The organism is Phytohabitans sp. LZ39 (genome assembly GCF_059359075.1).
Genome location: NZ_JCADBM010000019.1, coordinates 115,343 through 210,949 on the forward strand (window position 1 = coordinate 115,343; position 95,607 = coordinate 210,949).

General features: G+C 69.4%; 84 protein-coding genes, 3 tRNA genes and 4 pseudogenes (1 of these 91 running past the window's edge). 41 read left to right on the forward strand and 50 right to left on the reverse strand.

The window, feature by feature from the left end; genetic code table 11:
* The 3 genes from AC5L36_RS31385 to AC5L36_RS31395 form a co-directional block, all read left to right on the forward strand.
* Positions 1 to 604, forward strand: the 3' portion of a protein-coding gene (locus AC5L36_RS31385) for a hypothetical protein (protein ID WP_441222383.1). 758 nt of this gene lie to the left of the window's left edge; only the last 604 of its 1,362 coding nucleotides appear in the window; its start codon lies off the left edge, out of view; it ends in the stop codon at positions 602 to 604.
* Between the two features lie 79 nt (positions 605 to 683).
* Positions 684 to 974, forward strand: coding sequence for an ATP-dependent Clp protease adapter ClpS (gene clpS / locus AC5L36_RS31390; protein WP_173039686.1), 291 nt, complete (start codon positions 684 to 686; stop codon positions 972 to 974).
* 22 nt (positions 975 to 996) lie between these two features.
* Positions 997 to 1,491, forward strand: a complete 495-nt coding sequence (locus AC5L36_RS31395) for a DUF2017 domain-containing protein (RefSeq protein ID WP_441222384.1) — start codon at positions 997 to 999, stop codon at positions 1,489 to 1,491.
* On the opposite strand, the gene AC5L36_RS31400 is transcribed toward AC5L36_RS31395, so the two are convergent.
* Entirely contained in the window at positions 1,481 to 2,338 is an 858-nt protein-coding gene (locus AC5L36_RS31400) for an aldo/keto reductase (RefSeq protein WP_441222385.1), read from the reverse strand. The genes AC5L36_RS31395 and AC5L36_RS31400 overlap by 11 nt on opposite strands.
* Positions 2,339 to 2,416: 78 nt before the next feature.
* On the opposite strand from AC5L36_RS31400, the gene AC5L36_RS31405 reads away from it, so the two are divergent.
* Genes AC5L36_RS31405 through AC5L36_RS31420 form a run of 4 tightly spaced genes read left to right on the forward strand, consistent with a single transcriptional unit; the run spans position 2,417 to position 5,164 of the window.
* Positions 2,417 to 3,298, forward strand: coding sequence for a LysR family transcriptional regulator (locus tag AC5L36_RS31405; RefSeq protein WP_441222386.1), 882 nt, complete (start codon positions 2,417 to 2,419; stop codon positions 3,296 to 3,298).
* Positions 3,299 to 3,327: 29 nt separating this feature from the next.
* Positions 3,328 to 3,816, forward strand: a complete 489-nt coding sequence (locus AC5L36_RS31410) for a M67 family metallopeptidase (RefSeq protein WP_441222387.1) — start codon at positions 3,328 to 3,330, stop codon at positions 3,814 to 3,816.
* Positions 3,817 to 3,867: 51 nt separating this feature from the next.
* Positions 3,868 to 4,188 (forward strand): MoaD family protein, encoded by a 321-nt coding sequence (locus AC5L36_RS31415; RefSeq protein ID WP_441222388.1) that lies wholly within the window; start codon positions 3,868 to 3,870, stop codon positions 4,186 to 4,188.
* A gap of 10 nt (positions 4,189 to 4,198) precedes the next feature.
* The gene (locus AC5L36_RS31420) at positions 4,199 to 5,164 is read left to right on the forward strand and encodes a PLP-dependent cysteine synthase family protein (RefSeq protein WP_441222389.1); all 966 of its coding nucleotides are present in this window, start codon (positions 4,199 to 4,201) and stop codon (positions 5,162 to 5,164) included.
* Positions 5,165 to 5,360: 196 nt separating this feature from the next.
* Here the strand turns inward: AC5L36_RS31420 and AC5L36_RS31425 are convergent, their stop codons facing one another.
* Complete coding sequence (locus AC5L36_RS31425) at positions 5,361 to 5,783, reverse strand: hypothetical protein (RefSeq protein WP_441222390.1); 423 nt, start codon at positions 5,781 to 5,783, stop codon at positions 5,361 to 5,363.
* A 266-nt stretch (positions 5,784 to 6,049) separates the two neighbouring features.
* Here AC5L36_RS31425 and AC5L36_RS31430 point away from each other — a divergent pair, with 266 nt between their 5' ends.
* From AC5L36_RS31430 to rdgB, 6 genes are all read left to right on the forward strand, one after another.
* Positions 6,050 to 6,796: an MBL fold metallo-hydrolase gene (locus AC5L36_RS31430; protein ID WP_441222391.1), complete on the forward strand. Its 747-nt coding sequence runs from the start codon at positions 6,050 to 6,052 to the stop codon at positions 6,794 to 6,796.
* 74 nt (positions 6,797 to 6,870) lie between these two features.
* On the forward strand, positions 6,871 to 8,013 hold the full coding sequence (locus tag AC5L36_RS31435) for a glycosyltransferase family 4 protein (protein WP_441222392.1): 1,143 nt from the start codon (positions 6,871 to 6,873) through the stop codon (positions 8,011 to 8,013).
* Positions 8,010 to 9,143: a glycosyltransferase gene (locus tag AC5L36_RS31440; protein ID WP_441222393.1), complete on the forward strand. Its 1,134-nt coding sequence runs from the start codon at positions 8,010 to 8,012 to the stop codon at positions 9,141 to 9,143. Before AC5L36_RS31435 ends, AC5L36_RS31440 begins: the two co-directional genes overlap by 4 nt.
* Positions 9,137 to 10,012 (forward strand): SGNH/GDSL hydrolase family protein, encoded by an 876-nt coding sequence (locus AC5L36_RS31445; RefSeq protein WP_441222394.1) that lies wholly within the window; start codon positions 9,137 to 9,139, stop codon positions 10,010 to 10,012. The genes AC5L36_RS31440 and AC5L36_RS31445 overlap by 7 nt, the downstream gene beginning before the upstream one ends.
* 269 nt (positions 10,013 to 10,281) lie before the next feature.
* Complete coding sequence (gene rph / locus AC5L36_RS31450; protein WP_441222395.1) at positions 10,282 to 11,004, forward strand: ribonuclease PH; 723 nt, start codon at positions 10,282 to 10,284, stop codon at positions 11,002 to 11,004.
* Positions 11,004 to 11,624, forward strand: a complete 621-nt coding sequence (gene rdgB / locus AC5L36_RS31455) for an RdgB/HAM1 family non-canonical purine NTP pyrophosphatase (RefSeq protein ID WP_441222396.1) — start codon at positions 11,004 to 11,006, stop codon at positions 11,622 to 11,624. Before rph ends, rdgB begins: the two co-directional genes overlap by 1 nt.
* Here the strand turns inward: rdgB and AC5L36_RS31460 are convergent.
* Genes AC5L36_RS31460 through AC5L36_RS31490 form a run of 7 tightly spaced genes read right to left on the reverse strand, consistent with a single transcriptional unit; the run spans position 11,551 to position 19,719 of the window.
* The gene (locus AC5L36_RS31460) at positions 11,551 to 12,060 is read right to left on the reverse strand and encodes a GtrA family protein (protein WP_441222397.1); all 510 of its coding nucleotides are present in this window, start codon (positions 12,058 to 12,060) and stop codon (positions 11,551 to 11,553) included. The genes rdgB and AC5L36_RS31460 overlap by 74 nt on opposite strands.
* Before the next feature lie 16 nt (positions 12,061 to 12,076).
* Positions 12,077 to 13,612 (reverse strand): histidine ammonia-lyase, encoded by a 1,536-nt coding sequence (hutH, locus tag AC5L36_RS31465; RefSeq protein WP_441222398.1) that lies wholly within the window; start codon positions 13,610 to 13,612, stop codon positions 12,077 to 12,079.
* Positions 13,609 to 14,778 (reverse strand): imidazolonepropionase, encoded by a 1,170-nt coding sequence (gene hutI / locus AC5L36_RS31470; RefSeq protein WP_441222399.1) that lies wholly within the window; start codon positions 14,776 to 14,778, stop codon positions 13,609 to 13,611. Before hutI ends, hutH begins: the two co-directional genes overlap by 4 nt.
* Positions 14,775 to 16,076 (reverse strand): formimidoylglutamate deiminase, encoded by a 1,302-nt coding sequence (locus AC5L36_RS31475; protein ID WP_441222400.1) that lies wholly within the window; start codon positions 16,074 to 16,076, stop codon positions 14,775 to 14,777. Before AC5L36_RS31475 ends, hutI begins: the two co-directional genes overlap by 4 nt.
* Positions 16,073 to 17,221, reverse strand: coding sequence for an allantoate amidohydrolase (locus AC5L36_RS31480; protein WP_441222401.1), 1,149 nt, complete (start codon positions 17,219 to 17,221; stop codon positions 16,073 to 16,075). The genes AC5L36_RS31475 and AC5L36_RS31480 overlap by 4 nt, the downstream gene beginning before the upstream one ends.
* Positions 17,218 to 18,864, reverse strand: coding sequence for a urocanate hydratase (gene hutU, locus AC5L36_RS31485; protein ID WP_441222402.1), 1,647 nt, complete (start codon positions 18,862 to 18,864; stop codon positions 17,218 to 17,220). Before hutU ends, AC5L36_RS31480 begins: the two co-directional genes overlap by 4 nt.
* Before the next feature lie 18 nt (positions 18,865 to 18,882).
* The gene (locus AC5L36_RS31490) at positions 18,883 to 19,719 is read right to left on the reverse strand and encodes a MurR/RpiR family transcriptional regulator (RefSeq protein ID WP_441222403.1); all 837 of its coding nucleotides are present in this window, start codon (positions 19,717 to 19,719) and stop codon (positions 18,883 to 18,885) included.
* Positions 19,720 to 19,820: 101 nt separating this feature from the next.
* Here AC5L36_RS31490 and AC5L36_RS31495 point away from each other — a divergent pair, with 101 nt between their 5' ends.
* Positions 19,821 to 20,699, forward strand: a complete 879-nt coding sequence (locus tag AC5L36_RS31495) for an expansin EXLX1 family cellulose-binding protein (protein ID WP_441222404.1) — start codon at positions 19,821 to 19,823, stop codon at positions 20,697 to 20,699.
* Here the strand turns inward: AC5L36_RS31495 and AC5L36_RS31500 are convergent.
* Complete coding sequence (locus AC5L36_RS31500; RefSeq protein WP_441222405.1) at positions 20,696 to 21,214, reverse strand: GNAT family N-acetyltransferase; 519 nt, start codon at positions 21,212 to 21,214, stop codon at positions 20,696 to 20,698. The two genes, AC5L36_RS31495 and AC5L36_RS31500, sit on opposite strands and share 4 nt — an antisense overlap.
* A 350-nt stretch (positions 21,215 to 21,564) precedes the next feature.
* Between AC5L36_RS31500 and AC5L36_RS31505 the strand changes: the two are divergent.
* Positions 21,565 to 21,984 (forward strand): annotated as a pseudogene (locus AC5L36_RS31505) (AMIN-like domain-containing (lipo)protein); the annotation flags it as partial.
* Between the two features lie 42 nt (positions 21,985 to 22,026).
* Here the strand turns inward: AC5L36_RS31505 and AC5L36_RS31510 are convergent.
* A tRNA-Leu gene (locus tag AC5L36_RS31510) sits at positions 22,027 to 22,110 on the reverse strand.
* Positions 22,111 to 22,127: 17 nt separating this feature from the next.
* Entirely contained in the window at positions 22,128 to 22,604 is a 477-nt protein-coding gene (bcp, locus tag AC5L36_RS31515; RefSeq protein WP_441222406.1) for a thioredoxin-dependent thiol peroxidase, read from the reverse strand.
* A 76-nt stretch (positions 22,605 to 22,680) separates the two neighbouring features.
* Here bcp and AC5L36_RS31520 point away from each other — a divergent pair, with 76 nt between their 5' ends.
* Genes AC5L36_RS31520 through AC5L36_RS31535 form a run of 4 tightly spaced genes read left to right on the forward strand, consistent with a single transcriptional unit; the run spans position 22,681 to position 25,251 of the window.
* Positions 22,681 to 23,391, forward strand: a complete 711-nt coding sequence (locus AC5L36_RS31520; protein ID WP_441222407.1) for an energy-coupling factor ABC transporter permease — start codon at positions 22,681 to 22,683, stop codon at positions 23,389 to 23,391.
* Positions 23,388 to 23,738: a PDGLE domain-containing protein gene (locus AC5L36_RS31525; RefSeq protein ID WP_441222408.1), complete on the forward strand. Its 351-nt coding sequence runs from the start codon at positions 23,388 to 23,390 to the stop codon at positions 23,736 to 23,738. Before AC5L36_RS31520 ends, AC5L36_RS31525 begins: the two co-directional genes overlap by 4 nt.
* Positions 23,735 to 24,490 carry a cobalt ECF transporter T component CbiQ gene (gene cbiQ / locus AC5L36_RS31530; RefSeq protein ID WP_441222409.1) on the forward strand — a complete coding sequence of 252 codons (756 nt, stop codon included), beginning with the start codon at positions 23,735 to 23,737 and terminating at the stop codon, positions 24,488 to 24,490. Before AC5L36_RS31525 ends, cbiQ begins: the two co-directional genes overlap by 4 nt.
* Entirely contained in the window at positions 24,487 to 25,251 is a 765-nt protein-coding gene (locus AC5L36_RS31535) for an energy-coupling factor ABC transporter ATP-binding protein (RefSeq protein WP_441222410.1), read from the forward strand. The genes cbiQ and AC5L36_RS31535 overlap by 4 nt, the downstream gene beginning before the upstream one ends.
* A 6-nt stretch (positions 25,252 to 25,257) precedes the next feature.
* Here the strand turns inward: AC5L36_RS31535 and AC5L36_RS31540 are convergent, their stop codons facing one another.
* From AC5L36_RS31540 to AC5L36_RS31550, 3 genes are all read right to left on the reverse strand, one after another.
* On the reverse strand, positions 25,258 to 27,075 hold the full coding sequence (locus AC5L36_RS31540; RefSeq protein ID WP_441222411.1) for a glycoside hydrolase family 15 protein: 1,818 nt from the start codon (positions 27,073 to 27,075) through the stop codon (positions 25,258 to 25,260).
* A 9-nt stretch (positions 27,076 to 27,084) separates the two neighbouring features.
* Positions 27,085 to 27,969 (reverse strand): SDR family oxidoreductase, encoded by an 885-nt coding sequence (locus AC5L36_RS31545; RefSeq protein WP_441222412.1) that lies wholly within the window; start codon positions 27,967 to 27,969, stop codon positions 27,085 to 27,087.
* A 189-nt stretch (positions 27,970 to 28,158) separates the two neighbouring features.
* Positions 28,159 to 28,731: a hypothetical protein gene (locus tag AC5L36_RS31550; protein WP_441222413.1), complete on the reverse strand. Its 573-nt coding sequence runs from the start codon at positions 28,729 to 28,731 to the stop codon at positions 28,159 to 28,161.
* Positions 28,732 to 29,331: 600 nt separating this feature from the next.
* Here AC5L36_RS31550 and AC5L36_RS31555 point away from each other — a divergent pair.
* Complete coding sequence (locus AC5L36_RS31555) at positions 29,332 to 30,645, forward strand: S1 family peptidase (RefSeq protein ID WP_441222414.1); 1,314 nt, start codon at positions 29,332 to 29,334, stop codon at positions 30,643 to 30,645.
* A 156-nt stretch (positions 30,646 to 30,801) separates the two neighbouring features.
* On the opposite strand, the gene AC5L36_RS31560 is transcribed toward AC5L36_RS31555, so the two are convergent.
* The 4 genes from AC5L36_RS31560 to AC5L36_RS31575 form a co-directional block, all read right to left on the reverse strand.
* Complete coding sequence (locus tag AC5L36_RS31560; protein ID WP_441222415.1) at positions 30,802 to 31,299, reverse strand: hypothetical protein; 498 nt, start codon at positions 31,297 to 31,299, stop codon at positions 30,802 to 30,804.
* A 282-nt stretch (positions 31,300 to 31,581) separates the two neighbouring features.
* A complete protein-coding gene (locus tag AC5L36_RS31565) occupies positions 31,582 to 32,469 on the reverse strand; it encodes a hypothetical protein (RefSeq protein ID WP_441222416.1) in 888 nt (295 codons plus the stop codon).
* Positions 32,470 to 33,278: 809 nt separating this feature from the next.
* Entirely contained in the window at positions 33,279 to 33,917 is a 639-nt protein-coding gene (locus tag AC5L36_RS31570) for a response regulator (protein ID WP_441222417.1), read from the reverse strand.
* Positions 33,917 to 35,920 (reverse strand): sensor histidine kinase, encoded by a 2,004-nt coding sequence (locus AC5L36_RS31575; protein ID WP_441222418.1) that lies wholly within the window; start codon positions 35,918 to 35,920, stop codon positions 33,917 to 33,919. The genes AC5L36_RS31570 and AC5L36_RS31575 overlap by 1 nt, the downstream gene beginning before the upstream one ends.
* Positions 35,921 to 36,082: 162 nt before the next feature.
* On the opposite strand from AC5L36_RS31575, the gene AC5L36_RS31580 reads away from it, so the two are divergent.
* On the forward strand, positions 36,083 to 36,784 hold the full coding sequence (locus AC5L36_RS31580; RefSeq protein WP_441222419.1) for a hypothetical protein: 702 nt from the start codon (positions 36,083 to 36,085) through the stop codon (positions 36,782 to 36,784).
* 21 nt (positions 36,785 to 36,805) lie between these two features.
* On the opposite strand, the gene AC5L36_RS31585 is transcribed toward AC5L36_RS31580, so the two are convergent.
* Positions 36,806 to 37,486 (reverse strand): TetR/AcrR family transcriptional regulator, encoded by a 681-nt coding sequence (locus tag AC5L36_RS31585; protein ID WP_441222420.1) that lies wholly within the window; start codon positions 37,484 to 37,486, stop codon positions 36,806 to 36,808.
* A gap of 98 nt (positions 37,487 to 37,584) precedes the next feature.
* Between AC5L36_RS31585 and AC5L36_RS31590 the strand changes: the two genes are divergently transcribed.
* Positions 37,585 to 38,064: an ester cyclase gene (locus tag AC5L36_RS31590; protein ID WP_441222421.1), complete on the forward strand. Its 480-nt coding sequence runs from the start codon at positions 37,585 to 37,587 to the stop codon at positions 38,062 to 38,064.
* A 211-nt stretch (positions 38,065 to 38,275) separates the two neighbouring features.
* Here the strand turns inward: AC5L36_RS31590 and AC5L36_RS31595 are convergent, their stop codons facing one another.
* The 3 genes from AC5L36_RS31595 to AC5L36_RS31605 form a co-directional block, all read right to left on the reverse strand.
* Positions 38,276 to 38,926, reverse strand: a complete 651-nt coding sequence (locus tag AC5L36_RS31595) for a TetR/AcrR family transcriptional regulator (RefSeq protein WP_441222422.1) — start codon at positions 38,924 to 38,926, stop codon at positions 38,276 to 38,278.
* 214 nt (positions 38,927 to 39,140) lie between these two features.
* Entirely contained in the window at positions 39,141 to 40,604 is a 1,464-nt protein-coding gene (locus tag AC5L36_RS31600) for an alpha/beta hydrolase (RefSeq protein WP_494909444.1), read from the reverse strand.
* Between the two features lie 174 nt (positions 40,605 to 40,778).
* Positions 40,779 to 41,285 (reverse strand): cupin domain-containing protein, encoded by a 507-nt coding sequence (locus AC5L36_RS31605; RefSeq protein ID WP_441222424.1) that lies wholly within the window; start codon positions 41,283 to 41,285, stop codon positions 40,779 to 40,781.
* Positions 41,286 to 41,709: 424 nt separating this feature from the next.
* Here AC5L36_RS31605 and AC5L36_RS31610 point away from each other — a divergent pair, with 424 nt between their 5' ends.
* Positions 41,710 to 41,994: a hypothetical protein gene (locus AC5L36_RS31610; RefSeq protein ID WP_441222425.1), complete on the forward strand. Its 285-nt coding sequence runs from the start codon at positions 41,710 to 41,712 to the stop codon at positions 41,992 to 41,994.
* Between the two features lie 2,564 nt (positions 41,995 to 44,558).
* On the opposite strand, the pseudogene AC5L36_RS31615 reads toward AC5L36_RS31610, so the two are convergent.
* Positions 44,559 to 45,651 (reverse strand): annotated as a pseudogene (locus AC5L36_RS31615) (IS630 family transposase).
* A 44-nt stretch (positions 45,652 to 45,695) separates the two neighbouring features.
* Positions 45,696 to 47,915, reverse strand: coding sequence for an MMPL family transporter (locus AC5L36_RS31620; RefSeq protein ID WP_441222426.1), 2,220 nt, complete (start codon positions 47,913 to 47,915; stop codon positions 45,696 to 45,698).
* A gap of 176 nt (positions 47,916 to 48,091) precedes the next feature.
* Here AC5L36_RS31620 and AC5L36_RS31625 point away from each other — a divergent pair, with 176 nt between their 5' ends.
* From AC5L36_RS31625 to AC5L36_RS31635, 3 genes and pseudogenes are all read left to right on the forward strand, one after another.
* Positions 48,092 to 49,267, forward strand: a complete 1,176-nt coding sequence (locus tag AC5L36_RS31625) for a sensor histidine kinase (RefSeq protein ID WP_441222427.1) — start codon at positions 48,092 to 48,094, stop codon at positions 49,265 to 49,267.
* A 34-nt stretch (positions 49,268 to 49,301) separates the two neighbouring features.
* Complete coding sequence (locus AC5L36_RS31630; protein ID WP_441222468.1) at positions 49,302 to 49,904, forward strand: response regulator; 603 nt, start codon at positions 49,302 to 49,304, stop codon at positions 49,902 to 49,904.
* 133 nt (positions 49,905 to 50,037) lie between these two features.
* Positions 50,038 to 50,190: pseudogene (locus AC5L36_RS31635) on the forward strand (tetratricopeptide repeat protein); the annotation flags it as partial.
* An 18-nt stretch (positions 50,191 to 50,208) separates the two neighbouring features.
* Here AC5L36_RS31635 and AC5L36_RS31640 read toward each other — a convergent pair.
* The 3 genes from AC5L36_RS31640 to AC5L36_RS31650 all read right to left on the reverse strand — a co-directional run bounded on the left by AC5L36_RS31640 (position 50,209) and on the right by AC5L36_RS31650 (position 52,488).
* Entirely contained in the window at positions 50,209 to 50,877 is a 669-nt protein-coding gene (locus AC5L36_RS31640; protein ID WP_441222469.1) for a hypothetical protein, read from the reverse strand.
* 787 nt (positions 50,878 to 51,664) lie between these two features.
* Positions 51,665 to 51,985 (reverse strand): helix-turn-helix domain-containing protein, encoded by a 321-nt coding sequence (locus tag AC5L36_RS31645; protein WP_441222428.1) that lies wholly within the window; start codon positions 51,983 to 51,985, stop codon positions 51,665 to 51,667.
* Entirely contained in the window at positions 51,982 to 52,488 is a 507-nt protein-coding gene (locus AC5L36_RS31650; protein ID WP_441222429.1) for a tyrosine-type recombinase/integrase, read from the reverse strand. The genes AC5L36_RS31645 and AC5L36_RS31650 overlap by 4 nt, the downstream gene beginning before the upstream one ends.
* 882 nt (positions 52,489 to 53,370) lie before the next feature.
* Here AC5L36_RS31650 and AC5L36_RS31655 point away from each other — a divergent pair.
* A complete protein-coding gene (locus AC5L36_RS31655; protein ID WP_441222430.1) occupies positions 53,371 to 53,772 on the forward strand; it encodes a hypothetical protein in 402 nt (133 codons plus the stop codon).
* Positions 53,773 to 54,364: 592 nt separating this feature from the next.
* Here AC5L36_RS31655 and AC5L36_RS31660 read toward each other — a convergent pair.
* From AC5L36_RS31660 to AC5L36_RS31680, 5 genes are all read right to left on the reverse strand, one after another.
* Positions 54,365 to 55,198: an alpha/beta fold hydrolase gene (locus AC5L36_RS31660; protein WP_441222431.1), complete on the reverse strand. Its 834-nt coding sequence runs from the start codon at positions 55,196 to 55,198 to the stop codon at positions 54,365 to 54,367.
* A gap of 27 nt (positions 55,199 to 55,225) precedes the next feature.
* Positions 55,226 to 55,648, reverse strand: coding sequence for a DoxX family protein (locus AC5L36_RS31665; protein ID WP_441222432.1), 423 nt, complete (start codon positions 55,646 to 55,648; stop codon positions 55,226 to 55,228).
* 103 nt (positions 55,649 to 55,751) lie between these two features.
* A complete protein-coding gene (locus tag AC5L36_RS31670) occupies positions 55,752 to 56,597 on the reverse strand; it encodes an ABC transporter permease (RefSeq protein ID WP_441222433.1) in 846 nt (281 codons plus the stop codon).
* Positions 56,594 to 57,559, reverse strand: coding sequence for an ATP-binding cassette domain-containing protein (locus AC5L36_RS31675; protein ID WP_441222434.1), 966 nt, complete (start codon positions 57,557 to 57,559; stop codon positions 56,594 to 56,596). Before AC5L36_RS31675 ends, AC5L36_RS31670 begins: the two co-directional genes overlap by 4 nt.
* Before the next feature lie 103 nt (positions 57,560 to 57,662).
* A complete protein-coding gene (locus AC5L36_RS31680) occupies positions 57,663 to 58,256 on the reverse strand; it encodes a PadR family transcriptional regulator (RefSeq protein WP_441222435.1) in 594 nt (197 codons plus the stop codon).
* Positions 58,257 to 58,549: 293 nt separating this feature from the next.
* On the opposite strand from AC5L36_RS31680, the gene AC5L36_RS31685 reads away from it, so the two are divergent.
* Positions 58,550 to 59,437 (forward strand): ABC transporter permease, encoded by an 888-nt coding sequence (locus tag AC5L36_RS31685; protein WP_441222436.1) that lies wholly within the window; start codon positions 58,550 to 58,552, stop codon positions 59,435 to 59,437.
* 228 nt (positions 59,438 to 59,665) lie between these two features.
* Here the strand turns inward: AC5L36_RS31685 and AC5L36_RS31690 are convergent, their stop codons facing one another.
* From AC5L36_RS31690 to AC5L36_RS31725, 8 genes are all read right to left on the reverse strand, one after another.
* The gene (locus tag AC5L36_RS31690; protein ID WP_441222437.1) at positions 59,666 to 60,079 is read right to left on the reverse strand and encodes a tyrosine-type recombinase/integrase; all 414 of its coding nucleotides are present in this window, start codon (positions 60,077 to 60,079) and stop codon (positions 59,666 to 59,668) included.
* A gap of 511 nt (positions 60,080 to 60,590) precedes the next feature.
* Positions 60,591 to 61,811 (reverse strand): low temperature requirement protein A, encoded by a 1,221-nt coding sequence (locus AC5L36_RS31695; protein ID WP_441222438.1) that lies wholly within the window; start codon positions 61,809 to 61,811, stop codon positions 60,591 to 60,593.
* An 11-nt stretch (positions 61,812 to 61,822) separates the two neighbouring features.
* The gene (gene tal / locus AC5L36_RS31700; protein ID WP_441222439.1) at positions 61,823 to 62,926 is read right to left on the reverse strand and encodes a transaldolase; all 1,104 of its coding nucleotides are present in this window, start codon (positions 62,924 to 62,926) and stop codon (positions 61,823 to 61,825) included.
* A 29-nt stretch (positions 62,927 to 62,955) separates the two neighbouring features.
* Positions 62,956 to 63,531, reverse strand: a complete 576-nt coding sequence (locus tag AC5L36_RS31705; RefSeq protein WP_441222440.1) for a hypothetical protein — start codon at positions 63,529 to 63,531, stop codon at positions 62,956 to 62,958.
* Positions 63,531 to 64,067, reverse strand: coding sequence for a DUF6286 domain-containing protein (locus tag AC5L36_RS31710; protein ID WP_441222441.1), 537 nt, complete (start codon positions 64,065 to 64,067; stop codon positions 63,531 to 63,533). Before AC5L36_RS31710 ends, AC5L36_RS31705 begins: the two co-directional genes overlap by 1 nt.
* Before the next feature lie 16 nt (positions 64,068 to 64,083).
* Positions 64,084 to 64,515: an Asp23/Gls24 family envelope stress response protein gene (locus AC5L36_RS31715; protein WP_441222442.1), complete on the reverse strand. Its 432-nt coding sequence runs from the start codon at positions 64,513 to 64,515 to the stop codon at positions 64,084 to 64,086.
* 368 nt (positions 64,516 to 64,883) lie between these two features.
* Positions 64,884 to 65,354: a hypothetical protein gene (locus tag AC5L36_RS31720; RefSeq protein WP_441222443.1), complete on the reverse strand. Its 471-nt coding sequence runs from the start codon at positions 65,352 to 65,354 to the stop codon at positions 64,884 to 64,886.
* Between the two features lie 8 nt (positions 65,355 to 65,362).
* A complete protein-coding gene (locus AC5L36_RS31725) occupies positions 65,363 to 65,842 on the reverse strand; it encodes an Asp23/Gls24 family envelope stress response protein (RefSeq protein WP_441222444.1) in 480 nt (159 codons plus the stop codon).
* A 242-nt stretch (positions 65,843 to 66,084) separates the two neighbouring features.
* Between AC5L36_RS31725 and AC5L36_RS31730 the strand changes: the two genes are divergently transcribed.
* The 3 genes from AC5L36_RS31730 to AC5L36_RS31740 all read left to right on the forward strand — a co-directional run bounded on the left by AC5L36_RS31730 (position 66,085) and on the right by AC5L36_RS31740 (position 68,077).
* Positions 66,085 to 66,624: an RNA polymerase sigma factor gene (locus AC5L36_RS31730; protein ID WP_441222445.1), complete on the forward strand. Its 540-nt coding sequence runs from the start codon at positions 66,085 to 66,087 to the stop codon at positions 66,622 to 66,624.
* A 6-nt stretch (positions 66,625 to 66,630) separates the two neighbouring features.
* The gene (locus tag AC5L36_RS31735; RefSeq protein WP_441222446.1) at positions 66,631 to 67,293 is read left to right on the forward strand and encodes an Asp23/Gls24 family envelope stress response protein; all 663 of its coding nucleotides are present in this window, start codon (positions 66,631 to 66,633) and stop codon (positions 67,291 to 67,293) included.
* Between the two features lie 271 nt (positions 67,294 to 67,564).
* On the forward strand, positions 67,565 to 68,077 hold the full coding sequence (locus AC5L36_RS31740) for a diacylglycerol/lipid kinase family protein (RefSeq protein ID WP_441222447.1): 513 nt from the start codon (positions 67,565 to 67,567) through the stop codon (positions 68,075 to 68,077).
* A gap of 372 nt (positions 68,078 to 68,449) precedes the next feature.
* Here the strand turns inward: AC5L36_RS31740 and AC5L36_RS31745 are convergent, their stop codons facing one another.
* Positions 68,450 to 68,587, reverse strand: coding sequence for a hypothetical protein (locus AC5L36_RS31745; protein ID WP_494909455.1), 138 nt, complete (start codon positions 68,585 to 68,587; stop codon positions 68,450 to 68,452).
* A gap of 1,351 nt (positions 68,588 to 69,938) precedes the next feature.
* Here AC5L36_RS31745 and AC5L36_RS31750 point away from each other — a divergent pair.
* The 5 genes from AC5L36_RS31750 to AC5L36_RS31770 all read left to right on the forward strand — a co-directional run bounded on the left by AC5L36_RS31750 (position 69,939) and on the right by AC5L36_RS31770 (position 81,654).
* On the forward strand, positions 69,939 to 72,503 hold the full coding sequence (locus AC5L36_RS31750) for a DNRLRE domain-containing protein (protein ID WP_441222448.1): 2,565 nt from the start codon (positions 69,939 to 69,941) through the stop codon (positions 72,501 to 72,503).
* Between the two features lie 96 nt (positions 72,504 to 72,599).
* On the forward strand, positions 72,600 to 79,439 hold the full coding sequence (locus AC5L36_RS31755) for a polymorphic toxin-type HINT domain-containing protein (RefSeq protein ID WP_441222449.1): 6,840 nt from the start codon (positions 72,600 to 72,602) through the stop codon (positions 79,437 to 79,439).
* Between the two features lie 5 nt (positions 79,440 to 79,444).
* Positions 79,445 to 79,831 carry a hypothetical protein gene (locus AC5L36_RS31760; protein WP_441222450.1) on the forward strand — a complete coding sequence of 129 codons (387 nt, stop codon included), beginning with the start codon at positions 79,445 to 79,447 and terminating at the stop codon, positions 79,829 to 79,831.
* A 267-nt stretch (positions 79,832 to 80,098) separates the two neighbouring features.
* Positions 80,099 to 81,109 carry a polymorphic toxin-type HINT domain-containing protein gene (locus AC5L36_RS31765; RefSeq protein WP_441222451.1) on the forward strand — a complete coding sequence of 337 codons (1,011 nt, stop codon included), beginning with the start codon at positions 80,099 to 80,101 and terminating at the stop codon, positions 81,107 to 81,109.
* A 92-nt stretch (positions 81,110 to 81,201) separates the two neighbouring features.
* Positions 81,202 to 81,654 (forward strand): hypothetical protein, encoded by a 453-nt coding sequence (locus AC5L36_RS31770; RefSeq protein WP_441222452.1) that lies wholly within the window; start codon positions 81,202 to 81,204, stop codon positions 81,652 to 81,654.
* Between the two features lie 1,204 nt (positions 81,655 to 82,858).
* Here AC5L36_RS31770 and AC5L36_RS31775 read toward each other — a convergent pair.
* The 3 genes from AC5L36_RS31775 to AC5L36_RS31785 form a co-directional block, all read right to left on the reverse strand.
* Complete coding sequence (locus AC5L36_RS31775) at positions 82,859 to 83,428, reverse strand: flavoprotein (protein ID WP_441222453.1); 570 nt, start codon at positions 83,426 to 83,428, stop codon at positions 82,859 to 82,861.
* Positions 83,425 to 84,483: a hypothetical protein gene (locus tag AC5L36_RS31780; protein ID WP_441222454.1), complete on the reverse strand. Its 1,059-nt coding sequence runs from the start codon at positions 84,481 to 84,483 to the stop codon at positions 83,425 to 83,427. The genes AC5L36_RS31775 and AC5L36_RS31780 overlap by 4 nt, the downstream gene beginning before the upstream one ends.
* Positions 84,484 to 85,422: 939 nt before the next feature.
* Positions 85,423 to 85,495: transfer RNA gene (locus AC5L36_RS31785), tRNA-Lys, on the reverse strand.
* 206 nt (positions 85,496 to 85,701) lie between these two features.
* On the opposite strand from AC5L36_RS31785, the gene AC5L36_RS31790 reads away from it, so the two are divergent.
* Together AC5L36_RS31790 and AC5L36_RS31795 are read left to right on the forward strand one after the other, a co-directional pair.
* Entirely contained in the window at positions 85,702 to 86,934 is a 1,233-nt protein-coding gene (locus AC5L36_RS31790; RefSeq protein ID WP_441222455.1) for a L,D-transpeptidase, read from the forward strand.
* 166 nt (positions 86,935 to 87,100) lie between these two features.
* Positions 87,101 to 88,318 carry a L,D-transpeptidase gene (locus AC5L36_RS31795; RefSeq protein WP_441222456.1) on the forward strand — a complete coding sequence of 406 codons (1,218 nt, stop codon included), beginning with the start codon at positions 87,101 to 87,103 and terminating at the stop codon, positions 88,316 to 88,318.
* 628 nt (positions 88,319 to 88,946) lie between these two features.
* Here the strand turns inward: AC5L36_RS31795 and AC5L36_RS31800 are convergent.
* Together AC5L36_RS31800 and orn are read right to left on the reverse strand one after the other, a co-directional pair.
* Positions 88,947 to 89,019, reverse strand: a tRNA-His gene (locus AC5L36_RS31800).
* 89 nt (positions 89,020 to 89,108) lie between these two features.
* The gene (gene orn, locus AC5L36_RS31805; protein WP_441222457.1) at positions 89,109 to 89,699 is read right to left on the reverse strand and encodes an oligoribonuclease; all 591 of its coding nucleotides are present in this window, start codon (positions 89,697 to 89,699) and stop codon (positions 89,109 to 89,111) included.
* 64 nt (positions 89,700 to 89,763) lie between these two features.
* Between orn and AC5L36_RS31810 the strand changes: the two genes are divergently transcribed.
* The gene (locus AC5L36_RS31810; RefSeq protein WP_441222458.1) at positions 89,764 to 90,996 is read left to right on the forward strand and encodes a glycosyltransferase family 87 protein; all 1,233 of its coding nucleotides are present in this window, start codon (positions 89,764 to 89,766) and stop codon (positions 90,994 to 90,996) included.
* Between the two features lie 192 nt (positions 90,997 to 91,188).
* Here the strand turns inward: AC5L36_RS31810 and AC5L36_RS31815 are convergent, their stop codons facing one another.
* From AC5L36_RS31815 to AC5L36_RS31825, 3 genes are read right to left on the reverse strand one after another with little or no spacing between them, the layout of a single operon-like run.
* Positions 91,189 to 92,280, reverse strand: a complete 1,092-nt coding sequence (locus AC5L36_RS31815) for a hypothetical protein (protein WP_441222459.1) — start codon at positions 92,278 to 92,280, stop codon at positions 91,189 to 91,191.
* A gap of 51 nt (positions 92,281 to 92,331) precedes the next feature.
* Positions 92,332 to 93,021 (reverse strand): YcnI family copper-binding membrane protein, encoded by a 690-nt coding sequence (locus AC5L36_RS31820; protein ID WP_441222460.1) that lies wholly within the window; start codon positions 93,019 to 93,021, stop codon positions 92,332 to 92,334.
* Between the two features lie 11 nt (positions 93,022 to 93,032).
* Positions 93,033 to 94,682 (reverse strand): copper resistance CopC/CopD family protein, encoded by a 1,650-nt coding sequence (locus tag AC5L36_RS31825; RefSeq protein WP_441222461.1) that lies wholly within the window; start codon positions 94,680 to 94,682, stop codon positions 93,033 to 93,035.
* A gap of 135 nt (positions 94,683 to 94,817) precedes the next feature.
* Here AC5L36_RS31825 and AC5L36_RS31830 point away from each other — a divergent pair, with 135 nt between their 5' ends.
* Positions 94,818 to 95,366: a sigma-70 family RNA polymerase sigma factor gene (locus AC5L36_RS31830; protein WP_441222462.1), complete on the forward strand. Its 549-nt coding sequence runs from the start codon at positions 94,818 to 94,820 to the stop codon at positions 95,364 to 95,366.
* A 29-nt stretch (positions 95,367 to 95,395) separates the two neighbouring features.
* A pseudogene (locus AC5L36_RS31835) lies at positions 95,396 to 95,607 on the forward strand (DoxX family protein); the annotation flags it as partial.

Below are 95,607 nucleotides of genomic sequence, written 5' to 3' on the forward strand. Positions count from 1 at the left end.
CGTCCGGCAGCGGCTCGCCATCGAGCTCGCCAACGTGCACCTGCGGGGGGTGCAGGAAATTGTCTTCGGAGTCGGCTCGGCCGGCCTGCCCGACGCGCTCGACCGCGAGATGCACGCGGTATCGCTGCGGGCCGTGGCCGAATGCGACGCCGCCGTCGACCGCATCCTCGACGACGCCCTCACCCAGGTGCTCGGCGGGATCCCGCCCGAGGGGGTACGCCGCCGGGTGGCGCTCGCCGTGCGGCGGGAGGTCGCCGCCGAGGGCGGTGCGTCCGATCCGGCCCGGGTCCTGCTGGTCACCAGCACCGGCGGTGTCGCCACGATTACCGGCACCGGTGCGGTGACCGCGCTCGCCGCGTACCGGGAGGAGGCCGACCGCGCCGTGCTGCCGCCACTCGGCGTCGGGCTCTCCGGTGCCTGCTACCAGTACTGGGCCGCGCCCGAGCGGTCCGACCCGGGACACACCCGCAGCTGGTTGCAGCAGGCCGTGCGCGGTGTGGAGCTGGAGCTGCTCGCCGAGGTGTCGCGCCGCTTCGAGGCCGTGCGGAGGTCGCTGAGCGCTCTGCTGACCGAGGCCGTCGACCACGGGATCCTACTGGCTTGAGTAGTTAAACCACTCATTCGCCCCAAAGCGGGACGTTGGAGTTCCTCGGTTCCGCGATTGCGGTGGCACGATGGGGGGCATGGCGGCTCCACAGGTTGCGCCGGTCGAGACTCCGGACATTGACGAGGTGCCGGTCGCGGACCGGGCATGGGTGACGATCGTGTGGGACGATCCCGTCAACCTGATGTCGTACGTCACCTGGGTCTTCCAGAAGCTGTTCGGCTACAGCAAGGACAAGGCCGAAAAGCTGATGCTCGACGTGCACCACAAGGGAAAGGCCGTGGTGTCGAGCGGTGCCCGGGAGAGGATGGAGCACGACGCCTCCCAGCTGCACGCGTACGGCTTGTGGGCCACGGTCGACCAAGCCTGAAGGGGCTTCCATTCTCGTGAGTATGTTCCGCCGGTATGGAGAGCACTGCGTCGCCTCGTTCGCCGCGGACGAGGTGCGGGTGCTGCGCAAGGTGGCCTCGGAGGTGGTCGGCCTGCTGAGCGAGGGCTTCGACCACGAGGACCCGGTGGTCGAGCGGCTCTTCCCGGACATCTATCCCGAAGATCCGCACAATTCGGCCGAGTTCCGGCGCTACACCGAGGGTGACCTCAAGACCAGCAAGATCGACCAGGCCGGCGCGATCCTGGCCGTGCTCCCCTCCGACGGCGGCGGCGAGGTGCGCCTCGACTGGGACACCGCCGAAGCCTGGCTCCGCGCGCTCAACGACGCCCGGCTCGCGATGGGCGTGCGGCTGGAGATCAAGGCCGAGACCGACCTGGGCGAAGAGCTGGACGAGGCCGTCCTCCGCGACCCGACCTCGTCCCGCGTCTTCCAGCTCTCGGTGTACGCCTACCTCGGCTACCTCCAGGAATCCCTGCTCAACGCCCTCACCGACTGAGGAGCGTCAGCTCCTCGGGGGTGAGCTCGAGGTCGACGGCGGCCACCGAGTCCTGGATGCTCGCCGGGCGGCTGGCGCCGGGGATCGGGATGACGACCGGCGACTTCGCCAGCATCCAGGCGAGGCACACGCGCTGCGGGCTGACCCCGTGCGCGGCGGCCACCTCCGCGAACGGCGCGAACCGGCTGCCCAGGTCGCCGGCCTGGGCGATGCCGCCCAGCGGTGACCAGGGCAGGAATGCGATGCCCAGCTCGTCGCAGAGTTCCAACTCCGGCTCCGAGAAGCGGTACGCGGGGGAGAACTGGTTTTGCACCGAGACCAGCCGGCCGCCGAGGATCTCCTGGGAGAGCCGGATCTGCTGCGGGTTGGCGTTCGAGATGCCGGCCATGCGGATCTTGCCGGCGTCGAGCAGGTCGCGGATGGCGCCGACCGAGTCCTCGTAGGGCGTGCGCGGATCCGGACGGTGGAACTGGTACAGGCCTATCGCCTCGACGCCCAGCCGCTTGAGCGACGCCTCGCAGGCTTCCTTGAGGTACTCCGGCGAGCCGTCGAGCGTCCAGCTGCCGTCGCCCGGCCGCAGGTGGCCGCCCTTGGTGGCGACCACCACGCCTGACGTGTCGCCGCCGTAGCTGGCCAGCGCGCGGGCGATCAGCGTCTCGTTGTGGCCGACGTCGTTGGCGTACAGGTGGTAGGCGTCCGCGGTGTCGATCAGGTTGACGCCGGCGTCCAGCGCGGCGTGGATCGTGCGGACGGAACGCTCCTCGTCGGGCCGGCCCTCGATGGACATCGGCATGCCGCCGAGCCCGATCGCGCTTACCTCGACATCTCCGATGCGGCGAAACTCCATGGCAACCACCCTGGACCCGCTCGCGCCCCCGATCCAACAGAAGAAACTGCTGAGATTGAGCGCATAGACTGCTGAATCGTGGAGTTGAGGCACCTGGAGTACTTCGTCGCCGTCGCCGAGGAGCAGCACTTCACCCGGGCGGCGGAGCGGATGCGGGTGGCCCAGTCCGGGCTCTCCGCGTCGATCCGCTCGCTGGAGCGGGAGCTTGGCGCGCCGCTGTTCGTCCGGTCGACGCGGCGGGTCGAGCTGACCGAGGCGGGCCGGGCGCTGCTGGCCGAGGCGCGGCGCACGCTCGCCAGTGCCGACGCGGCCCGCCAGGCGGTCGCCGCGGTCAAGGGGCTGCTGCGGGGCACGCTCGCGGTCGGCGCCGAGCAGTGCCTGGGCGTCGTCGACGTGGCGCGGCTGCTGGCCGACTTCCGCGACCGGCACCCCAACGTCGAGATCATGCTGCGCCAGGGCGCCTCCGCCGACCTCTGCGCCGAGCTGCGGTCCGGCCGCCTCGACATGGCTTTCGTCGCCACCGACGCCAAGCCGCCCGAGCAGCTCGACCTGATCCCGCTCGCGGCAGAGCCGATGATGGTGGTCTGCCACCCGGCGCACCGCTTCGCCGACAGCGCGGCGGTCGACTGGGATGAGCTGGAGAAAGAGATCTTCGTCGACTTCCATCGCGGCTTCGGCGCCCGCGAGCTGACCGAGGAGGAGTGCGCCGACCGGCGGCTGTCCCGGCGCGTGGCGGTGGAGGTCAACGACGTGCACAGCCTGCTCGACTTCGTCGGCGCCGGGCTGGGCGTGGCGGTCGTGCCCCGCCCGATCGCCCGCAAGCGCCCCACGCAGGTGCGCGCGGTGCCGCTGACCGGCGCCTCGGCGTACACGTGGCGGGTCTCGGTGGCACTGCCCGGCGGCCGCCCGGCCAGCCCGCCCGCGTCGGCGCTGTTGCGCCAAGCACAGCTCACCGGGTGACCAGCGGGCTACAAGGTAAGCTGTACGCCGTGCTGACCATCGACCGGGCGATCGTCGACGCGATCTTCGCCCACGCCCGCCGGGATCACCCGGATGAGGCGTGCGGCGTCGTCGCCGGCCCGGTGGGCAGCGACAAGCCGGTCCGGCACATCCCGATGCAAAACGCGGCGCGCTCGATGACGTTCTACGAGTTCGACTCGATGGAGTATCTGCGGGTGTGGCGGGAGATGGACGACCGTGACGAGGAGGCGGTGGTGATCTACCACTCGCACACCGCCACGGAGGCCTACCCGTCCCGCAGCGACGCCTCCATCGCAGGCTGGCCCGAGGCGCACTACCTGCTGGTCTCCACGCGCGATCCGGCCGTCGAAGAGATCCGGTCGTTCCGCATCGTGGACGGCGCCGTAACCGAGGAGCCGGTCCGGATCGTTGATGCGACCGTGGATCCGCACGCCGTCCAGACCTACATGTTCGGGCAGAGCCCGGCGACGGTCGACTACGAGTGTTCCGGCCGCTGAGCACTCGCGCCGTTAAAGCCGTTGTCGATCTTTCTCCGAGGAGTTTCTGTCATGGCCATCGAGGTTCGCATCCCCACCATCCTGCGCAATTACACCGGCGGCGCGAAGGTCGTCGAGGGCAGTGGAGACACGCTCAGCGATCTCCTGTCCGACCTTGACGCGCGCCACTCCGGCCTGCGTGGCCGGCTCGTCACCGAAGAGGGCAGCCTGCACAGGTTCGTCAATGTGTACGTCAACGACGAGGACGTCCGTTTCCTCGGCGCGCTCGACACCAAGCTCTCCGACGGCGACACCGTGACGATCCTGCCGGCCGTGGCCGGCGGCGCGTTCGGGTTCGCGGCCGCCGCCGCGATCCTCGGCAACCGCCTCTAGGCGGCGCGCCATGGCGCGATACGACAGCCTGCTCGACGCTTGCGGGGGCACGCCGCTGGTCGGCCTGCCCCGGCTGTCGCCGGTGGTGCCCGAAGGGGCGCCACCGGTGCGCCTCTGGGCCAAGCTCGAAGATCGCAACCCGACCGGCTCGGTCAAGGACCGGGCGGCGCTCTTCATGGTGCGCGCCGCCGAAGAGTCCGGCCGCCTCCGGCCGGGCGACACGATCCTTGAGCCGACCAGCGGCAACACCGGCATCTCGCTGGCCATGGTGGCCAAGTTGCGCGGCTACCGGCTGGTCTGCGTGATGCCGGAAAACGTCTCCACCGAGCGGGTCCAGCTGCTCCGCATGTACGGCGCCGAGATCATCTTCTCGCCCGCGGCGGGCGGTTCCAACCAGGCGGTGGCGACGGCCAAGCAGATCTCCGCCGAGCACCCCGACTGGGTGATGCTCTTCCAGTACGGCAACGAGGCCAACGCCCGCGCCCACTACGAGACCACCGGCCCGGAGCTGCTGCGTGACCTGCCGTCCGTCACCCACTTCGTCGCCGGGCTGGGCACCACCGGCACGCTGATGGGCACCGGTCGATACCTGCGGGAGAAGGTCGAAGGCATCGAGATCGTGGCCGCCGAGCCGCGATACGGCGAGCTCGTCTACGGGCTGCGCAACATCGACGAAGGGTACGTACCGGAGCTTTACGACGCCACGGTGCTGACCCGCCGCTTCTCGGTCGGCACCCGTGACGCCGTGCTGCGCACCCGCCAGCTCGTCGAGGTGGAGGGCCTGTTCGTCGGCTTCTCGACCGGCGCGGTGCTGCACGCCGCGCTGGCCGTGGCACACGAGGCGGTCAAGGCCGGTCGCCGGGCCGACGTGGCGTTCGTCGTCGCCGACGCGGGGTGGAAGTACCTGTCCACCGGTGCGTACGGCGGCACCCTCGCCGACGCCGAGGAAGCCCTCGAAGGCCAGCTCTGGGCCTAGGCCGGGGCTTCCCGGCCGCATGACTGGAACACCAGTGCTGTTATCCGGCTGCTTTTACAGCACTGGTGTTCCAGTCGTGGAAGGCGGTCGGGCGGCGGCGTGGGTTCGTGGGTCCGTCCACAGTGCCGCCGCGCCGCGGGCTTGCACCGCAAGGTCGGCAATGGAGACCGGGCGAATCCTGGGGCACCACGCGGGGCTAGACCGCGCGTACCGTAAGCACGATCGAGGCGATCAACGGGATCGTGGCGAGGGCCAGCATCACCCACGGGAGGCGGCGGCGCTGGATGGACATAAACGCGCCCACCGTCAGCCCGATGCCGATCAGGCCCACGGCGATAAACGACGGTTCGTACCAGGTCGCTGGATTGCCCCGCCACAGCAGCAGCACCGCCCGGGTCGCCACAAGCAGGCCCACCAGGCCCAAGCCGGTCGCCCAGGCGCACATGCCGACGAGCTTGGTGGTCGGCGGCGCGGGGTCGTTGGAGCCGGGCAGGCGGAAGACGCGGGCCACGCCGGACGGCGCCGAGCTGGGCTCCGGCTGGGCTTCGCGCTGGATGCGCAGGCCGAGGCCCTCGACAAAGGAACGTTCGGAACTCGACTCGTCAGCCTGGGTCGACACGTGGTTTACCGTCCTGTCGCGGGTGTGGGGCGGGGCTCACCCTGTGCAACGGACCCGTCTCACTCCGCGTAACGGTGATGGTGGAGAGCCACAGGAAACCCACGATTCTCACGGGCGATGTCACCTTGGCGACATGTTGTATCAGTTCTTTCTGTCGCGCCCTGGTCACGGCGTAGGCTGCGCACCGTGACAGACTCGACGGTAAGGATCTTCGGGCCAACCGCCGAGGGCCTTTCCATAGCCGAGCGTGAAACCGGAGCCGCGGGATGCGACTGACGGTGCTGGGCTGCGCCGGCAGTTTTCCGGGCCCCGAGTCCGCCTGTTCGGCGTACCTCGTCGAAGAGGACGACTTCCGGCTGCTGATCGACTTCGGTTCGGGCTCGCTCACCGCGCTCCAGCGGTACGCCGGACTGCACGCCGTCGACGCGATCCTGCTCACCCACCTGCACTGCGACCACATGCTCGACGCCTGCACGTACGTGGTGGTCCGCCGCTACGACCCGTCCGGCCCGCTGCCGCCCATCCCCGTGTACGCGCCGGCCGGCGCACCGGACCGGATCGCGGCCGCGTACAGCCAGGACGAAGGGCCGGTCGACGACGTGTACACGTTCTACGGCCTCCAGCCCGGCACGTTTCCGATCGGGCCGTTCACGGTCACCGTCGACCGGGTCAACCACCCCGTCGAGACGTACGGCGTGCGCCTCGAGTCGAAGGGGCGGGTGCTCACGTACTCGTCCGACACGGCACCCTGCGAGGCCCTCCTGCGGCTCGCGCTCGGCGCCGACCTGTTCCTGTGCGAAGCGAGCTATCTCGATGGCATGGACAACCCGCCAGACCTGCACCTGACCGGGCGCGAGGCCGCCGAGGTGGCCACCAAGGCCGGCGTTGGCCAGCTATTACTGACGCATCTCGTTTCCGCGTGGGGCAGCGAGGCGGACACGCTCGACGCCGCCTCGGCGGCGTTCACCGGGCCACTGGAGATCGTCAGGCCTGGATCTCGATACGAGATCTGAAGTTTGCACCACTGTTCGCCGATGCGTCAGGTGGGTGTAGCCTCCCGCACCGGCGCAAACCCCACGGTGAGCGCATGCGTATCGCGATCATCGCGGAGTCGTTCCCCCCGGACGTCAACGGCGTCGCGCACTCCGTCGTCCGCATCGCTGAGCACTTGGTCAGGCGCGGCCACGCACCCCTGGTCATCGCTCCGGCCCCGTCATCGTCGACTCGGGGCCTGACTGGCGCGCACCCGTTTCCGGTGGTCCGCGTGCCGAGCATGCCACTGCCGCGCTATCGCAGCCTGCGGCTCGGCCTGCCCGGACCGAAGCTCACCGACGCGCTCGTCGCCCACGCCCCCGACATGGTCCACCTCGCCTGCCCGTTCCTGCTCGGCGCGCGCGGTGTCGCGCTCGCGCAGCAGCGGCGGATGCCCTGCCTCGCCGTGTACCAGACCGACGTGGCCGCCTACGCGCGCACCTACGTCGGGTGGGGCGAGCAGGCCGTATGGAAGTGGATGCGCACGATCCACAACGGCGCCGACCGTACGCTCGCACCCTCCACCCGCTCCGCCGCCGACCTCGTCGCGCACGGCATCCAGCGGGTGTGGCTGTGGCAGCGGGGCGTCGACGTCGTGCGGTTCGACCCGGCCAAGCGCCACGAGCTGGTTCGCAAGGCACTGGCGCCGAACGGCGAGGTTCTCGTCGGGTACGTCGGCCGGCTCGCCCCGGAAAAGCGGGTCGACCTGCTCGCCCGCACCTCCGAGCTGCCCGGCGTACGGGTGGTGATCGTCGGCGACGGGCCGGCCCGGCGCGACCTGGAGAAGGCGCTGCCGAAGGCGGTCTTCCTCGGCACCCGGCACGGCGCGCAGCTGGCCCGGCTCTTCGCGAGCTTCGACGTCTTCGCGCACACGGGGCCGCACGAGACATTCGGCCAGACGATCCAGGAGGCGCTCGCCAGCGGGCTGCCGGTGGTCGCCCCGTCCGCCGGCGGGCCGCTCGACCTGGTGACGCCCGGGGTCAACGGCACGCTGGTGCCACCCGAGGACGGCGAGGCGCTCGCGGACGCGGTCGCCGAGCTGGTGACCGACGGTGAGCTGCGCCGCCAGTACGGCATCAACGCCCGCGCGGGCGTCGAGGGCCGCACCTGGAGCGCGGTCGGGGACGAGCTGATCGCTCACTACGAGTCGATCCTGGCCAGCCCCGGCGTCACCCGCCACGTCCGAGTCGCAGCATGAGGATCGTCAGGCTGGCGAACTTCGTCATGCCCCGGTCCGGCGGCCTCCGCACCGCCCTTCGCTGCCTGGGCGAGGGCTACCTCGCGGCGGGCCACGAGCCGGTGATGATCGTGCCCGGCCCGGAGATGTCCGACGAGATGACGCCGCACGGCCGCGTGATCACGCTGCCCGGGCCGGAGGTGCCCGGCAGTGGCGGCTACCGCCTGCTGATCACCGGCCGGCGGCGGCTGACCAAGCTGCTCGACCGGCTGGAGCCGGACCACATCGAGGTGTCGGACCGTTCGACGCTGCGGTGGACCGGGCGGTGGGCCCGCGACCGTGGCGTGCCGTCGATGATGGTGTCGCACGAGAGCCTCGCCGGCCTGCTCACCGTGTGGGGCGTTCCGGAGTCGATCCGGGTGGGCTTCGCCGACCTGGCCAACAAGCGCACCGCGCGGGCGTACGACCGGATCGTCTGCACCACCGCGTGGGCGGCCGCGGAGTTTCGCCGGCTGGGTGTGGAAAACCTGGTCGAGGTGCCGCTCGGCGTCGACCTGGAGACGTTTCACCCGAGCCGGCGCGACCACGACGTGCGTGCCCGGTACGCGGCCGACGACGAGGTGCTGCTCGTGCATTGCAGCCGCCTCTCCGGCGAGAAGCACCCGGAGATCGCCGTCGACACGGTGGCCGCGCTGCGCGCCGCGGGCGTACCGGCGGTGCTCGTCGTGGTGGGTGACGGGCCGCGGCGCGAGGCGCTCGAGCAGCGGGCCGCCGGGCTGCCGGTGCGCTTCCTCGGCTTCGTGGCCGACCGCAACGACGTGGCCAACCTGCTCGCCTGCGCCGACGTGGTGGTGGCCCCTGGGCCGGTGGAGACGTTCGGCCTGGCCGCGCTCGAGTCGCTGGCGTGCGGCAGCCCGGTCGTCGTGAACGCCGCGAGCGCGCTGCCCGAGGTCGTCGGCCCGGCGGGCGTCGCCGCCGCCGGCACCGGCGCCGACTTCGCGGAGGCGGTGCTCCGGCTGCTCGACCGCCCGGAGAACCAGCGGCGGGCGGCGGCGCGGGCGCGGGCCGAGCAGTTCTCCTGGCCCGCCGCGGTGGAGGGCTTCCTGCGGGCACATGGCGCGCCGGTTTCCACGGGGAGTTCCGTGTGTTGACCTTCGTCGCCCTCGGCGACTCCACGACGGCGGGCTTCGGCGACCCGATGCCCGACGGCAGCTGGCGCGGCTGGGCCGCCCTGCTCGCGGACGGGCTGGCGCCACCCGGGCAGGTCGCGTTTCACAACCTGGCCGTGAGTGGCGCCCTCTCCGCCGACGTCGCGCGCGACCAGCTGCCGGTCGCGCTGGACCACAAGCCGGACGTCGCGGCCGTGCTGGTGGGCGTCAACGACACGCTGCGGCGCGGCTTCGACGTATCCGCGATCGGGAACACGATGGACCACACGATCGGGTCGCTGCACCGGTCCGGCGCGCTCGTGCTGAGCGCCTGCTTTCCCGACCCGGGCCGGCTCTTCGGGCTGCCGGCGCCACTGGCCCGCCCGATCTCCCGCCGGATCGCCGCGGTCAACGCGGTCACCCACGCCGTCGCGGCCCGCGTGCCCGGCGTGCACCTGGACCTCAACCTGCTGCCCGAGGCGTACGAGCCTCGCATGTGGAGCGTCGACCGCCTGCACCCCGGCGAGCGCGGCCACCGGCTGCTGGCCGGCTCGTTCTACGACCTGCTCGTCGCCCGGGGCGGCCCGGTACACCGCCGCCCCGACCCCGAGCCCGGCAACCCGCCGCCGAGCCGGGGCGCCCGCGTGTGGTGGATGGCGACACAGGGCAGTGCCTGGCTCTACCGCCGCTCGCGCGACCTCGTCCCGTCACTGGCCCGCATGGCGATCGCCGAGTGGTGGTACGACCTGCGCGGCCTCGCCCACGACCTGGACGAGACGGTCCAGAAGGAAACCAGCCGAGCGCTCGACATGTTCGTCGACACCCCACCAGGCCTGACCACCATCCAGAAACCAATTCCAAATAGACAGTGAGCTACCGCGATGTCCGTCGTGGTACCGACCGCTGCTCCCGCGGCCTCACCCGTCCGCTGTTGGTCATGCGGTGGGTCTTGCCTCGCGGAGGTGGCAAGCGGAGGCCGGGGATTTCGGCGAGCGCCAGCTCGCCGCCGGCCTGCGCGGTCTCCGGCGGGAGCGGCGGTCCGCCGCTGACGCGGCCCGGGAAATCCGCCTGACGAAACGTCGCTCTGACCGCGGCATGGGGTGGAGGAGGAGTGGTCGTCTTCGGGACATAGGGTGTGGCCATGGGACGACCGGACGGGCGCGCGCCCGACGAACTGCGGCCGGTGACGCTGACCCGCCAGTGGAGCATCCATCCCGAGGGATCGGTGCTCGTGGAGTTCGGCGCGACGCGGGTGCTCTGCACGGCGAGTGTGACCGAGGGTGTGCCGCGCTGGCGCAAGGGCTCGGGCCTCGGCTGGGTCACGTCGGAGTATTCGATGCTGCCGCGCGCCACCACCACCCGCTCCGACCGGGAGAGCATCAAGGGGCGGGTCGGCGGGCGTACCCATGAGATCTCCCGCCTGATCGGGCGCAGCCTGCGGGCCTGCATCGACCTCAAGGCGCTGGGGGAAAACTCGATCGTGCTCGACTGCGACGTGCTCCAGGCCGACGGCGGCACGCGCACGGCGGCGATCACCGGTGCCTACGTGGCCTTGCACGACGCGGTGAGCTGGATGGCCAAGCGCGGGCTGTTGGCCGGTAAGCCGGCCGACGCGGTGCACCGGTCGGTCGCCGCCGTCAGCGTTGGCGTGTTCGACGGTCAGGCCCGCCTCGACCTGTGCTACGAGGAAGACGTGGCGGCCGAGGTCGACATGAATATCGTGTGCACCGGTGCGGGCGACTTCGTCGAGGTGCAGGGCACCGGCGAGTCCGGGGTGTTCGACCGGGCACAGCTCGACGCGCTGCTCGACCTGGGTGTGGCCGGCTGCCGCCAGCTCGCGGCGATCCAGCAGGCGGCGCTCTGATGACCAAGCTGCTGCTCGCCACGCGCAACGTGAAGAAGCTCCAGGAGCTACAGCGGATCCTCGACAAGGCGCTCGGTCCACACGCGATCGAGCTGGTCGGGCTGGGCGACGTGCCGGAGTACCCGGAGGCGCCCGAGACCGGCCTCACCTTCGGCGAAAACGCGCTGCTGAAGGCCCGCGAGGGGGTCAAGTACACCGGCCTGCCCACGGTAGCGGACGACTCCGGGCTCGCGGTCGACGCGCTTTCCGGCATGCCCGGGGTGTTCAGCGCGCGGTGGTCCGGCCGGCACGGCGACGACAAGGCCAACCTCGACCTCGTGCTCGCCCAGATCGGCGATGTGCCGGACGAGCACCGCGGTGCGGCGTTCGTGTGCGCGGCGGCGCTGGTGCTGCCCGGTGGCAAGGAGCACCTTGTCGAGGGCCGGCAGGCGGGCCGCCTGATCCGCACCCCGCGGGGCGACGGCGGTTTCGGCTACGACCCGATCTTCCTGGGTGACGGGCAGGACCGGACGAACGCGGAGCTCAGCGCCGAGGAGAAGGATCTGATCAGCCACCGCGGTAAGGCATTTCGGGCACTGGCGAAGGTCGTCGCGAAGACTCTCGCCGAGGCGCCTCGATAGCCACCGTGGGGAGCGCCGCGGGGCGCTTGTGGCGGCGGAAGGTCCACCACCGGTAGAGCACGTAGTTGAACACAAGGTTGGTGCCGCCGGCGATCACGCGGGCGACGATGAGCGGCACGCCGATGGCCTGTAGCGCGAGCACGGCGGTGAGGGTCAGCACGTAGTCGCCGAGGACCTGCGGCAGAAAGCGGGCCAGCTGCGGCCCGACCGCACGCCTGTGCGCGTGGAAGGCGAAGTGCCGGTTGAGCGCGAAGTTGAGCGCGTACGTGGCCCAGAAGGCGAGCGTGACCGACACCACATTGGGCAGTGGCGTGAACCGGTGCAGGAGCGCGAGCAGCGTCAGGTCGAAGGCGAAGCCGATAGCCGCGAGTAGCAGGAACCGCGGCAACGAGTGACGCGCGATGGCGGTGACGCGTCCGCGCCAGCGAGGACCCACGGACGGCAACCCTAGCTCAAGCCAGGGGGCCGATCGCTTCCTCGACCGTGCGGAGCATCGCCCGGCCGCGTACCGTCGCGCGGGCCCGCTCGAGCACCGGGGCGAGGAACATGTCCGGTCCCGGGTCGCCGGCGAACTCGCGTACCGTCGCGATCGCGATCTCACCGGCCGGCGACGGGCGGAGCGGCTGGCGCAGCTGGAGGCCGCGTACCGCGGAGAGCAGCTCCACCGCCAGCAGGCTGGTCAGGTTGTCGAGCACCCGGCGCAGCTTGACCGTGGCCGCCCAGCCCATCGAGACGTGGTCCTCCTGCATGCCGGACGTCGGCAGCGAGTCGACCGAGGCGGGCGAGGCGAGCCGGCGGTTTTCCGCGACGATGCCGGCGGCCGTGTACTGGGCGATCATCAGGCCGGAGTTGACGCCCGGGTCCGGCGAGAGGAACGCGGGCAGGTCGCGCGAGCGGCACACGTCGAGCAGCCGGTCGACCCGCCGCTCCGAGATAGCGCCCACCTCGGCCGCGGCGATGGCCATGAAGTCGGCCGCGAACCCGAGCGGCGCGCCGTGGAAGTTTCCGGTCGACTCGACCCGGCCGTCCGGGAGTACCACCGGGTTGTCGACCACGCTGGCCAGCTCGCGCCCGGCCACCTGCGCCGCGAACGCGAGGGTGTCGCGGGCCGCGCCGGCCACCTGGGGAGCGCACCGCATCGAGTACGCGTCCTGCACCGCGTGCACCATGTCGTTGCGATGCGAGTCCATGATCCCCGAGGCCTGGAGCAGGCGGTGGATGTTGGCCGCGGAGACCGCCTGGCCGGGGTGCGGGCGGATCGCGTGCAGCTCAGGCTGAAACGGACGGTCGGTGCCGAGCATGGCCTCGATCGCGAGCGCGGCCGTCACGTCGGCCATCGTGAAGAGGTGCCCGGCGTCGTCGATCGCCAGCAGCAGCATGCCGAGCATGCCGTCGGAGCCGTTGACGAGGGCCAGCCCCTCCTTCGCGGCGAGCGTGATCGGCCGCAGCCCGGCCCGGTGCAGCGCCTCGCCGCCGTCCACCCGGGCACCCGACTTGTCCAGCACCCACCCTTCGCCCAGCAGCACCAGCGCGCAGTGGGCGAGCGGGGCCAGGTCGCCGGAGGCGCCGAGCGAGCCGTGCTCCGGCACCCAGGGTGTGACGTCGTGGTTGAGCAGGTCGACGAGTGCCTGCGCGATCAGCGGGCGCACGCCGGAGCGGCCCAGCGCGAGTGAACGCACGCGCAGCAGCATCATCGCCCGCACCACCTCGCGGGGCATCGGGTCGCCGACGCCGGCCGCGTGCGAGCGGATCAGCGCGTGCTGGAGCTCGGCCCGGCGCTCGGGCGCTACGAACGTGTTGGCGAGCGCGCCGAACCCGGTCGAGACGCCGTAGACCGGGCGCCCCTCGCGCTCGATGCCGTCGACGATGGCGCGGCTACGCTCCATCGCGTCGACTGTGGACAGTGCGAGGCGCACCGGCGCCTGCGCGCGGGCGACCGCGGCGACGTCGGCGGCGGTGACGCCGGTGGGCTGGACGGTGACGGTCATCGCGAGAGCACTCCATTGTGCACGGTGTGGCGGACGAGAGGCACGCCCGGCCGGTAGGCCAGGTGCAGGTGGGACGGCGCGTCGAGGACGACGAGGTCGGCCCGGGCGCCGGGTCGCAGGACACCGATGTCCGTGCGGCGCAACGCCCGCGCGCCACCCGCGGTGGCGGCCCAGACCGCCTCCGCCGGGGTCATGCCCATCTCGCGAACGGCCAGCGCGATGCAGAAGGGCATGGAGGTGGTGTACGAGGAGCCTGGGTTGCAGTCGGTGGCGAGCGCTACCGTCGCCCGCGCGTCGAGGAGGCGCCGCGCGTCCGGGTAGGCCGAGCGGGTGGAGAACTCGGCGCCCGGCAGCAGCGTCGCCACCGTCGAGGAGCCGGCGAGAGCGTCCACATCGGACTTCTCCAGGTGGGTGCAGTGGTCGGCGCTGGCCGCGCCGAGCTCCACCGCCAGCCGTACGCCGGGGCCGGGGCCGAGCTGGTTGGCGTGCACCCGTACCCCCAGGCCGGCGGCCTGCCCGACGGTCAGGATCGCCCGGGAGTGGTCGGCGTCGAAGGCGCCCCGCTCGCAGAAGACGTCGATCCACCGGGCGTGTGGCGCGGCCGCGCGGAGCATCGGCCCGCACACGAGACCGACGTAGTCGTCCGGCCGGTCGGTGTACTCGGCCGGCACCACGTGCGCGCCGAGAAACGTCGTCTCCTCCGTGAACTCGCGGGCGATCCGCAGCGAGCGGACCTCGTCGGCGACGCTCAGCCCATACCCACTCTTGATCTCGATCGTGGTGGTGCCCTGCCGCAGCGCCTCGCGGCGCAGGCGGTCGACGGTTTCGCGGAGGTCGTCGTCGCTGGCCGCGCGGGTGGCGGCGACTGTGGTGCGGATGCCGCCGCCGGTGTACGCCTCGCCGGCCATGCGGGCGGCGAACTCGGGCGCCCGGTCGCCGGCGAAGACGAGGTGGGCGTGGCTGTCGACGAAGCCCGGCAGCACCGCCGCGCCCTCGGCGTCGAGTCGGCGGTCGGCCGGCTGGGCGTACGCCGCGCGGCCGAGCCAGGCGATCGTGCCCTCCTCGACCAGCACCGCGGCGCGCTGGATGATGCCGAGCGGCCCACGCCCGAGCGCCGGGTCGTTGGTGACCAGCTCGCCGATGTTGTCGATGAGGAGATTGCTCATGTGATGGCGTCCTTGAGAGCGCGTGGCACGTCCAGGTGTGCGTGCTGTCCATCCTGGACGACCGTGCGACCGTCCACGATGACGTGTGCCACGTCGGCGGCGGTGGCGGCGAAGATGGCGCCGTGCGGGCCGGTGCCGGCGGTGCGCGCGGTGTCCAGCCGCACCGTGACGAGGTCGGCCCGCCGGCCCACCGCGATCGTGCCGGCGTCGCCCCAGCCGAGCGCGGCGTGACCGGCGGCGGTGGCGGCGTGCACGAGCTCGGTGGCGGAGAAGTGGCCGCGCCGCTCGGTGCGCAGCCGCTCGTCCATCTCCACGGCGCGGGCCTCCTCGAAGATGTCGATGACCGCGTGGCTGTCGCTGCCGAGGCAGAGCGGGCTGCCCGCGTCGGCGAGCGCGCGGGCCGGGCCGATGCCGTCGGCGAGGTCGCGTTCGGTGGTGGGGCAGAGGCACACGGCGGTGTCGGTGTCGCCGAGCTCGGTGCGGTCGGAGTCGCTGAGGTGGGTGGCGTGTACGGCCGCCGTGCGCGGGCCGAGCGCGCCCGCGTCGGCCAGCAGCTCGGTGGGCGTGCGGCGGTGGTGGGCGAGGCAGGCCGCGTTTTCCGCGCGTTGCTCGGAGAGGTGGACGTGCAGTGGCGCGCCGCGGTTGTCCGCCCACTCGACCACCACGGGGATCTGCTCGGCCGGCACCGCGCGTACGGAGTGGACGGCGGCGCCGACCCGGGCGTGGCCGGGTGGCGTGAACGCGGACACCCGCTCCGCCCACCGCACCGCGTCACCGTCTCCGAAGCGTCTCTGCACACCGGCCAGCGGCTTGCCATCCACAGTGGACGTGAGGTAGCAGGCGTCGAGCAGCGTGATCCGGATGCCCGCCTCGGCGGCCGCCTCGACCAGCGCGGCCGACATCTCGTTGGGGTCGGCGTACCGGGTGCCGTCGCTGTCGTGGTGCAGGTAGTGGAACTCACCGACGCAGGTGACGCCGGCGAGCGCCATCTCGGCGAATACGGCGCGGGCGAGCGCGCGGTAGCTGTCCGGGGTGAGGAGGGCGGCGATCGCGTACATCGTGTCGCGCCAGCTCCAGAACGTGCCACGGGCCTGCGTACGCCCGCGCAACGCGCGGTGGAAGGCGTGCGAGTGCGCGTTGGCGAGGCCGGGCAGGGTGAGCCCGGCCAGCCGGGTGGCGCCCGCTGGTGGGGAGACGCCCGGGGTGACGGCGGTGAAACGGCCGCCGTCCACCTCGACGAGGACGTTGGCGGCGGGCCCGTCGGCCAGCCACGCGCACTCGGCGTGATAGACGGTCATACCAGCTCGTCCAGGACCCTGGCGAGCGCGTCGACCCCGGCCTCGCAGTCGGCGTCGGTGGCGTGCTCGGCGGGGGAGTGCGAGACACCGGTGGGGTTGCGGACGAAGAGCATGGCGGTCGGCACGTACGCGGAGAGCACACCGGCGTCGTGGCCCGCACCGGTGGGGAGCACCGGCGCGTCGAGCACCTGCGCGAGGCGCGTCACCAGCCCGCCGTCGAATGCCACCTCGGGACTGACCGACTCTTCGGTCAGCGTCACCGCCGTGCCGTCGCGGGTGGCCCGCTCGACGGCCCGCTTGTGGATTGCCTCGACCATCTTCTCCAACGCCGGCGCCTCCGCGGCCCGCACGTCGAGCCAGCCACGGACCAGGGAGGGCACGGCGTTGGTGGCGTTGGGCTCGACGGACACCCGACCCATCGTCGCGTGGGCGCCGCGCAGCCGGGCCTCCTTGTTGGCGGCCAGCACCGTGTACGCGTAGGTGAGCATGGGGTCGTGCCGGTCGGCCATGCGGGTGGTGCCGGCGTGGTTGCCCTCGCCGGCGAAGTCGAGCCGCCACCGGCCGTGCGGCCAGATCGCGCTGCCGACACCGACGGGGTGGTCGAGGGCACGCCCTTGCTCGATGTGCAGCTCGACGAAGCAGCCGACCCGGCTTGGCAGATCGGTGCGGCCGGCGGGCTTTCCCCCCAGCGCCTCGGCGAGCGTCACGCCTGAGCGATCGGTCAGCGCGGCGGCCCGGTCGGGGTCGAACAACCCGGCCAGCAGCCGCGAACCGAGGCATGGCACGCCGAAGCGGGCGCCCTCCTCCTCGGCGAAGGCGGCGACGCCGATCCTCCTCCCGGGCCTCAGCCGGTCGAGGGCCAGAAACGCGCTCACTATCCCCAGTGGACCGTCGTACGCTCCGCCGTGCGGGACCGAGTCGAAGTGGCTGCCGGTCAGGATCGCCGGGCCCGCGCCGTCGCGCCAGGCCACGAGGTTGCCGTTGCCGTCCTCCTCCACCGGCATGTCGCGCGCGTCGGCCTGGGCCCGAAACCAGTCGCGGCAGGCCAGCTCGGCCGGCTCCCACGCGTAGCGCAGGTAGCCGCCGCTGCCCGGGTCGCGGCCGATGGGTGCGAGCTGGTCCCACAGCTCCCGGAAGCTCGTCACGACTCGCCCATCGGCACGCGGACGCCCTTTTCCGCGGCCACGTCCGCGGCCAGCTCGTAGCCGGCGTCGACGTGGCGGATGACGCCCATGCCGGGGTCGTTGGTGAGCACCCGCTCGATCTTCTGCCCGGCGAGGGCGGTGCCGTCCGCGACGCAGACCTGGCCGGCGTGGATCGACCGCCCGATGCCCACGCCGCCGCCGTGGTGGATGGAAACCCACGAGGCGCCCGAGGCGGTGTTGACGAGCGCGTTGAGCAACGGCCAGTCGGCGATCGCGTCGGAGCCGTCGGCCATGCTCTCGGTCTCCCGGTAGGGCGAGGCGACCGAACCGCAGTCGAGGTGGTCGCGCCCGATCACGATCGGCGCCTTGAGCGTGCCGTCGGCCACCATCTCGTTGAAGCGGACACCGGCGCGATCCCGCTCGCCGTACCCCAGCCAGCAGATCCGGGCCGGCAGCCCCTGGAAGGCCACCCGCTCGCCGGCCAGCCTGATCCACCGCGCCAGCGACTCGTTTTCCGGGAAGAGCTCCAGCACCGCGCGGTCGGTGGCGGCGATGTCGGCCGGGTCGCCGGAAAGGGCCGCCCAGCGGAACGGGCCCTTGCCCTCGCAGAACAGCGGCCGGATGTATGCCGGGACGAACCCGGGGAACGCGAACGCCCGCGGGTAGCCACCCAGCTGGGCCTCGCCGCGGATGGAGTTGCCGTAGTCGAAGACCTCGGCGCCGGCGTCGAGGAAGCCGACCATCGCCTCCACGTGCGTGGCCATCGAGGCGCGGGCGCGGTCGGTGAACTCCTCGGGTTTGCGCGCCGCGTAGTCCGGCGCGTCGCCGAGGTCGACGTCGACCGGCAGGTAGCTGAGCGGGTCGTGCGCGCTGGTCTGGTCGGTGACGATGTCGACCTCGACGCCCCGGCGGAGCAGTTCGGGCAGCACGGTGGCGGCGTTGCCGACCACGCCGACGGAGAGGGCCCGGCGCTCCCGTTTGGCTTGTGTCGCCTGCGCCACCGCCTCGTCCAAAGTGGACGCCACGGTGTCCAGATAGCGGGTCTCCACGCGGCGCGCGAGCCGTGCGGGGTCGACGTCGACGATCAGGCAGGCACCGCCGTTCATCGTCACGGCGAGGGGCTGGGCGCCGCCCATCCCGCCGCAGCCACCGGTCAGCGTGAGCGTGCCGGCCAGTGTGCCACCGAAGCGTTTGGCCGCGACCGCCGCGAAGGTCTCGTACGTGCCCTGGAGGATGCCCTGCGTGCCGATGTAGATCCAGGAGCCGGCGGTCATCTGCCCGTACATGGTGAGGCCGAGCCGCTCCAGCCGCCGAAACTCCGGCCAGGTGGCCCAGTCGCCGACGAGGTTGGAGTTGGCGATCAGCACGCGAGGCGCCCACTCGTGCGTGCGGAAGACGCCCACCGGCCGCCCCGACTGCACGAGCATCGTCTCGTCACCGGCGAGCGTGCCGAGCGTGCGCACCAGCGCGTGGTACGACGGCCAGTCGCGGGCCGCCTTGCCGGTGCCGCCGTAGACGACGAGGTCGTCGGGGCGCTCGGCCACGTCGGGGTCGAGGTTGTTCATCAGCATCCGCATCGCGGCCTCCTGCGGCCAGCCCGGTGCGGTGCGCTCGGTGCCCCGCGGGGCCTTGATGGTCGGCATGATCCCCCTCGGCTCGCGTCAGCTTGTGAAGACCTGGCGGCGGACGACGGACTGCTCGAACTCCTCCAGCCGGCGCTGCGCGTCGTCCGGCGCGGCGTCGCAGATCGCCTGGAGCACCACCATGGAAAGCGCCATCGGCGCGGTGTGCAGGTCGAAGACGAGCTGGGTGCCGACCGCGGCGGTGAGCGTGACGTCGGCGCACTCGGCCGCCGGGCTCATCGGCGAGTCGGTGATGACCACGGTGGACAGCCCGGCGGCGCGCGCGTCGCGCAGCGCGTCGAGCGACTCGCGCGGGTAGCGGGGGAGCACCACCGCCAGCAGCGCCGTGGCACCGGCGGCGCGAGCCTGCTCGAGCCGGTCGGCGAGGAGGCTGCCGCCCGCGTCGAGCACCCGCACGTCGGGCAGGACCTTGGCGGCGAAGTACGCGAAGTAGGCGGCCAGCGGCGCGGCGGCACGGAGGCCGAGCACCGGTAGCGGGCGGCTCGCCGCGAGGAGCGTGCCCGCGGCGGTGAGCGTCGCGCGGTCGGCGAGCTGGTCGGCCAGGCGGTCGAGGTGGCGCACCTCGCCCCGCACGGCCTGCTGCATCTCGTTGGCCGCCGGGTGCGGGCCGGCCACCGGGCCGTTGCCGGTGAGCTCGCGGAGCCGGCGGCGGAGCGCGGGGAAGCCGTCGTAGCCGAGCGCCATCGCGAACCGGGTCACCGACGGCTGGCTCACCCGGGCCAGCTCGGCGACCTCCGCCGCGGAGAGGAACGCGGCCGCGGACGCGTGCTGCACAAGGCTGTGCGCGATGCGCCGCTGCGTCGGAGTGAGGCGGACGCCCTGGAAGAGCCCGACCACCCCGCCGGTTTCATTCACGACCTGACTCTATGCATGAACTCATTCACCCGCAACGGGCTTGGCTTAGGTCTCGCTTAGAGACATTGCCTTGTGGCGGTGCGGTCCGTCAGCATTCGGCGGTGCTCGTTGGTCGCCGCTGGCTGTTCATCGGTGCCGCAGCCCTGCTCGCCGCCGTGATCGGCGCCGTGCTGGCGCTGCGCTCCGGCCCCTCGCCCGCGTGTGCCGCGCCGCCCACCGGCAGCACGGTCCACCGCGGCAAGGCCACCTTCTACGACTCCAAGGGTGAGGGCGGCAACTGCTCGTTCGTGAGTGCCCCGGCCGACCGCCTCTACGTCGCGCTCGGCCCCTCCGAGTACTCCGCGGGCGCCGCCTGCGGCGGTTACCTGGACGTCACCGGTCCCAAGGGCAAGGTGCGCGTGCTGATCATGGACCAGTGCCCCGAGTGTGAGCCCGGCCACATCGACCTGAGCAAGGAGGCGTTCGCGAAGATCGCCAACCCGGTCGACGGCATCGTGTCGATCTCGTACAAGGCCGCCGCCAACCCGACCGTGCCCGGTCCCCTCAGCTTCCGGATCAAGGAGGGCGCGTCCCGGTACTGGTTTGCCGTGCTGGTCGTCAACCACGGCAACCCGCTGCGCTCGGTCGAGGTCAAGTCCGGCTCGACGTTCCGGGCGACCCAGCGCGCCGAGTACAACTACTGGATCTACGAGAGCGGGCTCGGCCCCGGCCCGTACACCATCCGGGTCACCGACGTGTACGGGCAGCGGGCCACCGCCACGGGTATCAGGATGGCGCCTGAGCAGGTGCAGAAGGCCAGCGTCCGGCTGTACGGCGCGGGTGCCGCCCCCAAGTCCACGCCTTCGCCCACGGCCTCGAAGTCGCCCGCCGCGAAGCCGAAGCCGAAGGCGAGCCCGTCGCCGTCGAGCGTCCCGCCGTCACTGGCGCCGGCCGCCGCCATCGACCAGCAGCTCGGGTCGGCGGCCGCGGCTGGCTGCTAGCGCAGCGGGAGCCACATCAGGGTCTCGTCGCGGTCGTCGCCCGGACCGACCCGCAGGGCACCGGGCAGGCGGCCGACCTCCTTGTATCCGAGGCCGGTGTAGAACCGCTCCAGGCCGAGCCCACCGCGCACCGTGACGTGCAGCGCCTCGCGGCCCAGCTGCCGGGCCACCCGCTCGGCCTCCCGCATGAGCGCGACCCCGTATCCCCGCCCCTGGCAGTCGGGGTGGACCATCACCCGCTTGAGCGTGCACCAGTGGTCCTTGAGCGCGAAGCGGTTGTCCACGAAGATCAGCATCGCCACGAGCCGCTCGCCCTCGTAGCCGGCGAGCAGCCGGTCCGGCCCCTCCTCGACGCCCGCGAAGGCGGCACCCGCCATGGCCAGCACCTCGTCGCGGGTGACCGGCTCGACGAACCCGACCGCGCCGCCCGCGTTGGTGACCTCCGTCCACAGCGAGACGATCTCGTCGCGCAGGCCGGGCGTCAGGGCGGGGTCGAGCTCGAACCGGATAGCCATACCCCCATCCTGCCGGGCCACCGAGAGTAGTCGCGGACCCGACAGGGGCAGCGTGTCAACCGGATGGAGGGCTGGTTCGTCGTGCATGTATGTCGAACACCGCCGGGCGCGTGCTCCGCGCCACCACCACCGCGATCGCACTCACCGCCGCCCTGGCGGCCTGCCAGAACACGGCGACGGAGGAACCGTCGGCCGGGGTCCAGACGACGACGACCGAAGAGAGCGCGCCGCCGCCCACCACCGGAGCGCCGCTGGCGCCGAAGACCCAGCGGCCGGCCGATCCACCGAGATCGGCCGGACCGGATCCCTGTGACGGGATACACCGCAGCAGCGGGTACGGGCCGACCCAGATGGGCCCGCACACCACCGACGAGCTGTACCTCGTCCGCGTCGAGCGCCGACCCTGCACCGATCTCGTGGTCTTCCGGGTCAACGGCACGGCCGGCTTCGGTGCCCACGCCGAGTACGTCAAGGCCGCCCGCGAGGCCCGCTCGGGTGACCCGATCGAGGTGCGCGGCGGTGCGTTCGTGGAGATCGTGGTCTTCGCACCGGACTTCGCCCGCGCGGGCAGCGGTCACCAGCCCGGCCGCGCACCGTGGAAGGTGGGGCAGGAGGTCGCCGGCGTGCCGAGCGGCTGGTCAGCGCTGCGCGAGGTGGCCTTCGCGGGCGTCAACGACGGCAGCGAGACGGTCTTCGCGATCGGCGTGCGGGAGCGCCTCCCATTCACGCTGACGTGGCGGGCGGGCGACGGCTACAGCGAGGTGAGCCTGGAGATCGCCCACCGCAAGCCGGACAAGAGGCAAAACTGCGCGTGCGGGAGAGGGGACTCGAACCCCTACGTCCTTTCGGACACCAGGACCTAAACCTGACGCGGCTGCCAATTACGCCACTCCCGCAACCGCAAGGAGTGTACTCAGTCGAGACCCAGATCCTTGCGCAGCTTGGCGACGTGACCGGTGGCCTTGACGTTGTACATCGCTCGCTGGATCCGGCCCTCCTCGTCGAGCACGAACGTCGAGCGGATCACGCCGGTCACCGTCTTGCCGTAAAGCTGCTTCTCCCCGTACGCGCCGTACGCCGTCAGCACGGATTTGTCCTGGTCGGAGACGAGCGGAAAGGTGAGCGCGTCGCGCTCGCGAAACTGCGCCAGCTTGGCTGGCTTGTCCGGCGAGATGCCCACGACCTCGTAACCCGCGGCCTGGAGCGACGCCAGCGAGTCGCGGAAGTCACAGGCCTGCTTGGTGCAGCCGGGCGTCATCGCCGCCGGGTACGCGTAGAGCACGACCTTGCGACCGCGCAGCTCTTTGAGGGAGAGCGTCTCGCCGGTGTCGGTGGGAAGCGAGAAGTCCGGCGCCGTGTCGCCGGGCGTAAGGCGAGGTGTCTCGGTCATGACCCGAACCCTACCGGAACATGGCTTATTGCCAGCTCTTGGCAAGAAAGCATGAGCAGAAATAAGCTCCCTGGTTATGGATGCTTTAGCGCTCCACATCTCGAACGGGGTGCTCAACGGCCCCGTATCGGCCATATACGGAGTGATCGCCCTTGTGGCGCTCGCATACTGCATCTCGCGCAGCCGGGGTGACCTCGACGACCGGCTCGCGCCGATGGCCGGGCTCGTCGCGGCGTTCATCTTCGCCGTGCAGATGCTCAACTTCCCGGTGCTGCCGGGCGTCAGCGGGCATCTCCTCGGCGGCGCGATGGCCGCGCTGCTGGTCGGGCCGTGGGTGGGCGCGCTGTGCGTGTCGGTCGTGCTGATCGTGCAGGCACTTGTCTTCGCCGACGGCGGCGTCACCGCCCTCGGCGCCAACGTCACCAACATGGCGCTGGTCGGCACCGCCGTCGCGTACCTGTTGGTCGCCCTGCTGCTGCGCGTCCTGCCGCGCACGCCGACCGGGCTGGGGATCACCGCGTTCGTCGCGTCGGTGGTGGCGGTCGTCGCGGCGTCGCAGAGCTTCGTGCTCCAGTACGCGCTTGGCGGCACCACCGACCTCGAGCACTACAGCCTCGGCGCGATCGCCGCGGTCATGGCCGGCACGCATCTCCTGATCGGCATCGGTGAGGGCCTCATCGCGGCGGTCACCGTCGTGACCGTGGCCAAGACCAGGCCCGATCTCGTGTACGCCCTGCGCGGCCTCAAGCCGGTGCGGCCGGCGACCGCGGAGGGGGTAACGGCGTGAAGAAGACGACCTGGTTCATCCTCGGCGGCCTCCTCGTGGCGCTGCTGCTCGCCGGCGTGGTGAGCAACTTCGCCTCCGGCTCGCCGGACGGGCTCGACTCCGCATCCACCAAGGGCTGCACGCTCAACGAAAACGACGAGATCACCGGCGGCTCCTGCATGGCGCAGAACGCGAAGGACAGCGAGACGTCCGATAGCCCCTTCGCCGACTACGGGATCAAGGGCATCGGAAACTCGGCCCTCTCCACCGGGATCGCCGGTGTCACAGGAGTGCTGCTGACGTTCGCCATCGGGGGTGGGCTCTTCTGGCTGGCGCGGCGCCGGCAGCCAGCCGAGTCGCGCGAATGAAAGGGCTCTACCTCGAGCGGGACACCCCGCTGCACCGGCTCGCACCCGAAGTGAAGATCGCGGCGATGGTGTCCGCGACCGTCATCGTGGTGATCACCCCGCGCGAGGCGCTCTGGGCCTTCGCGGGGTATGCCGCGCTGGTCGCCGTCATCGCCGCGATCGGGCGGGTGCCGGCCGGCTGGCTCGCCAAGCGCTCGCTGGTGGAGCTGCCGTTCGTGCTGCTCGCACTCGCGCTGCCGTTCCTCGCGGCCGGTGAGAAGGTCACGTTTCTCGGGCTCGAGGTGTCCCGCGACGGCCTGTACGGCGGCTTCAACATCCTGGCCAAGGGCACGCTCGGTGTACTCCTGTCGCTGATCCTGGCGGCGACCACGACGACGCGTGACCTGATCGTCGGGCTCGACCGGCTGCGCTGCCCGCAGATCATCACCCAGATCGCCACGTTCATGCTCCGCTACCTCTCGGTGCTCGGCGGTGAGGCCCGGCGGATGCGCGTCGCGCGCATCTCGCGGGGTGACGACCCGCGCTTCCTGTGGCAGCTGCGCGGCTTCGCCTCCGGAGTGGGCGCGCTGTTCCTGCGCGCGTTCGAGCGGGGCGAGCGGGTCTACCTCGCGATGGTGGCCCGCGGGTACGAGGGGCGCATGCCCGCCGCCTGGCTCGCGGCCGGCGCCGCGACGCGCGACCAATGGCTGGCTGCCGCTACGGTGCCAGTGGTGGCGGCGGCGATCGGTGGCACGGCGGTGATTCTCGGATGACTGAACCACTCTCGTTGGACGTGCGTGGAGTGCAGTACACGTACCCCGACGGACACGTGGCCCTGCGCGGGGTCGACCTGTCCGTGCGGCGGGGCGAGCGGGTGGCGCTGCTCGGTCCCAACGGTGCCGGCAAGACCACGCTCGTCCTGCATCTCAACGGCATTCTCACTGGGGGTGGGGGATCGGTCGCGGTCGGCGGCCTGACCGTCGACCGCGACCGCGCCACGCTGGCGGAGATCCGGCGCCGGGTCGGCATCGTCTTCCAGGACCCCGACGACCAGCTCTTCCTGCCGACGGTCGGCGAAGACGTCGCGTTCGGCCCGGCCAACCTCGGGCTGCGCGGCGCCGAGCTCACCGCCCGGGTCGACGAGGCGCTGGCCGCGGTGGGGATGAGCGAGCACCGCGACCGGGCGCCGCACCACCTCTCGTTCGGGCAGCGGCGGCGGGTCGCCGTGGCCACCGTGCTCTCGATGCGGCCGGAGATCCTCGTGCTCGACGAGCCGTCGTCCAACCTGGACCCGGCGGCACGGCGCGAGCTGGCCGAGATCCTGCGGTCGCTGCCGGTGACGCTGCTGATGGTCACCCACGATCTGCCGTACGCGCTGGAGCTCTGCGACCGCTCGGTGATCCTCGACGAGGGCTCCATGGTGGCCGACTCGCCCACCCGCGAGCTGCTGGCCGACACGGATCTGCTGGCGCGACACCGGCTGGAGCTGCCTTACGGCTTCAGCGTGCCGGACGCGGTTGGTGGGCACAAATAGCGCCGGTCAGGCGGTGGCGCGGGCCAGGCTCACCCCGCTGGCGATGATCCCGATATGGCTGAACGCCTGCGGGAAGTTGCCGATGAACGCGCCCGTGGTGGGGTCGATCTGCTCGGACAGCAGACCCACCGGGCTCGTCCTGGCACACAACGACGTGTACAGCTCGTGCGCCTGTTCGAGCTGTCCTTGCTGGACGAGGTTTTCGACCAGCCAGAAGCTGCACAGCACGAAGGCGCCCTCGTCGCCTTCGATCCCGTCGGGCGCGTCCTGGTGCAGGTAGCGGTAGAGCAGCCCGTCTCCGGCGGACAGCCGTCGGGCGACGGCGGCGGTGGTGGCGATCATCCGCGGGTGGGTGGCGGGTATCACCTGCCGCAGCGGGAGGGCCAGCAGGCTGGCGTCGAGCACGCCGCCGCCGTCGAGATGAGCGCTGAGCGTCTGCGCCTGCTCGTCCCAGGAGCGCTCCAGGATGCGTCGGGTCAGCTCGGCGGCCGCCGCGCGCCAGCGGGCCGTCGGTCCGGGCAGGCCGAGCTTTTCGCCGAGCGCCGCCGCCCGGTCCAGCGCCACCTGGCACATCCCGGCCGAGTACGTGAACACGCGGCCGTCGTTTCGTATCTCCCAGAGTCCTTGGTCGGGCTCGCGCCACGCCGTCTCGGCCGCGTCGGCGAGGCCGCGCAGTTGGGCCCACAGCGCCGGTTGAAGCTCTCCGCCGCCGCGTACCCATTGGTCGGCGCAGTCGAGCACTTCTCCGTAGACGTCGTGCTGGCGCTGGTCGGCCGCCCCGTTGCCCCAGTGCACCGGCGCTGACCCGCGGTAGCCCTCCAGCCCGGGATCGGCGACCTCGCCGGGCACCGGGCCGCCGTCGAGTGTGTACATGATTCGTGGTTGCCGGCTCTGCTCGAAGGCGTCGAGCACCCACCCGAGAAACGCGTCCGCTTCGTTCCCGAACCCGATGCGCCGCATGGCGAACACGGTGAACGCGGCGTCGCGGACCCACGCGTAGCGGTAGTCCCAGTTGCGGACGCCGCCTATCGGTGCGGGCAGCGAGGATGTGGGTGCCGCGACCATGGCGCCGTTGTCCCAGTCGTCACAGAGCTTGAGAGTGATCGCCGAGCGGCGGACCAAAGCCTCCTGCGGGCCGCTGTAGGTGAGGTGGGCCATCCAGCGTCGCCACGCGTCCGCCGTAGCCGCCAGCATGTCCGCGGCGTCGAAACGGTGGTGGCGGTGCACTCGGCCCCAGGAGAGGACCAGGTCCACATGTTCGCCTTCGTGCAGCTCGAAGGTGACCGGCAGGCTGGTCAGCGGACGGCTGGCGCGCAGATGCAGTCGCAGGTCAGGTCGGCGGGACGGGCGGATCTCCAGGCCGTCGAGCGCGGCGCGGGTCTGGCCACCGTCGCGGGGCCGCAGGTCGATCTCCATCCGGACGGTGCCGTCGAGGACCCGCGCGGAACGGACCAGCTCCGCGCGGCCGGCCGGTGCGTCGTCGGTGAGGTCGGCGCCGGAGCGCACCACGATCGCATCGGTGATCTGGAGCAGGCCGGTAGCGGTGCGAAGCTCGGTGACCAACACGGCGGTGTCCGGGACGTAGTGCTGGCGCGCCTCGCGCAGGTCCCCGGCGGTGACGGTGAAGTGCCCGCCTCGCCGCTTGTCCAGCAGGCCGCCGAGCACCGGCTCGGCGTCGAAGTGGGGCAGACACAGCCAGGGGATCGAGCCGTCGAGGCCGACGAGCGCCACGGTGGCGCCGTCCCCGATCACACCCAGGTCCTCCAGCCGGAGGTAGCCGTCGGGTCGCTGTACCGGCCGCAGGGGAGGGTTCGGGTCAAGCATTGGACGCTCCTACCGAGCCAGGACCCGGCCACCGAACAGGGCCAGCGTCTCACCGGTGATGTAACTGCTGTCGGCGTTGCTGGCGAAGAAGAGGAACGCGGGAGCGATCTCCTCCGGCTGCGCCGGCCGGCCCAGCGGTACGCCGTCGGTCTGGTCCCCGTAACCGGCCATTTGCTCGGGGGTACGGCTGGAGGCGTTCAGCGGCGTCCACACCGGTCCGGGCGCCACGCAGTTCACCCGGATACCCCGCCCGATCAGCTCCGTCGCCAGGGACTTGGTGAAGGTGTGGATCGCACCGTTGGTTTCCGCGTACCCGATGAGCGAAGGGTTGCCCTCGAACCCGGCGACCGAACCGCAGTTGATGACGCACCCGCCCGCGGGCAGGTGCGGCAGGGCCGCGCGAGCCATGTAGAAGTAGCCCGACACGTTGGTGTGGAACAGCTCGTGAAGGTCCTCGTCGGAGACGTCCGCCAGCGACGAGTACTGGAACAAGATGGCGGCGTTGTTGACCAGGATGTCGAGCCGGCCGAGCTCCGCGATGGTGCGCTCGACCGCCGCGTCACAGAACGACGAGTCCTTCACGTCGCCGGTCAACACCAGGCACCGCTGTCCCTCTTTCTCCACCAGCTCCCGGACGTGGTCCGCGTCCTCCTGCTCGGCGGGCAGGCAGACGATCGCCACGTCCGCGCCCTCCCGCGCGAACAGGACGGCGACGGCGGCGCCGATGCCGCTGTCCCCGCCGGTGATCAGCGCCGTGCAGTCGGTGAGCTTCCCGGACCCGCGCAGCGCGGTCGCCTGGTTACGCGGGCGAGGATCCATCCTCGCGTCCAGCCCCGGTCGCGACTGGGACTGCCCGCGAAACGGCGGCGCGGGCTGCTCGACAACTCTGTTCATGACAAAACGCCCCCCGTCAGTCGTCCCGCGCGGATGCCCGTCGCCGCACCGGCTAAACCTGACCGCCCGTTCGAGGGCGCCGCGCGGCCGGCTGTCACTGTGATGGCCAGCCCCTCGCGATGGCCGGGCCCTCGGCAAGGTCGCGATCCAGGTCGCCCGACAGAAGCAAAGTGCCGTATAGCCCGATGGCTATACGGCCGGCTCTTCCGCGTCGGTGACCCCTCCGGTCAGGAACAGGAAGCACGCGAAGCGGCTTACGAACAGGCGATGCGCGACATGGGGCCGCCGCGGATGTTCCGGATGGGCCCGGACGGCAAGATGCAGGAGGTCAGCTGGGCCGCACTCGAAAAGGATCATCCGCCCGCTGTGCCGTGACTCTTGCGACTTCGCGGTTGGCCACCGTGAGGAAGAAGCGGAGTTCCTCGTCGGCATCGGCATCGGCATCTGGGCGTCGAGAAGTTCGACTTCGAGGTCGGCGAGGCGTTTGTCGAGGAAGCGGTTGTTCGAGCGGGCTGCCTGCGGCTTCTGTTCGAGGACACGGTTGACCTCGGTGAGCCGGCGGAGACGCTGTTTGAGCTCGATAGCGGTGGCCACGAGCTTCTTGGCGTCGGTGTTCTGGTAGAGGAAGGTGCGAGACGCGCCGGCTCGGGGCCGCGACCGCGGGATAGGCGATCGGGGTTCGCTCGCGGCGAATGGTGCGCTGCGTCGTGTCGATGCGACAGCGCGCGCCGTCCACCCTGTTCGCGGCCGGTCCTCGGTCACCTCGTCCGTGCAATAGGCACGTCAGGCCGGGGCGGGCTTCGGACGCGCGCCTGGCCGGCGGTAGCGATCACCGGGTGGTGGGCTGGAAATCTCCGTCGCATCGATGCAGCGGGAGCCTTGCGGCGGCCGCGATGTGCCCGATGGCCCGCTCCATAGGCGATGACTCATCGATGATGTGCTCGCCGTTGACTTCTCGGTGCGCTCGCCACGAGCCCCGCGCTGCTCTCTGCCTATCCAAGGCATCCACTCACAGCAAATCACCAAGCATCCACGACCAGGGCGGGTCCCGAACTCACGCCCGACGAAACCCGCGGGCAGGTACCGGGACCCAAACTCCCGCTCAAACGGGACCGCTACTCGCGCTCAGAACCACGACGCTGTAGGTCCGGTGCCCCGGCCGCCGCTGCTCATGTTCGGCACCCAACCGGCACCAGATAACGAAGAGGGAGCGCCACGCCGCTCCAGAGCTCTTCGCGCCCACCACGCGGCTAGGGAAAGTTCGCGGATTCGTTGGGTCACAGCGGGCCCGCGAGACGCGACGATCAGGCTGCTTCAGCCGACGGCGCTGGACGTCACCAGTTTTCCGAGAGGACGCAATAGATGCGAAGAGTCCTGGCCCTGCTCGCCTCGCTGGCGGTCACCGCGGGCCTGACGGTGGCCGTGGCAGGTCCCGCCCGCGGCGGCACCGAGAACACAGCGGTCCTCGTCCCCGGGGACGTGCCGGTGCGGGCCGCGCCGACGTCGGTGGGCACGTTCCGGGTGACCGGGACGGGCCGGTCCGCACAGGCTCTGGACGAGGCGACGATGCAGGACCTGACCACGTTCGCCAAGCAGAACGGACAGGACCTGTCCGCCGTCGTCGCGGCGCACCAGGGCATCCACGAGTTCAGTGCCTACACCACCAAGCTGGAGGAGACCGCGCCGGACACGTTCGTACGGGCCGGCCTGGGCACCGAGGGCGCCGGCAACTGGGTCCAGTTCACCGCCAAGCCGGGCGCCGACATCGTCGCCGATCTGGCGCGGCTGCCGGTGGACACCGAGGTGCAGTACGGTGCGCCGGCAAGCTCGAAGGAGCTGGCCGACCTGGCCTACACACTCATTACCTCCTTGGCCGCGCGCCCGGACGTCATCCGGTCGGCGGGGACCCGCTACGACCACGAGCGACGCGTGCTGCGTCTGCTGTACGCGCCGGTCGGGGGTGCCCAGCTGAGCAGGCAAGGCTCGGTCGTCCAGGAGGCGCTGACCGCGGGCACCGCCGGGGGACAGCTTCCCCTCGAGGTCGTGCCCGAACTCGACGCCGACCGGACCGCGGTCGCCGAGCGAACCGTCGAAGGCGGCAGGGACCTCAACCTGGGCAACGGCGACGCCCACTGCACCGCCGGTTTCACCGCGATCCGCAACGGCAACCGGGGTGTGCTGACCGCGGCGCACTGCAATAACGCGCTCCGGTATGGCAACGCCTCGGGAGTCATCAGCACCCACCCGGGCCAGAGCTCGAACGACGCGACCGATCTCCAGTTCCACCGGACCCTAACCGAGAACGGCCACTCGACGAACAAGCAGTTCCGGGCGACCGGCCGGCAGGCCAGCGGAGACCGGACGGTGACAGCCGTCGCCAACGCACCGGTGGGCTCGGCCGTGTGCCACTGGGGCCGGAAAACCGGCTACGACTGTAGCTACGTCGAGGACACCGACACCTGCCAGTCGATGCTGGTGAATGGCGTCATCCATCGATACTGCGGTCTGGATGTCACCCGTCAGGACATTTCGGCAGGTGGTGACAGCGGCGGCCCTTGGTACCTCGGGAACACCGCCCGGGGCGTCCACAGCGGAGCCCAGGATTCCGTGGAAAGCTACTTCACCCGGATCGGTCGGGTACGGGTCCAACTCAACGCCACGGTATTGCAGAACTAGCTGAGAACTAGCTGAGTCGTTCGGCACACCGGGTATCACGGATACTCGGTGTGCCGAGCCGCGCCCGGCCGCCACCGACCCGGTCGAGTCCGAAGGCGCGGTTCGCCGGGCCCTGGGCCCGGGGGACGCGCTGTCCCCCGGGGCCTTGCGCCCGAGTCAGGCGGTGCAGGCGAGGCTGCGCGGCGCTGTGGTGTGCTTTTCGGAGGTGTCGAAGATTCCGATTACGTCGGTGTCAGTCACGCTTCGCCACTGGCTGACCAGCACCGTCGTGCAGGTCACCCGCGCTGTGGCGCGCTTGCCGGCCCCGCCCCCCGGTGGGACCGTCACCGAGTCGGCGCTTCCGACGTTCACCCATGAGCCGTTCCGCAAGATCTGCAACTGGGTGGTCACGATAGCGAGTGGGTAGTCACAGTCGATCCAGTACCACCAACCGTGGCCCGACGCCGTCCGGATTCCCGGCGCCGTCGAGATGTGGACGAAGTCGCCATCGGTCCCGAACACGCAGAACGGCCCGGCGGACTGAGCGGACGCCGTCGACACCGTCACGGCATCGCGGGTCTTGGCGGCCGATGCGGGAGTTGCGGCGACGGCCGACAGCGACAGCGCCACAGCGATGCTGAGCACGTACAACGAGGTCTTTCTGAAACGCGACATCGGTGCTCCTTCTTCGTCTTGCGGACAACAGTTTGTGCCAACTTGCCTGTGGCAGATAGCGGATGCCTAATAGCTGCCGTTGAAACTGCCGAGCGTTTTCACTATTGGCAGTCGCGAACGCCGGGTTGACTGGAATTTTTGGCGGCAAAGAGGATCTCAGGAACGAACCGGATGCCACCCAAGGGGTTGCCGCCCATGCCGATCACCTGCTGTCTGCCGGGGCAACTCGCCGTCGCGAGGAATTTGTCGGGCTCGCCCCCGACCGACTGGCATGCGGTCGTGTCAGGTGCAGAGGGCTTGGCCGATTAGCTGCCAGTTCTCCTCGGTGCCGGGCGCGCTCTCGCGGGCAATCATGCCGACTGTGTTCGTCAGCCGGCTGACGCCCACCGAGGTCACGCTGACATTGAAGTCCGCGGTCGTGCCGAACTCCTCTAGGACAGTGAATCCGGCCGTGATGACGGTGCCCGTGGGGCTGAAACACGGCACCGAGACGTTCTTGGCGTTGACGCTGGTCGCGTTGGTGCGGTTGCTGAACTGGCGGACCGAAACCTGAGTCGAGTCCGCGCAGATGCCGATGCCGTTCAGCTCGACCGTTCCGTCGTAGCCGCCGGCGCTGCCGTCGATCCGGTAGGAGGTGGGTACATCGCCGCCATTGTTTGACGCGATGCGGGACAGGCGGGTCCGGGGTAGGTTGGCGCCGAAGTCGAAGCCGGAGCTGATGGAACCACCCATGCCGACGAGGACCTTGTTGTTGGGGCAGACGCGCTCGATGTTGACCCGGACGGTCTCGCCACCATCGAGGACGGTCTGCGTGTCCCCGCCGGTGACCACCGCGTACCCCGGAAGTGACGACTGCGGTGCGCAGACCGCCGTGGCGGAGAACGACCAGGCGGCCGACACGCCCTCGGCCGGCTCGGCCGCGCGGAACCGCACGAACGAGAACTGCGGGTAGATGGCCAGGATGCGCACCTGGTTGTTACCGGTGATCTGCATGTCCCCGCCCAGCGCGGTCGTCCCGTTCGGGCAAGGGACGTCGAGTGTCTTGCTCGAACTGGAATTGCTCGCCGTCTGGCCGGAAGCGGTGGTGAGGCCGACGATGGCAGCCGAGGCGCTGCCAGGGGTGACCACGACCAGCGCTGCGGCTCCGGCGGCCACCAGCGTCGCGGCCAACGCACGGCGGCGAAGGCGCACGGACGGCGAGCCTACCTGGGATCGGTAGGGGATGACGCGTGGAAAGCGCATTTTCGTTGTTCCTTTCTATTCACGGACGACTATCACGGGCCGGTTGTTCACAGCCGGCTGTCTTCGCGGTAGTAGGCGGCGTAAATCGGCGACCCGGGATACATCAGCGTGTTGCCGTCAGGACGCAGCTCAGGGTCCCGGGGTACGTCGCCTGCACGCACCGTACGCAACGGCGTTCACAGAACCTGCATCGCTCCTGCATCCTCGAGCACTCACGATCACACGTTCTGAATAGCGCTCTCGGCGCATGTGGCGCCGATGTCCGATCCGCCGGTCTCGATCTTCACTCGTTCGGATAGCGCAGGAGACAAACCTCAGTGGCACACGGACACGCTTAAGTGGCAATGGACACCTCGCTGGGTGGTTGCGACGAGCGCGGCGAAGCGGATCGGTGGTGCACCGCACGAGGACCTGGCACGGCTGAGGGTGAGTCAGGATCGGTGTACGGGGACCGATGTCTGTCGCTCGGCCGCGCAGATCTGGCGGGACGACCTGCTGGCGGTAGGTGTTCTGTGCGGTGTTGTAGACCGAGGCGGCGGCCAGCAGCCCGCTCCACCCGGTGATGAGCGACCGCATCGTCGGCGGCGAGCCGCCGGACGCGTTGGTCCGCCCAACGGGTCAGTTCTGGGCTGATTTGAGCGGGAGCCGTATCAGTCGTGGTCAGTCGGCCCGGTCGCGACGCCGCCGTGTGGCTGGCCGAGTTCGTCCAGCCGCTGGTGCCTCGATCCCGGGCTCTGTCAGTGGCCGAGGCCCGCGTCGCGGGCTTTGATGATCGCTTCGGCGCGGCTGGCGACTTGGAGTTTGGCGAAGACGCTGGAGATGTGGTTGGCGACCGTGTTGGGTGAAACGCGGAGGCGGGCGGCGATGGCGGTGTTGCCGAGGCCGGCGGCGATCAGGTCGAGTACCTCCCGCTCGCGCGGGGTGAGTGACTCGAATGGGGTGTCCGGCGGGCGGGGTCCGGACAGGTAGGCGATCGCCCGCTGCGCGATGCCCGGGCCGAAGACGGCGTTGCCGGCCGCGACGCCGGAGATCGCTCGGATGATGTCTTCCGGGTCGGCGCCTTTGAGCACGTAGCCGAGCGCGCCGGCCCGCATGGCGGCGAAGACCGAGTCGTCGTCGTCGAACATGGTCAGCATCAGCACCGCCACGCCGGGCGCCTCGCGGGTGACCTTGCGGGCGGCCTCGATGCCCGAGCCGTCCGGCATGTTGATGTCCAGGACCAGGACATCGGGGCGCAGGGTGACGGCGGCGCGGACGGCTTCGCGTCCGGTCGCGGCGGTGCCGACGATGGTGTATCCCTCGACGGCGCCGAGCAGTGCGCGCAGCCCTTCCCGGACCACCGCGTGGTCGTCGGCGACCACCACCCGCACGCTCATCAGCCACCTCCGCGGCCCAGTGGGATTGTCACGTGGACCCGGCCGCCGTCCGCGCCCGGCCCGGCGACGCAGTGGCCGCCGAGCTCGGCGGCGCGCTCGGTCATCGAGGTGAGGCCGACGCCGCGGCGCCAGGCGGCGGTGCCGTCCGCGCCGTTGTCGTCGACCGTCAGCGTGAACGCGGCTGGCTCGGCGCGGAGCGTCACCGTGGCCCGGCTGGCCCGCGAGTGCCGTACGACGTTGGTGAGCGCCTCGGTCGCGATCCGGTACGCGGCCACCTCGACCGCGGCGGGTAGCGGGCCGAGCGGCTCCGCGGCGTCCACGTCTATCCGTAGTGGACGATCGTCGGGCCGGCCGGCGAGAGTGGCGGCGTGCTCGCGTAGCGCGCCGGTCAGGCCGAGCCCGTCGAGGGCCGGCGGGCGCAGCTCGTTGACCAGGCGGCGGATGTCGTCGATCGCGGCGGTGGTCTGGGCCCGCAGGCCGGCGAGAAGGGCCACCGCGCGGTCCGGGTCGGCGGGTACGAGCCGTCGGGCGGCGTCGGCGTTGAGCACCACCCCGGTCAGTGCCGGCCCGAGCCCGTCGTGCAGGTCCCGGCGGAGCCGGCGGCGTTCCTCCTCGCGCGCGGTGACCAGCGCCTCCCGGGCCTGCCCGAGGTCGCGGGCCAGCAGCGTCGCGCGGACGGCCACCGCCAGTGAGGCGCAGAGCAGGTGCAGCAGCCGCTCGTCGGCCGGGTCCAGCCGGCTCTCCCCGGCCCGCAGTCCCACGGTCAGCTCGCCGACCGGCTCCCCGCCCTGTACCAGCGGGATGGCCTGCCGCAGCGACGGCGCCGCACCGTGGGCGGCGAGACGGTGGTCGCCTGCGGTGATCTCGGCGGAGGGCAGGCGCATCACGACGCACAGCGCCCGCAGCGCGCCGTCCAGGCCGCTTCCGCCCGGGTCGCCCAGGCGGGCGCCGACCTCGGCGATCGCGCGCACGGGGTCGCGGCGGGCGCCGTAGAAGATCCGGTCGACGCGGCGCTGCAACCACAGCCGCGCCGGGTGGAACGCGCCCGCGATCAGCAGCGTGGCGAGCACCGAGCTGCCCAGCCCGACCTGCCGGCGCAGCGCTGAGTCGAGGATTGTGACGAGGGCCGCGTACACGGCGATCACGCCGGCGGTCAGCACCAGGTAGAGCACCGACCGGGAGACGACGAGGCGGATGTCCAGCAGCTGGTGGCGCAGGATCGCGACCATGATGGCGAACGGAACCAGCGCGATCGAGTAGATGGACAGCCAGCTGTCGACGTTCAGGAGGTCGGAGACGGCGAACGAGGCCACCATCACCAGCGCGCCGAGTAGCAGCCACAGCAGCTGGCGGCGTACCCGCTCGTCGCCGCGCCGGTACCGGAGGGCGAGCGAGGCGAGCGCCGCCAGGTAGACGGCGGTGCCGGCGAGGGTGGTGACCGCGCCGACCCAGGCCAGCTGGTCGGCGCCGGCGCTGAGGTAGCCGGTGACGCCGTACTCGTCGCTGGTGAGCGTGTGCGCCGGTATCACGGCCATGGCGGCGAAGAGCAGGCCCGCGGCGGTGGCCAGCCCGGCGGCGGCCCGCCATGCCCGGCCCAGCAGCCGCCCGTCCGGGAAGGTCAGCAGCACTACTGGTAGCACGACGGTGACGGTCCAGGTCCAGGCGAGGTTGGTGACCGTGGCCAGCAGCCGCCAGCCCGCGGCGGTCTCCCCGGGCTCGGTGCCGGCGGCGAGCACGGCCGCCCCGGCGGCGCTGGTCGCGTAGCAGATCCCGCCGGCCAGCAGCAGCCAGCCGATCGGGTTGCCGGGGCGGTGGCGGGCGATCGGCCAGCCCGCGACGGCCAGCGCGAGGCCGAGCGTGGCGTTGCTGACCGCGAAGCCGTCCATCAGCGCGCCGAAGCTCAGCTCGGACACCCACCCGGCCACGACGGTGACCGCGACCTCGGCGAACGCCAGCCCGAGCAGCAGCCCGGCGGCGGTCGTGGCGCGGCGGGTGGTCGTCATGCCACTCATCATGCGGCTGCGGCGGGTCCGGCACGTAGTGGCTGGCCACTACGCGGCCCGGGAGAAGCTCCCGGGTGGCCGATGAGTTTGCAACCTCCCAGCTGGTGCCGTCCGGCAGGGATCGTGAGGCCCGTCGTCAAAATCCCGATGGGAGAACCTCAAATGTCCCGTACCTCTTCGGCGGACGTTGCCGTGCTGGCAGACGTGCGCGGCTTCTGGCGGGTGCTGCTCGCGGTCATCGCGCCGCTGCCTATGCTCGCCAAGGGCGTCTACTACCTGATCACCCCGGTCGAGGGCGGTGCGAGCTTCGACGAGACGCTCGCCGCGTTCACCGCGCACGAGCGCCTCGCCGGCGTGCTGATGTGGCTCGACGTGGTGTTCGTAGTCGGGCTCGTCCCGGCCACGTACGCGGTCGCCTGGGTCGCCCGCCGCGGCGCGCCCCGCCTCACCACCGCCGGCGCGCTCATCTCGCTGCTCGGCTTCCTGGCCGGCGTGGCGCTGCTCGGCGGCGTGATCACACCAGCGGCGGCCACCGTACGCCACGACCTCGACCCGGCCGCGATGGCCGCGTTCAGCGACGCCATCGAGGGCGAACCACTGATTGGCATCGCCGGGCTGCTGTTCATCACCGCCGTGGTCATCGGCCTCGGCCTGCTCGGCGGAGCACTCTGGCGCAGCCGGTACGCGCCCGCGTGGGCCGGCATCGCCATCATGGCCGGCGGCATCACCCACCCGTTCCTGCCCGGTTCACTGGCGCAGGGAATCGGGCTGCTGGTCGCGGCGGCCGGCTTCGCCGGCGCGTCGTACGCGCTGCTACGCACGCCGGACGGCGGCTTCGACCTGCCACCGGCCCGCGCGTCCTGACAAGGTGACGGCCGTGGCGATTCATTGACCCTGCGGGGACGGTGTCTCGCCACGGCCGCGCGGGGAGGGTGCGGCGAGAGCGTCGGCGAGCGCCTGTGCCAGCCACCGCTCGTATTCGTGGGGCGACCAGCCACGGTCGTTGACGAGTAGTTCGTAGACCTCGGGCGAGATCAGCATCCAGACGATGTCACGTGCGCGGTCCGGGTCGAGGTCGGTGCGTAGGCCACCGGTGGCGACCAGCTGGCTTACCATGACACCGGCGCCGACGAGCCGCTCACCGTTGACGGTCGTGCGGAATTGGGTCAGCTCGGGGTCGCCGCCCCGGGCAGCGGCGAGCAGCTTGGCGAGCATCGGTCCCACGCGTTCGCCGATCTGGCGGGCCGCGGAGGCGTATCGGGCGAGCTTGTCGCGGGGGTTGGTGGCGGCGACCACGGCCTGGATCTCGGGGCGGTCGATCATCGGGATGGGCTCGTCGTCGCCGGCAAGCGTGACGTCGTACACGGCCTTGATCAGCGCCGTCTTGGTCCCGAAGGCCTTCTTGACGGTCTCGGCCGATACCCCGGCGCGCGCGGCGACGTCGCGCATGGTGACCGCTGCCGGGCCACGTTCGGTGAGCAGGTCGCGGGCAGCGTCCAGGACACCGCGGCGAGTGAGCCGTGCCAGCTCGGCGCGGCGGGTGTTGTCGTATGCCCGACGAGACATTGCATACCATCCACGAGTATTGAATACTTGCTTAGTGCATCTGATATTACAGAGGGGACACCATGCGCACGATCGACAGTGACGTCTGTATTCGATCCATGACGATCTTGGCCTCCGGTGACCTCGACGAGTTGACCCGGGTAGTCCACCCGGAGGCGGTCAACCGCGAGGCGAAAGACGAACCACCAGCCTGCCGCGGGCGAGGTCCGGGCGCGTTCGCGGCCACCGCCCGCTGGCTGCGAGCCGCGTTCGCGGATCTGGCCTTCGACATCCACGACGTCGCGGCCGACGGCGACCTGGTCGTCGTGCACTGCACCATGTCTGGTCGCCAGGTCGGTACGTTCCTGGCCTACGACGAGCACGGCGAGGTCGCCCAGGCCTTTCCGTCGAAGGGCCGCACGCTGGCGGTCACCCAGACACACTGGTTCCGGACCAGAGACGGTCAGGTCGTCGAGCACTGGGCAAACCGCGACGACCTCGGCATGGCCACCCAGCTCGGCTGGGTGCCGCCCACACCGGCATACCTGTGGCGGATGACCCGCGCCAAACGGCACGCGCGTCGCCAGCCGACCCACTAGGTCACGTCTGGGCCAGGACAGCCCAGCCTGCCCATCCCTGTCCGGCCTCGAACGGTTCGACGCCGAAGCCGGCACGCAAGTCGCTCTTCGGTGCGGCGATGCCCAAGACGCGATCCCGGCGTTGGCCCTGAACGCCCTGTCGCCGGCGAGTCGTGCGGACCGCTCAGCCCGATGCCGCGGGCCGCCTTGAGGGCAGCCGGTGCGTCGGCAGTCAGGCGTCCCGGCTGCGGGCAGCCGGGGTTCCCGGCGTCCGGCACACGGCTCGCTCGGCCATGGCCACCAAAGTGCCGATCGCCTCGTCGATCGTGTGGCCGCGGCCGGTCACCAGCAGGTCGAGGCTCTCGAAGCTCGTCAGCACCCACAGCACGTCGACCGCCTCGTCGACGGTGAGCCCCTCGCGCAGCTCACCCTCCCGCTCGAGGTGCTCGGCCAGGCTCTGCATGCCGGCCCGCCGGTCGGTCTCCATGTGGCGAACGGCGCCGCCGGCGGACTCGGGGTCCAGCCGGTCCATTGCGTGCAGCACGCGATAGACCGCCAACTCCTGGCCCTTCATCCGGCTGGCCGCCCGGATACCATCACGCAGGTGGTCGCGCGCGTTCGTGGCCTCCACCGCCCGGCCGAGCGCGGCCAGCCCGGTGCGCTGCCAGAGATCGACCACGAACGCGTCGAACAGCCCCGACCGCGAGCCGAAGTCGGTGTAGATCGTCGACCTCGACACCTTGGCCAGCTCAGCCACCCGCCCCAGGCTGGGCTGCTCGGTAGGCGCCTCACGCAGGCACTGGCCGACCGCGTCCAGGATCCGACGCCTCGTCTCCTCCGCGGCCTCGGCGCGCAGCACCTGCTCGTACTTCCGGGATGCCATGACCCCATCATGGCATATTCATCCGACAGGCAGTCCACTCAACTGCCGCCCGGGAAGCCGGTGCGACGTTTCGAATCAGGTGTAGCGCAGTTTCCACCAGGCGATTCCGTCGGCGAAGTCGGTGGTGTCGTTGGTGAGCCGGCCTGCGGTGACGGCGAGGTCGGGCTGGGGCCGGCGGCGGCCGCGGTGGTGGTCAAGTGACTCGGTGTGTGGTTCAAGGCGCGAACGGGTCGGTGTCGTCGCGGCAGGTGGCGCCTGCCGGTGGCAGGGTGACGCCGTCGGTCAGGTAGGCCAGGGCCGGTCCGACCAGGCACGGGTTTCCGGAGGTGAGGCTGGCGTGGCCGTCGGCCTGGTGGGTGAGCAGCCGCGCGTTGCCGAGGTCGGCGACGAACTGCCGCGCGCCGGCGTACGGTGTCGCGGGGTCGTGTGTGTTGCTGATGACGAGGATTGGTGCGGCCCGGTCGGGGTTGTGGATGCGGCCGCGGAACGCGTCGTCGTCCTCGACCGGCCACAGTGCGAGGTCGAGGGTGACCAGCCCGTTGACCCACCAGAAATGCGGGAACATCCGGTAGGCGTGGACGCTGTCGCGGACGTAACCGGCCACCGGTCCGCGGGGAAACCGCTGGTCGACGGCGAGCACCGCGAACTGCTGGTCGTAGGTGCCGAAGCCGTCCTGCTCGTCCAGAAAGTCGAGCATTGCTGACGGCTGGCCGGCCGTCGCGGCGGTGAGCGCTGTGGCGAAGTCGCGCCACAGCCGCGGCGTGTACATCGCCGCCAGCGCGGCCTGGCGGACGTCGTCTCCGCTCAGCCGGGGGTGTGCCGGGTCTGCGGTGGGCAGCGGCTGGCCGTCCAGCCGTGCCAGCAGCGTGTCGAAGGCGTCCTCGGGGTCGGTGCCGCCGAATCCACACCGCGGTCCGGCGGCCGCGCAGCGGGCGAAGAAGCGGTCGAGCTCGTCTTCGAAGGCGGCTGACTGCTCCTCGCCGCTGTCGATCGGGCGATCGCGTCCGGTCCGTACGTCGTTGGCGCTGGCGAGGACCATGGCCCGGACACGGCCGGGAAACATGCTGGCGTAGGTGGCGCCGATGTCGGTGCCGTACGAGATGCCGATAGCGGTGAGCCTCTGGTCGCCGACGGCCCGGCGCAGCAGGTCGACGTCGCGGGCCACGTTGGCGGTGCTCATGTGCGGCAAGATCGTGCGGTTGTGGCGGAGGCAGGACAGTCCGTACGCGCGTGCCGTGGCGGCGTACATGTCGGGCTCGACGGCGTCTGGACGGGCGAAGAACGAGGGTGGTGTCGCGTGGCAGTCGACGGCGGGTCGGCTCGCGCCGGTGCCGCGCTGGTCGAAGCCGATCACGTCGAAGCGGCCCAGCAGCGCCAGCAGTTGCGGCGGCGAGTTGCGCAGCACCTGTACACCGGACTGGGCGGGCCCGCCGGGCAGTTGGAACAGCGAGCCGATGCGATGCGCGGGGTCGGCGGCCGGCTTGCGGATCAGGGCGATGGTGATTGTCGGTCCGTGCGGGTCGTCGTAGTCCAGCGGCACACGAGCGTCCGCGCATTGGAAGCCGTCGCCGCAGTCGATCCAGCGCAGCACTGGCGCCGCGTGCGCGGCCGTGGTGTGCGTGCCCACGGCGAGCGCGCCGAGCAGGGCCAGGCAGCCGGCGGCGGCGCGGCGCAACAATGCTTTCACGGTAATGCCTTTCCAGGGTTGATTGGGGCGGCCGTCATCGCAACTCCTTGCTGTCGGGGCGTCGGCTTCGCGCGGGGCGTCGGCCATAGGTACGGCCGAGCCGGGCGCCCGCCGAGGACACAGTGGACATCGAGTTCTCTCTACTTAGGACCGTTCAGAACTCCGTCATGTCGTGCCGAGGCCGTACCGTTCGATGACGCCGGCTAGCCAGTCGGGCTCGGCGAACCGCAGCCCGTAGCGCTCGGCGATGGCGGGGCCCTGCGCTGCGGCGCTCTCCGGGTCGCCGACCAACTCGCTCACCTCGCGGAAGAAGTGTTCGAACCCGGCCGGACTGATGATCTCGATCATGCGCGCGGGCACGCTGCCGGCGTTCCACATCGCGTGGTACTCGCCGCGCGGCTTGGTGATGTAGCCGCCGGCGCCGAGGACGACCTCGCGGTCGCCGGAGCGGAATCCGATCTCGCCCTCCAGGACGATCGAGAACTCGTCTTCGAAGGTGTGCAGGTGGGGCGGGACCAGCGCGCCGACCGGGAACGGGTGCTCGACGACCGACAGCGCGCCACCGGTGTCGCGGCCCCAGAGCTTGAACTGCACGCCGATGGCGCCGAGGTCTCCGGTCAGGCCCTCGCCGGGCCGGACGATCGTCAGCGGCGGCGGGTCTGGTGGTGTCATGTGTGAGCCCCTCAATATCATCGAACACGCTGTACGGTGAAATGATGAGGCCGGGCTGACGAGACGTCAACCAAATTGAGCCAACATGGAGTACCGCGAAAATCCGCGACCACCAACTGGCTGCGGATCATCGAGGTGGTCGGTCCATCCCCGGTCGGCCGCATGGCGCGCGTCTCAGGCAAATTGACTTGACAGCATGTCCGACGAACCCGGACACTCGTTTTCACCGTACAAGATGTCTTCTGAAAAGAGTTCAATGACATGGCTCACCGCAACGCCTCGTCGCACGACCACGACGTCGTGGTCGTCGGCGCTGGACCGGCGTTCTTCGCGGCCAACGACACGAACCTCATGGCTGCCGGCAGCTACCTGTCGGCGCTCGACGTCCTGCGGCGCTGTTCTCGCGGGTGGGCTGGCCTCGCTGATGCGCCGCGACTGGCGCGCGCCGCTCGTGCTCGCCACCGGGCTGGGGAACGCCCTCGCCGTCGGCGTGGGCTGGGAGCTGGCCGCGACCCGCGCGGGGGAGGGACTCGACCCCGAGCTGGCCCGGCTGGCCTTCGACCTCGGCAACCTGTCGTTCGCCACGGCCTGGGTAGCCCTCGGAGGGTTCACCGTCGTGACCGGCTGGCCGCCGCGGGCCCGTGTGGAACATCAGCCTCGGCAGGGCGTACTTGCGGGCGTTGCCGTTGGGCCCTCGGCCGTTCGCTGAACAGGCCGTGCCGACAACACTCGACCCAGTGGACTCCGCGAGACTGCGGTGGCGGGCCATACCGCCGGGTGACCCGCAGTGTCAGCCGGAGCCAGGGACGACCGAAAGCTACGGATCACCCAATAGTCCACCATGGACATGAGAAAGGCTCTGATCCGGAACGAAGCACCAGGTCAGAGCCTGATCACTTGTGCGCCGCCGGGGACTCGAACCCCGAACCCGCGGATTAAGAGTCCACAGGGGACGGTCAACTTCGTGATTTCCTTACAGCACAAGGAAAATCCAACGAAGCGCCCGTCAGCTGTCCGTAAGTCCAGCGAGGTATGCGCTGGTCCGGGCCTAGATTGCGAACGATGACCGCGAGGTGAACGGCTGGACCGAAGCAGAATCCAGGTGACGGGCGGCGGATCCGTCCAGTGTCGCGAACGTCCGAGCGACCACGGAGCGACCCACCCCGCCTGGCAATCGCTGCGGCAGCGGCGTGGCGGCTGGTAGTTTCGCCACAATCGCTCCGATGCGGCTGGCTGACGGATCCGGATTGGCCGCCCGCACGGTGTGGCTCGCTGCGTGGCCACGAGGTGCACCGCCTCGGCGGTCATGAGCTACAGGAGCGATGGGGCCCCAAGCCGCAGCAGACGTCCAGCGACGCCTCACCGCCTTCTTCGACGCCCTTGCTACGCGTCAGCGCCCCACCTCACCAACGGCACAGCACGGGGCGAGTGCTGCTCGTATCAGGTCCTTTGTGCGCCCCGGCCCGCGGTGGCCACGGCCAGTTCCCGACCCACACCACCGACCTGGGGGAGGTCAGGGGCGGTCTGTGCTCCAAAGGACTTGCCCCGTCCGCTCGGTCAGCCGCGCGGTCGTAGAGGAGTACCACCTGCCGGGGGGGTGGCGTAGCGAAGCTCACGACGCCGGCGCCGAACCCCTCGTGCAGGCGCACCCTATGCGCGGACACGGTCAAGATCGGCCAAACCGCATGGACCGCTGGCGCAGACGGGGCCCGGGTCAGAAGCGGCGAGCAACGCGATGCAGGCTTGGCCCATTTCAGGGTTGAGGACCGCGGTAGACGGTGGCGATCAAGCCGCAAGGATCTGGTGGAACTGCGAGCAGAACGTGCCGTACGTCTGTTCGGCGGCCGTGGCAGCCGTTTATTTGGCCCGAAGTGAGTTGGGTCCTCACTGACGTTGGAACTGTCCACCGCCGCTGCGCACGGCCTGCCGCAAGAGGTGATGCCTCTGCCAAGCGTTGTGCTGCTGGAACGGATCCAGCGAACAGGCGTTACGCCGACCATGAGGCGTACGCACGAGCCACGGGCTGGCCCTATAAGCGGTTCGGCACGCTACCCATTGGCAATGGCCGACGGCAGCAGGGTGGGCCGCGGTGGTGGAAGAGATGCGATTCGGATCGATGTAGCAGAACAAGGCGCACAGCGCGGTCGTCGACGATGCGATGCACTCACGGCCGGACCGAACACGACCCAAACGAAGCTCAGTCACCGAAAGTATCGAGCTGATCGCGTCAGGTAAGTAGGATGGTCAGTACCGTCAAAGTGGCGGCCACCTATAACGTTAACTGACGGGATCCCGTATTTTCGTGCTCCATTGAAAGACGGTCAAGCAGGCGGGCATGACGAAACTGATAGACGGGCCCGGCGGTCCGGAGCACTCCGCGCCTGTGAGCATCCTCTAGGAACCTCATTAACCGGACCGGCCCATACCCGGCAAGAAAGATCTGAAAGAACGCTAACCGGGCGTCCCAACTACGTACGAATGTCAGGGCTATAGCTATCCCACCCGCCCCTGCGGCGACCAAGCCGATCGTTAATCCGCGGACGACGCCGCTCAACAAGATGAAGACAACGCCAATCAAGATCCCGCCGGCCGCACCAAAGACGATCCCTACTACGACGCCGGTCATTCGATCTCTCCGCCAGCTCGTAATGGGATCCATGGGGTTGCCGGCGTCGGCGTACGGCGCTGACGTCAAGATAGAAACCGCTGTCGCGAGATAGAATGAGATAGTCGTAGAAATTCCACATGAAAAGCCGAGGGCAGCATCACCCGCGACTCCAAACAGAAGACCGACAACTACTCCGTACCCAAGACCTGTAACCCAGCCGATCATCCGCAATCTGCTGTTTCCGGGCGAACCAATCGCGTGCCAGCGGATCGGCGCGAGCCGTACAGGGCGGTCCTCAGGGCGCCACTCGGCGAAGGCACCAACTAGTGTCCCTGTCGCCAACCCAGCCGCGCCGGCGACAGGCGCAAGATCGAGGCCGAAAGCTGACGCAGCCACGACGGCAAAGACCGATGCGGCCAGAAGCCCATTTGCGACGGCTCGAAAAGCTGCCGGCTGCCAGGTGGGAATAGTCCACCACGCGAAATCGTGTGTGCCGTCTCGGCTCATCCGATAGGCAACGTAGCCTAGCCATCGCTTCGCTTGGGAAACGGTGTATGGAGGCTTCGGGCGGCCATGTCGAGCCATGTAGGCAACTGGGATAACTCTATCCAACAGGAAATCTTCAACGGCGTTGCTGCATGAAAAGCGCTCCGGCTCAAGCAACTCTAGTGTCCCGCGCCAGAAATTCGCCTACAAAATCGGGCGAGTGATTCAAGGATCTCTTCGGCGGTCTTGGTCCAGATGAACGGTCGTGGGTTGCTGTTCCAGTCGGCGATCCACGACCGAATGTCGGCCTCGAGTGACTGGACGCTTTTGTGGGCGCCGCGGCGGATCTTCTGCTCGGTGAGAAATCCGAACCAGCGTTCGACCTGGTTGATCCAGGACGAGCCGGTGGGGGGTGAAGTGCATGTGGAAGCGTGGATGGTTGGCCAGCCAGGCCCGGATCGCCGGGGTCTTGTGAGTGCCGTAGTTGTCGCAGACCAGGTGCACATCCAACTCGGTCGGCACGGCCTTGTCGATCGCGGTCAGGAACTTCTTGAACTCGGTGGCCCGGTGCTGGCGGTGCAGTTCGCTGATCACGGTGCCGTCGGCGATGTTGAACGCGGCGAACAGGCTAGTGATCCCGTTGCGGGCATAGTCGTGGGTACGCCGTTCGGGCATGCCCGGCATCATCGGCAGCACCGGCTGCGAGCGGTCCAGGGCCTGCACCTGGCTCTTCTCGTCCACACACAACACCACCGCCCCTTGCGGCGGGTTGTGGTACAGCCCGACCACATCCACCACCTTCTCCACGAACAGCGGGTCGGTGGACAGCTTGAACGTGTCGGTCCGGTGTGGTTTGAGGCCGAAGTCCCGCCAAATCCTGCCGATCGTGGATTTCGACAACCCGGACCGCTCGGCCATCGACGTACGGGACCAGTGCGTGGCGTTACGTGGCGTCTGTTCCAAGGTCGCCACCACCACCTCTTCGACCTGGTCCAGGGTGATCGACGGCGGGCGGCCGGGGCGTTCCTCGTCGATCAGGCCGTCCAGACGCAACTTCAGGAACCGCCGACGCCATTTGCCCACAGTGGACAAATGCACACCCAGAGCGGCGGCCACATCAGTGTTGGAAGCGCCCTCCGCACACGCCAGGATGATCTTCGAACGCATCGCCAGGACCTGCGCCGACTTCGCCCGACGCGACCATCGGGTCAGCGTCCGGCGTTCCTCACCAGTCAATGTCAACGGCGCGGTGGGACGTCCGGTCCTCGGCACACCACCACCCTACTACTTATCAGGCGAATTTCTGGCGCGGGACACTAGTGCACCGTCTCCAGTTCCCGGACCGGTGGTGCCTCGTCCAGCGGCTCGTGGCCGCCGGGCAGCAGGCGGTCCAGCCACTTCGGCAGCCACCAGTTGGCGTTGCCGAGCAGGGTCATGGTCGCCGGTACCAGCACCATGCGCACGATCGTGGCGTCGACGAAGATGGCGGTGGCCAGGCCGAGGCCGAACATCTTCGTCGACGGGTTGTCCGCGACGGCGAAGGACAGGAAGACCGCCACCATGATGAGCGCGGCCGAGGTGATGACCCGGGCGGTGCCGGAGATGCCCCGCACGATCGCGGTGCGGTTCTCCCCGGTGCGCAGGTACTCCTCCCGCACCCGCGACAGCAGGAACACCTCGTAGTCCATGGACAGGCCGAACAGGATCGCGAACATGAACATCGGGATGAACGACACGATCGGCACCGTGGACTCCAGGCCGATCAGCGCGCCGCCCCAGCCCCACTGGAAGACCGCCACCATGATGCCGTAGGACGCGCCGATGCTCAGCAGGTTCAGCAGCACGGCTTTCAGTGGTACCAGCACCGAGCGGAACACCAGCAGCAGCAGCACGAAGGACAGCGCCAGCACGGCGCCGACGAACGCCGGCATGCGGTCACTGGTCCGCTTCCCGACGTCGGACAGGCTCGCCGCGGCACCGCCGACGTGGGCCTTCGCCGGGCCCGCACCGACCGCGCCGGGCAGGACGTCGGCGCGCAGCCGGGCGACGGTGTCCGTGGTGGCCTTCTCCTGTGGCCCGCTGGTCGGGAACAGCACCAGGGTCGCGATCCCGGTCGCCTGATCGACCTGCGTCCCTGCGACCGACGCGATGCCCCGGTCGGCGGTGACTGCGGTGACGACCCGGTCCAGCGCGCCCGGATCCCCGGCGGTGGTCATGGCGATGATGACGGGACCGTTGGCGCCCGGCCCGAAGCCTTCGGCGACGAGGTCGTACGCCCTGCGCTCCGTCCGGTTCTGCGGCATCGAGCCGTCGTCCGGCAGACCCACCCGCAGGCTGAGCAGGGGCAGCGTCGCGGCGAGCAGAAGCGCGGCGGCACCGACCGCGTAGAGCCCCGGGTGCCGGTTCACGTGCCCGATCCAGCGCACCCACCCGGTGCTCGCGGTGGTAGCGGCGCGCCGCCGGACGACGCGGCGCATCAGCCGGCCCGGGTGGCCCAGGCGGGCACCGGCGAGGCCGAGGAAGGCCGGCAGCAGCGTCACCGACGCGAGCACCATGATCAGCACTACCAGGGCGACCGCGAGCCCGCCGATCGTCATGAACGGCACGTCCGCGACCGCCATGCCGAGGATCGACACGACGACGGTGCCGCCGGCGAACACCACGGGCCGCCCGGCCGTGGCCACCGCCCGCGCCGCCGCCTCGGACGGCTCGACGCCCGCGGCCAGGTACTCCCGGTGCCGGGCCAGCACGAACAGCGCGTAGTCGATCCCGACGCCGAGCCCGACCATGCTGCCGAGCACCGGCCCGAACGTCGGTACCTCGATGAACCTGGCCAGGACCGTCATCGTGGCGATGCCGACGGTCAGCCCGAAGATCGCCATGCCGATCGGGAGCGCGGCGGCGACGAGCGAGCCGAACGCCAGGAACAGGATCGTGGCCGCGGCGAGTAGGCCGACCAGCTCGCCGATGCCGGCGCCGGCATCGGAGAAGGCGAAGAACAGATCCCCGCCCATCTCGATGCGCAGCGGCAGCTCACCGCGCAGCCGTTCCACGGCGGCGACCAGTGCGTCGAGGTCCTTGGCCGACAGCTCGTCCTGCGACGGGTACTGCACCCGGATCAGCGCGATCCGCCCGTCGGCGGAGACCAGACCGGCGCGGACGGCGGCGTCGCCACCGGCGTCCAGCGCCTGGACCGGCTCGCCGGTGCCGAGCACGTGCGGGAGCTGCCGCACCTCGGCCTGCAGCCGGGCCAGCGCCGTCCGCGCGGCACCCTGGTCGAAGAAGCTCACGCCGCCGTCGAGCGGGGTGACGACCACCTGGGCCGTCATGCCGTCCTGGCCGGTGCCGGTCTGCTCGATCAACTCCGCGGCCAGCTGCGAGTCCAGCCCTGGAGCGGTCATCGAGTCGGCGGGCCGCCCACCGAACGCACTCGCGGCGACGACAGCGAGCACGGCGACGAGCAGCCAGGCCGCGATCATCCGCCACGGATGGCGGGCCGCGCCGCCGCCCAGACGGGAAATGGCTTTCGAAAGCATCGGGGTCCTCCAATGACCTCTTCGGCCGCTGTACCCCGGCCGCCGATGCAAAGGCTCGTCGTCGCAGCACCGGCGGGCATCGGCCTGCGAGCCGCAGATCCGTCCCTCCCCGGGCCGAGCGGCCCGCCGTTCTTTCGGCCGATGCGCGCGCCGGTGCGATCCCTAGGCTGGAAAGCGTGCTGACCGATGACCTGCGAAATCTGTGGACCGAGCCGCGGCCCCCCGACGCGCCCGTACGGGTGTGGCGTGACTGGGCGCTGCTCGCCGCGGGACTGGGCACCGCGGTCACCGAGGCCACGCTGCGCGACGACCTCGTGTGGCGGCCGGTGGCCCTCGTGCTCGCCGTCTGGTTGTGCGCGTTGCTCATGTGGCGCCGGACCCGGCCGCTGGCGGCGGTCGCGCTCGGGTTCGGTGCGATAATCCTGCTCGGGCTGTCGTCACTGGTAGCGGACCCGAGCGAGCCGGTCGGGCTGGACAGCAGCGTGATCGTGCTGCTGCTGGTGTATGCGCTGCTCCGGTGGGGATCAGGACGGGAGATCGTCCTGGGTATCGGGATCGTCCTCGCGGCGTTCGTCGTCCAGGCGGTCGAGGACGACATCACCCCGCCCGCCGTGCAGATCGCGGGGTTCGGGTTCCTGTTCATGCCGGCGGTGATCGGGGCGTCGGTGCGGTTCCAGGCGATCGCCCGCGAGCGGCTCCTGGACGGGGTGCGCTCCAAAGAGCGTGAGCGACTGGCCCGGGAGCTGCACGACACCGTGGCCCATCACGTCTCCGCGATCGTCGTCCGCGCTCAGGCGGGCCGGGTGCTCGCCGGCGTGGACCCTGCCGCCGCCGTCGAGGCGCTGGAAGGCGTGGAGGAGGAGGGCGCGCGCACGCTGGAGGAGATGCGGGCCATGGTCGCCGCGCTGCGGGACCGCGGCACCGGCGCCGAGCTGGCCCCCATCGCCAGGGTCACGGACCTGGAGCGGCTGCTGAGCGGCACCGGCGGCCGGCTCCCGATCGACCTGCGGCTCGACGGCGACCTGGACGCGCTGCCAGCGGCCGTGGACGCGGCGGTCTACCGCATCGTGCAGGAGTCGGTGACCAACGCCCGGCGGCACTCCGTCGACGCCAGCGGGATCATCGTCCGGGTCACCGGCGAGCCGGAGCGGATCACGGTTACGGTGCGCAACGACGGGGTCCGCGCCGGCAAGGGCCGCGATGGGTATGGTCTGGCGGGGCTGCGCGAGCGCGCCGCGATGCTCGGCGGCGAGCTGCGGGCCGGGCCGGGCGCCGAGCACGGCTGGCAGGTCGAGGCCGAGCTGCCCCGGGGGAGGACGCACAGTGCAGCCCATTCGCGTCGTCATCGCTGACGATCAGGCCATCATCCGCACGGGGCTGCGGAACATGCTGGACGTCCAGCCCGACATCGAGGTGGTCGGCGAGGCGTCCGACGGGCGCGAGGCCGTGCGGCTCGCCCGTGACCTGCGGCCCGACGTCTGCCTGTTCGACATCCGGATGCCGGTCCTCGACGGGCTGGAGGCCACCCGGCAGCTCGCCGGACCCGGCGTCGCCGACCCCATCGTGGTCGTCGTGATCACCACGTTCGACCTCGACGAGTATGTCTACGGTGCACTGCGCGCGGGCGCCCGCGGGTTCCTGCTCAAGGACGCCGGGCCGGAGCTGCTGGTCCAGGCCGTCCGGTCGGCGGCGGACGGTCAGGCGCTCATCGCCCCGAGCGTCACGGTGCGCCTGCTGCAGGCGTTCGCTGACGTGCCGGTCGGGCGGCCCATGACACAGCCGGTCGTCCCGGTCACCGCCCGCGAGGAGGACGTGCTCATCGCCGTCGCCCGAGGGCTGACCAACGTGGAGATCGCCGACACCCTGCACATCAGTCTGAGCACGGTGAAGACCCACCTCGCGAGCCTGATGGGCAAGCTCGGCGTCCGGAACCGGGTTGAGATCGCGATGTGGGCGTACGAGACCCGCCGCATCGTCCCCGGCGCCTAGCTACTTCGACCTGAAAAGTCGGTGTAGTGGCGGGGCCGGCGTGGGCTGCCGGCGTGCCCGGAGGGCGGGTGGCCGGTTATGCCGTATGCGCGGCTTCCAGGGGTGATTTTGGTCAGGTTGTGGGCGAAGACGGATGACCGCGCTGCACGACCTCACGTACACCCGCCGGGCCCAAGGCGACCTCGATGAAGCCGAGCAGCTGTTCCAGCAGGTGCGGGAGTACCGGTCAGACAAACTCTGCCGCGACCACCCGAACACGTTGATCACTGAGCACAACCTGGCGTGGCTACTGCACGCCCCGGGGCTAGCGTTGCTCGGCGATTTCCCGTGTCGGCTCAGTTGTCTCCGGCCAGATCGTCTTGGCGTAGCGCAGGGCGGGTTTGGCGGTCAGTCCGAACATGGCTGCGATGTGCAGTGGGTCGCCGTCTGCGGCGCGGGCTTCGTCGAGGATGCGGTCCTCGCGGAGCTGTGCGGCAGTGGCGGGTAGGCCCCGGAAGAGACTGGTGAACCAGTAAGCGCTGACCGGGCCGCGTTCGTGGGCGGTGCGGCGGGTCAACATCAGATGGGCGTTGCTGGTGTCGGGCCAGCGGCTGTGCCGGTAGTCCAGGTAATCACTCAACGCCGCTGCCGTGAAGGAATCGAGCGACCGGCTGGTGGCGTCGAGTTTGAGCCGCATGTTGGGCAGGTCGATACGGTCCAGTGTCAGCTGTCGGGCCTGGTGCGGGTGCAGCGCGTGAACGCCAATGAGAGCAACGGCGACCTGTAGTGCCGGGTTGTGTTGGGCGGCTTCGCCGATGGCGTGCAGGGCATGACTGTCCAGTGTGGTGGGTGTGCTGGGGTTCTTGCCGCTGACGCGGACACGTCGGGTCGGGTTGGCGAAGACGAGGCGCTGGGCCTTGAGCCCGCCGAACAGGTCCCGTAGCGCGTTGGCGTCCGATGCCTGGTGGGTTCGTCCATCCAGCCAGGCGACCACATCGTCGCGGGTGACCTGCCGCAGCGTCGTGTAGCGGGCGGCGACGTCGAGCAGGAACGGGCGGGCGGCTGCGAGGAGCGTGAAGGCGGTGACGCGAGGTCTGGCCCGGCGGCGTGGGGTTCCCTGCCGCAGGACCGCGATCCGTGCGAGCTCATCGCGCTGACGGTGCTGGCCTTGACCGGCTCGCCGGGGTCGTGGCAGCTAGCGAGCATCCGCAGACCACGACGGACCTGCTGCAGCGTTCGTGGTGGCCAGCCGTTGTGCTCGGCCAAGGCGTCGGCGTGGCGCAGGGCGAGGTCCAGGAACCGGGGATCGCGAGGTGGATCGAGGCTGCTGGCATGCCGGCAGTCCCGCGGCGGGTCGACCAGGACCAGCTGAGTCCGTTCGGGCGCCGGGACCGATCTGGTCACCACGGTCAATGTCGGTGCCGTGGCGGGTGATGCCGTGGCGTGCGCCGCTGGCCGGCGGGTGCGCAGCGATCGGTGCGTGTCGGCCAGGAACAGCTGCTGCCCGGTGATCGCCGCAGTGGACAGGTCGACGGCGGTCTTGTTGCCCGGGCCGGCGATAAGGCCGGCTTGTCGGCGGCAGAGCCGGCAAACGCCGTCCCGGACAGGAACGCCTCGGCGGGCGCAGGTCAGGCATAGTCCGGTGGGGTACTTCGCGGCGAAGTTCGCGCAGCCGCGGCAAAGCCGCTGCCGCAGCACACCCCAGGCCAAGCAGTGCGCGCAACTGCGGGCGGGTCCCCGATACTCGCGTGGCCGGCGCCGCTGTGGGCTCGTACTCTCCCTCATACCGGCGGTTTCGTGCGGCCGGCATGCCAGCGTTGGATGGGGGCCTCGCCGGCGACGGCCTTGAGGGGAGCCTGCTTGGCCGGCCGCTGCTGATTGGCGGGTGTCTGTTCGAGCACGAGCAGGTCGTTGGGTGTGCAGCCCAAGACGGTGCAGATGATCTGCAGGTCCTCCAGTCGGATCGTCACCGGCTGGCTGGACCACAGGTGCGACACCTTGCCCGTGCTGATAACCAGGCCCGCGTCGGCGAGCATGGCCTGTAGCTGGGACGCCTTCCAGATGTCCCGTTGCGCGGCTGCCAGACGCAGGTTCCACTTCATCGTTGTCGGCTCCCAAAGCGGTCGGCGGCGCGCTGCCCGGCGCTGGCCCAGGCATCCTCGATGTGGGTCTTGTCGACGTGGACGTAGATCATTGTGGTGTTCAACCACGCGTGGCCGAGAACCTCCTGGATAGCCACGACATCCATCCCGTTGCGGTAGAGGTCGGATGCGGCGAAGTGGCGCAGCAGGTGCGGCGACAGCCGCCCCACCTGCGCGGGCAGATGGGCGGCGACGGCCTCGGCCAGGCCGTCACGGAGGGCATCAGTGGTGGCGAAGCTGCTGCTGCCATCGGCGTTTCGCCGCTCGGACGGGAACAGCGGCGCCAGCGGGTCGTTGACTCGGTCGTCGAACTCCCAGCGTGGGCCGTGCACCCACCAGTCCAGCAGCTCTCGGGAGCCGTTGATCAACGGGACCAGTCGCTCCTTCTTCCCACGGCCGTTGCTGCCCTTGCCCCGCAGCAGCACCTTGCCGAACCGGCCCAACTCCCACCGCAGGTCCCCCATGCGCAGCAACGACAGCTCCGAACCCCCGCGGGCCGATCAGGCTAACCATCCGGAAAGCGGTGTAGTTACGCACCGACGGGGCGTACTTGCGTGCACTGGCCAGACTGTCCTGCCAGCCCGTGAACAGCTGCGCGACCTCCCGCGGCGCCGGCGGGATCCGCAACCGGGAGGCAGTGCCACCGCGGGGCCGGTTGACCTCGTCCAGCGGAGACTCGACCACGAACCCGGTCGCGGCGTGGATCTCCGCCTTGTGACGCAGCTCAAGGAACTCGAAGTACACGGCGAACGCCGCCGCCCTGCGGACCCTGGTGCCGGGCATCGCCTCGCGCAGGTGCCGACCGAAGTAGGCGTCCGCATCGCTCGGCGCCATCGTCCACAACGGACGGCCAAGCCACTCCCGCAGATCCTCGACCGCTGCGACGTCGGCCCGGATCGTGCCGTCAGCGATCCCGGCCGAGGACCGCGCCAGCACGAACTCGGCCAGCAGATCCTGCTCGAAGGCCGCGACATCCGCCGGCGCCCCCAGCCGCAGATGCGACCGCAGGTCCCGCACCACCGCCAGCGCCACCCGAAGCCTCCACCTCAGCTATCCATGCCAAGACTCACGATCCCCGGCGGAGTCTCAGGAATCGTGAAGCTGGATCATAGATCGCTGGGGCTGAGCTGTCCACAAGGGAGCTCCTGGTCGAGTCCCTTCCCAGCCAGGCTCCCGGATCGACAGACCGATCGGAACTCGCCGGAACATGGGTTTAGTGGGAACGGACGGCGGTCCACCTGTCGGCCTCGACCCGCTGGCGGGAGAACCCGATCACGCCCGCGACGGCGGCCTTGAGGTTGTCGTAGCGGATCTTCCCGGTCGGTACCCCCGAGCACGTTGAAGGCGTGGACGTGACCCTCGAAGAAGGCTTCCTGCCCAGCCGAGGCACTGACCCTGTGCACGGCCTTGCCCGAGTAGGAGAGCCGAAGGCTGAACAGCGCGCAGGTTACGAGCTCGCCGCGCAGGCGGATGGCGACGTCGCCGAAGTCAACCTCGGCCTCGCGGCCCGGGAGGTGCTCTTGCGGGATGAACGCGTTGGCAGGTTCCCGTCCGACCTCGACGCGAATCTCACGGCGTCGGGTGGCGACGTACTCGCGGACCATCCAGTACGACACCACCCCGGCCCCGTCATGTTCGTCAAGCAGTCGATCGAAGATCCGCTTCGCCGTGTGTCGCTGCTTCCGCGGCGCGTCGAGGTCCGAGCGCAGCCAGTCGTCGATCACCACTCGGTACGCGTCAAGCCGTGAGCCGCGTTTGGGCGGTTGCCTTCTCTCCTTCGGCCATGCAGATTCCAGCGCCGCTGTCACGGTTCGGAAGCCGACGCCGTGCTTGCGCTGCAGCGCGCGGTTGGACATCCCAGATCGGGCATCCCGTCGGATCGCCGCGTACAGGTCGACCCGGGAACGCGGCTGCGTCATCGGTGGCACTCCTGACGTGAGCACGCCGTGGGCACGACTTTCGGCACCGGGCCACCGCCCGGGAACGGTGACCGCATGCGACCACAGCCCGGAATCACTGGCCCTACCGAGGTGCCTGGTCATGTGCTGCGCAGGGCTTCGATGGGCAGTACTGAGTCGGCCCGGAGTGCGGGGTACGACCGACGACGGAGCCGATGAGCAGCGAGTAGGCCAGGTCGAGTCCCACTGAAGCCCAGGTCAGTACGACGGCCCGGCCTTGCGTGGTGACGAAGACGTTGGTGACGAGCACGCCCAGGATCAGGCCTGTGATGCCGCCGACGACATCAACCTCGACACCACCTGTCCGCCCCGTGTCCCTGGCGCGACGAAGATCTGCTTGCGCGGTGCCTAATCGGTCTTCCCGCAACACCTCGCGGGCCCCTCAGTGTTCGCTACTGAAGAACCGTAGCAACAGCGGGCCGACGGTCTGTGGGTCGACGACGTGATCCGGCCCCTCGAGGGTCTCCCGTTGAGCGTGGGGTAGTAGGTCTGCAAGCTCGTCGGCTGCGCGGTCGAAGAAGTCCGAGGGCAGGCCTGCCATATAGGGGACCGTGATCGGTCCTCCGGTGGTGACCAGGACCGGTTGGGTGACCGTTGCCAGTCGATCGGCCGGCAATTGGAAGCGGTTGAGGAAGACGCTGTCGTGGACCAGCGTGGGCGCGAGGGCGACCGAATGCGCCCAATGCGCCGTCTGCTTGCCTGCCGCTTTCCTGGCCGCGATGTTGTCGTCGGAGGCGCCGGTCACGCGCATGAACAGTTCGAGAACCTCCTCGTCTCGCCCGGCGTCGAAGGCGCGTCGGGTGTCCGCGACGTACTCCTCGAATCGCGGGCGTATGTCGTCCCCGACCGCGTAGGGCACCTCCCACACGGCGATCGTGTCGATGGCTGACCCGGCCGCGGCGGCTTCCAGCGCCAGCGCGCCGCCTGAGGACGCCCCGAACACGTGTGCCGAGCCGCCCGCCTCCGCGATCAACGCATCCAGGTCCTCGATCTCCCGCTCCACGGCGTAGGGCTCGGTGAAGCCGCTCGCGCCGCGTCCCCGACGGGCATAGTTGTAAACCGTGAAGTGCTCGGCGAGAGCCGGCGCCAAGGGAGCGTTCTCGGCTCCGTCGTCCAGTCCGCCGCCCACCAGGATGACGGCCGGACCGCTTCCTTCCCTGTCGTAGGCGATGGTGGTGCCATCGTTTGATGTCACGCGAAAGGCCATCTCGTTCATCTCACATCTCCGTTCGAGAGGTTTGTCTCAGCGCCTGAGCAGCGTGCCGACGACGGCCTCGGTGCGCGACCACCGCGCCCTTGCGATCACGGCCGCCACGACGAGAAAGGCGAGCGGCAGCCAAGGGCTCTGCTCGAGCACGAACTGATCGGTGATCACAGCACCGGTCAGCAATGCCGCCAACCCGAGACTGGCCAGGCCCGCCAGAGCCGGGACCAGAAGTCCAACCCCTCCCGCGACCTCCAGCGCTCCGACCAGGTACCGGAGCCACTGGCCAGCCCCGATGTCGGCGAACATGTCCACCATGACCGGGTCGCCGGCGAGCTTCGAGATTCCGCCGCCGGCGATTATCGCCGCCAGCACGACTTGCAGAATCCAGACCCCGATGCTGCTCGCCCGCCCGGGCGTGTGCGCAACGGTTTCCGAGTTGTTCTTGGGGATGGTGCTCATTCGGCTCTCCTTGTCGTGTCCGGGCCTGGTACCGGTGATGGCGTTGGCCGAGTGGGCCGGGTTGTCGGAGTTGATTTCGACCAAGTGCTCGCGGTAGCGGCATCTACTTCTTGTTGCGGTAGAGGACCATGGTGATGGGACCGAAGACCGCGACGAGAAGTACGGACGAGACGAGCACCCAGCCGATTTCCCCGGCGGGCACCGAGCCGTCCATCAGGCCGCGTACCACGGTCGCCAGGTGGGTGATCGGGTTGACCTCGATGACCGCCTGCATCCACCCGGGCATCGTCTTCGGGTCCACGAAGATGTTGCTCACGAACGTCAGCGGGAACATCACCATCATGCTGACCCCCGCCACCGAGTTCGGCGTGCGCAGGATCAGGCTGAGCATCGTCCACAGCCACGACAGGCAGAACGAGAACACCAGCAGCAGCGCCACCGAGAGCACCACGCCGACGGCGCCACCCTCCGGCCGGAACCCTAGGACCAGTCCGAGCGTGATCACGATCGCCGACCCGATCGAGTAGCGCACCAGATCGCCGAGCAGGGCGCCGACCAGCGGCGACGGTCGCCACACCGGAAGTGACCTGAACCTGTCGAACACCCCCTTCTGGATGTCGGTGTTCAGCGTTATGCCGGTGTTCATGGTGATCATGACGTTCGCCTGCACCAGGATGCCGGGCAGCAGGAACTGTAGGTACGCCTGTGTCGACCCGGCGAGCGCGCCGCCGAACAGGTAGGTGAACATCAGCGTGAACATGATCGGGAACATGGTCACGTCGACGAGCTGCTCCGGGACGTGTTTGATCTTCAGCAAAGCGCGCCAGCCGAATGTCAACGAGGTGAGCACCGGGCCGGGGCGAGACGGCCGCTCGCCGGCCAACAGCACACTGCGCAGCGCGTCCTCGGTGACCGGCGCCGACGCCGGTTCTGCGGTCGTGGCATTCATGCGGCATCCTCCTCGGGTGTCTCCTCGGCGGCGTGTCCGGTCAGGGCGAGGAACACCTCGTCCAGGCTCGGCTGACCGAGCGCGAACTCGGTGACGTCGATGCCGCTGCGGGACAGCTCGGCCAGGGAACGGGCGACCCGCTCGGGGTCGGAGATCCGCGCGGACAGCGCGGCCGGGTCGGCGGACGGCTCGGCCGGCACCTCGAGGACGCCGGCGAGGACCCGCTCTGCCTCGGCCCGCTGCTCGGGCGCACGTAGCCGTACGTGCAGCGAGCCGGCGCCGACCGATGCCTTGAGCTGGCCGCTCGAGCCCTCGGCGACCACCTTCCCGTGGTCGATCACCGCTATCCGGTCGGCCAGCTGGTCGGCCTCGTCGAGGTACTGCGTGGTCAGCAACACGGTGGTGCCCTCGGCGACCATGCCCCTGACGATCTCCCACACCTGGTTCCTGCTGCGCGGGTCGAGCCCGGTCGTCGGCTCGTCGAGGAAGATCAGTTCGGGGGTGACGACCAGGCTGGCCGCGATGTCGATGCGCCGGCGCATCCCGCCGGAGTACTTCTTCACCTGCCGGTCGGCCGCCTCGGCAAGACCGAACGCGTCGAGCAGGTCGGCCGCCCGCTCCCTGCCTCGGCGGCGTGAGTAGCCGAGCAGCCTGGCGAGCAGCAACAGGTTCTCCACCCCGGTGAGGTCCTCGTCGACCGACGCGAACTGCCCGGTGAGGCCCACCCTGCTCCGCACCGCCTGGGCGTCACGCACGACGTCGTAGCCGAGCACTTGCGCCTCTCCGGCGTCGGGGCGCAGGAGCGTGGCCAGCATGCGGATCGTGGTGGTCTTGCCCGCCCCGTTCGGACCGAGCACGCCGTACACGCCCCCGGCGCTCACGGCCAGGTCCACACCGGCGACCGCGTGGGTCGTGCCGAAGCTCTTCTTCAACCCTCTCGTCTCGATCGCGAACTTTCCCATGGGTTCGATTCCTTCTCTCGGTGTTGCGAACGGATTGGTTGAGCTAGTCAAGTTTGATTACTTGGCCAGAGTACGCGAGGAGGAAACGTCTAGTCAAGTTTGGTTAGAAGCGCATCTTGAGGTGATCGGGGACCGTTCGCCACGAACCCGGATCATCGGCCATGGTGTAGGCGCCCTCAGACAGTCGTTTGCTCAGGCTCTTCGCCCACTCCAGTTCGGTGCGTGCGTGTCCCGCCCACAGTTCGGCCTGATCGCGGACGTGCTCGGGGGTGTCCCGATTGGGGTGCTCCCGCCACTTGGCCTGCTCTACGAGCTCCGCTTCCAGGCGCGTGACCCGCTCGTTAACGTGCGCGATGGCATCTGTCCTGGTCAGCATGGGCAACATGGCGATGGACGCGTTGAGCATGGCCGGGTCGTGGGTGCGCCGCAGACCGTCGCGGACCAGTTCGACTATCTCGTCACGTCCCCGAGCTGTCGCGCGGTACAGAACGCGCTCCGGCCCGGAGTTGCCCGGCTCGGCGTGTTCGGTGAGGAGGCCATCAGCCGCCGCCTTCTTCAGCGCGTGATAAATCGAGCCGGGCTTGATCTTGGCCCAAATCTCCGCACGCCAGCTCTGCAGTTCGGACCGCACCTGGTAGCCATGCGCGCCGCCGGAGAGGTGCACGATACCGAGTACCAGGAGCTTCGTCGCCGACATGCGCCCACCTCCGCTCAATCTGCTCGGACTCGCTCCGCTTGCGCGCCCGCCAGGGTGGTGTCAACTCCCACCAACAGTAGGGTGCCCTCCTGGTCCGGGTGGTGTCAGCACTGACCTACAAACGGTGCTGGTGGAGACCTCCAAAGCCAGCTCGGCCGCCGGGAGTAGCCATAGTCTGTCGGTCTGCCAGAAACGACTCAAGGTAACCTCGAGCGACCTGCAACGGTGAGACGACCTCACGCGGCGATGCCCAAGCCGCGAACCTGGCAAGGCTGACCAGGTAGCCGCGAACCGTGCTGGCAGCCAGATTCCGGGCGCGAAGGTGGCGCCGCCACTGCCCGGCATACAGGTCCCACTCAGGCGCGCCCGCGACTTGGCAGATCGCCGGCATCGTCGAAGAAGGCGACACCACCGGCGGCGGCGTCTACACCACCCCCGATGGCCTCGCCGCCGCCACCGGCCAACCCACACAGGTCAACCGCATCCGCCTCATCACCACCCAGCACGACGAACCAACCCGAGACACCATCGCCACCACAGTGGACAGAACACTCACGGCCGCCGGCCTCGACGTCGAAAACGCATCCTCGGTCAGCCGCACCGACGCCGCCTCCGCCGGCCACATGGGCCCCGTCCTGCTCGTGCTACTCGGCATCGCCCTCCCCCTCGGCAGCATCGGCGGCATCGGCCTCGCCTCCACCATGAGCGCCAACATCCTCGACCGCACCCGCGAATTCGGCATCATGCACGCCATCGGCGCACCACCCAAAGCCGTACGCCGCATCGTCACCACCGAAGGTGTACTCCTCGCCCTCACCAGCTGCGCCGTCGCCATCCTCCCGACGCTGGCCTTGACCGCCATCCTCGGCGACGGACTCGGCAACCTGTTCGGCAACGCACCCCTGCCCTACCGCATCTCACCGCTAGCCGTCGGCATCTGGACCGCGCTCGCCATCCTCGGCGCCATCCTCGCCACCGAAACCGCCGCCACCCGCGCCTCCCGCATCACCGTCCGCGAAGCCCTCACCTCTGACGACCTCGTCCCGCGCCGGTGCTCGACGGATGCGCCCAGGTGCTGCGGTAACGGAGAAGGCTGGCCAGTAGTACCAGGGCCAGGGTGGCTCCGCCGTCGTCACCGATCCCATTGGGCAGCACCCCGGGCCATCCCGTACCGGTCATAGGTCACCGCCCACATGCGGGGCCCGGCCATCACCCAGCCCAACCTCGTACGTGACCGATGGCCGCGGACGTCGACAAGGCGCAGCCCGGCCTCAGGGTGGCGGCGAAAGTTGCGACCTTCGAGACCTCCAGCCGGCTGATTGCCCTGCAAGGATCACGTTGCCGCAGCCCTGCGGGAACGGTGGGGACGAGGTTTGGCGGCGCCACGGCCGCGTCGCGCGGGTTCGGTCTCAGGCCTGTGCGGCACCGTCCAGGCTCAGCCGAATACGGGCATGCGACAGCAGCAACTGCGCGGTGGCGGTCACGGCTGCCTGGGCCGCCTGTCGGAAGACAGTCCAGTAGGTGTCCGCCGTGGTCACGCAGCTGCCGTGGCCCATGTCGTGCTGGATCACCTTCAACGGCGTTCCCGCCGCGCCAGCCAGGCTCGCCGCCCCATGCCGCAGGTCATGCAACCGCACCGGCGGCAACCCCAACTCCCTGACCAGGGCGGCGAAGCGGCGGGTCAACCAATCCGGGCGCACCGGCCGCCCGTTCGCGTGCAGGAACACCCGACCCCGTGGATCCGGTGCCCGGCCCAGTTGGGCCTTCTGCGCCCGCCACAACTCCCACAAGATCTCCACACTGGCCTCGTCCAGCGCGAGCACCCGCAGGCCCGCTCCGCCTCCGCCCGGCTGCCGAACCCACCCCGACGCAGCCGCGCCCGACGGCCATCCACACCGTCAACCTGCACCGCGAAATACCACCGACCATGCCCAGCCTCAGCCAACAGCGGGCACCGCGCCCCGATCTGCCGGCCGCTTTTCGGGCTGCGGCACCCGCACCGCTTGAACACACGACCGCCACTCTCATGTCCTGTTGTTGCCAACGTTCCTCTCCTCCAACAGAGAAGCGAACTCGCAACCCACAGGCCCGAGGTCCGAGACCCCGGCGGTCACCCTCCGTGATCCGCTGCGCCCGCGCCACCAAGGCCAGGCCAGCACGGTCGCGGAGGTCACGGAGCGTGAGTCACCGGCGTGACTCACACGTGCCTCACACAGACCCTGGGCGTATAGCCAACCGGCTATACGCCCAGGTCACGGAAGGTGCGCCGCCAGGGACTCGAACCCCGAACCCGCGGATTAAGAGTGCGATCTTCAACGGGCGCCCTCCTCAACGTCAGGTCTCGGTGGTTTCGAGCTTCCCGTGTCGCTGGGCCTGGATCCCGGCGAGGACGGTGGCCACCAGCACCGCGCCGACGAAGCCGATGCTGGCGAGAGGCGGCAGCCCGCCCGCGAGGCCGACCAGTACGACGGCGGGCACTGCGGCAATGGGCCACGGCCAGGCCGAACGCCACCGTCTTGAGGTTCCGACGATGACCGCTGCCGTACCGGCGAGGAACAGCACCACCCCACCGTGCAGCGCCCACCGGCCAGCCGTGGGCACCCCGTTGGTCGGGTGCAGGATGAACTGCTCGATGCCGACAGCCACCGCGGCCAGACCCAACGTCAGTGGAAGATGACCGTAGATGTAGGCGTCGGCCACGCCGCTCTCCTGGTCTTCGCCGTCTGCCACGAGTGCCTGCTTCCCGGCCGCTCCGCCGAGATCGAAGTAGTTCCACCACAGCGCGGCGACCGCGACGAAGCTGACCGCGGCCAGCAGAGCCGCTCGCAGGTCCCACTTCGTGTCATGGACGCCGAGGACGACGGACGCCACCGACTCGCCGAGGACGAGGATGACGAGCAGGCCGAACCGTTCGGGAAGGTGTTCCAGGTGCAGCGGCACGCCGCCACCGAACCGGGTCGCCATCACTGGTGCCGACGCCTCTACGAGAATTCCGGCCGCCCATATGACGAACCGGAGATTGCCCGGAACCGCCAGCGACGCTGCCCACAACGCAGCGCTCGCACCGATTCCTGCCAGGTAGATGCGTACCGTGGCACGGGCCTCGGTCACGTGCCGGTAGGCCCGTGCGTACAGGGCGAGCAGCAGAACCCTGGTCGCGAGGTAGCAGATCGCGAACGTCGTCGCCCTCTCACCCACGGCCTCCGGACCGCTGGCCGCCATGCCCATCACCGCGGCGGTTCCGCCCAGCTTGGCCAAGCGGTAGATGACATCGTTGGTGTCGAAACGGTTTGCGTACAGCGTCGTCGTCACCCATGACCACCAGGTAACGGCGAACAAGCCAGCGAAGACGGCGGCACCGTGCCAGCTGAGATCCTTGGCGAACGTCGTGGCCAGTTCGGCAAACACGAGCACGTACGCGAGGTCGAAGAACAGCTCCAGCCGGGAGGCGGTGCGGTCCTCGCTGGTGCGCAGCTGAGGTGGGCGGATCAACGGTGCGGCCCGGGCGCCGCCGGACGGCTCCCGGTCAGCCGACCGAGTCTGCGGGGCGACCACCGGTCGGCCGCCTATGCCGTGATGAGTTCGTCGCGCTTTGCCGCGACGCCGTCGAAAAGCTCCTGGAACGATCCGGCGAACGCCGCCACACCTTGGCGTTCGAGCGCGGCGACCAGATCGTCGTAGTCGATGCCCGCCCGCGCGAAGCGGTCCAGTGTGCGTTGCGCGCCATCGATGTCGCGTTCGAGGGTGTCGGTCACCTGGCCGTGGTCGGCGAAGGCCTCGAAGGTGGCCCGGGGCATGGTGGTGACCGTGTTCGGGCCGATGAGTTCCTCGACGTATCTGACGTCGCGGTAGGCCGGGTTCTTCGTCGAGGTCGAAGCCCACAGGCACCGCTGTGGTGACGCGCCGGCGGCTTCGAGCTCGGACCAGTCTGGCCCGGTGAACACCTCGCGGTACGTCTGGTAAGCCAGCTTCGCGTTGGCTATGGCGAGGGTGCCTTTGAGCTCCTCGGGTCCGCCGACCTCGTCGAGGCGCCGGTCGGCCTCGGTGTCTACCCGCGAGACGAAGAAAGAGGCGACGGAGGCGACCGTGCGCAGGTCTCCGCCGTCGGCGTGCAGCCGTCGCAGCCCTCTGAGGTATGCGTACGCCGCGGCATGGTGGCGCCGAAGGGAGAACAGCAGCGTCACGTTGACCGGGATGCCGCGGGCGACAGCCTCCTCGATCGCAGGGATGCCGGCCTCGGTCGCGGGGATCTTCACGAACAGGTTTTCCCGGTCGATCATGTGGTGCAGCCGGGCGGCCTCGGCCACGGTGCCGGCGGTGTCGTGGGCCAGGTTCGGGTCGACCTCGAGCGAGACCCAGCCGTCGCGGGAGGAGTCGCCTCGGTGGAACACCTCTCGGAGGAGATCGCAGGCCCCGCGAATGTCATCGCGGGCGAGGGCCAGGAACACCTCCTTCGGGTCGGTCTCGACCGCGAGGACCTCGCGCAGCTGCTGGTCGTAGGCGTCGCCCTCGGCGATCGCCGCCTGGAAGATGGTGGGGTTCGACGTCACCCCGACCACACCGCGACCGATGAGGGCGGCGAGGTCACCGTCGCGGACGAAACGTCGGGACAGGTGGTCAACCCAGGCGCTCTGGCCGTGTTCGGCCAGCGCGTTCAGCGGTGTGGACATGAGGATCCCTTTCAGCGCCGGTGCCGTTGTCAGTTGACCCGGCTGGATCGGTGGTCGGTCGCGGCGAGGTCGAGGCGGGCCATTAGCCGCGGGTTGTCGAGGGCCTGTCGAGCATGGGTGAGTGCTTCGGCCTCGATGCGATGACGCAGCCGCGCCAGGTCGGCGTCTTCGGTCGTGCGGACGGTGACGTCGAGGCTCGGGTCGGTGGGCGTGCCGGACACCCGGACCCGGGCGGCGTGTACACCACGGTAGGTCTCCAGCTCGGTCGTTAGCGCGTCGCTCAGCGCGCCCGCGCGCAGGGTGGTGGGTCCCGCGGAGCGGTCTCCGGGGATGACGATGTCCGCGGCGCGGGGGGCGGCGCTGAGCACGCCGATGAGCCAGCGCAGCGCCAGCAGGGCGAGGATGGCGGCGGCGAGCGCCGTTACAGGCCAGAACCAGGCGCTGTTGTCCCCGACGAACCTGCCGACGGGGTTGTCCAGCAGGTGACGGCGGTCGAGGTCGTCACCGATGGCCCCGGCCCCGGCGAGCAGACCGGTGGCGCCGCCGGCGAGCAGCAGCAGCCCGAGCAGTGCCAGCAGGACACGGTTGGTGCGGTCGGCGTGCATCAGCGCTCCTTCGGCGACACCCGCACGGAAAGCGCGGGCGGCTTCTCGAGCGTGAGGGAGTCCACGCGTTGCCGGGCGGCCAGCGTCGTGCTCTCGCGTACCGCGGCGATCTGGGACGGCTCTCTCAGCGACGTCCGGGCAAGGACCTGGATCCGGCGGCGGCGCACCTTGACCCGGGCGTCGGCGATCCCGTCGACGCCGGTGACGGCGCTGCGGACGGCTCGGGCCAGCCCGCGGCGGCTGACGGCCGCGTCGGTGGCGGTGCCGTCGCTGTGCACGGCCAGCCGGTCGGGGCGGCGCGGAGCCAGCTGCGCCAGCAGCAGCGCCAGACCGCCGAGGGCCAACAGGCCACTGATGATCCGTACCGGTGCGGAACCCCAGGTGGTGCGCTGCGCCCACCGATAAGGGGCGGGCCAGTCCAGCAGGGCGGGCCCGGACCCGGCACGTTCGGCGATCACCTCCACAACAACCGTCACGCCGGCCACGATCACGGCCAGGCTCAGTACGAAGGCCATCAGGCGGTTGACGTTTCTCATGCCAGTGTCTCCTCGGCTACCGCACCCGGCCGGTCGGCGCGACGTTGGTGACCAGGTCGTTCACGGTGATACGCACCTCGGCGACGGTCAGTCCGGTCAGCGCGTGCAGCCGCTCGCGCAGGTGGTCACGGAGTTGCTCGGTGACCTGCCGGATGGACACTGGCCACCGCACGCTGATGGTGACCTCGACGTGGGCGACGGAGCCGTCCACGTCGGCGGACGCCTTCGGCGCCGTGGCCAGGCTGGTCTCGCGGATGCCCAGATGCCCCGCACCGGGTACCGCCCGGCCGAGCACCCGCCGCACGGCACCACCGGCGTCGGGCACCTCGAGCACGGCCCGCGAGGCCAGCTTCGCGACCACCGCGTCGCTGATGGTGATCGTTCCCGACGGCTCGTCGGTGGCTGCCGCTGAGGCCCCGGAGTCGTGGGTGACCAGGGCGCTCGTCACCGCTCGCCTCGCCGGCCGGACAGGTACGGCGCCAGGTCGACGTCACCGGCGAAGACCTTGGCTACGCCGAAACCGATCGCGCCGAACACCGCCACGATCAGCATTTGACCGAAGCTGCCGAAGGCCAGGGCAAAGCCAAGTGCCAAACCGACCGCGGTACCAGAGACTTTTCGGATCATGTCAGCTCACATTCACAATGCCGGGAAGTTATCAATGTCGATCAGCGGTCCGGCCTCAGCGCACCCGTGGTCGACCGTGTCGATGGCGCAGAGCCCGCCAGATCCGCACCAGGATCGGAAGGCGGGCGACAATCACCACCCGCACGCGGTCGGCGTCACGTTCGCCCCGCTCGACCCGGTCCAGGTTCGCTAGGCCGGCGATGAAGGCGGCCGGGTCGCCGCCACGGTCGGGATGGTGGGTTCGGATGAACTGTCGTCGTCGCGTCCGGTGTAGGTGTTCGGCTCGGTCCACGAACCCCGCCTCTCCGGCGCCGACCTGGCACCAGGGGTGGTTGCTGGCGCGGGTGGCGATGGCGGCGGATCCGCCACGTCAGCCCATACGATGTCGATCCGCCTGCCAGCGGCCAGGGGCCTGAGCGCGGCCCGGATCTGCGCCGACAGGTCGGACACGGGTGTACCCCACCGCGCCCGCACCTGCACCGCGACGGCCCACTGGTCGATCCGTACCCCCTCGACACGGCGACCTGGCAGGTAGGTGGCGATCAACTGCGGGGGACCTCCGTGCAGGTCCAGCACCCCGGGGCAGCCGCGTACCGCCGTGGCCACGGCGTCGACATCGACACCGTCGACGAGCGCGTCGCTCACCGCCATCACGGGCATCGCGGGGTTCACGACACCCGCGACTCGGACTGGTCTTCGTCGGTCCCGGGCAGGTGCACGTCATCGACGCTGACGTTGACCTCCACCACGCTCAGGCCGGTCATCCGCTCGATGGACTGCTTGACGTTGCGCTGGATGGACCGACCCACATCGGCGATGCTCACGCCGTACTCCACGACGATCTGGAGGTCGACGGCGGCCTCGCTCTCGCCGACCTCGACGCCGACGCCCTGCGCCACGTTGGGGCCGGCGCTGCCGGGGATCCGTTCCCGAAGCGCGTTGAACGCCCGGGTGCCGCTGGTGCCCATCGCGTGCACGCCGGCCACCTCCCGGCAGGCCACGCCGGCGATCTTCTGCACGACGCCCTCCGCGACGCTGATCCTGCCTTCCTCGGTGTTCAGCCGGTCCAGCCGGCCCGGCGTCGACTCCACGCCCCGGCGGTCACCGGACACCGCCTTTTCGTCGCTGTTCACAGCGGTCTGGGTCATCAGGTGGACTCCTTCGCTGGGGATGACAGCCAACGCGGTCATCGCTTGCCCTTCGTCACCGAGTTAGACACCGGCCCAGCCCGTACATCGCACAAATGTCCAAGATTCTTTCGAGTTCGCGGTCTCAACCCGTCCATTCGGGGAACCCGTAGGCCCCGCCGATCCCTCACCGACGCTCCGCCGGCGATATGAGCGCGCGGCTGACAGCGGTGAGGAGAGCCGAGCCCACGAAGGGGGGCAACGTGGACACCGTCGACGACGCCTACCTCGTTCGCCGGGCGCGAGACGGCTACCTGGACGCCTACGAACAACTCGTCGCCCGCCACGCCGCGCGCGCCTACCGGGTAGCGCTGCGGATGCTGGGCAACCACCACGACGCGGAGGACGTCACACAGGAAGCTCTCATCGCCGCCTGGCGGGCGCTGCCGACCTTCCGCAGCGACGCGACGTTCTCCACCTGGCTCTACCGGATCGTGACCACCCGAAGTCTCAACCGCATCAACCGCACCAGGATCACGTACCCGCTCGACGCGCAGCCGGAACCGGCCGCGCGCAGCGGCGGACCCCCCGAGCACGTCGAACGCAGCGCCGCCGCGGACGCGGTCGCCCGGGCCATCACCACCCTGCCGGGTCCGCAACGCGTCGCCCTGGTCCTGTACCAGTTCGAGGAGCTCAGCTACGCCGACATCGCCGAGGTGACCGGCACCAGCGTCCCGGCCGTCCGTAGCCATCTTCACCGCGCACGGCGCACACTAGCCTCACTGCTGCGGGATTGGAGGTGAGCATCGATGACCGCCGGAGCACCGCAACCCACACCGCCCGACGGCCGGCTGGACCTCGCGCAACGGCAGGTGCCCTGCGGGATCGACATCGACACCCTCCTCGAACAGGTAGCCGAAGGCCGTGCCACCGAGCGCGACAAGCACCAGAGCCACTGCCCGCACTGCCAGGCGGCACTCATCGAACTCGCTGATGTGTGGGCACCCGTCCGGCAACTGGCCGAGCAGCCGGTCACCACCCCAACCAGCATGCTCGCCGCCGTCATCCGTCACATCGACCGACTCACCCACGACATGTGGTACACCCTGCACCAGGCCGAAGCCGGTGCCATCAAGGTGGCCGCCAGAGTCATCGCGGTCACCGCACGCCAAGCCGCCCTACAGGTCCCCGGGGTCCGCATCGCCTTCGGACGCAGCACCGCCACGGCCCGCGCCGCTGAAACCGACACCCGCCAGCATCGCCCCCCACACGCCGCCGCCGGTGTCATGGGCCACACCGCAGTCGTCGACCTCGCCCTCACCGTCACCCACGGACAGTCGATCGACGACGTCGCCCGCCAGGTCCAACAGCGCGTCATCGCCGACCTGCGCGGCGCCCTCGAGCTGCGGCATGTCACCGTCAACATCACCGTCGACGACGTCCTAGCCCCGCCCCCCAACGCAGCTTGCTGACGACGGCACACGCCGAGCTCCCACTGCACCGTCCTGGCTGATCCAGTTTGTCTACCGGGTTGAAGGGTAATCGCCACTAGGCCTTTCCTCCGTAGCCGACGCCTATCGCGGCGGCCCCCTTGATGCCAACCGCGAGCAGGCACGTCAACGTGCCGAGCATCCCCCTTCCGCGCCTCGACGCATCCGTTCCGGTACGCCGACTCGCGCGGGCGCCACTTCCTCCTCACCTCACCCCGAGCGTGAAGGACCACGAGAAGGTATTGCCAAGCTGATGGATGTCACCAAACACAGCGTCCGCCGGCCGGTCCGGTCGGCCGTCGTGGTCAATCCCTCGAAGGTCGACGACCTCGATGACTTCCGTTCGCACGTCGACGCAGCGCTGACCAGCGCGGGATGGCCCACCCCGCGTTGGTACCACACGACGCCGTCATCCCCCGGCCGCGAACAGACTGGGCAAGCCATCAAAGCGGGCGCTGAGATCGTCTTCGTCTTCGTCTGCGGCGGCGACGGCGACGGCACGATCCTGTCAGCAGTCTCCGCGCTCGTGGACACCGACACAGCCCTGGCTGTCCTGCCCGCCGGTACCGGCAACCTGCTCGCCGCCAACCTCGGCCTGTCCGACGACCTGACCGCTGGCCTACAAGTCGCCCAGGCGGCCGACACCAAGAGCGCCGCGGCCCAGCTCGGCCACGCCAGTGAGGGAATCACCAGCACCTACTACATCGCCAAGCCCGTCCTCGTCCCGGACGTCTCCGACATCCTCGAACAGTTCGGTACCAGGTAGGTAGGGTCTGACCTTCGCACTCGAACGGTCCCTATCCAGTGACGTTGATACGGCCGTCGTTGGCCTCGTCGAACAGTCCGTGGTGGACGCATAGGAGGGTACTGGCACTGGGCGCCGGGTCGTGCAGACTGCCGTTCGTGAAGTGTACGTGGGCGTCACGGAGGGCGACTGGTACCGGTTCCTGGCCGACCGGCAGCGCTCCATGAGGTCGACTTCTGGCGCCCCGGCGGTGGCCGTGGTTTCGGTGTCCTCGCGGTCGGCGAGCCGTTCTTCTTCAAGACCCACCACTCGCACAACCGCGTGGTGGGCGGCAGCGCCGAGAACACGATTGGAGGGCCGGCCTGGGCGAACCTCCGAGCGGTGTGGAAGCCTTCAGCCGAGGTGCGTGGTCTTGCGTGGTACGAACGCGGCGGTGGCTTCGGCTGCCCGCTGGCCGATGGTGCCGATGAGGTGCCGTACGTGGATCGGATGAGCGCTGGGCTGGCGTGCTGAGGTTCGTGCCTGAGCCATACCAGGGACCGTCGACGTCAACACCGCGATACGGAATTGGAAGGATGGTCGGCGCTGTCCGGTCGCCGTTTACGGTGGGGACATCGGGTGATTGGGCGGTGCGATATGGCGTGTAGATATGCCTTTGAACGGTCTCCGCAGGAGATTCGTGGCGGGCAATTTGGCCAGGTTGCTGAGATGGCGAATCCTCGTCCCAGGTAGCCCTGGCGAGTACGTCGCAGGCGAGTATTTTCCACTGGCGCGTCGTTCGCCGGGGCCCAGCGACGATTGCACGGTCGATCCCTTGAAGCATGGTTCGTGGCCTGCGTCCGTATTGCTCGCGATCGAGCCACATGACCAATCTGATCTTGCGAACATCGATTCATACCTCTGGTGCCTGTTGTTCGATCGTTTCCGCCTAGTGTCGATATGTGTCCCGGGCTTGTCGAATCTTTGAGGAAACTCTTGGGATAGGCGTTGACATCAATCCTTTGCGTGGCGCACTGTGTCGATCACTTTGCTCAGTGTGGCACGGGGAGGCACCGTCGTGGCTGGCCGTTCGACAGACTTGGGTACCGCGGGCCGGACACGCCGTGGCCTTCGTCCGCTTCGGCGGGCTGCCAGGCGGCGTCTTCTCGACGGCATGTCGTGGTGCACACCGTCGTTCGGTCGTTCGTGGCGGCGTCGCGCCGTTCCGGTCGTTGTCGCTTTGCTCGTGGGCACCGTGCTGGTGACTGTGGACAGTCCCGCGAGTGCCGAGCCGGTGTCGCCGAGTGGGTCGTCGGCCACGCAGCCGACGGAGACGCTGGCGGCGTTCGATGAGGCGTCGGCGGCATTGCTGGCGTACCGCAAACGGCGGCCGGTGGTCGTGACCAGCCTGATGTCGGAGACGTCGCAGACGGTCGCGCGTCCGGATGGGTCGTTCGAGACGACGAGGCATATGGCGCCGGTGCGGATGCGTAGCGAATCGGGCTCGTGGGTCGATGTGGACCTGACGTTGCAGCGGCAGCCGGATGGGAGTGTGGCGCCGAGGGCGCATCCGCGTGGGCTGTGGTTGTCTGGGGCCCGTGCCGCGGGTGAGGACGCCTTGGTGGGCTTGGGTCGGGGGAGTAAGCGTACGGAGCTGGGCTGGTCGGGGGCGCTGCCGGAGCCGGTGTTGGATGGTCGCAAGGCCACCTACGTCGATGTCAAGCCGGGTGTGGACCTGGTCGTGGAGGCACGGCGGATTGGCTTTGAGTATTTCCTGGTCGTTAAGGATCGGCAGGCGTCAGCTCAGGTGGCCTCGGTGGCGATGCCATGGGATACGGGCGAGTTGGTGGTGGCGCCTCGCCCGGCTGGTGGTCTGGAGCTTCGGTCTGGGTCTGGTGCGGTGGTGGACGTGCCGCCGGCGGAGATGTGGGACGCGCGGCGCTCGCCGTTGGGGGAGCCGGTGCGCCGGGCGGAGGTGGATCTGTCCACGACCGGCGCTGGGGACAGCACGGAGCTTGTGGTGACACCGGATGCGGGGTTCTTGGCCGATCCGCGGGTGGTGTATCCGGTGACGATCGACCCGTCGATAAACCTGGAGCCGGCGTTCGACGCGTATGTGCAGGACACCATCGTCAACACTGACAAGTCCGGTGATACGCAGTTGCGGCTGGGTTACAGCGACGACGCGGACGAGGGTTGCGGCTCTGGTTGCACGGCCCGCTCGTTCCTGGCGTTCGGCGGCCTCGCCGGCTACGCCGACGCGACTGTGCTGTCAGCGGAGCTGTTCCTGTGGAACTTCCACTCCTGGTCGTGCACCGCCACGCAGTGGGAGACCTGGCGTACCACGTCGGTGAGCAGTAGTACGCGGTGGGGGAGTCAGCCGTCGTGGGCTGCCCGTGCTGGCACGTCGACGGGTACGAAGGGTTACAGCTCCAGCTGCGGCGACGGGTGGGTGTCCTCGTCGGTGAAGGATGTCTTCCAGTACGTGTTCAACAACAGCGGCAGCACCGCGACGGTGGGTATCCGGGCGACGAGCGAGACGAACCACAACGGGTGGAAGAAGTTCGACTCCTCCGAGGGCGCCCATTCGCCGTATGTGCAGCTGGTCTACAACCGCACGCCGCGGTTGCCGACCGGCCTGGCCATCAACTCCTGCTACTCCGCGTGCGCGTCGCCGGCGGTGGTCCGGTCGGGTGCACCGCAGGTAGCGGCGGTGGTATCGGACCCGGACGGTGGAACGCTGCGGGCCGAGTACGAGGTGTGGGACAACGCCAAGACGACGCGGAAGGCGGCGTCCGGCACGGCGGTGACGGGCGTGGCATCGGGCACCTCGCGACCGTGGCGGGTGACACCGACATTGGCGGACGGCACATATCACTGGAAGGTGCGCGCCTGTGACAGCCACACGTGTGGTGGCTTCTCCGGCTGGTTCACCTTCACCGTCAATACGCAGGATCCATCCCTGCCGGCGGTGACGAGCACCGCGTATCCGGAGAAGCAGACGGGAACCTGGAACGGGGCTCCGGGGCAGGCGGGTGCGTTCACGTTTGGGCCGAACGGTGCCGCGGACGTGCAGGAGTACATCTACAGCCTCAACGACGCGAACCCCATCACGGTGCCCGCCGGTGCACCGCAGACGGAAAAGCTGACGGCGAACCAGCAGCAGGTGGGTACCGATGAGACCGGGTTCACGGGTAGCTCCAACGCGACGATCTGGCGTAGCCCGAACCTGGGTCACGGTGGCAACGGCGCCCTGAAGGTGACCGTGGCGACGACGGCGGGCAACACCTATGGCCCGCAGGGCGACACGTACGCGACGATGGGCGGCGACTACGGTGGCCTGCGGCTGGGCATGCAGGCGGGCAAGAAGTACCTGATCACCGGCTGGGTTTGGGTTCCGGCCGCGACCGGCCTCAACCCGGGTGGCACCTACGGAACGACACGTGGGCAGCGGATCGTCGCGTTCTACAACTCGGGCTCGGCGCACATCGAGGTCCCGTCGGGCAAGGCGACCGCGACGGAGGCCTGGAACTTCGTTTCGGTCGCGGTCACCATCCCGAGCAATGCGACCGAGGCGTTCGTGCGCCTGTACAACGGTTCACCAACCGGATCCGGGAAGTCGGTGTACTGGGACCACCTGTCGCTGCGGGAGCTGGTCGGCACGTCGACGGACGCGTCGATCACGCCGCCGAAGGATGGGCTGAACGTGCTGTCGGTGCAGTCCCGCAACACCGCCGGGTTCACTTCAGACCCGAAGGTCTACCAGTTCCTGGTTACGCCGAACACCGACGTGTGGCATTGGGCGCTGGACGAAGGCGCGGGGACCACCGCGGTATCCGTGCCGAACACCCGACCCGCGACCGTGTCTGGGACGGGCGTGACGTGGGCCGAGTCTGGATTCGTGGGCGATTCCGCGGTCACGTTGGCCGGTACGGGTGCGTTGCAGACCGCGTCGCCGGTGTTGAACACCACCCATACCGGTGGCTTCACGGTGGCGGCGTGGGTGCGGCTGACGGATCCGACGAGCTGGCGTACCGCGGTGGGGCAGGACGGGACTGACACGTCCCGGTTCCGGCTCGGGTTCCGCGACGATCGTGACCTCGACGGCGACAGCGTCGCGGATCCGGCCTGGTGTTTCACCCTCAAGCAAACCGACTCCTCCGGGGCGAGCTCGGACGCTGCCTGCACGACGGACTACGTCGTATCTGGCGACTGGGTGAGCCTGGTCGGCGTCTACGACCCGATCGGCAGCAAGGTCAAGATGTACGTGAACGGCATACCGGCCGTGTCCGGCGCGTACGCCGAAGCGGCCGTGACCGGGACGTGGGCGGCCACGGGCCCGTTCACGATCGGCCGGGCGATGCATCTGGCCGGGGCAGGCGACCTGTGGATCGGCGACGTCGACCACGTGTACGCGGCCCAGCAGGTGTGGGATGACACCGAGATCCAGCAGTTCGCTGCTCAGTAGCAGGGCTTTACAGCCGGTAGCAGGTTGGTGCGGTTCGCGAGATGGGGAGGCGCCGTGGGCGCTGTGCGTAGCTCACGTCCGTTCGCGGGAACGGCGATGACCGTGGCGGGCCGGTTCGCGCGACGCGCGGCGGGAGTCGTCGCTGCCGTCGTGGCCGCCACCGTGGCGCTCAACGCGGTCGCGGTGGCCGCACCGCCGTCGTGGCAGCCGCCGAAGCCGAAGGACGTCACCGGGGTAGCGGTGACCCCGGTCAAGGCCAAGCACCGTCCAACGTGGACTGCCGCCGGCCGTGAGGTCAAGGCGCCCCCGATGGTCGCCTGGCCGGCGCCGGGCTCGGCAACGGCCGACCTGGCCGCCGCGGCCATCTCGGCGCGTGACCTTTCCCGTGCACCGGAGGCACGGGCCGGGTCCCTGCCGGTCTGGGTCTCGGCCGCACCGACTCCCGCCGGCCAGGACAACAAGCGAACCGTTCCCACGCCGACGGTCGGCCGGGTCGCCGTCGAGGTCCTCGACCGGGGTACCGCCGCGAGGGTGGGCGTCTCCGGTGTGGCGCTGAAGGTCGGCCGCGCCGACGGTGTGCGGTCGGCCGGTGCGGTGACCCTGCGGGTGGACTACTCGTCGTTCGCTGGTGCGTATGGCGGGGACTGGGCATCCCGGTTGCGGATCGTGTCGCTGCCGGACGGTAGGCCGATCCCGAGCCGCAACGATCAGACGGCCAAGACGGTTTCCGCGGTTGTCCCGGTCGCCGCCACCGCCACGATGGTGGCGTTGACGGGTGGCGCGTCCGGTGACAACGGGGACTACAGCGCGACCAGCCTCACCCCGGCCTCGACGTGGCAGGTGGCGCAACAGACCGGCTCGTTCGCCTGGTCCTACCCGGTGCGGATGGTGCCAGCGGTCGGCGGCCCGGAACCGACCGTGGCGCTGTCCTACTCGTCGGGCTCACTCGATGGACGCAGTGGCGGCACCAACACGCAGGGCTCGTGGGTCGGTGACGGGTGGGACCTGTGGCCGGGCTATATCGAGCGGCAGTACCAGGCGTGCGGGGAGGACAAGGACGCGGTCGGCGGCGTCGACCCGAACAACAAGACCCTGAACACCGGTGACATGTGCTGGCACAAGCCGGACGGCAGCGCCTCCATCTCCCTCAACGGCCGGGGGACCGAGCTGGTCAAGTCGACCGGCAACACCTGGAAAGGCGTGTCCGACGACGGTTCGAAAATCGAGCTGCTGAAGAACACGTCGTTCGGCAACAGCGACGACGACGGCGAGTACTGGAAAGTCACCACCGTCGACGGCACCCAGTACTTCTTCGGCCGCAACACCGGGCCCGGCGGCGCCTCGGCCGCGACCGCGACCAAGTCGGTGTGGACCGTGCCGGTCTACGGCAACCACCCGGACGAGCCCGGCTACACGGCCGGAGACTACGTGGCCTCCCGACGGACGCAGGGATGGCGGTGGAACCTCGACTACGTCGTGGACCCGCACGGCAACACCATGACCTACTTCTACGAGCGGGAGACCGGCGCCTACGCCCGGGACGGCGACGTCGACAAGCGGACCACCTACGACCGGGGCGGCTATCTGACCCGGATCGAGTACGGCAACCGCGCCGACGCCGCGTCCACGGTGCAGGCCGCGGCCCGGTTGCTCTTCGACGTCGCGGAACGCTGCGAGAGCAACTGCTGGTCCGGCACCGACCCGGTGGCGGCGTCCTGGTTGGACACTCCGTGGGACCAGTACTGCAAGGCCGCGCCTTGCACCGACCAGCTTGCTCCCACTTTCTGGACGCAGAAGCGGCTGTCCCGGATCCGCGCCCAGGTGTACTCCGGCAGTGGCACCACCTTCAACGACGTCGAGTGGGTGACGCTGCGCCACACCTACCTCCAGTCCGGGGGCAACGAGGGCAAGCCGATGTGGCTGGCCGGCATCACCCGAACCGGCAAGGTGACCACCGCCGGCGGCGGCGAAGTCACCCAACCGGAAATCGTGTTCGACCCCGGCGCCGAAGCCCTCGCCAACCGGGTCGACGGTCCCGCCGACGGCCGCACCAACCTGTTCCGGTACCGCATCAACACCATCACCACCGAGACCGGTGCCCAGATCGCCCTCACCTACAGCGACCCGGAATGCGTCCGGACGGCGCTGCCGGCGGCGCACGCCAACACCAAACGGTGCTATCCACAGTGGTACGGACCGGACGGCGAGGAACCGACGCTGGACTGGTTCCACAAGTACGTCGTCGAGCGCGTCGACGTGTACGACAACACCGGCGGGTTCGCGCACGAGCAAGTCAACTACGACTACCTGGACACTCCGGCCTGGCACTACGACGACTCCGAGCTGATCAAGCCGAAGAAGCGCACGTGGAGCCAGTTCCGCGGCTACGGCCACGTCCAGGTCCGCAAGGGCCTGGAGTCCGGTGTCCAGACCGTCGCCGACTACCTGTACCTGCGCGGCATGGACGGCGACAAGCAACCAAACAACGGCACCCGCGACGTGTGGGTCACCGACTCGCAAGGCGTCGCTCTCGAGGACCACGAGGCGTACGCGGGCATGCTGCGAGAGCAGAAAACACTCGGCGTGGGCGGGTCGGTCGTGACCGGCACCATCAACACACCGGTCAAGCAGGGCCCCAAAGCCACCTCCGGTCCGCTGAAGTCGTGGATGACCAACGTCGGCACCGTCCGCACCCGGACTCCATTGTGGAACGGCACGACCCGGTGGACCAAGACCGTGACGACGTACAACGCCGACAACCTCCCCACGCAGGTGGACGACCTCGGCGACGAGGGCACCGCCGCCGACGACATCTGCACCCGCACCCAGTACGCCCGCAACGAGACCGCCTGGATCCTGGACAAGGTAAAGAAGGTGGAGAAGGTCGGCGTCAACTGCGCCACCACCCCCACCCTGCCCGGCGACATGCTGTCCAGCCAGCGAATCACCTACGACCTCGAGACCAACGACTGGAACACCTACCTGCCGGTCAAGGCCGACGTCGCCAAGGTCGAGGAGATCGACTCCTGGATCGGCACCACCCCGCAGTGGGTGACCACCGCCCGGACCAAGTACGACCCGAACGGCCGCGTCAAAGAGGCCTACGACGCCCTATCCCGCAAGGCCACCACCGCCTACACCCCGGCCACCGCCGGCCCGGTCACCTCCACCACCGCCACCAACCCGGCCGGGCATACCGCCACCACCAACTACGCCACCGCCTGGCACCTGCCGGTGAGCATCACCGACACTGCGAACAGCGCGGTCAGCGAGCTCACCTACGACGGCCTCGGCCGCCGCACCAAGGTCTGGTTCCCCGGCCGCGCCAAGGCCACTAACCCGACCACACCGAATGTCGAGTACCTCTACCTGGTCCGCAACGACGCGCCAACCGCCGTAACCACCAGAACCCTGACCGCGTACGGCACCAGCACCTACAAAACACAGATCACCTTGTACGACGGCCTACTACGCCAGCGGCAGACCCAAACTCAAGCGCCCGGCGGGGGCCGCACCCTCACCGACACGGTCTACGACTCCCGCGGCCTCGTCGAATGGACCTCGAACCCGTACTACGACACCACCAATGCCCCGCCGGACACCACCCTGGTCGGCGGATCCGGCACGCCCGCAGTGCCCGCGCTGACCGAGAACGTGTACGACGCCGCCGGCCGCATCACCGCCGCCATCTTCAAAGTCAACGGCGTCGAACAGTGGCGCACCACCACCTGGTACGGCGGCGACCGCAAGGCTGTCACACCCCCCGAAGGTGGCACCAAGAGCGAAACCCTGCTGGACGGCCGGGACCGCACCCGCCAGGCGCGTCAGTACCACTCCCACACCGCGACAACCTTCGACGCGACGACGTATACGTACACCGACCGCGGCGAGCTGGCCACCGTCACCGACCCGGCCGGCAACACCTGGCGCTACACCTACGACCAGCGCGGCCACAAAATCAAGGACGAGGACCCAGACCGGGGAGAAACCAACTCCACCTACGACGCCGCCGGGCAACTCACGACCGTCACCAACAGCCGCGGCATCACGCTCGCGTACACCTACGACAACCTCGGCCGGAAAACGACCGTCCGCGACGGGAGCATCACCGGAAACAAGCGCGCCGAGTGGGTGTACGACACTCTCCAGTACGGCGTCGGCAGGCTCACCAAGTCGATCCGGTACGAGCCCGCCGGCTCTACCAACGCATACGTCAACGAGGTCGGCGAATACGACGTGGCCGGCCGACCGAAGAGCACCAAAATCACCGTCCCGGCCAGCCAAGGCACCCTCTGCGCCGCCGGCGGCACCACTCCCTGCACCTACACCTACGCCGCGACCTACCGCAACGACGGCCAGGTCGCTACTACCACTCTGCCCGCCGCCGGTGGCCTGCCCTCGGAGAAGCTGACCACCACGTACAACGAGGTCAGTGCGCCCGACGGGCTGCTGTCCGCGGCGCAGATCTACGCCGACGCCACCTACAACAAGCTCGGCCAGCTCACCCAGCGGACGCTCGGGGAAGACGGCAGCCACACCTGGCTGACCTACACCATCGACCAGAACACCGCCCGGCTCACCAACGCCAACGCCATCCCCGAGCTCAAGCCAGAAGTCTTCAACGCCACCTACACCTACGACGACGCCGGCAACGTCATCACCATCGCCGACCAACCCGCCGGCGGCGCCACCGACACCCAGTGCTACTCCTACGACTACCTAGGCCGCCTCACCAACGCATGGACTCCCAATACCGCCGCGTGCGGCACACCCGCGGTCGCGCAGCTCGGCGGCCCCGCACCCTACTGGCACTCGTACGAGTACACCGGCCCAGCCGGCCTCGCCGGCAGCCGCACCAAGGAAACCTGGCACGCCAGCGCGGGCGACACCACACACACCTACACCTACCCTGCCCAGGGCGGCGCTCCCGGCAGCCACCCGCATGCCGTGCAGACGGTCGCACACGACTACCCGACCGGCACCGACACCACCGACACGTACGCCTACAACAACACCGGCGACACCATTTCCCGGCCCGGCACCCCGGCGAACCAAGCCCTCACCTGGGACAACGAGGGCCACCTCGCGACCGTCGCCGACAACAGCAAGAACACCAGCTACATCTACGACGCCGACGGAAACCGCCTCATCCGCCGCGACCCGACCGGCGCCACCCTCTATCTACCCAACGGCACCGAAGTCCGCTCGCCCACCACCGGGGCCGCCTCGGCCACCCGCTACTACACACACCTCGGCGTCGCCATCGCCGTGCGCACGCTCACCGGCCTGACCTGGCTCGCCGGCGACCACCACAACACCACCGAAGCCGCTCTCAACGACACCGATCTCAGCCTGGCCCGCCGCCGCACCCTGCCTTTCGGCGACACCCGCGGCACCACCACCGGCACCTGGCCGTCCGCAATGGACAAAGGCTTCGTCGGCGGCACGATGGACAACACCGGCCTGACCCATCTCGGCGCCCGGGAGTACGACCCGAAGATCGGCCGGTTCATCTCCGTCGACCCAATCCTCGACCTGGGCGATCCGCAGCAGTGGAACGGCTACAGCTACGCCAACAACACGCCCGTCACCCACAGCGACCCCTCAGGTCTCTGCCTCACCGACTCGCCAGGCTGCTTCTCCGAGATCGGCAACGACCCGATACCCCCGCCACCACCCACCGGGAACGGCGGGAACGGCGGGAACGGTGGCAACGGCGGCAACGGCGGCAACGGCGGCTCTGGAAATGGCGGAGGCGGCGGCAAGAAGGGCTTTTGGGGCCAGATCGGAAGCGGACTCAAAAAGGGCTTCACCAACGCAGTGGTCGATCCTTTCCTCGGCGCGGTAAACACCATCACCAGCAGCTACGCCCGCGCCTACCACGACGTCAACGGCGTCTTGACCGGCGAAATGTCCGCCCTTGACGCCGCCCTCGACATCGGATCTATTTACGTCACCAACTACAAAGACTCCGTCGTTGGACTCGTCAAAGCACCGGTCGAAGCCATCGGCAACCTCATCGAAACCCCAGGCCACATCATCAAAGGCGACTACGAAAAGGCCGCCGAAAGCTGGTCGGAAGGGGCCATCGGAGCAGCTCTCATCGCAGCGGGAGGAAGAGGTGGATTTAAGGGGCCAAAAGGTTGCAAACACAGCTTTGATCCAGCCACCCCGGTTCTTCTCGCTGAGGGCACCAAACCTATTGCGGAGGTGACGACCGGTGACCTGGTAGTCGCTGAGAATCCCGAAACAGGCGAAGTCGAGCTCCGCGACGTTGTCGAAACACATACCAACCTCGACACCGATCTAACTGACCTCACCGTTACGACTCCCGACGGCGGGATCAATACGCTCGAAACGACACAGCATCATCCGTTCTGGAGCGAAGACCGTGGGGCATGGGTGGACGCCAAGGGCCTCCGAGCCGGCGAGCGGCTTCGTACCTACGATGGATCAACAGTCATCGTTCTGGCGTCCCGGTCCTATGGCGGCCTCGCCATCATGCATGACCTCACCGTTGATACACTTCACACCTACTATGTGATTGTCGCCAACACGCCGGTGCTCGTTCACAACTGCGGCGGCAAAGCTACGGTGAATTGGGAAGGCGGTCACGCGTCAATTGATGTCGAAGTCGATGGTCAAGTGGTTAGTACACACCGCTGGGGCGCTCCGGGTACCGGAACCCGGCCCGACTACTTCCATGATCCAGTGTCCCCCCGTGCTCGACGAATTGAGGTAGACCTTCCGGATGCGGCCGGCGCACAGCGCTATCAGGATGACACGATAGGTCGTGAGCAAGGACCTTATGACGTGGAAACGAATAGCTGTTTGACATACTGTGGCGACGTGCTACGCGCGGGCGGTGTGGATGTCCCAGATACATCCACCGGGCTAGCACGCTGGCTGATACGCAACGGAAGAAAGGTTGGGTGATCTGGGTGGATGACCGAACCCCCGAAAGTAAAGGGCTGACCGCGTTGCTTTCGGAAATCATGGCCTCGGCAAGGGTTGGGCTGGACCTAGTTGAGGCTGCCGGGGAGTTGGCTGCCGAAAACGCGCGTTACAATAAGTGGGTGCATGGTCGAAAGCCCACCTCAACTTCGGCTGAATTGTGGAATCTGGCCGCTTTGGCGAGGAAGCACGAGGAGGCTCTGTCGATCACATGGGATCGCTATCAGGTGGCGGCTGATGAAATCCGCACCGAGAGAGGTCATGAACTGATCGAATTGCTCAGCGCCCAGCAAGATGAGCTTCGCCGAAGCCGAGAATCTGACGCTGTCTTTCATCAAGACCCTGACATGCCTCCGGAGCTCCTCGATTGGTAGCTGCTAATATGGCAGGAGTTAGAGAACTGACAGTGACACATCGTCTGTTTGCTCGTTGTGAGCGTCCAGGCATGCTTGCCAACAGGTAAACATCGGCGACCGGGGGTCGCCGGGCATCCGCACAGCGACGTGGCAGGCGCAGCAGGGCGGACATGATTGGGCCGGGTGCCGAGCAGCGGCGGCCTGCAGGCCGATAACGGTTGTTATGTCAGCCTAAGGGCTGTCTTGTAACTCGGTGCGTGCATTGGCCGGTCGGGCGACCCGACCATGGGGACGTTCGCCCTGCTTGGCGAGCACCTCAGTGCGAACGATGGCGCACTCGCAATGGTGCCGCTAGGCGAACAACCTTGGCGGTACCCGGGTGGTCTACCGGACCCGCAGGACAGCCCACTCTGGACCGCCAAGGCCATCTATCTGGCCTCCTCGAACGGCTACATCGAAACCGACGACGAACTCTGGCTAGTTGCCGCAGGCGGAGCAGCGGATCTGTACGCCGCAGAAGGCCCGGCTATGCAAGGCTATGTAGTGCCGGGACGAGGCGGCCTCCGCGGCGCCGGCGGATGTAGTTTCGCTGGAGAGACACGGGTGCTGATGGCCGACGGCAGCGTACGCCCCATCAACGAGATCAAGGTCGGCGACCTCGTCCTAGCCAGCGATCCAGAAACAGGAGAGCAGGCGCCGCAGCGAGTTACCCACCTGTGGACGCACGAAGACGACGTGCTTGCGCTCTCGGTCAGCAGCGGCACCATAACCACTACAGAGGACCACCTGTATTGGGACGCGGTGCACCAGAGATGGACGCGCGCCGATGAACTCGGTGTGGAAGCCGCTCTGACGACGGCAGATGGGAACACGGTCCTGGTCAACGGCTTGAACCAGAACTCTCGTCGTTCGGTCATCGCCTACACTCTGACCGTCGAAGACATCCACACCTTCTACGTCTTGGCAGGCCGCAGTTCAGTCCTCGTTCACAATTGCCCCGGGGATGGTGCCGTCGGTGGGCCCAAAGCTGGCGGTGGCGCACCCAAGATTGGACCGACGTCAGGAAGGCCAAATTGGCAGGATGGGTCGGTTTCACCTGGGCAGGGTTGGGAATGGCGTGGTCCAGGCGACCCTGGAACACCCAACCGAGGAGTCTGGTTCAAACCGGATACCAAGGAAACGCTGCATCCTGACCTCGGCCACCCCGCGCCGATCGGGCCACACTACGACTACCGTGCCCCCGATGGGACGTTCTACCGTATATTCCCAGACGGAAGGGTTGAGCCGAAAAAGTGACGCGAGTAGCGGAAATCAGCATTGATGTCGTCGAGTACGTGAGAGCAAGTCTGCGAGAGGGGCTCTCGCTAGCGAGGGCTTCGATACCTCTCTTGGACGAAATGACGACGGTTGCATTGGTCCCCGAAGGCACAACAATCGACCGTGCGCTCAATCTAGGTAACGGCGGCCTAGGCGGATCCGACATGCGCGAGATCGCCGCGCTACTTGCCCGGGCGTATCCGGAAGCCGTCCTGGTCGTTGAGCTACCGCTTTGGCGTCCCGAGGACCCAGGAATTCGTGAAACAGATCTGAGTGTAGCTATAAGCGGCGACGAGATCTATTCGGTCCGACCACTTAACAGCGGCCCCAATCTCGTCGAAAGGACGCTGCGGCTGGCTGATCCGTCGTTTATGTACAACGCATTTATTTTGGAGCCCAAAGTTAATTTGGTTGCGGAACTCGTATTTCCGAATCTGCTAAAGTCTGGACAAGTGGTAGTAAAAGGCGTATTGGTCGGCGCATACGACGGCGAGGGATTCGTGCTAGCGAGTTCTCGCCATTGATCGCGGCCGACGACGACCCGAGCAATGACGGACGAGTAGGAGCTGGTGGACCCGGCTGACGGTCTCAGTGCGGGCCTGTCCTAGTTCGTCGCGGCGGGGGTCCCCAGCAGCTGCAGTGCGAACTGTCATGTCGTTCGATCTGGATCTGGCGCAGCCCAAGGGGCTGCGTAGGCCGGCTACGGCAACGCTGTGGCATCGACCGGATCGGTCTTACGGCCCTGGCCGGTGTCGACCGCACCACCCGGGCGGACAACTTCGCCGGCACGTCCACGACGGTCTCGCCGTCGACGAGGCTAGCTGAAGCTTATGGCCGACGACGGTAGATCTCGATCGCGGCGTCCCCAAGCATCGATCCGAAGCGCCCGGCGTCCGGATCCTTGCGCAGGGCTCTGCATCGGCACTCTCCGTACTCCGTGGGGTCCAGGGAGACGAAGTCGCCGCATCTAGCGCATCGCGCCATCAGGTCGGGGCGCATGTTCCAGCCGTCACCGTCACCGGTCGCCGTCGGCCCGCTACCGAGGTATTCAGACTCCGTGAGCCGCCGTTGCCCCATGAACCGAGGGTTTAACATGCCGCTATTCGTCTGCCTTGGCGACCCAGTACAACTGCTTGTGGCCCCGCGCCTCCATCGCTGCTGCGAGGTCTTCGGCGTCCGCGCGTGAGTCCCTCCGCGCGACTTCAAACTGATGGCCGTTGTCGTCCTGCCGCCATACAATCCATCGATCGGATGAGCCAGAAGTTGCCGGGCCATGGTCGTCCACGGCCGCAATACGCTCGCTCGATATTCGAGCATCATGCCCTGCCGGCCGGTCCTGCCAGCAGCCCGATCTGCCCCAGCCGCGTACGACGTCGGCGGCGTGTCGATGACGTCCAAGCGAGTGATCTTGGCATCCTCTTCTGCCGCGATCCGGGCGCCTATTCCTGCTCATCACGGATGGTGATCATGGTCCTGTTCGTGTGCAGTTCGGGCAGCCACTGCCCGACGGGGTCGTCCGGCGCAGCTCGACCTCGGTGCCGGCCGCAGCACCACCGTCGACGATGTACGTCTTCGTACACTTCCTTCGCGGCGGCCGCCGTCTGTGGGTCCCGACGCGCGTGGAGGGCTTGCGTCGTGCTGCTCTACGGCGGCGCTCTGCGGCAGCTATCTGTCGCGGACGTGCATGGTTCGACTCCCCCGCGGGCTGCCACTTGGTGAGAGCGAGTATCAGCCTGGGGTGGTTAACGGGAGAACTTCGGCCGCATCCAGGACGGCCCCCCATGGAAAGGTGTCGATGCGATTTCCGCCAGTTCCGGGCGAATGTGGCTCCCATTTACCCGGACCGAACAGCACCCTTACGCCCTCGGAGCACAGCGACTCAACCGCCGCCGCGAACGGCTTCCTCGCGGCCAGTGCCGTATTCACGAACGGCAGCACCGCCACGGGCACGCCGCGTCCGATTGCCTCCGCCAGTGTGCCCAGAGCGTAGGTGTCGTTGATGCCAAGAGCGAGCTTGCAGATCGTGTTGTACGTTGCCGGCGCGACGACGACCGCGTCCGCCTCGGGCAGCGAGCGGGTCGGCGACTCGCCTGGTTTCCGGTATTCGCTGCGGACCCGATTGCCGGTCAGCTCTTCAAGCTTCGGCACGTCCAGGAACGCCAGCGCGGCCGGCGTGGCGGTGACGGCGACGGCCCATCCTCGGGCCTGCGCCAGTTCGACCAACCGATGTACCTGCGGTGCGGGCCCCGCGCCGCAGACCACGACCGTTACGAGGTGACGCGTCGCCGGCTCTGTCACACGTCTACCCCTGTCCGTTCGGCGAACTCGCCTACGGCCCGCTGAACGGTGTGTGGGGCGGTCAGCGCGAGGTCGCGAACGAGGCGGCGCACTGTTTCGCTGGTACGGATTTCTTCCGGCGCGATCTGCTCCGCCGTACGCAACGCCTGATGCGCGTGCTCATGTTTGCCCCACTGGGCGAAGGCTCGGGCGGTGTCGATGAGCAACCCAGCCTTGCGCTCGGCTAGCGGTATCCGGCTCAAATCGACCCGGCGGGCCAGATCGATAGCGGTCCCGGCGTCGCCCAGGGTCATCGCTATGTGGACCCGATGCTGTACGACGTTGGTCGGTCCGAATGCGGTCCACTGCGCGTTGTCATCGTGGCCAAGCCGCCGGCTAGCCTGCTCGGCCTCATCGAGCAGCTGCCAAGCGCCGGACCGGTCCTCGGCGATAGCGGCGGCAACGGCACCCCGCAGGAGAAGGGCACCGTAGACGGAAAGGGCATTCGGCCCGGGCTTGGGTACGTCGGCGTCGAGCCGTGCGGCGCCTTGGGCCGCTAGCTCCTTGGCGTGGGCGGCATGACCGCCCGACATCAGCCAATGTGTGACGGCGCGTGTGCTGGCGGCCAGGACGATCGGCTCCTGGCTTCGTATCGCGGCCTCCATACCCCGGTCGGCCGCGAGCGCGGCCAAGCCGAGGTCGCCGACTTTGAGCATGACGCCGGCGGTCACCTGGTACGCGAACGCCGCCAGCGCCCAAGCCTTCGTTGAGGCGTCCCCGGAGGCGGTCGAGCAAGTAAGCTGAACCGACTTCAACAGGCGCGGCAGGACGTCGAGCACGGCAGCGTACCGACACGCCTGATAGTCCCGCTTGGCGTTCGCTGCGGCCATCGACAGTTCCACGACCGGCGGGATCGGGGTCTGTGCTACAGCCGTGCCGTTCAGCAGGTTGTATGACGTAAGCGCGCGAGCCACACCGCCGAGCCGGTCGACCGGACCGGACGCCGGGACCGCGACAGCACCTAGCGCGGCGCCTCCCAATCCCAGCACGCCACGTCGATGCACGTCGCCTTCCATCGTTGGCTCGACAACACCGCCGCTCCCAGTATCCGGCAGACGTGGGCGGGGAAGATCACCACGTGCCGCATCCGGACGCCGCACCTGACCATGCGATGCGAGTCCAAAAGTCAGGTGAGCATCGCTTGAGGCCTCCAGGAAGCGAACACACGCTCAGCTACCTCGATCGCCGCGACTTCCCGCGACCCGGTGGCGACGCCGCCGCACCGGTCGCTATCCCGGGGCCCGGCCGCGGGAGGACCGAGCAGCGCGTCAAGGCTGCAACCCCAGAAGGCTTCTGCCACACGTTGCATCACCGGGCGCGGCTTGTCCACGTTCCCGCTCATCCAGCGCGAAAGCTGGCGGGGCGACAGGCTAGCCTGCTCTCCGAGCTCGCGTGCCTTCCGTTCGAAGGCGTGGCATGTTTCCTCGATCGTCCACCGGTCGGTTCGGACGAGCTCTTCCAGAAGGGTTCGATGGGTAGGGCGGCCACATCCCGACGGTAGGCCAGCCAGCCGGCGGACACGACACGACAACGGCGCATCGCGGCTAACGGCCGACGGATGTCATGGAAACGGCAGTTGCTAGGCCGCCCCGCGTCCAGGCTGACCGACGAACGTTGCCAAGTGAACGGCGGTCCAGACCGGTCTGAGCTGCTCACCATCGACGCGAACGCGGTGGTGCTCCCGCCCTCCGGGCGGCGGCTCAACGGGCCGAGGCGGCGTCCGCGCGGTTTCGTGCAGCCTGCTGGACCGCGCGCCGAGAGATCGCCAACCGCTACCGTCCCGGGTCCGCCCGTACCCGTCTGGTGCGACGTGTCGCGGCATGATCGACGATGTCAGCCGGCGCGGGGATCGGCCGGAAGCTACAGATCACCCACAGATCACCCATCGGTCCACAGTAGACATGAAAAAGGCTCCAATCCGGCATGAAGCACCAGGTCAGAGCCTTGATCATATGTGCGCCGCCAGGGACTCGAACCCCGAACCCGCGGATTAAGAGTCCGCTGCTCTGCCAGTTGAGCTAGCGGCGCTCGCTGACAACGGCAGCAACCTTAACACGGCCCTCGATCGCCCTTCCAACCGGTTCGCCCAGCCACGCCGGACCGGTTGGCGGAAGCGACACACGTTCTTGATCTGGCAGGGTGCTGGACTGGCCACCGGTGGCTGCGCGCGTAGTGCACCATAAGCGCAGGCGCACGCCGGGGTTCACGAGCCACACACACCGAACGGGGTTGACATGAGGGGCACGCGGGGGTTGGTGAAGGCTGCCGTGCTGGCTGTGCTGGCTCCGTTGGCTCTCGCCGCATGTGGCGGGGGCGGCGGCGAGACGCCCCGGTTCGTCGACGGCACCACGGCCGGGCCCTCCGCCAGTGCCGATGCCAGCCCGAGCGCTGGGCCGCAGCCCGCGGCGTTCGCGTTTTCGATCACGCCGGCGGCCAACGCGAAGAACCTGCCGGTGAGTTCCGAGATCGGCGTCAAGCTGGCTGGGGGCGAGGTCACCTCGGTCACGCTGGCCGAGGCGGGTGGCGCCAAGGTGTCCGGCACGATGCGCGACGACGGCTCCGCCTGGGTGCCCAGCAGCCCGCTGAAGTACGGCAAGACCTACACCGCGACGGTGGTCGCCGCAAAGGATGGCGGCACGGCCACCAAGACCACGACGTTCACCACGATGGGGCAGCCGGGCAGCCGGGTGGGCACGGGGCTGTACCTCTTCGACGGCAAGACGTACGGCGTGGCCATGCCCGTGGTCGTGGAGTTCAGTCCGGGCATCGCGAAGAAGGACCGGGCGGCGGTGCAAAAGCGCATGTTCGTGAGCACCGACCCGCCGCAGCCGGGCGCGTGGCACTGGGTGTCCAACGGCACGCAGGCGTACTACCGGGCGCCCGAGTACTGGCAGCCGGGCACGAAGATCACGACGCGGATCGCGCTCGGTGGGCACCCGATGGGCAAGGGGCGATACGGGGACACGGACCGGAAGGCGACCGCGAAGATCGGTGAGCGGTTCGAGATGAAGGTCGAAAACAAGACCAAGAAGATGACGGTCTTGAAGAACGGCAAGGTGATCAAGACCCTGCCGGTGAGCCTGGGCAAGAAGAGCACCCCTTCGGCCAGCGGCACCATGGTGGTGATGGAGAAGAAGGAGCAGACCGTCTTCGATACCACCAACGACCCCAACCCGGCCGATCGCTACCGGGTGGACATCGCGTTCGCGCAGCGGCTGACCTGGAGCGGGCAGTACATCCACGCGGCGCCGTGGTCGGTGCCGCAGCAGGGGCGCACCAACGTATCGCACGGTTGCCTCAACGTCTCCACGGAAAACGCGCGCTGGCTCTTCGGCCAGACCAAGATCGGCGATCCGGTCACCGTGACGGGCACCGAGGAGAAGCTCGGCGCGGGCAACGGGTGGACCGCGTGGAACATGAGCTGGAAAGAGTTCATCAAGGGCAGCGCGCTCCCCGTAACACAGTAAATACGCATAAAACGGGGCAAAATTCAGTGGTCAATGCCACGGCACGAAACCGTGATTTGGCCGAGGACGTCATTAGAGGAGGATTGACCTCTGCGGCTGGGTAATGAGCGCAGGGGCATCGATAACTTGCGAGGAGACCATGGCAGCGACGCGACAGCACCGACGTATGCCGAGCCGACAGGCCGCATGGCGCACGTTGACCGCGACGGCGCTGGCCGCCACCCTCGCCCTCGTCACCGCGTGCAGCGACGACAAGCCCTCCGCCTCCTGGGAGGGCAACGGCGACAGCGGCGGTCAGCAGCAGTCCGAAGACGGTCCCAAGCAGGCTGGCACCATCACCAGCCCGGCCGCTGACGCCAAGGACGTGCCGGCATCCACGGACATCGCGTTCACGCTGGACAACGCGACCAACCCGACCGTCGAGCTCAAGAGCGCGAGCGGCGAGACGGTCAAGGGCGCGATGCAGGCAGACGGCAAGTCGTGGCTGCCCGACGGGGCGCTCGACTACGGCACCAAGTACACGGTGACGGTCAACGCCACCGGTTCGGACGGCAAGCCGGCCGCCACCACCAGCACGTTCACCACCATGGCCAAGCCCAGCAAGGTGGTGCGGGTCTCCAGCTTCCTCGGCGAAGACCAGGTCGTGGGCGTGGGCATGCCGATCATCGTGCGGTTTGGTCGCGAGGTGCCCCAGGACAACCGCGACGATGTGCAGCGGCGCCTCTTCGTCACCTCGACGCCCCAGCAAGAGGGCATCTGGCACTGGACCAGCCCGACCGAGGTGCACTACCGGCCGAAGACGTACTGGCAGGCCGGCACCAAGATCTCGTACAAGATGCAAACCGGCGGGCTGCCGATGGGCGACGGCTACTACGGCCGCGCCGACGTGAGCGTCGACATCAAGATCGGCCCGTCGATCATCATGTCTGTCGACAACAAGACGAAGAAGATGACCGTCACCAAGGACGGCAAGGTCATCAAGACCATCCTGGTGAGCCTGGGCAAGCCGGCCACGCCCTCGGCCAGCGGCACCATGGTGATCATCGAAAAGCAGCGCAAGACCATCTTCGACACGATGGACGACCCCAACCCGGCCAACCGCTACCGCACGCCGATCGACTTCGCGCAGCGCCTCACCTGGAGCGGCCAGTTCATCCACGCCGCCTCTTGGTCCGAGGGCAAGCAGGGCCGGGTCAACGTCTCGCACGGCTGCCTCAACGTCTCCGAGGCGATGGGCGGCTGGCTGTTCGGCCAGACCCGCATCGGCGACGTGGTCACGGTGAAGAACACCGAGGAGAAGCTCCAGAACGGCAACGGCTGGACCGACTGGAACATGAGCTGGGACGAGTACGTCAAGGGCAGCGCGATTCCCTACAACGGCTAAAGGATTTTCTGCCCGCGTCCGCGTCTGGTTGCGGGCCGTATGCTCCCGCGGGCACCGCTCCCGGCCGGCTCCTCGCCTGAGGGCTCGTCGAAACCCCGGCCGTCCGCTGCCGGGTCCGCCGTTGGTCACGGCTCAGTGCGGCGGTCTCGGGCCGGGCGCTTCCGTTGCGGGTCGCGGGGGTGCGGCCACACAACCTCGGGCTGTAGCCCGGACTACAGCCACGTATCAATGATCAGCCCCGACCTCACCTATCGGAAGATCGGTCGCGGAGGATCGACGGGCGAAGGGTGCGTCGGCTGAGCGTCCGTGGCGATTTGTTGCCCCCATAGGGGCGGTTTTCGCCACGGACGCTGCCCCGCAGCCTCCGACCCGAGCTGGGCCTCCGGGACACATCCCAGCAGAAAGCCGCAAGCGGCAAGTCCGAGGCCCACGCCGGAGGCGCTGCACTCGAGCGTGACCAGCAGCGGAACCGGCCGGGAGCGGTGCCCGCCGGAGCATACGGCGCGCTACCAGACACGGACGCGGGCAAATATGCCGGAACAACGGCATCTCAGCGGCGGGACGAAGGGTCGATCAGGCCCCGTCGCGAGACGGGGCCTGATCTGCGAAAACGGAGATCAAACAAGAGGGTGACTGAGGGGATTTGAACCCCCGACACCCGGGACCACAACCCGGTGCTCTGCCAACTGAGCTACAGCCACCACGTCAGCCGCGCCGGACTGGCCGGTGCGGTGCGCCGACCAATGATAGCCATACCCAGGCCACATCCGTCGACAGGGTGCCGGGACGGTTACAGCGTCGCGGCGATCGCCTTGGCCGCCTCCACGTCGGGGCCGGGCAGGGGCACGAAGATCGTGCGGCGGTAGTACTCCAGCTCGCGGACGCTCTCCCGGATGTCCGCCAGCGCGCGGTGGGCCAGGCCTTTCGCGGGCTGCCCGAAGTACACGCGGGGGTACCAGCGGCGACACAGCTCCTTGATGGACGAGACGTCGATCATGCGGTAGTGCAGGTGGGCGTCGAGCCGCGGCATGTCGCGCGCCACGAAGCCGCGGTCGGTGGCGATCGAGTTGCCACACAGGGGGGCGCTGCGGGGGTCGGGCACCCACTGGGTGATGTACTCCATGATCATGTCTTCGGCCTCGGGGACCGTGACCGCCGAGCGGCGGACCTCCTCCGTCAGGCCCGACTTTTCGTGCATTTGGCGGACGACGTCGGGCATGCCGGCCAGCGCCGCGTCATCGGCGTGGATCACCACGTCGACGCCTTCGCCGAGCACGTGCAGGTCAGGGTCGGTGACCAGCGCCGCCACCTCGATCAGCGCGTCCTTGCCGAGGTCGAGCCCGGTCATCTCACAGTCGATCCAGACCAGAAGATCAGCCACGGGCTCAGCCTACGCGCCGACGGCCCTCCGTCACCCTGGCCGAAGCGCCGTTACGCTGCTGAACATGCCGAAAGCCATCCGGATCGCCACCGTCACGGCACTCGCCGCCGCGGTGGCCATCTTCCTGGACTGGTACGGCAACCGTCACGACTTCTTCGACCTGCGCATATACGTCAGCGCGATGCGCTGGTGGGCCGACGGCCACCCGCTCTACGACTACGCCCAACCCGACCGGGTGCAGGGCGAGCTCTACTTCACGTACCCGCCTTTTGCCGCCGCGCTGTTGCGTCCACTCGCCGAAATCCCGATGGGTGCCACGATCGTTATCTTTCTGATCGGCACCGCGGTGGCGATCGGCGTCACCACCTGGTGGCTCGTGCACCCCGTCGCGCTTCGCCACGGGCAGCCACCCTGGTTTGTCGCCGGGCTGGCCATCCCGCTGGTCTTCGCGATCGAGCCGACCCGCGAGACGTTCACGTTCGGCCAGATCAACATGCTGCTCGTGTTGCTGGTCCTCGGCGACCTGCTGCTGCTCGTACCCCGAAACTCGCGCTGGGCCGGCGTGGGCGTGGGGCTGGCGACGGCTCTCAAGCTGTACCCGGGAATCTTCATCCTCTATCTCTTGGCCGCGCGGCGCTGGCGCGCCGCGATCACGGCGAGTGTGGCGGCGGCCGGGGCGACCCTGCTGGCGGCGGCGATGGCGCCGCGAGACTCGTGGCAGTTCTGGACGCACGAGCTGTGGTCGACCGAGCGGGTCGGGCGCACCGACTACACCGGCAACCAGTCGCTGCTCGGCCTCCTCGGCCGCGCCGCGCTGCCCGGCGAGCCGAGCCGGGTGGTGTGGTTCGGGCTTGTCGTGCTCATCGCCGGCTACGGCATCCGCCGCGCCGCCCAGGCCGCCCGGGCTGGTGACGAGGTGGCCGGGCTCGCGCTGGCCGGGCTGGTGGGCGCGCTGGCCAGCCCGATCGCGTGGACCCATCACGTGTACTGGTTCGTGCCCGCTTTCGTCGTGCTAGTGGACGCCGGCCTGCGCGAACGCGACCTGAGACCGCGGCTGGCGCTGCTGGGGCTGGCGGCGGCGGGGTTCCTGATCCTGCTGCGCGGCGTGGTCTCGTTTGACGACTGGGGCGCGACCCCGCTGCCGACCGACACGGTGGGCGAGTTTCTCCGCCGCAACGCGTATGTGCTGCTCGCGCTCGTGTTGATCGCCGTGCTGCCGGTGCGTAGCGGGGTGCTCGATTATCGCAGGCGTGGGGCGAAATGGACAGATCTACCTAGCCACGCCCGAGTGGGCTAATCTGTCCTTAACAGACAAGCTCCCCCGTGTTACACCGTTTCCCCCGGTGAGACCAGCCCTCCGCAAACGGCATGCGGAGGGCTGGTCGCCGTTGTTTGGGCTACCGCGACGCCCGTCGTGGTCCGGACGGTGCTCCCGCGGCCTCACCCGTCCGCCGTTGGTCGCGGTCACCTATCGCCTCCGGCCGGGCGGTCAATCGCGAGTCCGGCGGGCAACGGGTGGGGCGACCGGTGGCGATGCCACGACATCGGTGGGTAGGCCGGCCGCCGTCTTACGCCGGCGGGTGGAGCGGGATGCCGACCCCAGCGTGCCCAGGGCCGTGGCCAGGTCGGCGGAGCCGGGGAGATCCGCGCCGACCGGCTCCGGCTCGGCCGGCTCGACCGCGAGGCCAGCGTCGGCCGGATCGAGCGCCGGCCGCCGATCGAGTGGCACGTCTTGGCTAGTCGCCTGGACAGCCGGGGAAGTGGGAGCGGGTAGCGGGGCGGGGGTGACCGCGACGCTCGGGTGGGGTGGCCAGGCCAGGATGGGCTGTACGGGCATCGGTGTGGGCGCGGCCCAGGCGGGCCGCGGGCGCTCCAGGACGGCCGTGGGAGGTGTGGCGGGCGCGGGGGCGACGTCGGCGAGGGTAGACGGGCGGGCGAGCGCCGGGCGGCGGGTCGGCCAGGCGAGCGTCGCCATGCCGAGCAGGATCAGCACCGCGCCGGCCACCAGCAGGCCCCACGTCGCCGGGGCGAGCCAGCCGGGGCGCACCTCGACGCGGAAGTCGACCGTCATCCCGGCGCTCGCGTCCGGGTGCATGACGACCAGGGCGAGGCGCTGGCCGCGTACCTCCGCGGAGTCCCACGCCACCGCGCCGGCCCCGGCCAGCCGCCATGCGGGCTGCGCGGCGGGCACGGCCGTGCCCTCGACCGGCGTGACGCCCACCGGCAGCGGGCCACTGGTCAGGCTGACCCGGTCGACCTGGGCGTACGCGGCGCCGGCCAGGTAGCGGGCCACCTCCTCGGCCGGCGCGATGCCGACCAGCGCGGGGCCGGCCTCGGTGCGGGCGGTCACGCGGAGGCGGGTGTCACGCGCGCGGGTGAACGGTGCGTCGCGGCGCAGGAGGGCGTCGAGATCCGGTACGACGACGGCGTGGCCGGGCGTGGTGATCCGCTCGACGCGGCCGCTGAACGCCCCGCCCCCGTCGCGGTGCTGCATGGCTGTCCACAGTGCACCGCCGACCAGCAGCACCGGCAGCCCGATGGTGAGCAGCAGCATGCCAGCCGCCGTACGCACGATCCGCATTCCCGTTCCCCTCGAAGACGCCCCTTATGAGGGAGAACGAGCATGCCGGCGTCACGACGCCCGGCGGCCCCGGACAATCGCGAGGCCGCCGAGGACAAGCCCGGCCAGGGACGCCACCAGCGCGATCACGGCCAGGATCAGGGCGGGTCCGTCGCCGTCGTCATCGTCAGCCGGCGCGGCGGCCGCGTCGGGGCTGGCGGACGGCGCCGCGGCATCAGCGGCCACGAGGGTCAGCACCGGCGCGACGTTTTCCGGCTCCTCGGCGCCCGGCTGCGGCTCCTCGATCCAGCGGGAGACCTCGTTGTCGGAGTAGGTTTGCAGCGCCTTGAACACCATCTTGTCGGTGTCCGGCAGCGGCCCCATCGACACCGGAAACTCCGCGAACTCGCCCGGCTTGACCCCGCCACCCGCCGCGGCGGTCCACGTGATCTTCGAGACCACCTCGCTGACCTGGGTGCCGTGCACGTCGAGCGGCGGGTCCACCTTGCGCCGCTCCACCGCCACGGTCCACCCGGCCACCGGCATCGTCGAGACCGAGCCGACCGGCGCGTTTTCCGGCAGCACCACCTCGAGCTTGACGGTGGAGGCGGTGTCGCTCTCGTTGGGCACCCGGAACGCCAGCCGCGCGAAGCCGCCCTTCTCCGCCTCCTGCGGGTTGACGGTGACGTGGGCCGACGCCGGCGCTCCCGCCGCCAGCACGAACGCGGCGACAGCGCCAAGGACGAGAGCAACGCGTTTCATCGGGAACCCTTCTAGCTCACGGGCACGGTGGCGGTCACCGTGGCCTGGTCGATCTCGGAGATGCGGACCGTGAATTTGAGCTGCCAGTCGCCCTCCAGCGGGAGGGTGATCTCGCCGGTGGCGTGGTTGTCGGTCAGCGGCAGCAGCGGGATGTCGACCGGCGCGACGTCGTTGGCGGGCAGCGCGGCCGTGCCCTTCCACTCCACCACCGGCAGCGGCTTGTTGCTCTTGTCGTACGCGTACAGGTGGATGGAGTTGTTGCCCTTCTTCGCCGGGTCGACGTCGACCTGGAGCTTGAAGAGGTTGCTGTCGAGCATGGCGCTGTAGAAGCCAGACCCGCCGACCTCCTCGTTCGCGGAGGCGGTGCGCGCGGGTGTCGTCTGCACCAGCACCGCGGAAAGCCCCAGCACCACGGCGGTGATGCCCAACTCGACACCCACCGATCGGCGCAGCCGCCGCGGCTCACCGGGGGCCATCCGGCGCAGGACCAGCTTCCGCGAGTACGCCGCGACGCCGATCACGGCGCCGAAGAGCGCCACCTTCGCGATGATCAGTCGGCCGTACGTGGTCGACACGAGCGCGTCCGGCGTGCCCACCTCGATCAGCGCCTGCACCGTGCCGGCCAGCACCAGCGCGCCCACCGCCAGGGCCGCCCACCGCGACCAGATAGGCAGGATGGCGCCGAGCTCACGCTCGTTGGCCTGCCGCAGCAGGAACGCGAGGAGCATGGTCAGCCCGCCCAGCCACACCGCCATGCTGGTCAGGTGTACCGCGTCGACCACCACCGAGACGGCGGCGACCGGTGAGGCGGCCGGGTGGCCGGCGATCGGCCAGGTGAGGATCGCCGCGCCGCCCAGCACCGCCAGCAGGATCTGGTCGACCCGCCCGGTCTCGCCGCGCAGCAGCGGTCGCAAGAGCAGGCCGATCGCCACGAGCAGGCCAAGCCTGATCAGATGAGCGGTGCCGAATGTGCTGGACAACACATTTCGCAGCCCGCTCCCATCGACGTCGAGGAGGCCGCCGCCGGCGGTGTACGGCACCTGGAGCCAGATCGCGGCCACCGTGGCGAGCGTCACCAACCCCATGCCGGTCCAGATGACCTTCGACGGGCCGCTCCGCGCGAGCCGGGCCGGCCACAGCAGGCTGATCACCAGCACCGGGCCGACCAGCAGCACCAGGCCGGCGTACCCGAGGTAGCGCACCACCTTCACGCCGGTCGCCACGACCTGGTTTTCGCCCTCCTGCTCGCCCGTGTCGCTCGGCGGCGTGGTGGAGGGGGCGCCCACCGAGTACGTGAACCCGCCGGACACCGGGTGGCTGTCAGCCGAGATCACCCGGTAGCTGACCAGGTAGGTGCCCTGCGCGCCGGTCTGCTGCACAGGGATCGTCACGACCGCGCCGTCGAAGCTGGCGTCGCCCCGGTCCACCCGCTTGCCATCGGGTCCGATGACGCGTACCCGGTCGGGCACCTTGCGCACCGACTCGGTGAAGGTCAGCACGACCTCGGCAGGCGCGGCCTGGAGCACGGAGTTGCCGATCGGGTTGCTGCTGGCGAGCACGGCGTGGGCGCTGGCGGGGGAGGCCGGGAGCGCGAGCGTGGCGAGACCGCCGGCGATCACGGCCAGCAGCATCAGGGGGAGGCGGCGGGTCATGACGGCCATGATTTCGGAGCCGGGCGCGCGAAAGCGAGCCGGGTCGCATAGCCGGTCATGGGTATGTAGTCGGTCGGGGCGCGGAAAAAGTTCCCGGTGGGGCACACATCTTTTGTCCAGCAACTCCGCGTACCCTGAGGTGCCGTGATTCCCGCCCAGCGTGATGGCCACGCCGCCGACGAGTGGGTCGATGCTGCCCGCGACGGCGACCAGACCGCGCAGGCGGAGTTCGTGCGGGTCACCCAGGTCGAGGTGTGGCGGTTCGTCGCCGCGCTCGTCGATCCGGCCAGCGCGGACGATCTGACGCAGGAGACCTACCTGCGGGCGTTTCGGGCACTCCCCTCCTTCGAGGGGCGCTCCAGCGCCCGCACGTGGCTGCTCGGCATCGCTCGCCGGGCCTGCGCCGACCACGTGCGCACGATGGTCCGCCGCCGCCGGCTCGACGAGCGGCTGGCCGCGCAGGCGCACACCGACGGCCCCTACCCTGACCCCGCCGCCCAGCTCGGCGCCGCCGACCTGCTGCGGCGGCTGCCCGACGAGCGGCGTGGCGCTTTTGTGCTGACCCAGGTGCTCGGCTTGTCGTACGTGGAGGCGGCGGACGTGGAGGGCGTGCCGGTGGGCACGATCCGCTCCCGGGTGGCCCGCGCCCGCGCCGATCTTGTCGACGCGCTCGGCGACGCACTCGCCAGCTGAAGGAACCTCCCCAGACCGTAGGACGACTAATGAATGTGACCGTCGCGAGTCCGCCCGTTTCGCCCACATCTGTTAGCAGATGGCATACCGCGCGACCGTGGCTCGGCACGCTGGTGCGGCTCGGCCTCGCCGCCGTCTGGCTCGTCGCCGGCGGCGCCAAGGTCGGTGACCTTGCCGGGTCGGGCCGGGCTGTGAACGCGTACGACGTGATGCCGTACGAGTTGGCCAAGGTGATCGGGGC

Bases quoted from the DNA above. Each gene is read 5' to 3' on its own strand.
- clpS (WP_173039686.1), top strand. From the start codon at position 684: ATGGCGGCTCCACAGGTTGCGCCGGTCGAGACTCCGGACATTGACGAG.
- AC5L36_RS31395 (WP_441222384.1), top strand. From the start codon at position 997: ATGTTCCGCCGGTATGGAGAGCACTGCGTCGCCTCGTTCGCCGCGGAC.
- AC5L36_RS31400 (WP_441222385.1), bottom strand. From the start codon at position 2,338: ATGGAGTTTCGCCGCATCGGAGATGTCGAGGTAAGCGCGATCGGGCTC.
- AC5L36_RS31415 (WP_441222388.1), top strand. From the start codon at position 3,868: ATGGCCATCGAGGTTCGCATCCCCACCATCCTGCGCAATTACACCGGC.
- AC5L36_RS31420 (WP_441222389.1), top strand. From the start codon at position 4,199: ATGGCGCGATACGACAGCCTGCTCGACGCTTGCGGGGGCACGCCGCTG.
- AC5L36_RS31430 (WP_441222391.1), top strand. From the start codon at position 6,050: ATGCGACTGACGGTGCTGGGCTGCGCCGGCAGTTTTCCGGGCCCCGAG.
- AC5L36_RS31435 (WP_441222392.1), top strand. From the start codon at position 6,871: ATGCGTATCGCGATCATCGCGGAGTCGTTCCCCCCGGACGTCAACGGC.
- AC5L36_RS31440 (WP_441222393.1), top strand. From the start codon at position 8,010: ATGAGGATCGTCAGGCTGGCGAACTTCGTCATGCCCCGGTCCGGCGGC.
- rph (WP_441222395.1), top strand. From the start codon at position 10,282: ATGGGACGACCGGACGGGCGCGCGCCCGACGAACTGCGGCCGGTGACG.
- rdgB (WP_441222396.1), top strand. From the start codon at position 11,004: ATGACCAAGCTGCTGCTCGCCACGCGCAACGTGAAGAAGCTCCAGGAG.
- hutH (WP_441222398.1), bottom strand. From the start codon at position 13,612: ATGACCGTCACCGTCCAGCCCACCGGCGTCACCGCCGCCGACGTCGCC.
- hutI (WP_441222399.1), bottom strand. From the start codon at position 14,778: ATGAGCAATCTCCTCATCGACAACATCGGCGAGCTGGTCACCAACGAC.
- AC5L36_RS31475 (WP_441222400.1), bottom strand. From the start codon at position 16,076: ATGACCGTCTATCACGCCGAGTGCGCGTGGCTGGCCGACGGGCCCGCC.
- hutU (WP_441222402.1), bottom strand. From the start codon at position 18,864: ATGCCGACCATCAAGGCCCCGCGGGGCACCGAGCGCACCGCACCGGGC.
- AC5L36_RS31500 (WP_441222405.1), bottom strand. From the start codon at position 21,214: ATGGCTATCCGGTTCGAGCTCGACCCCGCCCTGACGCCCGGCCTGCGC.
- bcp (WP_441222406.1), bottom strand. From the start codon at position 22,604: ATGACCGAGACACCTCGCCTTACGCCCGGCGACACGGCGCCGGACTTC.
- AC5L36_RS31520 (WP_441222407.1), top strand. From the start codon at position 22,681: ATGGATGCTTTAGCGCTCCACATCTCGAACGGGGTGCTCAACGGCCCC.
- cbiQ (WP_441222409.1), top strand. From the start codon at position 23,735: ATGAAAGGGCTCTACCTCGAGCGGGACACCCCGCTGCACCGGCTCGCA.
- AC5L36_RS31535 (WP_441222410.1), top strand. From the start codon at position 24,487: ATGACTGAACCACTCTCGTTGGACGTGCGTGGAGTGCAGTACACGTAC.
- AC5L36_RS31540 (WP_441222411.1), bottom strand. From the start codon at position 27,075: ATGCTTGACCCGAACCCTCCCCTGCGGCCGGTACAGCGACCCGACGGC.
- AC5L36_RS31545 (WP_441222412.1), bottom strand. From the start codon at position 27,969: ATGAACAGAGTTGTCGAGCAGCCCGCGCCGCCGTTTCGCGGGCAGTCC.
- AC5L36_RS31555 (WP_441222414.1), top strand. From the start codon at position 29,332: ATGCGAAGAGTCCTGGCCCTGCTCGCCTCGCTGGCGGTCACCGCGGGC.
- AC5L36_RS31560 (WP_441222415.1), bottom strand. From the start codon at position 31,299: ATGTCGCGTTTCAGAAAGACCTCGTTGTACGTGCTCAGCATCGCTGTG.
- AC5L36_RS31570 (WP_441222417.1), bottom strand. From the start codon at position 33,917: ATGAGCGTGCGGGTGGTGGTCGCCGACGACCACGCGGTGGTCCGGGAA.
- AC5L36_RS31575 (WP_441222418.1), bottom strand. From the start codon at position 35,920: ATGACGACCACCCGCCGCGCCACGACCGCCGCCGGGCTGCTGCTCGGG.
- AC5L36_RS31580 (WP_441222419.1), top strand. From the start codon at position 36,083: ATGTCCCGTACCTCTTCGGCGGACGTTGCCGTGCTGGCAGACGTGCGC.
- AC5L36_RS31585 (WP_441222420.1), bottom strand. From the start codon at position 37,486: ATGTCTCGTCGGGCATACGACAACACCCGCCGCGCCGAGCTGGCACGG.
- AC5L36_RS31590 (WP_441222421.1), top strand. From the start codon at position 37,585: ATGACGATCTTGGCCTCCGGTGACCTCGACGAGTTGACCCGGGTAGTC.
- AC5L36_RS31595 (WP_441222422.1), bottom strand. From the start codon at position 38,926: ATGGCATCCCGGAAGTACGAGCAGGTGCTGCGCGCCGAGGCCGCGGAG.
- AC5L36_RS31605 (WP_441222424.1), bottom strand. From the start codon at position 41,285: ATGACACCACCAGACCCGCCGCCGCTGACGATCGTCCGGCCCGGCGAG.
- AC5L36_RS31610 (WP_441222425.1), top strand. From the start codon at position 41,710: ATGCGCCGCGACTGGCGCGCGCCGCTCGTGCTCGCCACCGGGCTGGGG.
- AC5L36_RS31620 (WP_441222426.1), bottom strand. From the start codon at position 47,915: ATGCTTTCGAAAGCCATTTCCCGTCTGGGCGGCGGCGCGGCCCGCCAT.
- AC5L36_RS31630 (WP_441222468.1), top strand. From the start codon at position 49,302: ATGCTGGACGTCCAGCCCGACATCGAGGTGGTCGGCGAGGCGTCCGAC.
- AC5L36_RS31645 (WP_441222428.1), bottom strand. From the start codon at position 51,985: ATGAAGTGGAACCTGCGTCTGGCAGCCGCGCAACGGGACATCTGGAAG.
- AC5L36_RS31650 (WP_441222429.1), bottom strand. From the start codon at position 52,488: ATGGGGGACCTGCGGTGGGAGTTGGGCCGGTTCGGCAAGGTGCTGCTG.
- AC5L36_RS31660 (WP_441222431.1), bottom strand. From the start codon at position 55,198: ATGAACGAGATGGCCTTTCGCGTGACATCAAACGATGGCACCACCATC.
- AC5L36_RS31665 (WP_441222432.1), bottom strand. From the start codon at position 55,648: ATGAGCACCATCCCCAAGAACAACTCGGAAACCGTTGCGCACACGCCC.
- AC5L36_RS31670 (WP_441222433.1), bottom strand. From the start codon at position 56,597: ATGAATGCCACGACCGCAGAACCGGCGTCGGCGCCGGTCACCGAGGAC.
- AC5L36_RS31675 (WP_441222434.1), bottom strand. From the start codon at position 57,559: ATGGGAAAGTTCGCGATCGAGACGAGAGGGTTGAAGAAGAGCTTCGGC.
- AC5L36_RS31680 (WP_441222435.1), bottom strand. From the start codon at position 58,256: ATGTCGGCGACGAAGCTCCTGGTACTCGGTATCGTGCACCTCTCCGGC.
- tal (WP_441222439.1), bottom strand. From the start codon at position 62,926: ATGTCCACACCGCTGAACGCGCTGGCCGAACACGGCCAGAGCGCCTGG.
- AC5L36_RS31705 (WP_441222440.1), bottom strand. From the start codon at position 63,531: ATGCACGCCGACCGCACCAACCGTGTCCTGCTGGCACTGCTCGGGCTG.
- AC5L36_RS31710 (WP_441222441.1), bottom strand. From the start codon at position 64,067: ATGAGAAACGTCAACCGCCTGATGGCCTTCGTACTGAGCCTGGCCGTG.
- AC5L36_RS31720 (WP_441222443.1), bottom strand. From the start codon at position 65,354: ATGCCCGTGATGGCGGTGAGCGACGCGCTCGTCGACGGTGTCGATGTC.
- AC5L36_RS31725 (WP_441222444.1), bottom strand. From the start codon at position 65,842: ATGACCCAGACCGCTGTGAACAGCGACGAAAAGGCGGTGTCCGGTGAC.
- AC5L36_RS31735 (WP_441222446.1), top strand. From the start codon at position 66,631: ATGACCGCCGGAGCACCGCAACCCACACCGCCCGACGGCCGGCTGGAC.
- AC5L36_RS31740 (WP_441222447.1), top strand. From the start codon at position 67,565: ATGGATGTCACCAAACACAGCGTCCGCCGGCCGGTCCGGTCGGCCGTC.
- AC5L36_RS31745 (WP_494909455.1), bottom strand. From the start codon at position 68,587: ATGGCTCAGGCACGAACCTCAGCACGCCAGCCCAGCGCTCATCCGATC.
- AC5L36_RS31755 (WP_441222449.1), top strand. From the start codon at position 72,600: ATGACCGTGGCGGGCCGGTTCGCGCGACGCGCGGCGGGAGTCGTCGCT.
- AC5L36_RS31765 (WP_441222451.1), top strand. From the start codon at position 80,099: ATGGGGACGTTCGCCCTGCTTGGCGAGCACCTCAGTGCGAACGATGGC.
- AC5L36_RS31780 (WP_441222454.1), bottom strand. From the start codon at position 84,483: ATGGAAGGCGACGTGCATCGACGTGGCGTGCTGGGATTGGGAGGCGCC.
- AC5L36_RS31790 (WP_441222455.1), top strand. From the start codon at position 85,702: ATGAGGGGCACGCGGGGGTTGGTGAAGGCTGCCGTGCTGGCTGTGCTG.
- AC5L36_RS31795 (WP_441222456.1), top strand. From the start codon at position 87,101: ATGCCGAGCCGACAGGCCGCATGGCGCACGTTGACCGCGACGGCGCTG.
- AC5L36_RS31810 (WP_441222458.1), top strand. From the start codon at position 89,764: ATGCCGAAAGCCATCCGGATCGCCACCGTCACGGCACTCGCCGCCGCG.
- AC5L36_RS31815 (WP_441222459.1), bottom strand. From the start codon at position 92,280: ATGCGGATCGTGCGTACGGCGGCTGGCATGCTGCTGCTCACCATCGGG.
- AC5L36_RS31820 (WP_441222460.1), bottom strand. From the start codon at position 93,021: ATGAAACGCGTTGCTCTCGTCCTTGGCGCTGTCGCCGCGTTCGTGCTG.
- AC5L36_RS31825 (WP_441222461.1), bottom strand. From the start codon at position 94,682: ATGGCCGTCATGACCCGCCGCCTCCCCCTGATGCTGCTGGCCGTGATC.